This is a genomic window from Acetobacter orientalis (assembly GCF_000963965.1).
In the GTDB taxonomy this organism is placed as follows: Bacteria; Pseudomonadota; Alphaproteobacteria; order Acetobacterales; family Acetobacteraceae; genus Acetobacter; species Acetobacter orientalis.
In genome coordinates, this window is record NZ_BAMX01000024.1 from 171,230 (window position 1) to 254,243 (window position 83,014).

Annotated in this window: 83 protein-coding genes (1 of these 83 only partly in view); 36 read left to right on the forward strand and 47 right to left on the reverse strand. The window is 50.8% G+C overall.

What is annotated here, in order from left to right; translation table 11 throughout:
- Positions 1 to 113, reverse strand: the beginning of a protein-coding gene (gene queE / locus Abor_RS10055; protein WP_048841737.1) for a 7-carboxy-7-deazaguanine synthase. The gene continues 523 nt to the left of window position 1, outside the view; 113 of the gene's 636 nt are visible here — the first part of the coding sequence; it begins with the start codon at positions 111 to 113; its stop codon lies off the left edge, out of view.
- A 15-nt stretch (positions 114 to 128) separates the two neighbouring features.
- Positions 129 to 1,148, reverse strand: coding sequence for a biotin synthase BioB (gene bioB, locus Abor_RS10060; RefSeq protein WP_048841738.1), 1,020 nt, complete (start codon positions 1,146 to 1,148; stop codon positions 129 to 131).
- Positions 1,149 to 1,354: 206 nt separating this feature from the next.
- On the opposite strand from bioB, the gene Abor_RS10065 reads away from it, so the two are divergent.
- The 15 genes from Abor_RS10065 to Abor_RS10135 all read left to right on the forward strand — a co-directional run bounded on the left by Abor_RS10065 (position 1,355) and on the right by Abor_RS10135 (position 16,956).
- A complete protein-coding gene (locus tag Abor_RS10065) occupies positions 1,355 to 1,636 on the forward strand; it encodes a putative hemolysin (protein ID WP_084594487.1) in 282 nt (93 codons plus the stop codon).
- 514 nt (positions 1,637 to 2,150) lie between these two features.
- Positions 2,151 to 2,837, forward strand: coding sequence for a phosphoadenylyl-sulfate reductase (locus Abor_RS10070; protein WP_048841740.1), 687 nt, complete (start codon positions 2,151 to 2,153; stop codon positions 2,835 to 2,837).
- 54 nt (positions 2,838 to 2,891) lie between these two features.
- Positions 2,892 to 3,686: a sulfate adenylyltransferase subunit CysD gene (cysD, locus tag Abor_RS10075; RefSeq protein WP_048841741.1), complete on the forward strand. Its 795-nt coding sequence runs from the start codon at positions 2,892 to 2,894 to the stop codon at positions 3,684 to 3,686.
- A 26-nt stretch (positions 3,687 to 3,712) separates the two neighbouring features.
- Positions 3,713 to 5,593, forward strand: a complete 1,881-nt coding sequence (cysC, locus tag Abor_RS10080) for an adenylyl-sulfate kinase (RefSeq protein WP_048841742.1) — start codon at positions 3,713 to 3,715, stop codon at positions 5,591 to 5,593.
- Positions 5,594 to 5,739: 146 nt separating this feature from the next.
- Entirely contained in the window at positions 5,740 to 6,591 is an 852-nt protein-coding gene (gene cysT / locus Abor_RS10085) for a sulfate ABC transporter permease subunit CysT (RefSeq protein ID WP_048841743.1), read from the forward strand.
- Positions 6,588 to 7,391: a sulfate ABC transporter permease subunit gene (locus Abor_RS10090; protein WP_048841744.1), complete on the forward strand. Its 804-nt coding sequence runs from the start codon at positions 6,588 to 6,590 to the stop codon at positions 7,389 to 7,391. The genes cysT and Abor_RS10090 overlap by 4 nt, the downstream gene beginning before the upstream one ends.
- Positions 7,388 to 8,461 carry a sulfate/molybdate ABC transporter ATP-binding protein gene (locus Abor_RS10095; protein ID WP_048841745.1) on the forward strand — a complete coding sequence of 358 codons (1,074 nt, stop codon included), beginning with the start codon at positions 7,388 to 7,390 and terminating at the stop codon, positions 8,459 to 8,461. Before Abor_RS10090 ends, Abor_RS10095 begins: the two co-directional genes overlap by 4 nt.
- Before the next feature lie 147 nt (positions 8,462 to 8,608).
- Complete coding sequence (locus tag Abor_RS10100) at positions 8,609 to 8,956, forward strand: DUF2849 domain-containing protein (RefSeq protein ID WP_048841746.1); 348 nt, start codon at positions 8,609 to 8,611, stop codon at positions 8,954 to 8,956.
- Positions 8,957 to 9,000: 44 nt separating this feature from the next.
- On the forward strand, positions 9,001 to 10,695 hold the full coding sequence (locus Abor_RS10105) for a nitrite/sulfite reductase (protein ID WP_048841747.1): 1,695 nt from the start codon (positions 9,001 to 9,003) through the stop codon (positions 10,693 to 10,695).
- Positions 10,682 to 11,173, forward strand: a complete 492-nt coding sequence (locus tag Abor_RS10110; protein ID WP_048841748.1) for a DUF934 domain-containing protein — start codon at positions 10,682 to 10,684, stop codon at positions 11,171 to 11,173. Before Abor_RS10105 ends, Abor_RS10110 begins: the two co-directional genes overlap by 14 nt.
- Positions 11,174 to 11,188: 15 nt before the next feature.
- Complete coding sequence (locus Abor_RS10115; RefSeq protein ID WP_048841749.1) at positions 11,189 to 13,204, forward strand: glycosyltransferase N-terminal domain-containing protein; 2,016 nt, start codon at positions 11,189 to 11,191, stop codon at positions 13,202 to 13,204.
- Positions 13,201 to 14,199: a tetraacyldisaccharide 4'-kinase gene (gene lpxK / locus Abor_RS10120; protein ID WP_048841750.1), complete on the forward strand. Its 999-nt coding sequence runs from the start codon at positions 13,201 to 13,203 to the stop codon at positions 14,197 to 14,199. Before Abor_RS10115 ends, lpxK begins: the two co-directional genes overlap by 4 nt.
- Positions 14,196 to 15,113, forward strand: a complete 918-nt coding sequence (locus tag Abor_RS10125; RefSeq protein ID WP_048841751.1) for a lysophospholipid acyltransferase family protein — start codon at positions 14,196 to 14,198, stop codon at positions 15,111 to 15,113. Before lpxK ends, Abor_RS10125 begins: the two co-directional genes overlap by 4 nt.
- Positions 15,114 to 15,214: 101 nt before the next feature.
- Positions 15,215 to 16,012, forward strand: coding sequence for an inositol monophosphatase family protein (locus Abor_RS10130; protein WP_048841752.1), 798 nt, complete (start codon positions 15,215 to 15,217; stop codon positions 16,010 to 16,012).
- 95 nt (positions 16,013 to 16,107) lie between these two features.
- Complete coding sequence (locus Abor_RS10135) at positions 16,108 to 16,956, forward strand: lipid-binding SYLF domain-containing protein (protein ID WP_048841753.1); 849 nt, start codon at positions 16,108 to 16,110, stop codon at positions 16,954 to 16,956.
- A gap of 67 nt (positions 16,957 to 17,023) precedes the next feature.
- Here the strand turns inward: Abor_RS10135 and mltG are convergent, their stop codons facing one another.
- From mltG to Abor_RS10185, 10 genes are all read right to left on the reverse strand, one after another.
- Positions 17,024 to 17,995: an endolytic transglycosylase MltG gene (gene mltG, locus Abor_RS10140; protein WP_048841754.1), complete on the reverse strand. Its 972-nt coding sequence runs from the start codon at positions 17,993 to 17,995 to the stop codon at positions 17,024 to 17,026.
- A 42-nt stretch (positions 17,996 to 18,037) separates the two neighbouring features.
- Positions 18,038 to 19,324 (reverse strand): beta-ketoacyl-ACP synthase II, encoded by a 1,287-nt coding sequence (gene fabF, locus Abor_RS10145; RefSeq protein ID WP_084594488.1) that lies wholly within the window; start codon positions 19,322 to 19,324, stop codon positions 18,038 to 18,040.
- 82 nt (positions 19,325 to 19,406) lie between these two features.
- Positions 19,407 to 19,646 carry an acyl carrier protein gene (locus tag Abor_RS10150; RefSeq protein ID WP_006557907.1) on the reverse strand — a complete coding sequence of 80 codons (240 nt, stop codon included), beginning with the start codon at positions 19,644 to 19,646 and terminating at the stop codon, positions 19,407 to 19,409.
- Positions 19,647 to 19,916: 270 nt separating this feature from the next.
- Positions 19,917 to 20,660, reverse strand: a complete 744-nt coding sequence (fabG, locus tag Abor_RS10155) for a 3-oxoacyl-[acyl-carrier-protein] reductase (protein ID WP_048841757.1) — start codon at positions 20,658 to 20,660, stop codon at positions 19,917 to 19,919.
- 20 nt (positions 20,661 to 20,680) lie between these two features.
- Positions 20,681 to 21,625: an ACP S-malonyltransferase gene (gene fabD, locus Abor_RS10160; RefSeq protein ID WP_048841758.1), complete on the reverse strand. Its 945-nt coding sequence runs from the start codon at positions 21,623 to 21,625 to the stop codon at positions 20,681 to 20,683.
- 186 nt (positions 21,626 to 21,811) lie between these two features.
- Positions 21,812 to 22,363, reverse strand: coding sequence for a YdcF family protein (locus Abor_RS10165; RefSeq protein ID WP_048841759.1), 552 nt, complete (start codon positions 22,361 to 22,363; stop codon positions 21,812 to 21,814).
- 7 nt (positions 22,364 to 22,370) lie between these two features.
- Positions 22,371 to 23,630 (reverse strand): class I SAM-dependent methyltransferase, encoded by a 1,260-nt coding sequence (locus Abor_RS10170; RefSeq protein ID WP_048841760.1) that lies wholly within the window; start codon positions 23,628 to 23,630, stop codon positions 22,371 to 22,373.
- Between the two features lie 20 nt (positions 23,631 to 23,650).
- A complete protein-coding gene (locus Abor_RS10175; protein ID WP_232015091.1) occupies positions 23,651 to 24,403 on the reverse strand; it encodes a glycine betaine ABC transporter substrate-binding protein in 753 nt (250 codons plus the stop codon).
- Positions 24,404 to 24,644: 241 nt separating this feature from the next.
- Positions 24,645 to 25,001: a hypothetical protein gene (locus tag Abor_RS10180; protein ID WP_048841832.1), complete on the reverse strand. Its 357-nt coding sequence runs from the start codon at positions 24,999 to 25,001 to the stop codon at positions 24,645 to 24,647.
- Positions 25,002 to 25,210: 209 nt separating this feature from the next.
- The gene (locus Abor_RS10185; protein ID WP_048841762.1) at positions 25,211 to 26,272 is read right to left on the reverse strand and encodes a lipid A deacylase LpxR family protein; all 1,062 of its coding nucleotides are present in this window, start codon (positions 26,270 to 26,272) and stop codon (positions 25,211 to 25,213) included.
- 384 nt (positions 26,273 to 26,656) lie between these two features.
- On the opposite strand from Abor_RS10185, the gene Abor_RS13220 reads away from it, so the two are divergent.
- Positions 26,657 to 27,364 (forward strand): cold-shock protein, encoded by a 708-nt coding sequence (locus tag Abor_RS13220; protein WP_052946419.1) that lies wholly within the window; start codon positions 26,657 to 26,659, stop codon positions 27,362 to 27,364.
- 89 nt (positions 27,365 to 27,453) lie between these two features.
- On the opposite strand, the gene smpB is transcribed toward Abor_RS13220, so the two are convergent.
- Genes smpB through Abor_RS10210 form a run of 4 tightly spaced genes read right to left on the reverse strand, consistent with a single transcriptional unit; the run spans position 27,454 to position 30,491 of the window.
- Positions 27,454 to 27,951 carry an SsrA-binding protein SmpB gene (smpB, locus tag Abor_RS10195; RefSeq protein ID WP_048841763.1) on the reverse strand — a complete coding sequence of 166 codons (498 nt, stop codon included), beginning with the start codon at positions 27,949 to 27,951 and terminating at the stop codon, positions 27,454 to 27,456.
- Positions 27,951 to 28,841, reverse strand: a complete 891-nt coding sequence (gene dapA, locus Abor_RS10200; protein ID WP_048841764.1) for a 4-hydroxy-tetrahydrodipicolinate synthase — start codon at positions 28,839 to 28,841, stop codon at positions 27,951 to 27,953. Before dapA ends, smpB begins: the two co-directional genes overlap by 1 nt.
- A 10-nt stretch (positions 28,842 to 28,851) precedes the next feature.
- Positions 28,852 to 29,748 carry a prephenate dehydratase gene (locus Abor_RS10205; RefSeq protein WP_048841765.1) on the reverse strand — a complete coding sequence of 299 codons (897 nt, stop codon included), beginning with the start codon at positions 29,746 to 29,748 and terminating at the stop codon, positions 28,852 to 28,854.
- Positions 29,745 to 30,491, reverse strand: a complete 747-nt coding sequence (locus Abor_RS10210) for a 3-deoxy-manno-octulosonate cytidylyltransferase (protein WP_048841766.1) — start codon at positions 30,489 to 30,491, stop codon at positions 29,745 to 29,747. Before Abor_RS10210 ends, Abor_RS10205 begins: the two co-directional genes overlap by 4 nt.
- Positions 30,492 to 30,647: 156 nt before the next feature.
- Here Abor_RS10210 and Abor_RS10215 point away from each other — a divergent pair, with 156 nt between their 5' ends.
- From Abor_RS10215 to Abor_RS10230, 4 genes are all read left to right on the forward strand, one after another.
- Positions 30,648 to 31,172 carry a c-type cytochrome gene (locus Abor_RS10215; protein ID WP_048841767.1) on the forward strand — a complete coding sequence of 175 codons (525 nt, stop codon included), beginning with the start codon at positions 30,648 to 30,650 and terminating at the stop codon, positions 31,170 to 31,172.
- Positions 31,169 to 31,981, forward strand: coding sequence for an inositol monophosphatase family protein (locus Abor_RS10220; protein WP_048841768.1), 813 nt, complete (start codon positions 31,169 to 31,171; stop codon positions 31,979 to 31,981). The genes Abor_RS10215 and Abor_RS10220 overlap by 4 nt, the downstream gene beginning before the upstream one ends.
- Before the next feature lie 82 nt (positions 31,982 to 32,063).
- Positions 32,064 to 33,317, forward strand: coding sequence for a phosphoglycerate dehydrogenase (gene serA / locus Abor_RS10225; RefSeq protein WP_048841769.1), 1,254 nt, complete (start codon positions 32,064 to 32,066; stop codon positions 33,315 to 33,317).
- Between the two features lie 24 nt (positions 33,318 to 33,341).
- A complete protein-coding gene (locus Abor_RS10230) occupies positions 33,342 to 34,841 on the forward strand; it encodes a YifB family Mg chelatase-like AAA ATPase (RefSeq protein WP_048841770.1) in 1,500 nt (499 codons plus the stop codon).
- A gap of 35 nt (positions 34,842 to 34,876) precedes the next feature.
- On the opposite strand, the gene metC is transcribed toward Abor_RS10230, so the two are convergent.
- Both metC and Abor_RS10240 read right to left on the reverse strand, forming a co-directional pair.
- Entirely contained in the window at positions 34,877 to 36,082 is a 1,206-nt protein-coding gene (gene metC / locus Abor_RS10235; RefSeq protein ID WP_048841771.1) for a cystathionine beta-lyase, read from the reverse strand.
- Positions 36,079 to 36,930, reverse strand: a complete 852-nt coding sequence (locus Abor_RS10240) for a sulfurtransferase (protein WP_048841772.1) — start codon at positions 36,928 to 36,930, stop codon at positions 36,079 to 36,081. Before Abor_RS10240 ends, metC begins: the two co-directional genes overlap by 4 nt.
- A 220-nt stretch (positions 36,931 to 37,150) precedes the next feature.
- On the opposite strand from Abor_RS10240, the gene Abor_RS10245 reads away from it, so the two are divergent.
- Both Abor_RS10245 and Abor_RS10250 read left to right on the forward strand, forming a co-directional pair.
- Positions 37,151 to 38,239 (forward strand): AI-2E family transporter, encoded by a 1,089-nt coding sequence (locus tag Abor_RS10245; protein WP_048841773.1) that lies wholly within the window; start codon positions 37,151 to 37,153, stop codon positions 38,237 to 38,239.
- On the forward strand, positions 38,239 to 38,940 hold the full coding sequence (locus Abor_RS10250) for an endonuclease/exonuclease/phosphatase family protein (protein WP_084594489.1): 702 nt from the start codon (positions 38,239 to 38,241) through the stop codon (positions 38,938 to 38,940). The genes Abor_RS10245 and Abor_RS10250 overlap by 1 nt, the downstream gene beginning before the upstream one ends.
- Here the strand turns inward: Abor_RS10250 and cls are convergent.
- Positions 38,935 to 40,350, reverse strand: coding sequence for a cardiolipin synthase (gene cls / locus Abor_RS10255; RefSeq protein ID WP_084594493.1), 1,416 nt, complete (start codon positions 40,348 to 40,350; stop codon positions 38,935 to 38,937). The genes Abor_RS10250 and cls overlap by 6 nt on opposite strands.
- A gap of 49 nt (positions 40,351 to 40,399) precedes the next feature.
- On the opposite strand from cls, the gene Abor_RS10260 reads away from it, so the two are divergent.
- Positions 40,400 to 40,810, forward strand: coding sequence for a YraN family protein (locus Abor_RS10260; protein ID WP_048841775.1), 411 nt, complete (start codon positions 40,400 to 40,402; stop codon positions 40,808 to 40,810).
- 78 nt (positions 40,811 to 40,888) lie between these two features.
- Here Abor_RS10260 and Abor_RS10265 read toward each other — a convergent pair whose 3' ends face one another.
- From Abor_RS10265 to purB, 9 genes are all read right to left on the reverse strand, one after another.
- Positions 40,889 to 41,191, reverse strand: coding sequence for a hypothetical protein (locus Abor_RS10265; RefSeq protein WP_052946420.1), 303 nt, complete (start codon positions 41,189 to 41,191; stop codon positions 40,889 to 40,891).
- 74 nt (positions 41,192 to 41,265) lie between these two features.
- Positions 41,266 to 41,604: a Grx4 family monothiol glutaredoxin gene (grxD, locus tag Abor_RS10270; protein ID WP_048841776.1), complete on the reverse strand. Its 339-nt coding sequence runs from the start codon at positions 41,602 to 41,604 to the stop codon at positions 41,266 to 41,268.
- Positions 41,605 to 41,633: 29 nt separating this feature from the next.
- Positions 41,634 to 41,864, reverse strand: coding sequence for a BolA/IbaG family iron-sulfur metabolism protein (locus Abor_RS10275; RefSeq protein WP_048841777.1), 231 nt, complete (start codon positions 41,862 to 41,864; stop codon positions 41,634 to 41,636).
- A 23-nt stretch (positions 41,865 to 41,887) separates the two neighbouring features.
- The gene (purL, locus tag Abor_RS10280) at positions 41,888 to 44,086 is read right to left on the reverse strand and encodes a phosphoribosylformylglycinamidine synthase subunit PurL (RefSeq protein ID WP_048841778.1); all 2,199 of its coding nucleotides are present in this window, start codon (positions 44,084 to 44,086) and stop codon (positions 41,888 to 41,890) included.
- Positions 44,083 to 44,784: a phosphoribosylformylglycinamidine synthase subunit PurQ gene (gene purQ / locus Abor_RS10285; RefSeq protein WP_048841779.1), complete on the reverse strand. Its 702-nt coding sequence runs from the start codon at positions 44,782 to 44,784 to the stop codon at positions 44,083 to 44,085. The genes purL and purQ overlap by 4 nt, the downstream gene beginning before the upstream one ends.
- Positions 44,781 to 45,155, reverse strand: a complete 375-nt coding sequence (locus Abor_RS10290) for a Rap1a/Tai family immunity protein (protein WP_048841780.1) — start codon at positions 45,153 to 45,155, stop codon at positions 44,781 to 44,783. The genes purQ and Abor_RS10290 overlap by 4 nt, the downstream gene beginning before the upstream one ends.
- Positions 45,152 to 45,394, reverse strand: a complete 243-nt coding sequence (gene purS / locus Abor_RS10295; protein WP_048841781.1) for a phosphoribosylformylglycinamidine synthase subunit PurS — start codon at positions 45,392 to 45,394, stop codon at positions 45,152 to 45,154. The genes Abor_RS10290 and purS overlap by 4 nt, the downstream gene beginning before the upstream one ends.
- Positions 45,395 to 45,429: 35 nt before the next feature.
- Entirely contained in the window at positions 45,430 to 46,197 is a 768-nt protein-coding gene (purC, locus tag Abor_RS10300) for a phosphoribosylaminoimidazolesuccinocarboxamide synthase (protein WP_048841836.1), read from the reverse strand.
- A gap of 126 nt (positions 46,198 to 46,323) precedes the next feature.
- A complete protein-coding gene (gene purB, locus Abor_RS10305) occupies positions 46,324 to 47,673 on the reverse strand; it encodes an adenylosuccinate lyase (RefSeq protein WP_048841782.1) in 1,350 nt (449 codons plus the stop codon).
- Positions 47,674 to 47,834: 161 nt separating this feature from the next.
- Here purB and Abor_RS10310 point away from each other — a divergent pair, with 161 nt between their 5' ends.
- The 4 genes from Abor_RS10310 to Abor_RS10325 all read left to right on the forward strand — a co-directional run bounded on the left by Abor_RS10310 (position 47,835) and on the right by Abor_RS10325 (position 51,479).
- Positions 47,835 to 48,446 (forward strand): YjbE family putative metal transport protein, encoded by a 612-nt coding sequence (locus Abor_RS10310; RefSeq protein WP_048841783.1) that lies wholly within the window; start codon positions 47,835 to 47,837, stop codon positions 48,444 to 48,446.
- 84 nt (positions 48,447 to 48,530) lie between these two features.
- On the forward strand, positions 48,531 to 50,477 hold the full coding sequence (locus Abor_RS10315) for a lytic transglycosylase domain-containing protein (RefSeq protein WP_048841784.1): 1,947 nt from the start codon (positions 48,531 to 48,533) through the stop codon (positions 50,475 to 50,477).
- Entirely contained in the window at positions 50,477 to 50,932 is a 456-nt protein-coding gene (locus Abor_RS10320; RefSeq protein ID WP_048841785.1) for a phosphatidylglycerophosphatase A family protein, read from the forward strand. Before Abor_RS10315 ends, Abor_RS10320 begins: the two co-directional genes overlap by 1 nt.
- A gap of 22 nt (positions 50,933 to 50,954) precedes the next feature.
- Positions 50,955 to 51,479 carry a CinA family protein gene (locus Abor_RS10325; RefSeq protein ID WP_048841786.1) on the forward strand — a complete coding sequence of 175 codons (525 nt, stop codon included), beginning with the start codon at positions 50,955 to 50,957 and terminating at the stop codon, positions 51,477 to 51,479.
- A 43-nt stretch (positions 51,480 to 51,522) separates the two neighbouring features.
- Here the strand turns inward: Abor_RS10325 and Abor_RS10330 are convergent, their stop codons facing one another.
- The 13 genes from Abor_RS10330 to Abor_RS10390 form a co-directional block, all read right to left on the reverse strand.
- Positions 51,523 to 51,783: a hypothetical protein gene (locus tag Abor_RS10330; RefSeq protein ID WP_126621026.1), complete on the reverse strand. Its 261-nt coding sequence runs from the start codon at positions 51,781 to 51,783 to the stop codon at positions 51,523 to 51,525.
- Positions 51,784 to 51,888: 105 nt separating this feature from the next.
- Positions 51,889 to 52,350 carry a type II toxin-antitoxin system RatA family toxin gene (locus Abor_RS10335; RefSeq protein ID WP_048841788.1) on the reverse strand — a complete coding sequence of 154 codons (462 nt, stop codon included), beginning with the start codon at positions 52,348 to 52,350 and terminating at the stop codon, positions 51,889 to 51,891.
- Positions 52,350 to 53,324, reverse strand: a complete 975-nt coding sequence (gene lipA / locus Abor_RS10340; protein WP_048841789.1) for a lipoyl synthase — start codon at positions 53,322 to 53,324, stop codon at positions 52,350 to 52,352. Before lipA ends, Abor_RS10335 begins: the two co-directional genes overlap by 1 nt.
- A gap of 130 nt (positions 53,325 to 53,454) precedes the next feature.
- Complete coding sequence (gene lpdA, locus Abor_RS10345) at positions 53,455 to 54,867, reverse strand: dihydrolipoyl dehydrogenase (protein ID WP_048841790.1); 1,413 nt, start codon at positions 54,865 to 54,867, stop codon at positions 53,455 to 53,457.
- A 16-nt stretch (positions 54,868 to 54,883) separates the two neighbouring features.
- On the reverse strand, positions 54,884 to 56,134 hold the full coding sequence (locus tag Abor_RS10350) for a pyruvate dehydrogenase complex dihydrolipoamide acetyltransferase (protein ID WP_048841791.1): 1,251 nt from the start codon (positions 56,132 to 56,134) through the stop codon (positions 54,884 to 54,886).
- 13 nt (positions 56,135 to 56,147) lie between these two features.
- The gene (locus tag Abor_RS10355; RefSeq protein ID WP_048841792.1) at positions 56,148 to 57,503 is read right to left on the reverse strand and encodes a pyruvate dehydrogenase complex E1 component subunit beta; all 1,356 of its coding nucleotides are present in this window, start codon (positions 57,501 to 57,503) and stop codon (positions 56,148 to 56,150) included.
- A gap of 5 nt (positions 57,504 to 57,508) precedes the next feature.
- Complete coding sequence (gene pdhA, locus Abor_RS10360; RefSeq protein WP_048841793.1) at positions 57,509 to 58,519, reverse strand: pyruvate dehydrogenase (acetyl-transferring) E1 component subunit alpha; 1,011 nt, start codon at positions 58,517 to 58,519, stop codon at positions 57,509 to 57,511.
- A gap of 113 nt (positions 58,520 to 58,632) precedes the next feature.
- A complete protein-coding gene (gene moaC, locus Abor_RS10365; protein ID WP_084594490.1) occupies positions 58,633 to 59,115 on the reverse strand; it encodes a cyclic pyranopterin monophosphate synthase MoaC in 483 nt (160 codons plus the stop codon).
- Between the two features lie 3 nt (positions 59,116 to 59,118).
- Positions 59,119 to 59,985 (reverse strand): indole-3-glycerol phosphate synthase TrpC, encoded by an 867-nt coding sequence (trpC, locus tag Abor_RS10370; RefSeq protein ID WP_048841794.1) that lies wholly within the window; start codon positions 59,983 to 59,985, stop codon positions 59,119 to 59,121.
- 2 nt (positions 59,986 to 59,987) lie between these two features.
- Positions 59,988 to 61,100 (reverse strand): anthranilate phosphoribosyltransferase, encoded by a 1,113-nt coding sequence (gene trpD, locus Abor_RS10375; protein ID WP_048841795.1) that lies wholly within the window; start codon positions 61,098 to 61,100, stop codon positions 59,988 to 59,990.
- Positions 61,101 to 61,104: 4 nt separating this feature from the next.
- The gene (locus tag Abor_RS10380; protein ID WP_048841796.1) at positions 61,105 to 61,701 is read right to left on the reverse strand and encodes an anthranilate synthase component II; all 597 of its coding nucleotides are present in this window, start codon (positions 61,699 to 61,701) and stop codon (positions 61,105 to 61,107) included.
- A 56-nt stretch (positions 61,702 to 61,757) separates the two neighbouring features.
- Entirely contained in the window at positions 61,758 to 63,296 is a 1,539-nt protein-coding gene (gene trpE, locus Abor_RS10385; RefSeq protein WP_048841797.1) for an anthranilate synthase component I, read from the reverse strand.
- On the reverse strand, positions 63,293 to 65,209 hold the full coding sequence (locus Abor_RS10390) for a peptidyl-prolyl cis-trans isomerase (RefSeq protein ID WP_048841838.1): 1,917 nt from the start codon (positions 65,207 to 65,209) through the stop codon (positions 63,293 to 63,295). The genes trpE and Abor_RS10390 overlap by 4 nt, the downstream gene beginning before the upstream one ends.
- A 215-nt stretch (positions 65,210 to 65,424) precedes the next feature.
- Between Abor_RS10390 and tpiA the strand changes: the two genes are divergently transcribed.
- The 4 genes from tpiA (at position 65,425) to kdsA (ending at position 69,154) form a co-directional block, all read left to right on the forward strand.
- Positions 65,425 to 66,165 carry a triose-phosphate isomerase gene (tpiA, locus tag Abor_RS10395; protein WP_048841798.1) on the forward strand — a complete coding sequence of 247 codons (741 nt, stop codon included), beginning with the start codon at positions 65,425 to 65,427 and terminating at the stop codon, positions 66,163 to 66,165.
- Between the two features lie 24 nt (positions 66,166 to 66,189).
- Positions 66,190 to 66,546: a preprotein translocase subunit SecG gene (gene secG, locus Abor_RS10400; protein WP_048841799.1), complete on the forward strand. Its 357-nt coding sequence runs from the start codon at positions 66,190 to 66,192 to the stop codon at positions 66,544 to 66,546.
- A 143-nt stretch (positions 66,547 to 66,689) separates the two neighbouring features.
- Positions 66,690 to 68,321 carry a CTP synthase gene (locus Abor_RS10405; protein WP_048841800.1) on the forward strand — a complete coding sequence of 544 codons (1,632 nt, stop codon included), beginning with the start codon at positions 66,690 to 66,692 and terminating at the stop codon, positions 68,319 to 68,321.
- Positions 68,318 to 69,154, forward strand: coding sequence for a 3-deoxy-8-phosphooctulonate synthase (kdsA, locus tag Abor_RS10410; RefSeq protein ID WP_048841801.1), 837 nt, complete (start codon positions 68,318 to 68,320; stop codon positions 69,152 to 69,154). Before Abor_RS10405 ends, kdsA begins: the two co-directional genes overlap by 4 nt.
- A 73-nt stretch (positions 69,155 to 69,227) precedes the next feature.
- Here kdsA and gyrB read toward each other — a convergent pair whose 3' ends face one another.
- From gyrB to mutM, 6 genes are all read right to left on the reverse strand, one after another.
- On the reverse strand, positions 69,228 to 71,669 hold the full coding sequence (gene gyrB / locus Abor_RS10415) for a DNA topoisomerase (ATP-hydrolyzing) subunit B (protein WP_048841802.1): 2,442 nt from the start codon (positions 71,667 to 71,669) through the stop codon (positions 69,228 to 69,230).
- A 100-nt stretch (positions 71,670 to 71,769) separates the two neighbouring features.
- Positions 71,770 to 72,879 carry a DNA replication/repair protein RecF gene (gene recF / locus Abor_RS10420; RefSeq protein ID WP_048841839.1) on the reverse strand — a complete coding sequence of 370 codons (1,110 nt, stop codon included), beginning with the start codon at positions 72,877 to 72,879 and terminating at the stop codon, positions 71,770 to 71,772.
- A 111-nt stretch (positions 72,880 to 72,990) separates the two neighbouring features.
- Entirely contained in the window at positions 72,991 to 74,115 is a 1,125-nt protein-coding gene (dnaN, locus tag Abor_RS10425; RefSeq protein WP_048841803.1) for a DNA polymerase III subunit beta, read from the reverse strand.
- Between the two features lie 130 nt (positions 74,116 to 74,245).
- The gene (dnaA, locus tag Abor_RS10430) at positions 74,246 to 75,691 is read right to left on the reverse strand and encodes a chromosomal replication initiator protein DnaA (protein ID WP_048841804.1); all 1,446 of its coding nucleotides are present in this window, start codon (positions 75,689 to 75,691) and stop codon (positions 74,246 to 74,248) included.
- A 340-nt stretch (positions 75,692 to 76,031) separates the two neighbouring features.
- A complete protein-coding gene (rpsT, locus tag Abor_RS10435) occupies positions 76,032 to 76,301 on the reverse strand; it encodes a 30S ribosomal protein S20 (RefSeq protein WP_048841805.1) in 270 nt (89 codons plus the stop codon).
- Positions 76,302 to 76,436: 135 nt separating this feature from the next.
- Entirely contained in the window at positions 76,437 to 77,276 is an 840-nt protein-coding gene (gene mutM, locus Abor_RS10440; protein ID WP_048841806.1) for a bifunctional DNA-formamidopyrimidine glycosylase/DNA-(apurinic or apyrimidinic site) lyase, read from the reverse strand.
- A 29-nt stretch (positions 77,277 to 77,305) separates the two neighbouring features.
- Between mutM and Abor_RS10445 the strand changes: the two genes are divergently transcribed.
- From Abor_RS10445 to Abor_RS10465, 5 genes are read left to right on the forward strand one after another with little or no spacing between them, the layout of a single operon-like run.
- Positions 77,306 to 78,088, forward strand: a complete 783-nt coding sequence (locus Abor_RS10445) for a class I SAM-dependent methyltransferase (protein WP_048841807.1) — start codon at positions 77,306 to 77,308, stop codon at positions 78,086 to 78,088.
- A gap of 15 nt (positions 78,089 to 78,103) precedes the next feature.
- Positions 78,104 to 79,333: a bifunctional phosphopantothenoylcysteine decarboxylase/phosphopantothenate--cysteine ligase CoaBC gene (gene coaBC, locus Abor_RS10450; protein WP_048841808.1), complete on the forward strand. Its 1,230-nt coding sequence runs from the start codon at positions 78,104 to 78,106 to the stop codon at positions 79,331 to 79,333.
- Between the two features lie 23 nt (positions 79,334 to 79,356).
- Positions 79,357 to 79,836, forward strand: coding sequence for a dUTP diphosphatase (gene dut, locus Abor_RS10455; RefSeq protein ID WP_048841809.1), 480 nt, complete (start codon positions 79,357 to 79,359; stop codon positions 79,834 to 79,836).
- Positions 79,833 to 81,608 (forward strand): ABC transporter permease subunit, encoded by a 1,776-nt coding sequence (locus Abor_RS10460; protein WP_048841810.1) that lies wholly within the window; start codon positions 79,833 to 79,835, stop codon positions 81,606 to 81,608. Before dut ends, Abor_RS10460 begins: the two co-directional genes overlap by 4 nt.
- Before the next feature lie 2 nt (positions 81,609 to 81,610).
- Positions 81,611 to 82,966 (forward strand): ABC transporter ATP-binding protein, encoded by a 1,356-nt coding sequence (locus Abor_RS10465; RefSeq protein ID WP_052946421.1) that lies wholly within the window; start codon positions 81,611 to 81,613, stop codon positions 82,964 to 82,966.
- Positions 82,967 to 83,014: the final 48 nt, after the last annotated feature.

Sequence of the window (83,014 nt, forward strand, 5' to 3'; positions counted from 1 at the left end):
TCACGCCCTGTCCAAAGGTTGCAGCCGGTAAAGCGGCAGAAAACGGCAGCACGCCCAGCCTGACCGCCTTCGCCCTGCAAAGTGAGGAAAATTTCTTTAACGGAATAAGTCATACGGTTTAAAGGCGGTTAGAGTTGAGCCGTTTCTACGGTATCAAGGCCAACACCTGTGGTGTGCATACCTAAACGGGCCAGAAGCTGGCGGTCACGCTGAGCTTGTGGGTTGGGGGTTGTCAGAAGGCGTTCACCATAGAAAATGGAATTGGCCCCCGCCAAAAAGCAGAGTGTCTGGGTTTCATCACTCATATTTTCGCGGCCAGCGGCCAGCCTTACCCGGCTTTTGGGCATGGTAATACGGGCCACAGCAATCATGCGCACAAAATCAAGCGGGTCTATGTCTTCTGCATCGCCCAGAGGGGTGCCCTTTACTTTAACCAGTAGGTTTATGGGTACACTTTCTGGGTGTGTAGGTAGAGTTGCCAAAGCTGCAATTAACCCGGCGCGGTCGGTGTCGTTTTCGCCCATGCCGACAATGCCGCCACAACACACATTAATACCTGCATCACGCACGTTCGAGAGGGTATCTAAGCGGTCTTGGTATGTGCGTGTGGTAATAATCTCGCCATAAAATTCGGGCGAGGTATCAAGGTTATGGTTGTAGTAGTCTAGCCCAGCGGTTTTAAGTTTTTCGGCTTGTTGGGTATCTAGCATGCCCAAAGTAACGCATGTTTCCATGCCAAGGCCTTTAACGCCTTCTACCATGGCGCAAACGGTTTCTAGGTCGTGGTCTTTCGGTGAGCGCCAAGCAGCCCCCATACAAAAGCGACTAGCACCTGCTGCACGGGCTTTTTTTGCTTCTTCCAAAACCTTCTCGACAGCCATAAGGCGGTCAGCTTTTACGCTTTCTTCATGGCGTGCACTTTGTGGGCAATACGCGCAGTCTTCTGGGCAGCCGCCAGTTTTAATAGAAAGAAGAGTTGAGATTTGAATGTCTGTGGGGTCGAAGGTAAGCCGATGCACTGCCTGCGCCCGAAACATCAGTTCAGGGAACGGTAGATCCAACAAAGCCTGAATTTCGGCAACGCTCCAGTCGTTGCGAACAGCAGGAGTGGAGGAAGGGCGGGTGGCAGGGGCTGAACCATCAGGCATGCAAATACAACCAAATTTTCTGTGGGTATTGGGTAGGGGTCAGGCAATATACCTGTTTTGTTACGCTGGCGCCAGAGTGTAGAGCGTGCGAGGAGAGTGACAAGTTACGGTGCTGCTCTTACAAGAGAAGAATAGTAGGCTTTTAGAGCGCCTCTACGCGCTGCGGTGGCATCTGATCGCGGGACAGAAAAAAGGAACAGGCAATTATGGCTTTCTCTTTCTCCACCCTTACAAAGACGGTGTTAACGCTCACGTTGCTTGGCACCATTGCGGCCTGTAGCCATAGGCCAGAAGAGCGCTCAACCCAGCGCGTAAGGCCTTTGCGCATGCCAAACCCGGCTACGTTATATTGTGTTAAAAAGGGCGGAACCCTTGAAATACACCATGATGACCAAAAGGGGCAGGTAAATTATTGCCATCTACCAGATGGAACGGTCATGGAGGAATGGGCGCTGTTTCGGCGCGATAATCCTAAACCTGTACAATAATATAGTTATAGTCTGTTTGGGCTGGGCGCAGAAGCACTGCGCCCTTTTTTCCAGAACAGATAAAAATCCTATAAGATATATTATGCCAACTAATTGAAGTGTCGGGGCTGAATGCGTGTGGCGTAGTATAATGAAGACTGTGCCTCGTGCGTGATTATATATCGTGATGTTCCGGTTTTTTTGTTGATTGTCAGAGGCATATGGAAAGCTTGATGGCAGCAATATGCTGCTGTGCGCCGATACGAGAAAGCTGCATGACCGCAATGGCCCTGCCTTAGTTGTGTATATTTGTAATCTGACTATTCACGAAATTGATATGTTGTATTTCTCTGGTGTTTTTTGTGGGTGTTATGCGTTTTTGGTATGTCAGGAAATGAATCGCAGAAAAGAGTGATGTTTTTTGGAGTGTTGGGATCAATTTCCACTAATATGATGAATTAATTATCTTGAACTACGGAAAATGCACTTATATTGAGGTGCAGAATAAGTTCGGTTTGAGTCGTGAAAGTCAGAAATGTCCGTTGATGCAAGCATCATTGAGCACTTAAAAGCCAGTAGCGCAGATCCTGTGCATTTGCTGCGTGAGGCTGCGCGCCTGCTGCCCGGTGGCGTAGCTGCATTATCCTCCTTTGGTGCAGAATCTGCCTTGTTGCTGGCAATAGTTGCTGAGGCCGCACCGGACATGCCTGTGCTGTTTCTGGAAACGGGTAAGCATTTCCCTCAAACGCTTGCGTATAGAGCCGAGCTTGCGCGTTTTTTAGGCTTAAACAACGTGCAGGACGTAAGGCCTGCTGCCTCTGAAGTGGCAGACCGTGACCCTACTGGCGAGTTGTGGGCTTTTGACCCAGATGCGTGCTGCAAGTTGCGCAAGGTTGAGCCGCTAGACCTAGCTACCCTGCCCTATGGTGCCTTAGTGACTGGCCGCAAGCGTGTGCAGGCCTCAACGCGCACTGCTCTGCCCGTCGTTGAGGTTAAAAGTGATGGTCAATTGCGTCTCAACCCTTTGGCTCTATGGTCTGCTGAAGAGGTTGAGCAGGAAATAAAACGCCGAGGTCTACCAGCTCACCCGCTTGTTGCGCAGGGTTATCCGTCTATTGGGTGCGAGCCATGCACACGCCCTGTTTCTGAAGGGCAAGATGCGCGTTCTGGCCGCTGGGCCGGTTTGGCCAAAACTGAATGTGGCATTCACACTGTGGGTTAAGTGGTTTGCCGGTATCGTTATTTTTGTCTTTTAAAAACAGGTTTGTATCACACCATGGATCATCTTGATCAACTTGAAGCACAAAGCGTTTTTATCTTACGCGAGGCCTACCGTAAGCTGCGGCCCTTGGCCATGCTTTGGTCTTTGGGAAAAGACTCAAACGTTATGGTCTGGTTGGCTAAAAAAGCCTTTATGGGCCGTGTGCCCTTTCCCGTGATGCATGTTGATACAGGAAAAAAATTTCCTGAAATGTATCAGTTCCGTGATGAATACGCCAAAAAATGGAACCTTGACCTGCAACTCGGGGAATGCCCCCCAGTAGAAGACATGGACCCGTCTCTGCCGCCCGCAGCACGTTCTGCCGCCCGTAAAACTGCGGGGCTTGCGGCTATGATTGAAAAACACCGCTTGCAAGGTGTTATTGCTGGTATCCGGCGTGATGAGCAAGGAACACGCGCTAAGGAGCGTGTTTTTAGCCCGCGTGGCGCTAGCCACAAATGGGATATCCGTAACCAGCCACCAGAATTCTGGGATCAGTATGCAGCTCCTCATGAGGAAGGAATGCATATTCGTGTGCATCCGCTGCTCTCTTGGCGTGAAATTGATATCTGGCGCTATATCGAGCGTGAAGGTATTCCACTTGTTGATTTGTATTTTTCAAAAAATGGCAAACGCTATCGCTCTTTGGGCGATCAAGATATTACCAACCCAGTGGAAAGCGATGCCGCGACAGTTGCTGAGGTGATTGCAGAGCTGGAAACGACCCGCACTTCAGAGCGTGCAGGCCGCGCAATGGATCATGAATCTGAGGATGCTTTCGAGCGTCTGCGTGTTGCTGGTTATCTTTGATTTTTGTGCGGATTGGATAATACCCCATGACTAAGAGCGATATCTCTTCACTGGACGCTTCAACGCCAATCGTGATTGTTGGCCATGTTGATCACGGTAAATCAACGCTTATTGGGCGCCTTTTGCATGACACAGATAACCTGCAGGAAGGTAAAGTTGCCCAGATTATTGAGTCGTCCAAAAAACGTGGTTTGAAGATTGAGTGGAGCTTTCTGCTCGACTCTCTTCAAATCGAGCGCGACCAAGGTGTAACGGTCGATTCAACGCGCATTCCGTTCCGTTTGGGGCAACGGGAATTTGTGATTGTTGACGCCCCCGGACACCGCCAATTTTTGCGTAACATGATTACCGGTGCAGCCGATGCCGAAGCGGCTGTGTTGGTGGTAGACGCGGCAGAAGGTGCGCGCGAACAGACCCGCCGCCATGCTATGTTGCTGCACCTTATTGGCATTAGGCACGTCATAGTGTTGCTCAACAAGGCAGACCTTCTGGACTTTGACCAGCAGAAGATTGAGGCTGTTGAGCATTCTGTATCTGAACTCTTGGCCAAGCTTGACCTAAAAGCCGCTGTGTTTGTGCCTGCCTCCGCACGGGATGGAGACAATATTGCCACCCGTTCTGAGCGTACGCCCTGGTATAAAGGCCCAACATTAACAGAAGCCTTGGCGCAAGTGCCCACACCAGAAGTGCGTACTGAATTGCCACTGCGCTTTCCAGTGCAAGACGTGTATCGCTTTGACGATAAACGCTATGTTGCTGGGCGTATTGAGCGCGGGCGTATCCGTGTGGGTGATACGGTTATTATTGGCGCACAAAAGACCCCTGCCCGCGTTGCATCATTAGAAAGCTGGCACACAGCCCCCCAAATTTCTGCTGTGGCAGGCCAATCTATTGCGGTTACGCTTGAGCCTGATGTTATTCCTGACCGTGGGGATATTCTGTATCTGCCAGATACGCCGCCGGTCGAGGCATCTCGTATTCGTACCCGTCTCTTCTGGCTGCGTCAGGAGCCATTGCGTGTAGGCGAAAGCTTTAAGCTACGTCTTGCTACAGCAGAACACGCCGTAACCGTTGTATCTATTGATACGGTGTTGGATCTGGATAACCTGACAGCCCACCCCGGTGAGGAAGTACCTGCAGAGGGCTTTGCGGAAATTACGCTCGCTGCGTCCGAAAAAATACAGTTTGATGCGTTTGCACCCGGTACGTCTGATGGCAGAGGCGTGTTGGTTGACCGCTTGCAACGCATTGTTGGTGGTGCCCCACTTATCGGAGCGGCTGAGGTCTCTGAGCAAGATAAAGCAATTCACCCAAGTGCTAGTTTTGTGAGTGCCGCACAGCGAGACCGTGCCCAAGGGCACCGAGGGGCTGTTTTCTGGCTTACAGGCTTGTCTGGCGCAGGTAAAAGTACTGTTGCACGGGGTGCTGAAACTCAGCTGTTTAACCAAGGTGTGCATGTGAGTGTGCTAGATGGAGACACGTTGCGTGCGGGCCTGTGCAAAGACCTTGGGTTTTCGGAGGCAGACCGTACAGAAAATGTGCGCCGTGCGGCTGAGGTTGCCCGTATTCTCAGAGATTCTGGGCAAGTTGTGCTGGTTGCCCTTATTTCTCCCCTACGCTCAGACCGTGATTTGGCACGCCAAATTATTGGTGATGGGTTTGAGGAGGTGTTTGTTGATGCTGATCTGGCTGTCTGCGAAGAACGAGACCCAAAAGGGCTTTATGCTGCTGCACGGCAAGGGAAAATAGCGAATTTCACTGGTATTGATGCGCCCTATGAGGCCCCCGTGGCCCCTGCATTGCACCTTAAAACCAGTGTTAATAATGTTGATACGGCTATTGAAACTCTTTCGGAGTTCATCAAACAGCAGGTCAGTTTAGCCGCGGCTGCCCGTAAACAGTCCTAAAACGGCATATTATGTGCGGTGAATAAGCAAAAGGTGGTTTTTCTTTAATACCCCCATCTTTTGCTACTGACTTGTTGTGCCAGATTTTGGCAGACTGTAGAGGCTATGGGGCGCCATAGCCTCTATTTTTTAAGGGTTAGCGTAGTATGAAGCGAGCCTGTGTTGCATTTTGGCGGGGGGGAGATTCAGCCCTGCCGGGCTACCGTCTGGCGTTGGTGGTTACACTGCTTTGGACTGGTTTGTTCATAGCCTTACCCCTGTGCGCTTTGATTATTCGCCCATGGCAGGATGGCGTTGGCCCTGTATTGGCTGAACTGCATGACACACGTATGTTTGCAGCCCTCTGGACAAGCTTTTTTAGCGCAGCCGTAGCGGCCTTGTTAAATGTGCCAATAGGGCTTTTTTTGGCGTGGATGCTGGTACGTGGCAACTTGCCCGGCCAGCGTATAGCAGATGCCCTTATAGACCTCCCTTTTGCCCTGCCCACAGCCGTGTCAGGCATTACTCTTGCAACACTTTATAGCCCGCAAGGCTGGCTTGGTTACCCTCTGGCAAAAATGGGGGTTTCTGTCGCGTATACGCAATGGGGCATTATTATAGCCCTTATGTTTGTAGGCCTGCCGTTTGTAGTAAGAACTGTGGAGCCCGTTTTAAAAGCCCTGCCCCATGAGCAAGAAGAGGCCGCTAGACTATTAGGGGCTAAGCCGTGGCAAGTAATAACGCGTGTCGTGCTGGCACCTTTACTCCCGCCCCTTATTACCGGGTTTGGGCTGGCTTTTGCACGTGGCGTTGGGGAGTATGGGTCTGTTATTTTTATTGCTGGCAACCAGCCATTTAAAAGTGAGATTGCGCCCCTGCTTATTGTCGTGAGGTTGCAGGAGTTCGATTACGATGGCGCTACAGCAATTGCTCTGGTGTTGTTAGTTATATCTCTCGCTGCCCTTGCTGGCATTGGGGTGCTGCGGCGCCGCTTTTCTGCATGGGGCGCTATGCCATGAAAAAAATTGCATTATGGGGGGCAACATGGGTGTTACTCGTAGTTGTGCTTTTGTTGCCCCCGATTGTGGTCGTGACAGAAGCGCTTAAAAGCGGCCTCTTGGCGTCACTTGCTACCTTAAAAGACCCCGATGGTATTGCGGCTATCTGGCTTACGTTGGAAACTACGGTTGTTGCGGTGTGCTTCAACACGCTATGTGGCATTTTGGCCGCTTGGTTGCTGACAAAATATCGCTTTCCCGGTCGGGCAGCACTGCTTGTGATGGTTGAGTTGCCTTTAAGCATTTCTCCGGTTGTTTCTGGTTTAGTGTGGCTTTTGCTTTTTGGTGCTCAAGGGTGGTGGGGGCCTGCTTTAGAGCGTGCGGGCATTCATGTTGCATTTGCTGTGCCGGGTATCATGCTGGCAACATTGTTTGTAACGCTCCCGTATGTTGTGCGTACTTTAGTGCCCTATATGGAGCATCAAGGGCGAGACACAGAAGAAGCTGCAGCATTGGCCGGCGCTGGGTTTTGGCAAATTTTACTGCGTGTTACGTTGCCAGATGCCCGTGTGGCCCTATTTTCTGGCGTGTTGCTCACAACAGCACGCGCCATGGGAGAATTCGGGGCGGTGTCGGTGGTGTCCGGGCATATTCCGGGCCTGACAGAAACCATGCCTTTACATATCGAGAGCCTTTATAACGGCTACCAAACAGTTGCCGCCTTTACCATGGCGGCTTTGCTGGCCTGTATGGCTATGGCCGCAGTATTTTTACGTTCTGCCCCGGCAGCATGGGCACGCTACCGAGAGGTGCAAGAGTGAGCATTTTAATACAAAACCTAGTTCGGCACGCACCAGCAACAGAGCGGCGTTTGCTGGATGATGTAACGTTGGCTGTACCTTCTGGTGCGTTTGTTGCTTTGGTTGGACCATCAGGGGCAGGCAAAACAACCTTACTGCGCGCCATTGCTGGCCTAGATCATTATAGCAGTGGCACAATAGATCTTGATGGAAACAGGCTAGAAAACCTGCATGACCGCGCGGGTAAAATAGGGTTTGTTTTTCAGAATTATGCCCTGTTTCCGCATATGACAGTGGCCCGCAATATTAGCTTTGGCCTTGACGTTTTGCCACGAGAGCAACGCCCGACAAAAGCTGAAATTACGGCCCGTGTGCAAGACTTACTTGATCTGATGCAACTGTCGGGCATGGGTAAAGCTTACCCTGCACGCCTTTCTGGTGGGCAGCGGCAGCGGGTTGCTTTGGCTCGGGCCTTAGCAACAGGCCCCGGAGTTTTGTTACTTGATGAACCGTTTGGTGCTTTAGACCCTATTGTGCGCCGGGCTATCCGCACATGGCTGCGCACCTTGCATGATCAATTGGGTTTAACAACCATTTTAGTTACGCACGATCAGGAAGAAGCTCTTGAGGTGGCAGACCGTATTGTGGTCATGCAGCAAGGGCGTATTGTGCAAGATGCATCACCAGCAACGTTAGACGAAGCGCCCAATACGGCATTTGTTATGCAGTTTTTAGGAGAGGTTGTTAGCTTTTCTGGGCATATAAAAAACGGTGTCTTTACCCCGTCCGAACGTGGCGTAGCCCCCTGTGCTGTTTCTGAAAAATTAGAATCAGGCCCAGCCGAACTGATGATCCGCCCATTTGAAATTGGTTTGCGCCAAGGTCAGGGTGCCCACGAGCAAGCAGTGGAGTTGGCCTTATATAGCAAGCGGCAGGGTTTTTGCTATTATTCAGCCCATTTGCCCCAACGTACGGTGCCAGTGTTTATTTATAATACACAGGAAGAAGGGCAAACGCGCCTAGCCTGCGCAGAACTTGAGATTCAACGCGGCAAGCTATTCCGCGATGGTGTGCGTTTACAAAGCCGTTAATGGTGGTTTTTTGCTTAAGCACGTTGGGTAAGAAATCTCTCCCAAATTCACACCATCGTGATTCGTTGTATTTCTCAGAGTTGATTGTGCTGTGTGTTTATGGGTAAATACGCTTGTAAAAAGTAATTCTGGTGAGGTAAGGAAGAAATGGATCGCAGGAATAGCCGCCGGGATGCGCAAGGGCAAAGCGTATTGACTGCCAATCGTCTGCTAGATGGCCGCATTGTTTGGTTAGCTGCTGATGGTTCGTGGCAGTTGCAGCTAGACCGAGCAAAAATTTTCTCCAATGACCACATAGAAGCGGCGCTGGCTGAGCATGCAGCACTTGCGCAACAGCAGGAGTTAGTGGGGGTTTATGGTGTGCAGGTGCATGCAAATGCCCAAGGCATACTAACTCCCGTCACCAGCCGCGAACAGATCCGTGCTGCTGGCCCTAGTGTACACCCTGAATTTGTACCGACGTGGCACAAACCAGACTCTGCCGTTACCGTTTAATGTTTTTGCTGTTACGCCCCAGCTCATAAGGTCGATTATTCCCCATGCCCCACTCTTCCTCATCTGTTCTGCCGGTCGGGCGTTATGCCTATGATGCGGTAGACAAAAATTTTCTCAAAGAACGTGTTGCGCAGTTTAAAGAGCAAGTGGCACGCCGTGTATCTGGCGCTCTGACTGAAGAAGAGTTTAAGCCTTTACGGCTAATGAACGGCCTTTACCTGCAGTTGCACGCTTATATGTTACGTGTTGCCGTGCCTTATGGGGTGCTGAGTGCCAGCCAACTGCGTACATTGGCTTATATTGCAACGCGTTATGACCGCGGTTACGGGCATTTTACCACACGGCAGAACATTCAGTTTAACTGGATCAAGCTGGAAGAAACGCCAGAGATACTTGATATTCTGGCAGAAACTGAAATGCACGCCATTCAGACAAGTGGTAACTGCATTCGTAACGTTACAGCAGACCAGTTTGCCGGTGCTGCGGCGGATGAGGTGCTTGACCCACGTATTTATGCTGAAATTTTACGGCAGTGGTCTACTTTGCATCCAGAATTTACGTTTCTGCCACGTAAATTCAAAATTGCTATTTCAGGCAGCCCCAAAGACCGCGTTGCCGCGCGTTTTCACGATATTGGCCTTATGGCACGCCAAGGCGAGCATGGTCGCCCTGTTTTTGAAGTTTATGTTGGTGGCGGGTTAGGCCGTACCCCTGTTGTTGGCTCTAAACTGCGCGACGACCTGCCAGAAGAAGACCTGATTGCCTACCTAGAGGCCATTTTGCGTGTTTATAATGCGTTTGGGCGGCGGGATAATATTTATAAAGCGCGTATTAAAATTTTGGTGCAAGCTCTGGGCGTAGACAAATTTCTTGAGCACGTGAATGCAGAATTTGCAGCAATGGATCGGGCAAAATACAGGCTGCCAGATACGCTTGTTGAAGCTATTAGAGCACGCTTCGGGCACCCAGCGTTTGAGCCTGCGGGAGATGCAGCCCAGCAGTTAGCGCAGCACCGTTTAGCAGATTCTGCTTTTAGCCGTTGGGTGGATACGAATACGCACCCCCATAAACAGCCCGGCTACATAGCTGTTACGGTGTCCTGCAAGCCCGCTGGCGGCATACCCGGAGATGTAACATCAGAGCAAATGACAGTGCTGGCAGACCTTGCCGATACGTTTAGCTTTGGTGAGTTACGGGTCACGCATTTGCAAAATGTTGTTTTGGGTCATGTGCGGCAAGACAAGTTGTATCAGGTTTGGCAAACATTAGAGCAAAATGGTCTGGGAACAGCTAATATCGGGTTTATTACCGATATTATTGCATGCCCAGGGTTAGATTATTGTGCATTGGCAAATGCACGCTCTATCCCTATCGCCCAAAAATTGAGTGAGCGGTTTGCAAGTGCTACCTTGCAAAAAGAAATTGGTGCCCTGCGTTTGAATATTTCAGGCTGCATCAATGCGTGTGGGCACCATCATGCTGGGCATATTGGCATTCTGGGCGTTGATAAACGTGGGCAGGAAGCTTTCCAGATTACGCTCGGCGGCGCATCAGATCAGGATGTTGTGTCTATAGGGCAAATTCTAGGCTCTGCTCTTTCAGAAGATGAAACGGTAGATGCTGTCGCCCGTATTGTTGATGTCTACCTTGCCAGAAGAGAACCTGGTGAGCAGTTTATTCAAACGTGCCGTCGCCTTGGCACAGCACCATTCAAGGACGCCGCTTATGCCATTGCTTGAAAACGGTCAGCTTAAAGAAGAAATCTGGCAGGTTGCTATTGAGGGTGAAGCATTGCCTGAAGGTAACGTGTTGGTGCCATTGGCGCGCCTACCAGAAGCGTTGGGCCGCAACAGTGATGGTGCACTGGGTGTTCTCCTTGCTCCTGATGAAGACGTAGAGGCTCTGCGTATTGCCCTGCCCCGCCTTACGGCTGTGCAGCTTACGTTCCCTATCTTTCGGGATGGACGCGCGTTTACACAGGCGCGAGCCTTGCGTGAGCATTTGCACTTTAAAGGTGTAATACGAGCTGCCGGGCATATTTTGCCAGACCAGTATGAGTTTTTGCTGCGCTGTGGCGTAACTGAGGTTGTTGTACCAGAAAAGACGGATGTGAGTGTGTGGGAGCGTGCACATAAAGCATTTACCGTTGCCTATCAGCCCTCTATCTTGAACGAAGCGCCAGAGGGAGTTGCCCTACGGCGTTATCTTTCACGTTAGGCGTTAGTTTTATCTGTGGTGCAGCAGCGTTCTCAACAAAAGCAAACCTTGCTTGGGGCAACAGGCGTTGCTGTGCTCCGGGCGTATTTGGCTTTTACGCTGCGCACAACACGCTGGACAGTGAGCATTAGCCCAGAGGCTATGCCCTTTTTGATAGGGCAAGATGGCAAAACCGCCCTTGTCGCTTTCTGGCACGAAATATTACCGCTTTCACCCGCATTATGGTGGTGGGCAGAGCCGCAAAACCCAAGGTTACGATTGTCTGTCCTCATTAGTCGCAACCGCGATGGGCGCATGATTGCAGATATTGTGGCTCCGTGGCGTATTTGGTCTATTGCTGGGTCTTCTGACAATAAGGGTAAAAGCAAAGGCGGTGCATCTGCTTTCCGGCGTATGCGTGCGCTCCTTAACCGCGGGCAGATTGTTGCTATTACCCCAGATGGGCCACGGGGGCCTAGGCGTGTTGTGCAGCAAGGGGCCGTAAGCCTTGCTGGCATGACAGGCTTGCCTGTTGTGCCCATAGGGGGCAGTTGCTCTGGTATTCGTGTAAAAACGTGGGACCGTATGCTTTTACCATTACCTTTTGGTAAAGGGCATTTGGTATGTGGTAGCCCCTTAACACTTGTACGACATGCTACCGGTGAAGCGGCAAGATTAGAATCTGCGCTTAATGAGCAGATGATGCAGGCAGAACAAAATACGCAGCGTTCTCCGGCTTATCAGCGCACTAAGGGGTTCTTGCTGCCGCTTGATATTATGCCATCTCGTTTATGGTATGGGCTGGCCACACTATTGGCTCCGGTGTTGCCCTTTTTATTACGGTGGCGGCAAAAGCGTGGCAAAGAACTCCCCACCCGTGTGCGAGAAAAAATGGGGTTTGCCTCACTTCGTCGCCCTCAAGGTAAGTTGCTTTGGTTTCATGCGGCAAGTGTGGGCGAAGTGTTGTCTTTGCTACCATTAGTTGAGAATTGTCTGGCCCATTGCCCCGCATGTTGTGTGTTATTGACCACAGGTACAGTAACCGCGGCAGCCTTAGTGAAAGAGCGCGTACAACAGTCTGTTTTTGCTGCAAAAATAGGTCATCAATTTTTACCGTTTGATGTGCCACGGTGGGGTACCCGCTTTTTAAACCATTGGCGCCCAGATGCTGTTGTTTTTACAGAGAGCGACCTTTGGCCCAACCTGATAGGGCTTTGCCATAAGCGTGCTATTCCGCTTGCTTTGGTAAATGGTCGTATGTCTGACCATTCGTTTAAAGCATGGCAAAAAATTCCTAAAGTTGCGCAGCGTATGTTGGAACGCTTTGCATGGATTGCCCCACGCTCAGATCATGATGCGGCGCATTTTGTGCAGTTAAGTGGTGGTTGCTCTGTCGGGCCTGTGGGAGATATTAAAACGCTTGCACAACCCCTACCTGTTGATTGGGGGCAGTTAGCTAAAGTGCGAGACAAAATTGGTGAGCGCCCCGTTTTTCTTGCGGCCTCAACCCACAACGGGGAAGAAGCCGAATTGGTAGAGGCTGTTGCCCTGTTACGTAGGCGCCATCCTACTCTTTTGACAGTTATCGTACCCCGTCACCCAGAACGTGGGGCTGGACTCTTGGCTCTTTTTGAGTATGCGCCAAGGCGTTCTTGCGGGCAGTGGCCAAGTGCCCAAGACCCTGTTTGGGTGTGTGATACGTTGGGTGAGCTAGGCCTTTTTTATAGGCTGGCGCAGTGTGCGTTTATTGGTAATAGCTTGCAAACTATTCAAACTAGCGGTGGTGGGCATAACCCCTTTGAGCCTGCACGGTTAAAATGCCCTGTGGCAACCGGGCCTAGAATACAAAATTTTTCTCAAGCGTTTGAGCAGTTAGGTGCGGGTATTGTTAAGGTTAATACCGCCCAGCAATTAGCCGCGTGGGTTTCTGATATGCTTAGCAAGCCAGAGAAAGCAGAGCAGCAGGCAGAATGTGCTTACCAAAAGCTAGAACAGCAGTCTGAGTTACTGGAGACGCTAACGCAAAAAATAGTGGCGTTATTGGTAGCATGAGAGGCCCGCCTAAATTTTGGCAGGAGCCTGATAGGCGTCTTTTGCCTTTTTTACTGGCGCCCTTTTCTAAAATTGTTGCCGCCTGTGCGGCTAGGCGCTTGCGCCAAAGCGGGTGGAAAGCGCCTGTACCGGTTTTGTGTTGTGGTAACCTAACAACGGGTGGCACAGGTAAAACAACGGTCGTTCTGGATTTAATGGCACGTTTGCAGGCTCAGGGTGTGGTGGTGCATGCGCTCATTCGGGGGTACAAAGGCCGTATTACAACCCCAACACAAGTTGACCCAACACGCCATACTGCGCGCGATGTGGGAGACGAGGCCTTACTCTTGGCGGCTTGCGGGCCAACATGGGTGGGAGGTAACAGAGCAGCTTCGGCCCAAAAAGCGATACAGGCCGGTGCACAGTGCCTTATTATGGATGATGGGCTGCAAAACCCAACACTGCATAAAACCTATTCTGTGTTGATCATTGATGGTGCTGTCGGGCTGGGCAATGGGCATGTGCTACCGGCTGGCCCCTTACGAGAAGAGGCAACAAGTGCTTTGCAAAGAGCTGATGTTGTGTTGATGATAGGGCATGATAAAACTGGTTTTCTAACGCGTTACGCGCCCTTTTTAGCGCATACACATATTATGCATGCAAACCTTCAAACTGTTATGCCACTCGCGCCAGAGAAAGAGCGTCAGCCTTATGTTGCTTTTGCCGGGTTGGGGCGCCCAGATAAATTTTTTGAGGGCTTAAAACAAGCTCAAGCTCATATTGTTAAAACCTGCGCTTTCCCAGATCATTATTTCTACCAAAAAGGTGATATTCAGACATTATATGCGCTGGCTCAACATTATAATGCGCGCCTACTAACGACCCCTAAAGATGCAATAAGACTTCCGGCTGCTATACGGAACACCATTACGGTTGCGAGTGTGTCTCTTCAATGGGGTAATGCACACATGCCTGAGCATATTTTAAACAGCACCCTGCACGGAAAAAGGGCATGACACCCCGCCAACCAACCTATTTTATGCGTATAGAGGCGGCTGTTGCACGCAGCATGTTGGCATTTTTCACTCAATTAGGCCCTGTGTGGGCCTCTAATTTTGCGGGCCGGTTTTGTCGTTGTATTGGCCCACTATTGCCCGTTTCAAAAATAGCTGACCGAAATTTACAGTTGGCTTTACCAGAGCTTGCAGCTAAGGCGCGGCGTACAATTATACGTGGTGTGTGGGAAAACTTAGGCCGTACCGTGGGGGAATTACCGCACCTCGCGCATTTGCAGGAAAATACCCCGCATGGGCCGGGGTTTGAGGTGTGCGGGGTAGAATATCTACAAGAACAGGCCATGCGGGGTGGGTCTGTTTTGTTTTGCTCGGGCCATATTGGCAATTGGGAAATGCTGCCGCCTGCTGTTGCGCGCTATGGCGTACCTTTTGCCTCGTTCTACCGTGCAGCGGGTAACCCTTTGATAGATGGTATGATCCGGCATTTAAGAGACACTGCTATGGCACCTACTCCCATGCCTCTTTTTGCAAAAGGGGCACGGGGTGCGAGGGAAGCTCTGGCTTATGTGGCCAAGGGTGGCCGGTTGGGTATGCTGGTAGACCAAAAAATGAACGACGGTGTAGAAGCCAGCTTTTTTGGCTTGCCCGCCATGACAGCTCCGGCCTTGGCCGCTATGGCCCTTAAATATCGTTGCCCGGTTATACCCGGTTATGTTGAACGCTTAGGCCCTGCCCGTTTGCGTATTGTTGTTCAGCCCCCCCTTACCTTGCCCAATACGGGCAATAAGCAGCAAGACTTGGCGGCATTGGTACAAATGGTAAACGACCAGTTGGAAAGTTGGATACGCCAAAAGCCAGAAAGCTGGCTATGGCTCCATAAACGCTGGCCCAAGTCTTTTTACAAAAAGCACTAGCTAAAGTATTTCGTACAAGATTGTTTTTGGCTCGGGTGTCGCGTCTATGTGTACTTGGGGGTATGGTGCACAGAAAGTTCTGATTATGGAAAGCGCACAATATGCCCTCATTTAGCCCTGCTATAGCTTACCGCCTTGAAGCCGCCCGCGCTGTTGTGCATGACGCAGCCCGCTTGGCTATGTCTATGCGGCCAGCAGCAGGTGGGCCTGTTGGCACCCAAAAGGCAGCTCAAGACTGGTTAACGGAAACTGATGGCGCGGTAGAAGCTTTTATTGCCGAGCGTATGACTGCTCTTTTTCCTGAAGATGGTTTTCAGGGGGAAGAAGGCGGCATGGCCCGCGAAGGGCAATTGCGTTGGGTGGTTGACCCCATTGATGGCACATCCAACTATGCACGTGGGCGTAACCGGTGGTGCGTATCACTTGGTTTATTAGAAGGCGATACACCGGTCGCAGGTGTTATCGAAGCCCCGGCATTAAGGGAAGTATATACAGCCCTGTTAGGGCACGGTGCGTTTTTAAATGGTAAGCGTATTCAGGCCTCTCCGGTAAAAGACCCTGCCAGCGCCATGATTGAAATGGGGTGGAGCAACCGGGTACCCAAAGCGGTCTTTATTGAAAAGATAGACGCCATTATGAGCTTGGGTGCTATGCCACGTTCTGGTGGCTCTGGCGCTTTGGCATTGGCTGATGTGGCCTGTGGTCGCCTTGATGGCTATATCGAGATCGTTATTAATTTATGGGACGTTGCTGCTGCTTTACCCCTTTTGGCTGAGGCCGGTGCCTGTGTTTCCCCCTTCTTACACACTGGCGGCCTTACTGGCCCGGCTACTATTTTGGCGGCAAACCCGCATATTGCGCAAACGCTGTCTGAGGCTGTTGCTATTCCACTAAAGTAAGTCCCGTAAAATGTGCGGTTTGCAAAGTCATGCTACCGCCATAATATCCTGTTTTTTTGTTATGAAATTTTACGACCCACAAGGAGAACCTCGCCATGCGGTCATTTTACCGCTTTACGTCCTGCTCATTGGCTGTAGGGGTAGCCGCTCTTCTTCTGGGCGCGCCAGTTGGTGTGGCTCATGCCGCAGATAACGGGCAAATACTTGTTGATAAAGCAGCTTTGACCGTACAGGATATTTTTGTTGGGGCAACAGCCACGACACCCGTGGTCACCAACCTTGCCAAGGCACGCGCTGTTATGGTGTGCCCCTCTATTTTTCGTATGTCAGTGGTTTTTGGTGGGGCTGGTGGTGGCTGTGTGCTGCTTGCGCGTGATGCCAGAGGATCTTGGTCTGACCCTGCTTTTTATAAGCTTGGTACCGCATCTTTTGGTATTCAACTGGGCGTACAAAGTTCTGCCGTGATGTTTTTTGTCATGACAGACCGCGGTTTGCAGGCCCTGTTAGATAGCCAGTTCCAGTTTGGGGCTAATGCGGGTGTATCTTTTGCAACACTCAGTAGCAATGCTGAACGTGGGAATGCTGGTGCGCGAAATACAGACATTCTGGTAGCGCAGAAATCTCAGGGGTTGTTCGCTGGTGCTTCGTTGGCGGGCACAAAACTAACCGTGAATAGCGATGTAAACCGCAAATATTATTCTCAAACCGTTGGGCCAGAAGATATTGTGGTGACCATGCGTGTGAATAACCCTGGTGCAGACCCGCTTAGAAGCGTTTTAATGCGCTATAGCAAATTGGCAGGCACACAGGCCGCGGTTCAGAAAACCTCTGGGACAGCAGCTTTTCAACCAACAAACTTGAATGACACTGTGCCAAACTATACCAGTAATGGCGAAAGCAGTGTGGGTGCCGTGCAGAACGAAAGCCTAAAGCCCCTTAAATAAAAGCCAACCCTATTTATAAACACACCCAAGGGGTATTTACCTTTGGGTGTGTTTTCAAAGCACGTCTTTATTTTTTAAGCGTTTTACGAAACTCCGAAACATTTTTATTATGCTCGGCTAAGGTATTGGCAAAATTGTGCCCCCCTCTGCCGTTTGCAACAAAATAAAGCATATCACCCTTTGCTGGGTGTGCGGCCGCTTGCAGGGCAGATAAACCGGGTGAGCAAATTGGTCCCGGTGGTAACCCGGCATATAGGTACGTATTATATGCACTGGCATTTTGTAGCTCAGCATGTGTTAAGCCATGCCCGAGTGGTGTTTTGCCTGCCGTTAGCCCGTAAATTACAGTTGGGTCGGTTTGCAGTTTTATGCCTGCATTAAGTCTATTGATGAAAACGCGAGCCACTTCAGGGCGCTCTTCCGGCACAGATGTTTCTTTCTCAATTAAAGAAGCCAGTGTTACGAGAGCGTGTTTGTTTGGTATTTCAGAAATAACTTCACGGTTTTGCCAAAGGTTTTCAAGAGTGTGAGCCATTGCCGTTTGGGTACTGGCAAGGGCATTGCTACGCGTGGTGTTACGCAAAAATTTGTAGGTTTGAGGTTGGACGCTGCCTTCTTCAGGCAGTGGGGTTTGCCCTGTTAAAAACGCAGCATTCTCAAATATTTCTTGAATTTGATAAGCTGAAAGACCTTCCGGAATGGTCAGCTTATGGAGCACCGGGTGAGCGTGCCGCAAAATCCATAACACTTGTTTAAGTGAAGAGTTGGCAGGAAAACTCAATTCCGCAGCATGCAACTGCCCTTGGTGCCGGGTTAGCTGAATAGCGAGTAAGGCTACATATTCAGCGACCATACCAGGTGGTAGAACATGGGCTGATTGCAAGGTATGAATTGTACTACGGTAATTTCCTTGCGGAATTACGACGTCAGTATCCTGCGTGAGTGGGCCGGGTTGTGTATAACCAGCCCATAATTTCACACCTACTGCGCCTCCCCCAAGAAGGAGAAGGCTGAGTAGTAAAAAAACAGTTTTGCGCATGCTTTCTGTTTATTCCCTCTTGCGAGGGAATAAAAGATTTTATCAAACGCCTCTGACCAGCAGGCTGGCGTTAGTGCCGCCAAAGCCAAAGCTGTTAGAAAGCGCAATGTTGATATTACGCTGCTGCGCTGTGTGTGCAATGCGGTCGATCACGCTTTCGCGCGATGGATTGTCGAGGTTAAGCGTAGGCGGTGCTACGTTATCTCTAATGGCAAGCATGCAGAACATAGCTTCCACTGCACCAGCAGCCCCTAACAGATGCCCGGTAGCTGACTTTGTAGAAGACATAGCTAAATTACGAGCGTCTTCAGCAAAAAGACGTTCTACAGCTTCCAGTTCTAGGTCGTCAGCCATGGTGGAGGTGCCATGTGCGTTAACGTACTGTACGTCTGCAGGTGTAATGCCAGCACTTTTGAGTGCAGAGCGCATGGCGCGGAAAGCCCCATAATGCCCTTCTGCCGGTGCGGTAATGTGGTACGCATCGCCAGACATGCCGTAGCCAATAACTTCGGCATAAATTTTGGCACCACGTGCTTTGGCGTGCTCGTACTCTTCCAGCACGACAACACCAGCACCTTCACCCATAACAAAGCCATCACGGTCTTTGTCCCACGGGCGAGAAGCCTGTTGTGGCGTCTCATTAAAGCCGGTTGAAAGCGCACGTGCTGAGCAGAAGCCTGCAATGCCCAGTGGGCACACGGTTGCTTCGGCACCACCTGCAACCATGACATCGGCATCGCCTAACATAATAAGGCGTGCTGCATCACCAATCGCATGAACACCAGTTGCACAAGCCGTCACCACAGAGTGGTTGGGGCCTTGAAACCCGTATTTGATCGACACATGCCCAGAGACAAGGTTGATCAATGCTGATGGGATAAAGAAGGGTGAGAGGCGCTTGGCGCGGCCTTCATGCACGGTAATAGACGCATCATAAATGGTTTGCAGGCCACCAATGCCTGAACCAATCATAACGCCTGTCGCGCATTTATCTTCTTCGGTCTGAGGTTTCCAACCAGAATCCTCCACAGCCTCAGTCGCAGCAACCAGCCCCATATGAATGAAGCGATCCATCTTGCGCTGATCTTTGACCGGCACCCAGTCAGAAAGCGTGAGCTTTCCTTCAGCCGTTGGGCCTTCTGGTACTTGCCCCGCTACCTGCGCAGGCAGATCGCTTGGGTCAAAATGTGTAATTCGGCCAATCCCGCTTTCACCAGCGATCAGACGTGACCATACGTTTTCGACACCGAGGCCAAGCGGCCCCACCATGCCCATACCGGTGACGACAACGCGTCTCCGGCCCGAATTTGCTCCGGCCGACTGTAGCAAACCAGCCCGCTCCCCGCTTGAATCTGTTTGGTCCCTCAAGGAGCGAGGGACCCCATACTGACTTAAAGACAAAAAGGCCTACTCAGGCAGCTTTCTGCTTTTCAATGTAGTCAATGGCGTCTTTCACTGTAGCGATTTTTTCTGCAGCGTCTTCCGGAATTTCAACATTGAAGGCTTCTTCGAAAGCCATAACGAGTTCTACGGTGTCGAGGCTGTCTGCGCCCAGATCGTCGATGAATGACGCTTCTGGCGTAACCTTGCTTTCTTCAACACCGAGGTGCTCGACTACAATTTTCTTAACCTTATCAGCGATTTCGCTCATCTGTCTCTGCTTCCTGTATGCCCCAGAACTGGGGCCAGTTATCTAGGCGCTTAATAACCCAGCTTTCTTGTTGCATGCGTAATAAGAGCTGTGTGGCTCTTGCTGCATGCAACAGGATTGCGGGCGCATAGCACGTTTCTTTGGTTCAAGCCAACCACGAACCACCTCAAGAAGGTTCCAGAGGGCGTGCTTGGCACCATTTACGGTGCCTGTCTGCCACATCTGAAAGCATTTTGCACGACTTGTTGTGCAATATTACCCGAGGCGGGCTTAAATCATAGCCATACCGCCATTTACATGCAGGGTAGAACCTGTAACCCAGCCAGCCTCGTCTGAGCAGAGGTAGAGTACTGCTGCTGCAATATCTTCTGGTTTGCCCAAGCGGCCAAGCGGTATCTGGCTTTGCAGTTTTTCTTTTTGGGCTTCAGGCAAAACATCGGTCATGGCGGTAACAATAAAGCCTGGGGCCACAACGTTAACCGTTACCCCTCTTGAGCCCGCTTCCTGCGCTAAAGACTTGGTCATACCAACCATGCCAGCTTTGGCGGCAGAATAATTGGCCTGCCCAGCATTGCCAGTTGCCCCAACAACAGAGGCAATGTTGACAATACGGCCCGCACGGCGGCGCAGCATGCCTTTAAGCGCAGAGCGGCACAGACGGAAGGGTGAAGACAGGTCAACATTGATAACCTGATCCCAGTCTTCATCTTTCATGCGCAGAGCCAAAGTGTCCCGCGTTAGGCCAGCGTTGTTGATGAGAATATCAACCGGTGCTCCAGCTTTTTCTTCTGCTTTAGCAATAAGGCTGTTTGCTTCTTCCGGCTCAGAAAGGTTGGCGGCAACATAATAAACCCGTTCTGACCCCAAAGCAGCGGCTTGTTGTTGCAGCACTGCTTCACGCGTGCCCGACAAGACAACGGTAGCACCCTGTGCATGGAGTGTTGCAGCAATAGCGCTGCCAATACCGCCCGAAGCGCCGGTTACAAGGGCAACCTTACCATCAAGTCTAAACATTCTCGTGTATCTCTCTGTTATTAAAAGTTTTTCAGAAAATTTTCTATGTCGGCTGGAGTGCCAATAGAAAGGCTGGTCACTTCACTGTCGATACGGCGCACGAGGCCGGAGAGCACTTTGCCTGCACCAATTTCAACAAATGTATCAATGCCCATGCCAGCCATTGCTTCCACGCTTTCGCGCCACCGTACGCGGCCTGTAATTTGGCGGGTCAGGTTGGTACGAATCGCATCAGCGTCGGTCTCTTTATCGGCTGTAACGTTAGCGATTATGGGCACAATAGGGGCTGCAATGTCTGTTTTTGCGAGTGCTTCAGCCATAACCTCTTCGGCAGGCTGCATGAGCGAGCTATGAAAAGGTGCCGAAACAGGTAGCTTTAAGGCACGCTTTATTTTCATTTCTTTCGCTAAATCAACAGCTCTTTCAATGGCATCCATTTTGCCAGAAATAACAATTTGGCCGCCGCCATTGTCGTTCGCGATTTCGAGAACACTGCCCTTACCAGCTTCAGCGCAGATTTCTTGCACTTGGGCTAAGGTGCCACCAATAATGGCAGCCATGCCGCCCTCACCTGCTGGCACGGCTTTTTGCATAGCAAGCCCGCGTAGGCGCAACAAACGCGCAGCATCCTGCACACTAAAAGAGCGTCCAGCAGCTAACGCCGCATATTCCCCCAAGGAGTGGCCCGCTAAGAGAGAGACCTTGCCCCCAAGATCTAAACCGCCTTCTGTTTCCAGCACGCGCAACACAGCCATTGAAACGGCCATAAGGGCGGGTTGCGTATTTTCTGTGCTGGTCAGAGTGTCCATTGGGCCTTCAAAAATAATTTTTGAAAGCTTTTCGCCTAAGGCATCGTCAACTTCTTCAAACACGGCACGTGCTGCGGGAAAAGCCTGTGCGAGTTCAGCGCCCATACCAACGGATTGGCTGCCCTGCCCCGGAAAAACAAAAGCGTAAACGGACATTTTACCTACTGTTTCTATCTATTTTCAGCTCTGCGAAAACAGGAGCTATCGAAGAGTGCCAAAGCGTAAGTGGGCTTTAGAGAGATGGCGTAAACGGACAGCTTGACACCTGCATTACGCAGGTCTTAGCAGCCAATAACAGTCCAAGGCTCTGGCAAGAGTTGGCGAAAGATACGCCGCCAGCCTTTAGCGCACAATACGCCAAAGCAGCACAAGCAAACTGTCCCATAATGTTGCGAGTATTTCGTGGGCAACAATAAGCAAGACTTTCGCGTAACTGCTTTGTGGGAAGATTGGGAATGGGTGGTACGGTACTGCGTGGGGCATCCATCCTGCTAAGCGCAGTAAAACCCAACATCGGGGTGCATGATAGGTACTGGTGGCAAAATACAGAGGCGCTCTTTTGGGGTGCTTAAGGCGGCGTAAAACTGCCGAGCAGGCTTTGATAGAGGCAAACGTATCAGAAGCCGTGTCTTCCAACAAAATGGAAGTGTCCGGGATAGCGTGCGCATGCAGAAGCTTGCGCATAACGCTGGCTTCTGTTTGTGCGTTTTTTTGGGCACCGCCTGTTGGTATATAGAGAATGGCAGGCTGAGATTGGCCGAAGCGCACAGCTGCAGCAACCCTATTACGCAGTGTTTGCGTAGGGCTACCATCAGGCTTGAGTGCCGCACCAAATAAAAGCAGCGGCTTTTGCGGCGTAGCGTGTCGTGTTGTGCGTAGCTTATGGGTTTGCATAGAGCCCCTAAGCGGGAGATTGCAGCAAGACGCGGTTAAGGCTTTCCAATGTTAAGAACGTTTCTTGCCAAACTGTCTGAAATTTATCGTGTGGCACGCCGCGCGTGCTTAAAATAGCAGCAAGCTCTCCCACTGAGCGTTGCCCATCTATAAGCGGCAATATGCCGCGCGCTTGTGCTGGTAGCGCAATAGGGACAACCAAAGTGCCAAACGCAAAAGGCAAGGTATGGTTGGGTAGCATTTGCTTTGCCAACTCTACCCCCGGTATTTCGCGCATAATAGGCACGGTATCGGGGTGTTGGTAATTGGGTGGGGTAATGCGTGCCCCTTTGCGTACAACATAGGCTACGTGGGTGGCCATATTGCCGGTTAAGTCTTCAGCTATGCTCGCTTGCTCACTGGCGGAAAGTGCACTCAGCCGCGCTCTAAGTTTGGGGTCTGGCATAAAGAGTGCTGGGTTATAGCGCGCAGGTTCCATAAGGCAGGAGCTTTCAAGCCCTGCACTCTCTAGTAAATCCAGAAAGGCGTTGACCGTATAAGCTCTGTCTCGTGGGTTTAGAAGTAGATCATACAGTCCAGCATCGCCGCCATTTAAGTGGTCGCCAAAGTTACCATTTTGGCGCAACCACGCCGTTGCGGGTAGAGTGCGCATAACACGCTTGGCATAGTCGAGCCGTGCGCTGGGTGTTTCGTTTAAAGGGGCAAGTTTTTCTAAGGCTTCTTGCACCATATACACGCCAGTGCGCCCGTAAGGGGCATAAACCATCAGCCCCATGCCGCCGCCTTCAGCTAGGTGGGCGGTTAGGTCTTTTAACGTTGCAACTGGGTCGGGGAGATGGTGCAGAACCCCGCAGCAATCAATATAGTCAAAGACACCGAGTTCTAATGGGGCAAGGTTGTTAAGAGACGCTTGAATAAGGCGAATATTCTCAAGTCCGCGGGCTTTGGCACGTGCTTGAACGGTTGCGAGTGCTTTACTAGAGCGGTCTAGGCATACAACCTCACCCGCCCGCTCTGCCCGTGTCATTTGGGTGGCGAGCATAATGGCGCCATCGCCGGTGCCGCAGCCAGCAATTAACACCCTTAATGGTGTGCTGCGGGGGCGTTGTGCGCCAAAAACCCAATAGTCAATTTCTCGCAAGTGGCTAGGGCTGCCAATAAACAGCCGCTTTTGCTCGTCACGCGGGTCTCGCTCAGGGTAAGGGTAGGCTTCATATTGTGCAGCCAAACTAGAATCGCGCAGATCCTGTGTTTTTGGTGCTGTCATGAAAAAACTCTCCCTTCCCGTTAGCGTGGCAAAAGCTTGCCTCGCTGCCACGATTCTGCCGCCTCGTCAGCACTTAGCCCTTCTGTACGCATTGCAAAATCCATGGCGCTAATCACTTTGGCGCTTAGCATCAACTCATCAAGCTCATCTTTCAGGTCTTGGTCGAGTTCGGCGGCAAGGCCGGGCCGGAGCAGCATGCGTGCTGTCATTTCGCCCCCAAGAGCCTGCTGGGGGTCATTGAGAATTTTGAAACCACCTTGGTGGAAAAGGTAACAAGGCTGAGCCAGAAGCATTAGCACGATATCTTGGTTGGCTAACGATTTTGCGAGAGAGGCAATGGCTTGCTCGTCTGGCATTACGTCTAGGGTAAAGCCTGCGGCAGCAAGGTTGTAGGCAGCCATCATGGCTTTGGCGTGGGTCTCAAGAGAGGCTTGCGTAACCAGAGTGCGAGAGAGCGTGTCTGGTGCGTGGGCGATGTCTGCCAGAGAGCCAAGCGTGCTTTCTTCTTGAGAGATACAGCAGCAGAGTGTTGGGTTAAATAAAGCACCAAGAGCGGTAACGCCCGGTGTAAGCAATGCCTCATCTTCGCCGGGTAGCCACGCAGACACGTAAAGATCGACTTCGCCGGTTTGCAGCATGTCGCTTAGTGCTGCTTTGGGGCCGATCACAATTTCAGGCTCCACATCATTCGCTTCCAGCACACGGATAATAGCCGCAGCCGTTGCTTCATGAATGGTGTTGTCTGGGTGGCCAATTGTGAGCGTGGTCATCATATCTTCCTTATGGGCGGGGGCTACGAGATGTTTAGCCCTTGCAGCAGAGGAAAGGGCAAGAGGCAATCCCTGAAGTTAACTAGCTGCTTTTGTGGGATTTAGAAACATCGTGCGCCTACTCTCTTGTGGGGTGTGCGGCATTGGTCTGCACAAAGAAAGCAAGGGAATAATAAAAAAGAGAGGCTAATGTGCCTCTCTTATAAAATGACGCTCTGGGAATATATGTTAAAAGTTCGGGAGTTTAAGCCGCAACAATTTTTTCTGGCCGTGGCAGAACGGGGCGGATCATGTGCATTGCATCTGCAAATGACGCAAACTGACCGAGTTGGTTATCGCGGATTGCGTCCATAACAATCCATTTATTGCCCCGAGAAAAAACTTTATAGGCTGGGTCTGAGGTTTCTCTAACCCATACCACAATATATTCAGAAGAAGAGCCTGACTGTTTTTCTGTGGTTGAAAACACATCTGCATCGCAAATGCCCATTGGCAGGCTGGCTTCAACCCAACGAGACAGATATTCGCGGTGGCGCGCTAAAACTTCCATCTGAAACGGAATAATTTTGCAGGCAGACGTGGCATCAATCAGGTGCGGCATCAGATCTTCCATTCCATCGAACGTCAGAGGGGGCTCTCTGTGTCTGACTGTAAAATGGTCATTTCTCTGATGCCAAGATAATTCAGGGTAAATTAGCCTCATAAAGAGGCACAAACCTTAATGAGTTGCTTAAAAAGCACAAAAACGAGAAACCATGCTCATTTTTGTGCCTGTTTTTTGGGCGTTTGGTTTTTATTTAATCAACGCGTTTAGAATTTTGCTGAGACCATAAGCGAGCCATAGTTAAACAAACCGCCTTTTGCCCCCTTAAATTGCTGAGTCTGCCAGACTTGGCTGTAGGAAACGCGCAACCCATAGAACATGACTGCTAGGCCTGCATGAATTTCGCCTACGTCCCAGCGTTTATCGACGTGCAGTGAATTTTTGTACCCTGTGTTGCCTTGCAGGGTTGAATCGTAAGCAACGGCCTGCCCTGTTACCCCACCGAAAAGATACCATGCAAAGGGCCGGGTTGCTTTATAGGCGTCTGTTCCATCTGTGCCTGCGGCATTAATGGTAGGGGTGCCAAAGTCACTGTTTAGCCCCTGCCCTATACGAAACATATCTCCAATCCGGCCATAGATCTGGTAGTCGCCAATGGAGGCTGCGGCAGATGGCAGGGTATCAATTTCTATGCCTGCAATTTCAGCAATGGGCAGGCGCCATGTTCTGCCGCCCTGCACCTGAAAAATAATCTGGTTTTTGAGCTGGTATTCCCAGCCTTGGTTTTTGGTGTCGCCAATTGCACCATGAAAGCCATTTTGTAGCTGACGCCCCATTGCAGCCGGGCCCATAACACCAGCCTGAATACCAAAAACACTGCGCGTTGTGTCTGTATCGCTAATAAGATTAATTGTGCCTAACAACACACCGGCATAAGGGCGGTCACGCAAAAGGCTGGAATGTGGTTGCCCTGCGGCCCACGGGCTTGAAGCCTGCGTTTCCCGTGGGGTGAAGATCATTTGTTGCAGGCCCATACTGATTCGCTGCACCCCTGCGCCCCAAATGGCTTTGTTAATTGCCGCAATTGGAGTCGGGAGTGTGTCTGTACCTGATGTCCAGTTTACCCGCAGGCCGCTGGTATAATATTGGTCTGATGTGCTTTTAAGGGTTGAGACTGCGTCATTCTCGCCCTGAAGTGTCCAGGTGCCTTGTTTGTCTTGCAAGGGTGTGGCGTGGGCTGTGGAAAAGACCGCAAATACACTGCTTGTCAGAAGGAGAGCTTTGGCAGCCTTGTGCCGAACACGTAGTGAGTTAACGACAGCAGACATATTTATCCTCTCGTTCTGCAATAGCAGCGGGTGTGTGTGTACTTTAATTAGTCTTTAGTTGAACGGGGCACGATGAGAAAGCCCGATTCCTGACAAACAGGCATAGAGATAAAACGTGGTAAGCGGCGTTTTATTCATACGATTATCACAAAATTGTTATTAATGTGAAAAGAGGTGAAACTCTGCCACTTTTCGTGCTTTCCTCTGGATAGGCCACGGTTGGTGTGTTACAGTAAACACATGGGCGTGGTTGCAGCTTTAGAAAGAGCAGCTGGCGGTTTTCTGATTGTATAATAGGAAAGCTGCCTCTCTGTTCTGGTAATCTGCCCATTTTTCAATATCTGGAGGAAGCAGACCTTCCTCCATGCTTCAGGATCAAGACCGTTGAGAAGTAACAGGACCGACCGCAGCTCTCGTTCTCCGCGCCGCGGCGGATTTGACGACGATTTTATGTCAACGCCTTCCTATGGCGAACGCCCCTCCTTTGGTGACCGTGGTGGCTTTACGCCGCGCAGACCCGGCGGTGCAGGCGCTGGCGCAGGTGGCCCGCAGGTTATCGCTTCCGGTCCGGAACTCGAAGCGACTGTCAAATGGTTCAACGGTGAAAAAGGCTACGGCTTTGTTGAACTGTCTGATGGCTCAGGCGATGTGTTCCTGCACGCCAATGCACTCTCTCAGATTGGGCAGGACGGCGTAAGCCCCGGCGCAACTCTGGTTGTGCGTATTGGCCAGGGCCCCAAAGGGCGGCAAGTTGCAGAAGTCATTTCCGTTGACGAAAGCACAGCGCAGCCAGAACGCCCCCGCTCTGCTGCTGGTTTCAGCCCTGCCCCACGTAGTGGCGGCTTTGCACGCGCTCCGCGCCCGGCCCCAGACATGTCTTCTGCTGAAGAAGTCCGTGGTATCGTAAAATGGTACAATGCAACCAAAGGCTTTGGTTTCATTACACCAGATGGCGGTGGCAAAGACATTTTCGTTCACGCATCTGCTCTGGAACGCTCAGGTCTTTCTGCTCTGAACGAAGGTCAGGCAACCAATGTTAAAGTTGTTCAGGGTCAAAAAGGCCCGGAAGCAGCTCAGGTTGACCCAGCCTAATTAAAAGTTGTCTGCATATTATACAGGCAACAAAAAAGCCCCGCCTTAGTGCGGGGCTTTTTTATGTGGTGTGCACTTAAATTTAAGCGTTAATAATCTCCACGGCCTTTATCGCGCAGTAAGCGCGCTTTGTCGCGTTGCCAATCACGCTCTGCAATGGCGTGGCGTTTATCAACGTTTTTCTTGCCCTCACCTAACCCTAGGGTCACTTTAGCGACACCGCGTGGGTTAAAATGAATGTCTAGGGGCACAAGAGTGGCGCCATCTTTAGCAATAGCGCCAAGGTATTTTTGTATTTGCTTACGTTGCATAAGCAGTTTGCGCGGGGCGCGCGTCTCAAAACGAGAGAGAACGCCGCCCTGATATTCAGGAATATAGCTATTAAAGAGCCACAGTTCCCCATCGCGCTCACCTGCATAGGCTTCTGTAATCATAGCGCGGCCTAACCTTAGGCTTTTTACTTCGGCCCCTTTAAGCACAAGGCCCGCCTCAATGGTCTCTTTAATGGCGTAGTTAAAGCGCCCTTTGCGGTTTTGCGCGGCAATACCATGAGAGATCATGGTAGTTTTACGGGGTTTTTGAGCCATTAGTTTAGAAGCCCTACCTGCACCAAGGCAGCCCGTACTTTGTGGCGGGATTCTTCAGAAAGGGGCGCGAGTGGTAAGCGTGTTGTTTCGCCCGCAAGGCCAAGCAAACTGGCTGCATATTTAGCTGGAGCGGGGTTGCTTTCACAAAAAAGCGTATCATGTAACGGCAAGAGTTTATCTTGTAGAGCAATGGCTTTAGCACACTCGCCTTGCTGCCACGCTTTTTGCACTTCTGCGCACAGTGCGGGTGCAATGTTGGATGTCACGCTAATGCATCCATCTCCCCCAGCAGCAAGGAAAGCAACTGCTGTACCGTCTTCGCCTGAAAGCTGGTTGAAGGGTTTGGCAATGGCCTGCCTAACCTGTAGTGGGCGTAGCAGATTAGCTGTTGCATCTTTTACGCCAATAATATTGGCATGCCGTGCCAAGCGGCTGGTTGTTTCAACGCTAATATCCACCACAGAGCGGCCGGGAATATTATACAAAATAACCGGAATGGAGATGGCATCGGCCACGGCCATAAAGTGGCGATACAGCCCTTCTTGCGTGGGTTTGTTATAATAAGGTGTTACCACCAGAGCCGCTGCGGCCCCGGCTTTTTCAGCATGTTTTGCGAGGTCAACAGCTTCTGATGTGCTGTTTGACCCCGCTCCAGCAATAACGGGTACGCGGCCGTTTGCAATTTTAATGGCGCGTTCAACAACCGCATGGTGCTCGGTATGGGAAAGCGTTGGGCTCTCGCCTGTCGTGCCCATAGCGCAAAGGCCTGATGTCCCTTCTTCAATCTGCCAATTTACCAGATGCTCGAAAGAGGCAAAGTCCAGACTACCATCGCGGTTCATGGGGGTAATAAGGGCGGTAATGGAACCTGTGAAACGTGTGTCAGACATGGTCTGTCTTCTATCCTGCAATGGCGTCTGTCGTGGTGTTTGGGGCGGCGTCAGAGAGAGCACGTTTCATCTGGCGTCGGAAAGGAGATTGTTGATACACGCCCAAGATGTTGGCGCTTTCAGAGAAAAATTCAAGTTCGGCCAAGGCTTTGCTCAGGTGTGTATCTTCTGGGTGGCCCTCAACATCCATTAAAAACCGGGTTGCCGCAAAGCTACCTGCGGTCATGTAGCTTTCCAATCGTGTCATGTTAATGCCGTTTGTGGCAAAGCCGCCCAACACTTTATAGAGTGCGCCGGGGGTATTTTTAACTTCAAATAACACGGTGGTCATGACATCGGGCGTGTTAACAGAAAGCTTGTCTGTTGTGCGTGCGGCAATATAGAAGCGTGTTGTGTTATGCGCAGCATCTTCAACATTGCGCTTCAGAATGTTCAGGCCGTTGAGTTCTGCCGCCAGTTCTGATGCAACGGCCGCTTCTTCTTTCTTGTTCCAAAGAGCCACCAATTCAGCAGCGCCGGCTGTATCAAACTCAATAACAGGGGTGAAGTTGTAAGTTTTGAGCAGTGTATGAATTTGCCCCATGGCGACAGGGTGCGTGTGCACGCGTTTAATATCTTCAAGCTGGGCGCCATGAATGGCCATAAGGCAGTGCTCAACACGCTGGAAATGCTCACCCACAATATGCAGACCAGCATTGGGTAGCAGCGTGTGAATATCTGGTACACGCCCAGCTAAACTATTCTCACATGCCAGCATGGCTTGGTCTGCTTTGCCTTCATGCACGGCGGTAATGGTGTCTGCAAAAGTTTTGCAGGGCAGAGTTTTCCAGCCTGGGCGGGCGGTTCGGCATGCCAAATCGGAATAGGCTCCGGGTCGCCCCTGAAACGCGATTGTTTTTGGTGTCATTGCTTGTTGGTCTCGCTGAGTATCTGCCGCGCGCGTTCTAGGTCTTTTGGGGTATCCACACCGAATGGAGCCAGAGGTATAGGCGCACACCCAATATGCATACCAGCTTCTAGGGCTCTGAGTTGTTCCAATTTTTCGCGCTGCTCTAGGCCCGATTCAGGTAGGCTAACAAAGTGTTGCAACGCCTGCCGCCGCCAGCAGTACACCCCGACATGGTGCCAAAATGGCCCTGCACCCCATGGTAGTGGTGCCCTAGAAAAATAGAGGCCGAGTGTATGGGATTGGTTAGCAGCAAAGTCGCATGCCACTTTTACAACAGAGTCTGTGTGCTTTTCCGTCTCAGTTGTAATTGGGGCAACCAGTGTGCCTAGGTCGTATATTGGGTTGGCCATAAGACCGACCAATGTCTGTAAATGCTTGGGTGGAAACGTAGGTAAATCACCCTGTAAATTGATAATCAGCTCGTGTGTGCCTTGCGCATCAATCTGCTGCACAGCATGCCATACGCGGTCTGATCCTGATGGAAGCTCGGGGGGCGTTAAAACAGCCTCTCCACCAGCGTGGCGCACAACATCGTAAATAGCCTGATCTGCGGCGGCTACAATCACGCGGCCTATATTTGCGGCTTGTGCGGCGCGTAAAACATGCACAATCATGGGGCTGCCAGCAATGTCTGCTAGTGGTTTGTTTGGCAGGCGGCTTGAGGCAAGTCTGGCCGGAATGATGACAAGCGGTAGGGTCATCGGCTTGCTCGGTAATCAGGCACGGAATATAGCCTTGAAAAACACAGTGAACACAAAGCCGGTATAAACGGCCCTAGTAAGGCGCTTCACATGAAGCGGTGCGCAGTCTAGGAAAGCTGCACGCCAAACGCAACCAGAGGAACCCACCTGTAAGCCATGGATAGCACGTTTCTTAATAAAGTGGCGGCCGCTATCCTGCTGAGTGTTGGTTCAGCATGGTTGGCGAGTGTTGTTGGGGGGGGTGTTGTGCCTACAATAATGCCTGCCAAGCCTGCAATGAGTGTGCCGGGTTTGGAGCGTGTGGCTATTCAACCCTATATGGCCCATGCTGATGCGGCGCGTGGTGCTGTATTAGTGCAGGCAATTTGTGGCAGTTGTCATGCGCTGCAACCTCAGGCAAGACAAAGTGTCGGCCCGGTTTTAGGGGGCGTTGCGGGGCGGCCTATTGGTTCAGACCCTCAATATGCTTATTCTCCTGCTCTTGTGGCGTTGCGGGCGCAAGTGTGGTCAGACCAAAACCTGTCAGACTGGTTAACGGCCCCTGCCCGTTTTGCACCGGGTACGCGTATGTCGCTTATGGGCTTACCTAACGTTGCACAACGCGCAGATATTATTGCGTATTTGCACACCCTAAATCCTTCGCCGCCTCCCTCTCAGTCTCTCGAAAAGAGCAAGCCATGAAGCCTGAAGCGTTAGACCATTACCTAAGCGTTGCAACCATGATGGCAGACGCTGCACGCTGCGTTATTCGCCCTTGGTTTAGAGCACCTCTGGCGGTGGTGGATAAAGCCGATTCAAGCCCAGTAACAATTGCCGACCGTACAGCTGAGCGCGTTATGCGTGCAATTTTGGCTGAGCGCTTGCCCGATCATGGCGTTTTTGGTGAAGAATTTGGGCTTGAAAATGAACAGGCTGACTACCGCTGGCTGCTTGACCCCGTTGATGGTACCCGCTCGTTTGTGACTGGCCGCCCTGTTTTTGGTACGCTCATTGCGCTGTTAAAAAATGGCGTACCCATATTGGGGGTAATCGACCAAGCTGTAACGCAAGAGCGTTGGGTGGGGGTTGCAGGCCGCCTAACGCAGTTTGCCTCACCTTTTGGTGGACAGGCTGTAACGCGCCATTGTGCAACGCTTGCACAGGCTGAGTTGTCTTGCACTTCTCCCGAAATGCTGGAACTGGCACCGCACGATGGGTGGAAGGCGCTCAAAAATGCCGCAAAACGTATGACGTGGGGCGGAGACTGCTATGCTTACGGGCTGCTAGCGTTGGGGCAGATTGATATTATTGCCGAATGTGACATGAACCCATGGGACTGGGCCGCTTTAGTGCCTGTGATTGAAGGGGCTGGTGGCAGAATAACAGCATGGGACGGCTCTGCACTACGCTATGATGGTGACCGTACTGTGCTGGCTGTGGGCGATGCAAAACTGCACGCAAAAGCCGTTGAAATGTTAGCCCAAAGCAACACTGGAAAGTCGTCTACCTGAGATTATCGCTCTGGGTGTCTATGAATTTTGTGTGTTTTGAGATACGCCTGCCCTTCGGCACAACAAGTATGGTCTTTCCGATATGAGCACGTACCTGTCCCTTCCTAAGGACAAGATCCGCATTCTGCTACTTGAGGGCGTTCACGACAGTGCCGTCGCGCTCCTCAAAGCCAGCGGGTATGAAAACGTGGTTCGCCACAAAGGCGCACTTGAAGGAGACGCCTTAGAAAAGGCGCTCGAGGGCGTGCACATTGTCGGTATCCGATCACGGACGCAACTGACCAAAGAGGTCATTGAAAAAGCTGATAGGCTTATGGCTATTGGGTGCTTCTGTATCGGCACCAATCAGGTAGATCTTGAAGCTGCCCGCATGAACGGTATTCCCGTTTTTAATGCGCCATATAGCAACACACGCTCAGTTGCTGAGCTGGTTGTGGGTGAAATTGTGATGCTGATGCGTCGTATTTTCCCACGTTCAGTTGCCTGCCATGAGGGCGAATGGAACAAATCTGCAACCAATAGCTGGGAAGTGCGCGGTAAAACCCTTGGTATTGTGGGGTACGGCTCTATTGGCTCACAGCTTTCTGTGTTGGCAGAAGCTTTTGGTATGCGTGTGCTTTATTATGATGTGGTCGATAAGTTGGGGCATGGTAATGCCTCTGCTGTTGGCACATTGGATGAACTTCTGGCTGAAAGCGATGTAGTAAGCCTGCATGTACCGCAGTTGCCTACCACCAAAAATCTGATGGGTGAAGCACAGATACGCGCCATGAAAAAAGGCTCGTTCCTGATTAACAATGCCCGCGGCAATGTTGTTGATCTCGATGCCTTGGCTGCGGCCCTGAAAGACGGCCATCTGCTTGGTGCGGCTATCGACGTATTCCCCAAAGAACCAAAAGGCCCGGCAGATAAACTTGCTACGCCGCTTATGGGTTTAGACAACGTCATTCTTACGCCGCATATTGGCGGTTCTACCGCAGAAGCGCAGGAACGTATTGGCGTTGAAGTGGCTCGTAAGCTGGTAGAATATTCAGACGTTGGCTCTACTTTTGGTGCTGTGAACTTCCCTGGTGTGCAGTTGCCGCAAAGCCCACGTGGCACGCGCTTTATGCATGTGCACCAGAATATTCCTGGCATGATGATGCGCTTGAACGAAATTTTCTTGCACGAAACGTGCAACGTTACAGCGCAGTTTCTGCAAACTGATGGCGATATTGGGTATGTGGTGATTGAGGCTGATACAGGCCACAACACAGACCTAGATGACCGCATTTTAGCAGCATTGCGCTCTCTTGAAGGCACAATTCGTGCACGTTTGATCTACAAAGGTCGTTAAGACAGCTAAAGGTAGGAGTGCGGGATGATTAATGCTCGCATTCGCAGTTTTGCGTTTTCAGGAATCGAAGCCCGGCCAGTTTGGGTAGAGGTTCAAATATCTTCAGGTTTGCCTGCATTTCTTATTGTTGGGCTACCAGACAAAGCAGTCGGAGAGGCCCGAGAGCGCGTTCGGGCCTCTTTTACGTCTATAGGGTTAGCTCTTCCGGCAAAAAGAATAGTTGTTAACCTAGTCCCTGCCGATATACCCAAAGAAGGTTCCCATTTTGACTTACCTATAGCGTTGGCATTGCTAACCGCTATGGGGGTTATTCCTTTTGAGGAAGTTGCCCGCTTTAGTGCTGTGGGAGAACTTTCTCTGGATGGCAGCCTTAACCCGGTAGCAGGTGTGTTATCGGCTGCTATTGAAGCCGCTTCTTTAAATTTGGGTATTATCTGCCCCGCAGCACAGGGGGAAGAAGCCTTATGTGGGGGAGATAACGCGGTTCTCACTCCGGTTAATTTACCTGCGCTTATTAACCATTTTAATGGCGTGCAAATTTTGCAGCCCCCTACTTTTACCGTAGCCCCTGCCCCATTAGCTGGACAGAGACCAGATTTGGCTGATGTGAAAGGTATGGAGACAGGCCGCCGCGCGTTGGAAATTGCGGCTGCTGGTGGGCATTCCCTTTTACTTTCTGGCCCACCGGGGGCCGGTAAGTCTATGCTTGCGGCCCGTTTGCCGGGGCTTTTACCAGACCTTACCCCCCAGGAAAGTTTAGAGGTATCGCGTATTTATAGTGCGGCAGGGCTCTTAACGGGTGGCAAGCCTTTACGCAGGCCGCCTTATAGAGAGCCACACCATTCTGCTAGCCAACCTGCCCTGATAGGCGGAGGAGCAAAAGCAAAACCCGGTGAAATTAGTTTGGCAGACCACGGTGTTTTGTTTCTTGATGAGCTGCCGGAATTTTCAAAAACCGCACTTGAAGCGTTACGGCAACCGTTAGAGACCGGGCGTGTAAGTATTGCCCGTGCTTTGGCGCATGTTACTTATCCTGCTCGGTTCCAGCTTATTGCAGCCATGAACCCGTGCCGGTGTGGCTACCTTGGCGATGCAAGTAAAGAATGCAGAAAAGCCCCGCGCTGCGGTGAAGATTATATGGCGCGTCTTTCTGGCCCTTTATTGGACAGAATAGATATTTGCGTTGCCATGCAGCCTTTTACCCCCTTGCATTACATGGCCGAGACTGCTGGGGAAGCAAGCGCCCCGGTTGCTGCGCGAGTTTTGGCGGCTCGGCAAAGACAATATAAACGGCAAGACGGCCAAAAAAATTGTGAGGCAGGGTTGGAAATTTTAGAGGTGTCTTCTGCTGCACAAGATATGGCGCAAAAGGTTGCTGCACGTTTCCGGTTTTCTGCACGTGGCTACACACGCATGATGCGTGTGGCGCGCACAATAGCAGATTTAGCGTGTGAAGAAGCCGTTTTGGTCAATCATGTTGCGGAAGCTGCAACATATCGCCTACCAAGCGGCATGAAAGCGTAATGTTCAGACCGCTCAGGAACGAGGCGAGCGGTACTCTATTGCAGATATTTGAAAGCCTGTAGCAGATCTGCCTGAAGGTCTTCGATGTTTTCAAGGCCAATTTGCAGCCTAAAAGAGGGGCCAGCTCCATCTATTGGAGCCGTGAAGTTACGGGTTAGACCTCCAGACGTAGGCAGAACAAGACTTTCGTACCCTCCCCACGATGCGCCAATACCAAAGCATTGCAGGTGGTTAATCATATTTTCCATACCTGCTTGAGAGTATTCTTTCTGCAAAACGACCCCAAAAAGACTGCCTGCGCCAGTAAAGTCGCGTGCCCACAGGGCATGGCCGGGGCAGCTTGGTAAGGCGGGGTGGAGTATTGTAGCAACCTGTGGCTGTTCTTGTAGCCACAGGGCTATATCTAAAGCCGAGCGGGCTTGGTGGGCTAGCCTTACCCCCATTGTGCGTAAACCGCGCAGTGTAAGCCAGCAGTCATCTGCCCCGGCGAGTTGACCCATTTCAATGGCGGTGTCGCGCAGTGTTTTCCAATGGTGTTTTTGGTTTACTATTACTGCACCGGCAATAACGTCAGAATGGCCAGAAGGATATTTGGTAAGCGCTTGAATAGAAATATCTACACCGTGTTCAAACGGCGCGAAAATGCCAAAACCCCATGTGTTATCGAGCACAACCAAAGCATTATGCGCATGTGCGCACGCCGCAAGCATAGGTATATCCTGCACTTCAAAAGTGTGGCTGCCGGGGCTTTCTGTAAAGAGAATGCGGGTGTTGGGCTGAAAGAGCTTTTCAATTTCCTCAGCACTCGCCTGTGGTGGGTAATAGGTTGTGCTTACCCCAAAACGCTTAAGGGTGTTTTCTGCAAAACGCCGAGTGGGACCATAAACGCTATCTGGTATAAGGCAATGCTCTCCCGCTTGCATGAAGGCCAAAAAGGGCATGGTGCATGCTGCTAAGCCTGAGCTAACAATTTGGCAGTCACTGCCCCCTTCAAGGGTGGCAATAGCTTTTTCCAACTCATGCTGTACGGGCGTGCCCATGGCGCCGTAAATATATTCGTGCTCGTACCGTCGGCGGCCTTGCGTGTTCATGTCTTCCAGCGTTGGGAAGAGAACAGTTGAACCGCGCGTTAATGGAAGATTAACCGAGGTGCCTTCTGCTTGGGCAGAAGGACGTGCTTGCCGCACAAATGTGGAAGACAGCTTATTCCAGCCCCGTGTCACGTTAGAATACGATGTCATGCTGCGGTATCTTCCTTCTCAACGGGGGCATCTGGTGTCGCGCCCCACTCGGCCCATGAGCCATCGTATAATGCGGTATCAGAAAATCCAGCAAGGTAGAGGCCAACAGAGAGTACGCTGGCTGTCATGCCAGAGCCGCAAGTTGTTACCGTTGGTATGCTGGAATTTAAGCCGCATTCTGTAAAAAAATGTTTGAGTTCGACCGCTGTTAAAAAGCGATTATGAGCGTCAAGCAGTTTTTTGAAAGGAATATTAATAGCACCGGGCATATGGCCAGAGGCTAAGCCTGGCCTAGGTTCTGCTACGCGCCCGTAAAAACGATCGGCTGAGCGAGCGTCTATAATTTGGTGTGTGCCATGCTGAACAGAGGCCAGCATATCTCCCAACCCTTTTAGGTGGGTATAATAAGGGCGGCTACGGTACACAGCTGGTTCGGGTATGTTTGTGGGGCCGCTTTCTGTGGTGCCTTCATGTCGTAGCCATTCGGGCAAACCGCCATCAAGAACATACACGTTCTGGTGTCCAAAAAGGCATGTTAACCACCACCCGCGGCAGGCGGAGGCCACATTGCCTTGATCATAAAAAACAACAGTATCTGTTGTTTTAATACCCAGAGCGCCAAATAAATGCTCAAACCGTGCTTGTGTTGGTACGGCGTGGGGCTGTGTGCTCTCAGAGTCTGAAAAAACATTATGATCAAAATAAAGGCTACCCGGTATGTGGGCCTGTTCAAAACATTCCTGAATATTAAACGCATCACCTGGCAATAGAGCTGTTGCATCAAGTATGCGCAGGTTAGGTGCGCCAAGGCGCTCTTTTAGCGCTGTAACTGAAATGAGTGCTGACATAGCATTAGGCTCCAAAATTTATTGGAGTTTAAAAGCAAATCTGTGCCGTTGTAAAAATGATTGCGCAGGCAAAAACGTAACGCTGTAGCCTGCAGATTGGTAACACCAGGAGAGGTTGCCAATCTACTAGGCGGGCTGTAACGCATCCTTACTGCATATATATGTAAAAAAGAGTATTTGAGGGCCAGACAAACTCCCTAAAGCGTGGTTAAGTAAGAGTATGCTTAATCATGGCGGTATCACCACGGAGCGAATTTTGTTGGGGCTTTTGCTCTGCGGGATTGCTTATGGCTGCCTGATTGTTTTGGCCCCATTTTCTTCAGCGCTCATGTGGGCCGCTGTGCTGACGTACACCACGTGGCCTATTTACCAGTATTTGCGCAGGCGGCTACGGCCGGTTACGGCAAGTATGGTCATGAGCCTTCTGTGTGCTGTGGGGTTTGTTATTCCACTGGCGTTTCTTGCCTCGGCTACTGTTTCGGCTGGGCCAAGATGGGCTCTTAGGCTCAACGCTCTTTTTGGTGTATCGCACGATCTCCCGCCCCCGCCTCAATGGTTGGTTAAGCTGCCTATGTTTGGGCAAGAGCTTGCGTTGAAGTGGGAGCATATGGCCCATAACGTAGACCATATTGGTACAGAAATACGACCATATGCCGGAGACATCATTCAGTCTTTGCTTGTGTTGGTTATGCAGGTTGCCAATGGGGCGCTACACCTTGTTATGGCACTGTTTATTGCCTTCTTTTTTTGGCTCAGTGGTACATCTTTAGTTGATACGTTTTCTGCTGTCATAATTCGTATTGCAGGCCCGCATGCCGGGCGGCATCTACATCTAATTGGCGGCACTGTGCGCGGTACCGTTTATGGTATTTTGGGTACAGCTATCATACAGGGGCTGCTCACTGGTTTAGGGTTTTGGTTAACAAATCTTTCTGAGCCTGTGCTGTTTGGGGTGTTAGCCTCTTTTCTCGCTGTCTTACCTGTTGGTGCCCCCTTGGTTTGGATACCTGCTGGTATTTGGCTGCTGGTAGATCACCAAATCTGGCATGGTGTGGCTCTTCTGCTTTATGGAGTGGTTTTCATTTCTGGTGCAGATCATATTATTCGCCCATTTTTTATAGCACGTGGGGCTAAGCTTCCTTATCTTTTAACAGTATTAGGCGTTATAGGCGGCGTATTGGCGTTTGGCGGTCTGGGTATTTTTCTGGGGCCAATTCTTCTTGCTATCGGTTTTACTTTAACAGTCGATTACGCTGGCCGGGGGCATGCAGCCTTGCTGCCAACAGATGATAAACGGAGTATGCCTTAATGCGGCGCCCTTTCCCGTTATTTAAGCCTACTTTGTTACACCGCAAACGGGCACCGGCAGTTGGAAGCAAAGCTGAAACCTGCAAAATTGTAAGCTGGAATTTGCTGCGTAAAACAGGTGCAACAGTGCATGACGTTGTCGCACTGATGGAGGCAGAGCAGCCTGATATTTTACTGATGCAAGAAGCAACAGAAGAAATAAATGTGCTGCCCGATATTATGGGGGGATATTATGCACGCTCCCCTCTACCAGGCCGCATACATGGTGTAGCATGTTGGAGCCGCACCCCATTTGCTCGGCCACCACGTGCTTGCACAATACCTTCTGGCCCCCTTGTAAAGCGGCATGTGCAAATTCTTGAATGTGGAGAGTTTTCGTTAGCAAACGTACATCTCTCACATGGTCAGGTGCTTAACCGGCGGCAGTTGCGCCGTATTGCAGCCCTTTTACATGCTCCATGCGCTATTTTGGGCGACTTTAACCTTGTTGGCCCTACTATGGTGCCAGGTTTTCAAGATGTAGGGCCTAAAGCCCCCACACATAAAATGGTTGATATTCTGCCTATTCGTCTTGATCGGTGTTTAGTCAAAGGTATGAACTGTGTAGAGGCACGCGTTTTACCTGTTTTTGCGTCAGACCATAGGCCTATAGCTGTTAGGCTGGTGCCTCAAATTAGTGCAAATTTTTCTGTTGCGTCATAAATAAGGCATACATAAACGCGCCGCTGCATCTCTTATTTTGATAAGAGGCGAGCGTTTATCAAGGTCATGGTGCGTTAAGCGGCTATGGCGGTGCGTGTCCATAAAGTCATCTAATCTGGTGGCTAGCTCAGTGTTATAAACTTCCATATTGATTTCAAAATTTAGTCGTAGGCTTCTAATATCTAGGTTAGAACTCCCTACAAATGCCCATGCACGGTCAACAACCATAAGTTTGGAGTGGTTAAAAGGTGGGTCAACAAGCCATACCCTTACCCCCGCATTGAGAAGTGGGGAGATATTGGCAGCACAAGCCCAATCTAGTGGTGGGTGGTTACTTTTTTTGGGAATGAGAATATCAACCATTACGCCACGCAGGGCCGCCAGAGCGAGCTCTGACATAACGCGAGACCCCGGTATGAAATAGGGTGTCATAATACGTACCTGTTTACGCGCCAGAGTTATGGCTTGCAGTAGTGTAAACTCTATTTTTTCTAAATCTGTATCAGGGCCTGCGGTAACAATACGCGCTAAGGCATTACCTTTTGCGTCATGCTCTTGAAAATAAATGTCCCCTGTTAAGGTTTCATGAGCAGAGAAAAACCAGTCCCACGCTATGGCTTCAGCTAGTTGGCGTACTATGGGGCCTTCAACCTTAAAGTGTGTGTCTGAAACTGGGTTGGCAGGTTTTTGGGAAACCAAATTCTCATCGGCAATATTCAGGCCGCCCATAAAACCAGTTTTGCCATCAATAACCAAAATTTTGCGGTGGTTGCGTAAATTAATGAAAGGCATGCGCCAAGGCAGCAGAGAGTGCATGAACCGTGCGCATGGCACCCCTTCCCGCTTTAGGCGCTTGTAGGTTTCAGAAATAAAATAACCACTCCCCACCCCATCTACTAAAACACGCACCTGTATGCCACGCCGGTGTGCTGCGGCCAGTTTTTCAATAAAAAGCCCACCTATTGTGTCGTTACGAAAAATATAAGAGCAAATCAGAATGCTTTTTTCGGCTTGCTCAATAGCTTCAAGCATAAGTGGGTATGCCCCATCTCCATCGTGCAGGCATTGTATGGTGTTACTGCCAACCAATGGGCGGCTCGTGAGTTTGCTAACCATAAGAGCCAAGGGGGCAAATTGCCCATCAAGTTCACGGTTCCAAGATGACGCTTGGGTAGATGACGTGCGATAGGGAGAGCGCCCACTAATAAGTTTTTTAGCAAGCCTGCGCACACGGTTGATGCCAAACATTAAGTAGAGAATTGTGCCCAATGCCGGCATAAGCACGCAAATACCAATCCAGCCTATAGCAGAAGCGGTGTTGCGCTTGGTGAGTAAAATATGCAGAGAAACAGTTGATACAAGAATAAACCGTATGATTGTTACTGTCAGAAATGGCAGTTGTGGCAAAATATCAAACGGCATGGTCTGAGATATATCCAAAAATAGGAAGGGCTTGTTGATGTTCTTTGGCAAAAATATCATGCAACAAGAGCGTATTAAAGCTCAACGAAAAGTACGTGGTGCCCGTTCCTATCAAGTAGGGATAGATGCAGAAAAATTAGCAAAAGAAGAACTGCAAAGAACAGGTTGGACGATTTTACTGGAAAGAGCCAAAACCCGCCGAGGGGAAATAGACTTGGTGGCGTACAAAGGTACGCTTCTGTGTTTTTTTGAAGTAAAAAAACGTAAAACGACAGGCGAGGCTTTGGCATGTTTGTTGCCAGCGCAACAAAGCCGTTTATACCGTGCAGCAGAATGTTTGCTCGCAACTCACCCAGCGTGGAGTTTTGAGGAAATGCGTTTTGATTTAATAGGATTTGACGAGAATAATACGTGTATCTGGTTGGAAGATATTTTGCGTATTACGTGAGACTATGCAGTTTAAAAGTTATAGAAAGTCTTTGTCGTAAAGACTGTACGGCAAAGGCTTTCTATAAAACCTGTAGCATTAAGTGCGGTGGCGTTTCACTGCGTGCGGAGTAGCATGTTTTGCATGGTAAGAGACAAGCCGAACCATGCCATGGGCAGGTTTTGCACGCGCAACTACGGTCACATGATGTGCGTTATGAGCAGTACGGAAACTATGCCGTACAGGCACCACTGGTGGTGCTGCGGTCAAGGCTGCAAATGTAAGCTTGCTGGCTTCGAGGTCAGAAATAACACGCTCAGCATGAGCTGAGGTACCAGAAAGAGCGGCAACACTGCTCACCCCAACCAACGTGAGAACGCACCGCATAAGCCGAGGCCGCATACCAACTTTCCTAACCGCATTATTAAGTCTCAGGTAGACTACACAGCCCACCTGAGAACTGACAACTTAAAAAATCAAGATTCAGCGTGTGTTGGAATATTTTTTTCTTTCAGGAGAGTTTGCAACTCACCTGACTGGAACATTTCCATAACAATATCACACCCACCAATGAACTCACCTTTGATGTAAAGCTGAGGAATTGTAGGCCAGTTAGAGAAGTCTTTGATGCCCTGACGAATGGCGGGGTCTGCCAATACGTTAATGGCTTTGAAAGGAACGCCAACATGCGAGAGAATTTGCACAACGCGTGCAGAAAATCCGCACTGCGGGAAATCAGCATCGCCTTTCATGAAAAGCACAACAGGGTTTGTATCAATTTCGTTCTGAATGAGCTGTTTTGCAGTATCAGACATCGTGTTTACTCCTTTACGAGCGTAAAAAATCAGGGTGCTGAGGTTTGCAGAGCAAGAGCATGCAGTTTGCCACCCATGTGCCCCTGCAACGCCTGATAAACCAGTTGGTGCTGTTTAACTCGCGTAAGCCCTTTAAAGGCATTGCTGGTAATGGCGCACGAATAATGGTCGCTATCACCAGCAAGATCAGTGATCTTGATCTGAGCATCAGGGAATGCCTCCCGCAGGTAGTTTTCAAGCTCAGAAACAGACATTGCCATAGATTCAGGCTCCGGTTCAGAATTTAGCGCGCCATGAGCGTCGGGAAAAACGCATCATGTGCTGTAGTAAGGCGAGCAGCTGATATGGTGACACCGCTTGGCAAAATCAAATCACTTCCGCCAGATCTACCCAGAATTCGGGCTGGTACACCGTTCTTTTGTGCGTCTGCACAGAAAGCAGCACCGTCTTTAACGCACACAAGATAGCGCGCCTGATCTTCGCCAAACCAGAAAGCTTCAGGACGAATGCCTGATGTGGGGCTTTCAAGTTCACACCCAACCCGGCTTGCCATAACCATTTCAGCCACGGCAACGAGAATGCCACCATCTGCAATGTCATGACAGGCTCTGACCGTGCCATCCAGAATGGCATTGCGTACAAAGTCGCCGTTACGTTTTTCGGTAGCCAGATCAACAGAAGGAGGAGCCCCCTCTTCACGGCCCAGAATTTCACGCAACCAGATAGATTGGCCGAGTTCCCCTTTGGTTTCACCTACTAGCACTAGGTCAGAAGCCTCTGCCATGCCAAGGCCGACAGCCTTAGTAACATCTTCCAACACACCAAGCGCCCCAATTGCGGGCGTGGGTAGAATAGCTCTGGTTGACCCGTCTGGCTGGCGTGTCTCGTTATAGAGAGACACGTTGCCACTCACGACCGGAAAGTCGAGTACGCGGCACGCTTCGCCCATACCCTCAATGGCGGCAACAAACTGCCCCATAATTTCAGGTTTTTCTGGGTTGCCAAAGTTCAGGTTATCCGTCACCGCAAGGGGGCGTGCGCCGGTTGCGGTAATATTGCGCCAAGCTTCGGCAACGGCTTGTGCACCACCTGTTTTAGGGTCTGCCTGACAATAACGTGGTGTGCAGTCTGTGGTCAGAGCCAAGCCGAGCGAAGTGTCTTCAATCTTGACAATGGCTGCATCTGCCGCACCCGGCCGGCGCACGGTTTGCCCGCCTACTGTGCTGTCATACTGGTTCCAAACCCAAGCGCGAGAGGCAAGGTCTGGTGAGCCAACAAGTTTAAGCAGCATGGCATCAAGAGAGAGCGGTGCGTGTATATCTTCTACCGGGCCGGGTACAACAGGTGTTGCCGCCGGACGGTCGTAGATAGGCGCTTGCTCTGCCAATGGGTCAAGCGGAATATCAGCTTCAACCTGGCCTTTATGCTTAACAACAATATGGCCGGTATCTGTTAAGTGACCGATAATTGCAAAATCAAGTTCCCATTTCTCAAAGATCTTGCGTGCAATTTCTGTACGGTCGGGTTTGAGCACCATGAGCATGCGCTCTTGGCTTTCAGACAGCATCATTTCATAGGCTGTCATACCGGGTTCGCGTTGCGGTACAGCGTCTAGGTCTAGCTCAATACCAACGCCGCCCTTGCCTGCCATCTCAACTGAGGATGAGGTAAGGCCGGCAGCCCCCATGTCCTGAATGGCGACAATGGCATCGGTTGCCATCAACTCCAGACAGGCTTCAATCAGCAGTTTTTCAATGAAGGGGTCGCCCACCTGCACCGTTGGGCGTTTGGCAAGCGCGTGCTCATCAAACTCAGCAGAAGACATGGTGGCACCATGAATGCCATCACGCCCCGTTCTGGAGCCCACATAAACAACCGGGTTGCCAATACCTGCCGCAGCGGAGAGGAAAATGCGGTCTTTGCGGGCAATGCCCACAGTCATGGCATTAACGAGAGGGTTACCGTCATAAGCCGGGTGGAAATTAATTTCACCACCTACTGTGGGTACACCAACGCAGTTACCGTATCCGCCAATGCCACGCACAACACCATCAATAATCTGGCGGGTTCTTGGTGTTTCCGGGCTGCCAAAGCGCAGGGCATTCAGGTTTGCTACAGGGCGTGCTCCCATTGTGAACACGTCACGCAGAATACCGCCCACACCAGTGGCTGCCCCTTGATAGGGCTCAATAAAGGAGGGATGGTTGTGGCTTTCCATCTTGAAGATGGCAGCATACCCTTCACCAATATCAACAACCCCAGCATTTTCACCAGGGCCATGGATAACCCAAGGAGCTGTGGTTGGGAGTGTTTTTAACCACTTACGGGAAGATTTGTAGGAACAATGCTCAGACCACATGACAGAAAACACGCCGAGTTCTGTCAGGCTGGGTGTGCGGCCCATAATGGCAACTACACGAGCGTATTCTTCTGATGTTAGGCCAAACTCACGGGCCAGTGCTTCATCAACACTCTTTTTCACTGGACAATTGCCTCCACCAGACCTTCAAACAACGGCAGGCCATCTACCCCACCCATTAGAGGGTCAACCAAGTCTTCCGGGTGAGGCATCATGCCGCAAATACGGGTGTTTTCACTCAAAATGCCCGCAATGCTGTTCACGCTGCCATTGGGGTTGCTGCTGGTATCATCAGCTTGAACCTGCCCAGTGGGTGAAGCGTAGCGGAAAGCCACCAGCCCCTCGCCTTCCAAACGGGCAAGTGTTTGGCTGTCTGCTGTAAAATTACCATCGCCATGGGCAAGCGGTGTGCGGAATGTCGCCCCTTTTTCCCACTTATGGGTAAAGGGTGTGTCTGAGCGTTCAACGCGTAGGGTGCAGTCTTGAGACAGAAAGCGCAGGTTTGCGTTGCGCAAGAGCGCGCCAGGCAATAGGCCTGTTTCTGTCAAAATCTGAAAACCGTTGCACACGCCAAGAATATGGCCACCCTTTTGGGCAAAGGCCCGAATGGCCGCCATAATGGGAGAGTGCGCGGCCATGGCACCGCACCTTAGGTAGTCACCGTAGCTAAAGCCGCCGGGCAATACGACAAGGTCAACATCGGGCAGGTCAGTGTCCCGATGCCAAAGCATGGTAGGGGTTTTTCCGGTAACCCGTTTGAGGGCGATCGCCATATCGCGCTCACGGTTCGTTCCCGGAAAAACGACAATCGCTGATTTCATTTTTTGGCACTACACGGGTAAGAGTCATGTAAGGCACGGAAGACGCTTTCGCCAACCGGTTTTGACAGGCTGTCAGAGTGGTCTTTAAGCCATGCGACAACCTTGCCACGCATGGCAGACGCAGTTTCTGTGGTAGGAACACAAAAGCCTGCGGGGGCAGCAGCATCACCCTCGTTCTTGTCGTTAATTTTAGCGAGGGCACCGGCATCGGCTACGCCGGTAATATAGGCATCGCAGATGCTGGCCCCTGCAGGTTTTGAGCAAATGCGTGCAAAATTACCCGTTTGCAGCGGTGAAATACGCTGCGCATGCACTAAACCAGTGGGTACGAGTAGCGCTGTGCCCAGAGCAAAAAGGGCTGCGCGTTTCATGCTAAAACCTCAACGCTAAAGTCCTCAATAACCATATTGGCCAATAGGTTACTGGCCATCTTTTCAGCTTGTTTGGTAACAGCTGCACGGTCAGTACCAGCTACGTCTAGCTCGATAATTTTACCAACACGGACATCACTGACACCGGGAAAACCAAGGGTCTGCAAGGCATGGTCAATGGCTTTACCCTGGGGGTCGAGTACGCCTTCCTTGAGCATGACGGTTACACGCACCTTCATAGATAGAACTTCCTGTTTGCTGCTACGGGTCAAGATTAAACGGGGGTGTCCGTGGGTTTGTGCTCAGTGCTATTGCCTTCTTCAAGCAAAATACCAAGGCGCCGCGCCACTTCCTGATAGGCTTCTTTTACGCTGCCCATGTCACGCCGAAAGCGGTCTTTATCCAGCTTTTCGTTGGTCTGTGTATCCCACAGGCGGCAATTGTCGGGCGAGATTTCATCTGCAAGGACAATGCGCATGTCCTCACCTTCCCAAGCGCGGCCAAATTCGAGCTTAAAGTCAACAAGCTGGATACCAATGCCTGCAAACAGGCCGCACAGGAAGTCATTCACCCGCATGGCAAGACCGGTCATTTCCTCAAGGTCGTGCGGGCAAGCCCAACCAAAGGCAATAATGTGATCTTCAGAGACGAGTGGGTCATTCAGCGCATCATTTTTGTAGTAAAATTCTACAATGCTGCGTGGTAGGCGCTTGCCTTCTTCAATGCCAAAACGTTTGGCAATGCTGCCAGCCGCAATGTTGCGCACAACCACCTCAAGAGGGATAATCTCGACCTCTTTAACCAACTGCTCGCGCATATTGATACGGCGAATAAAATGCGTGGGAATGCCAATTTCTTGCAGGCGGAGCATCAGGTGTTCGCTGATGCGGTTGTTCAGGACGCCTTTGCCAGTAATGACGCCGCTTTTGGCACCGTTGCCAGCAGTAGCATCGTCTTTAAAGTACTGAACAATTGTGCCCGGTTCTGGGCCTTCAAAAAGGATTTTAGCCTTACCTTCGTAAAGCTGGCGGCGACGGGCCATGGGCATCCTTACCTGTCTTGCTAGAAACCGATCCCTGCTCGGTTTAGCCAAGAAGGCTTTATGCGACCTTCTTGGCTAAAAAACAATAATAGCAGGGTTATGGGTACGAAGAAATAGGGCAGCGCGTTACTGCGCGGGGCCTGCTTCTCCAAAAACTTTCTCATAAAGCGTATCAATGGCTTTAAGGTGCTGCCGGCTATCCATGGCAGCGTCCAGCACATCAGCTGGCACGCGACCAGAAATTTCGGGGTCGAGGGCCAGATTTTCCCGGAAAGTTTTCCCTTCTGGGGTGCCGAGCTTTGTCCATGTTGCCATCGCGTTGCGTTGCACAATCCGGTAGGCATCTTCTCTAGAAAGTCCTGCACGGGCCAGAGCCAGCAGAACCTCGCCTGAATGTACAACCCCGCCAAGGCTTTCAATATTAGCAGCCATGCGGTCTGGGTAAATGACCAGTTTGGTCATTAAGCCAGACAGGCGGGCCAGAGCAAAGTCCAGACCAATGGTCGCATCTGGGCAGATATTACGTTCGACAGAGGAGTGGCTGATATCACGCTCGTGCCAAAGCGCCACGTTTTCGAGTGCCGGAATGGCAGCAGAGCGCACGAGGCGCGCAAGGCCAGTCAAGTTTTCGGTCAGGACAGGGTTGCGTTTATGCGGCATGGCAGAAGACCCCTTTTGACCGGGGTGGAAGAATTCTTCAGCCTCGCGCACTTCTGAGCGCTGCAAATGGCGTATTTCTGTTGCCAGTCGTTCAATGCCGCTTGCAATAACAGCTAAGGTGCAGAAATAGGCCGCATGCCGGTCGCGCGGGATAACCTGCGTAGAAACTGGTTCTGCTTTTAAGCCGAGCCGTTCGGCCACAAAGCTTTCTACGCGCGGGTCTAGGTGGGCGTAAGTGCCAACCGCACCAGAAATGGCGCAGGTTGCAATTTCGGCCCGCGCGGCTTCAAGGCGGGTTTTGTTGCGTTCAAATTCGGCATAGTGCCCAGCAAGCTTCAGGCCGAACGATGTGGGCTCTGCATGGATACCGTGGCTGCGGCCAATGGTCAGGGTATATTTGTGCTCAAAAGCCCGGGCGCGTAGCGCACTCAGCACGTCTTCAAGGTCTTTCAAGAGCAGGTCTGTGGCCTGCACAAGCTGCACAGAAAGGCAGGTGTCCAGAATGTCAGATGAAGTCATGCCCAAATGCACAAAGCGGCTTTCGGGGCCTACTTTTTCAGCAAGCCATGTCAGGAAAGCAATCACATCGTGGCGGGTTTCAGCCTCAATCTCATCAATACGGGCTAAATCCGCATCGGAGAAAGCAGCAAGTGCAGCATCACCTTTTTCACGGACAACTTGAGCTGCCTCTTTGGGAACCGCACCGTACTCGGCCATGGCTTCACAGGCCAGCGCTTCGATCTCGAACCAGATACGATAACGATTTTCGGGAGACCAAATAGCGGCCATAACAGGTCGGGTATAGCGCGGCACCATAACGCGGCATTCCTCATAGCAAGCGGGATAATGCGGGCTTCTCTACCTGATTTCTGTTCTGGCGTCTGCCCGTGAATGAATAAAACTTTGACTTGCTCCCTACTTTGGGGGACTCGGTCAGGCATATTGTCTGCCAATAGGCACAGAGAATCGGGGGTTTCGTGCACAGTTTGCTTGAATCTTTTAGCCTGCAAGCGGTTATCGCCTTTCTGCAAGTTATCCTTATTGATGTAACTTTGGCGGGCGATAACGCGGTTGTTATTGGGCTGGTTGTTAAGTCGCTCTCTCCGTCCGACCGTCAGAAAGCAATTTTTGCGGGCATTGGCATTGCTGCCATTATCCGCATTTTGTTGGCGCTTGTGGCGGTTAAACTGCTTGCTGTTGTTGGGCTTACGCTGGCAGGTGGCCTGCTTTTGTTGTGGGTTTGCTGGAAAATGTACCGCGAACTCCGCGCAGAGCAGAGCGCAGAAGACGCAGGGCAAGCCACTCCTGGCAGTTTTGGTAAGGCCGTTTTTCGTATTCTGCTCGCAGACCTGTCTATGAGCCTTGATAACGTGTTAGCCGTTGCTGGTGCTGCGTCTGAGCACCCGGGCATTCTTGTTGCGGGTTTGGTGCTGTCTGTTTTGCTTATGGGAGTCGCTGCATCTTTTATTGCCCGCCTATTAGACCGGTATAAGTGGATTTCTTGGGTGGGTTTGCTGATCGTTTTTGCGGTAGCGATTGAGTTGATTGTAAAAGGTGGTGGAGAGGTTTGGGGGCACTTGCCGCACTAAGGTAGCGTTCTGGGTGTTGCTTTGTGCTGGTAGTTTGTAAAACACGACTTGCCAGCGTTAGGCGGATGTCTAAACCTTGCTGTTATGCTTAAGATCCCTACCGCGCCCCACCGTTTAAAGAGCATTGTGCCGCTTGCTGCTTTGGTGCTGGCAAGCTGCTCTCCATCAGCCAATACACAGGTCTCTGGGGCTACGCAGCCTGCATGGCCAACACAGCAGCAGGCTGGGTCACTTCATGGGCCAACAGACCCCGTAGCAAGCAGGCTTACGGTGTGGCTGAACTTGGTGGGGAATGCGCATGCCCCGGCAAAAGAGTATGCGGATTTTCTCTCAACTCGCCCGGTCTGGCCGCGTTGGCAGTTGCTCAAATTGCGTATGCAACAAGCCCTTGCTCAAGAGAATGACCCTACCGTGTTGCAGCAGGTGTGTGGCGAGCAAACGCTCACTTACGGCCCTGCCCTTGCTCGCTGTAAAGCCGCTTTACCACAAGATGCTGCACGCTTTTCTGCTCAAGCGCGACAGGCATGGATGAATGGTAACGATACAACGCAAGCCGCCATAGCTCTGAGCACCTCTTTCCCTGAAGTGCTAACGCCTGAAGCCTCATGGTTACGCTTTAACCGAGAGGAAAAAAGTGGTTTGCTGGCAGCAGCTAAGCAAACCGCTACCTTTCTTAAAGAGAGTAGGCAGCAATTAGCCCGCGCTCGCCTGGCTTTACGCGGTAATGATCCCACGGCAGAAGTGCTTTTATCGACCCTAAACGCAACCGATGCAGCCGATCCCATTTTGCAGCTTGATCACGCACGTTGGCTCCGTAACGCACAACGCTATGATGATGCCGTGCAGCTTTGGAAGGGAGCCGTCGGCACAGCAGAAGCGCAAAGCGCTTTGCCTCTGTTTTGGCGTGAACGTGATGCACTAGCCAGAGAGTTGCTGCAAAACAACCGAGAGGCAGATGCTTTCTGGGTTGCGAACGACACAACGGCTTCTGGAGCGAATAAACTAGATGCAGCTTTCCTTAGTGGCTGGATTGCTCTGGAAAAATTGCAAGACGCAACAAAGGCTGAACCTTTCTTTCGTCAGCTTGCATCTTCTTCGGCTTTGATAACCAGAAGCCGGGGGTATTATTGGTTGGGCCGCATGCATGCTTTATCAGGTAACCAAGCCGCAGCAAAAGCTGACTATCAGCAAGCAGCAACAGACGTTGGTACGTTTTATGGCCAGATGGCGGCCGCACACTTAGAAGGGCAAGGGGCTACCCTTTTAAACTCTGATACTGTGCCCGCACTTGTAAAACAGCGGCTGAAGACTTTACGAGATAATAACCCGAATACCGCTACAGAAGTCCGTCTGGACGGAAGCGATCTGGCTCAAGCCGCACAAATTCTGGTATCTTGGGGGGATACGGCACACGCAAGAGACTTCTTGGCGCTTCTTGCGCAGCAGGTCGTTACCATGCCAGATAAATTGGCTTTAGTGCGTTTGGCAGATAGCCTGCATGTGCCAGATATTGGGGTAACACTCGCGCGGCAAGCCGGAAAAAGCGGTGTTTTTCTTCTTCACGAAGGTTGGCCAATGCCTTACACCATATCAGATACCGCTGTTTTGGGGCTTATGCGACAGGAAAGTAGCTTTAACCCAGACGCAGTCAGTTCCTCCAACGCAATTGGTTTAATGCAGCTTAAGCCTGATACTGCAGGAGATATGGCACGTAAAATTGGTTTGCCTAGTTCTGCCGCTACAGCGGCCGGTCTGCACGACCCCAATAATAATATGCAGCTTGGCATTGCTTATTTGCAGCATATGCAAGAGCGTTTTGGGCGCGTTGTTCCTTATATTGCGGCTGCCTACAACGGTGGGCCAACGCGTTTGGCAAGGTGGTTAAACAGCGCCGGCAACCCTGCCGCACAAAATGCTACGCAAGAACAGATGATTGATTGGATAGAGAGCATCCCCTACAGCGAAACCCGTAATTACGTGCAACGAGTGTGGGAAAATATGACTATTTATACAGTGCTGGGGCAAAATTAATGAATTTAGCGCGCTTTGTTGCAACATTTGGTGGAGCCGGACTTGCTCCTAAAGCACCCGGCACTGTGGGGTCTTTAGCTGCTTTAGTAGTGGGTTTGCCGCTGGTGCGCCGCCCTAAAGCTCTAGCCGCCGCTGCAGGCGTTGCTACGCTTGCAGGCTTATGGGCAGCCCACAAAGCTGGCGATGGTGAAGACCATAGCTGGATTGTAATTGATGAAGTGGCTGGTATGTGGATTAGCCTGCTGGCGTGTGCCCCGTTAGAAAGCAAGCAGCGTGCAGGCTTTTTCTGGCCATTGATAGCGTTTGGGTTGTTCCGTCTCTTTGATATTACTAAACCCGGCCCTGTAGGTATGTTAGACCGTAAACACAATGCCATTGGCATTATGGGTGATGATATTGTGGCAGGTTTTATGGCCGCTGGGTGCATAAAGCTGCTTAGAGCCTGCAAGGGCTAAAGCCCGACTAAGAGGTGTGAGTATGTCTGTGCCCCCTACTCTCCTATCCCCCGATGTGGCAGAAAGCCTTATTGCACGTTCAGCACAGGTGCTCTCGCGGCTCCGCCAGACTGAGCATAAAGTTGTTACAGCCGAAAGCTGCACCGGTGGCTTAGTGGCGGCACTCTTAACGCATCATGCTGGGTCATCAGATGTAACTGAGGGCGGGTTTGTTACGTACTCTAATGCCCTTAAAAACGCAGTGTTAGGTGTTAGCTCTCACACCTTAAGCCGTTTTGGTGCTGTTAGCGAAGAAACAGTGCAGGAAATGGTGCAAGGAGCTTTACGCCTTGCTCATAACGCAACTATTGCTGTTTCTGTCTCCGGTATTGCGGGGCCATCAGGTGGGTCTGCTGAAAAACCTGTGGGCTTAGTTTGGTTTGGTGTGGCTTTAAAGGGCCAGCAATCACAGGCTTATAGCCAAGTCTTTACTGGCAATAGAGAGGCTGTGCGTACACAAGCGGCTGAGTATGCTTTGGCTTTAGTGCTAAAAAACTTACCAGAATAAAATAGCATAATAGGCTTAATTCGAAATTAATTAACGATTGGTGTTATCTGGAAATATGCCCGTAAAAATTTTCAGGTAGAGCTGGCGTAACGGCAATGGGTGGTACACTTAAGCCTGTGCCTTCAGCAATGACCGTATCTGCACTTTTACTTTGTTCTATTGCTTGTAAACGCACAATTTTTTGTTCTGCTACAGCATTGGTTTGGTGCGCTGTGGCTAGGCTTTTATTATTCAGGCTTTCAGTATTATAGGGCCGCGTTAAAGTGTTGTCGTGTGCTGGGCCGAGTGGAGTTCTTTGCTGCATAGGTGCCGCAAAAATTTGACTCGAAAAAGCAAAAACACTTGCACAGACCGCGAAAGAGATAGCGCCTTTTTTCATAGTGTTTTGTGCTCCTACGCGCTTTAACGGTTAAGGCTCTTTAGGTAATGGCAGAGCCTGTGGTGCACCATAAATATCTTTAGCGCGTTTAATAAAGGCTGAAACCATAAGGCGTACGGCCTCACCAAACACTACACCAATAGCGGCCTGTAGAATTTTGGAGCGAAACTCAAAATCAACATAGAATTCCACCAAGCATCCTTTGGGATCTGGGGTGAATTTCCAGATGTTTTTTAAGTAACGGAACGGCCCACGCTCATAGCGAACGGTTATGTATGTGGGGCGGTCTAGCGTAACACGAGACGTAAAACTTTCTCGGAAAGGCCCAAAACCAACCGTTAAATCTGCCACCAGCTCTGTTGCGGTGCGTGAACGCACCTGTGCCGAGGCACACCAAGGCAGAAACTCTGGGTAGCGTGCTACATCGGCTACAAGGTCAAAAATTTGTTCCGGCTGGTAAGCAAGGACACGCTTTTCTGCGTGTTTAGGCATTAGTTGGCCCCTTTCAGGCGGGCGGTACGCGCGTTTTTCAGTTCAGCAAAGTCTGCATCTGCATGGTACGAAGAGCGGGTTAGCGGGCTGGCACTTACCTGTAAAAACCCTTTGACGCGCGCCATTGTGCCGTATTCCTCAAACTCTTGTGGTGTTACAAACCGCTGCACAGCGGCATGTTTAACCGTTGGTTGGAGATACTGGCCCATTGTTATAAAATCTACATCAGCAATGCGCAGATCATCCATGACCTGAGCGAGTTCCATTTTCTCTTCCCCTAACCCAAGCATAAGACCAGATTTTGTGAAAATGCTTGGGTCTAACTGCTTTACCCGGTCAAGCAGCCTAAGAGATTGGTAATAACGTGCTCCGGGGCGAATGGTGGGGTACAACCGGGGCACTGTTTCAAGGTTATGGTTGAATACATCTGGCCGGGCTTCAACAACCACTTCGAGAGCATTGTTTTTGCGTAAAAAATCTGGGGTCAGAATTTCTATTGTGGTGTCTGGTGCGTTGCGTCGTATAGCGGCAATAACACGTGCAAAATGTAATGCCCCGCCATCAGCCAAGTCATCTCGGTCAACCGAGGTAATAACAACGTGCCGCAAGCCTAATTTAGCAACAGCCTCCGCCACGCGTTCGGGTTCATCCGCATCTAACGCATGGGGCAACCCGGTTGTAACATTGCAGAAGGAGCAGGCGCGTGTGCAAATCTCACCCATAATCATCATGGTTGCATGACGTTGAGACCAACACTCGCCAATGTTGGGGCATGCTGCCTCTTCACACACGGTTACCAGCTTGTTGTCACGCATAAGCTGGCGTGTTTCGTGGTATATAGGGTGCGTAGGCGCTTTAACACGGATCCACTCAGGCTTACGTGCAATTGGGTTGTCAGGTCTGTGGGCCTTTTCAGGGTGCCTGACAGTATTTGAGCCACCTTTGCGGTGGTCTATTAAAACACGAGTGGACATTATGGGTCACGCCTGCACACAAAAACTAAGTAATTAGAACTAAACCTCTTGCCTATAACGTCAAGCGAGAAGCGTTGTTATCTAGCAAACAACGCCATCACACCCCTGCGATGGCGTTGTTCGGGCATTACTAGAAATGCAACGCGCCATCATAGGCAGCCAGCACGGCTTCATGCATAGATTCAGAAATGGTGGGGTGTGGAAAAACCGTTTCAGCCAACTCAGCCTCGGTCAATTCACCATTTCGGGCAATAACATAGCCCTGTATCATTTCCGTAACCTCGGCACCAATCATGTGGGCGCCAAGTAATTCGCCCGTCACCTCATCAAACACAGTTTTGATGAGCCCATCGGTCTCGCCCATTGCCAGAGCCTTACCGTTTGCCACAAGCGGGAACTTGCCCACGCGCACCTTGTATCCAGCATCGCGTGCTTTGCTCTCCGTTAAACCAACGGATGCAACCTGTGGGCGGCAATAGGTGCAGCCGGGAATTTTGGTGGGATCTAGCGGGTGTACCTTTTTACCTGCAATGGCTTCTACGCACATAACGGCTTCATGGCTGGCTTTGTGGGCAAGCCACGGAGCGCCTGCTAAGTCCCCAATGGCGTAAACGCCCGGTTCACCAGTGCGGCAGAGTGCATCTGTTACAATGTGGGTACGTTCAACAACAACTTTGGTATTTTCTAAGCCAAGATTTTCCGTATTGCCAACAATACCCACAGCAGAAATAACAGTATCTACAGTAATGTTCTGTTGCTTACCGGCTACTTCAACAGGCACAGTCACTGTCTGCCCCGCTTTCTGGAGCGAGCCAATTTTGGCAGATGTGAGAACTTTTATGCCTTGTTTTTCAAAGGATTTTTTAGCCAGAGCGCTTATGTCTTCATCTTCTACCGGCAAAACACGCGGGGCCACTTCTACGAGTGTTACCTCAGAGCCCATGTTGCGGTAAAAAGAGGCAAACTCTGTGCCAATAGCGCCCGAACCAATAACAAGTAGTCTTTTTGGCAGCGTTTCTGGCACCAAAGCTTCTCGGTAAGACCAGATAAGATTACCGTCTGGCTCAAGGCCCGGCAGAGTACGTGCCCGAGCGCCTGTTGCCAGAATAACATGCTGCGCAGTGAGCGTTGTTGTAGCACCCTCTTTGGCAGTTACGCTTACTTTGCGTTTTTTGTCCGCTGTAAGGCCCGCAAGTTTACCGTAGCCGTTAAAAACCGGTACTTTGGCTTTTTTCAGCAGATGGGCAACCCCAGATGCAAGCTGTTTAGAGACTGCACGTGAGCGAGCAACGACTTTAGCAAAGTCAAAGCTCACATTCTCAGCTTTAAACCCATAAGGTTCAAGGTCGTGTAAAAGGTGGTTAATCTCTGATGCACGCAACAAAGCTTTAGTAGGGATACACCCCCAGTTAAGGCAGATGCCTCCCAAATGCTGTGCCTCAACCACAGCAACAGACAGGCCAAGCTGAGCAGCCCTTAACGCTGCTACGTACCCGCCTGGGCCGCCACCAATAACAAGAATGTCAAAGTCTGTTTGGCTCATAGGTGTCCCCTGCCCTTTAAATCACGAGGCTTAATGGTGCTTCCACAACAGAGCGGAAAGCAGAGAGCCATTCAGCGGCTGCGGCACCATCTACCACCCGGTGGTCGACAGAAAGAGTTACGGTCATAACCGTTGCAATTGCTATTTCATTGCCTTTTACAACAGGTTGCTTACGGCCTGCTGCAATGGCTAAAATGCCAGCCTGCGGTGGGTTAATAATGGCTGAAAACTCTTTTACGCCATACATACCCATGTTGGAGATAGAGAACGTACCGCCCTGAAATTCTTCAGGTTTGAGCTTGCCGGCACGTGCCCGTTTAACTAGGTCTTTTGCTTCCTGACTGATTTGTTTCAAGCCCTTTTTGTTTGCTTGCTTAACAATTGGGGTAATCAGACCATCAGGAATGGAGACTGCAATAGAGATGTCTACATCATCGTAAAGAATCATGGCATCTTCAGTGAAGGCTGCGTTTACGGCAGGGACACGCTTTAAGGCAACAGCGGCAGCCTTGATAAGCATGTCATTAACAGACAGCTTAAAGCTCTCAGGGCCTTCGGCGGGAGATGTCGCATTAATCTGGCTCCGTAGAGCAAGTAGCGCATCAAGCTCGACATCAACCGACACATAAAAATGCGGAATAGTACTTTTAGATTCACTTAATCTACGCGCAATAACTTTGCGCATGCCTGAGTGTGGCACAGTTTGTACCGTACCTTCTGCCACAGGCAAGGTTGCAGTTGGTAGTTGAGAGAGAGTGCTAGCACCAGCTTTTGCGGCCGATTCAACATCGGCTCGTACAATACGACCGTGAGGGCCGGTGCCTTTAACTGTAGCGAGATCAATATTTTTTTGAGCAGCAATTCGTTTTGCGAGTGGTGAAGCCACAATTCGAGTGCTTTTTGGAGGCTGGGTTTGTGCTGCCTGAGTGACTGCGGCTTTTACTGGAGCTGGCGGCACCGCTTCTTGCGCAGGTGCTGACGGAGTGGGAGCCTTATGAGGTGGCAGTGAATCTGGTACAGCCTCGCCTTGTTCTACTAAAATGGCGATAGGCGTATTAACAGCAACGCCCTGTGTACCATCTTGTATGAGAATGCGGCCTAGTACGCCTTCATCAACCGTCTCAACCTCCATGGTGGCTTTATCGGTTTCAATTTCTGCCAGAACATCTCCGGCAGAAACTGTGTCCCCTTCTTTTTTAAGCCAGCGTGCCAGCGTGCCTTCTGTCATGGTGGGAGAAAGCGCTGGCATAAGAATTTCAGTTGCCATTATTTAAAGCCTTTCACACCTGACCGAGCACGGCATCAACAATATGGCTGGCCTGTGGAAGGGCCAGTTTTTCAAGATTGGCAGCAAACGGCATAGGCACATCAACCCCTGTCACGCGTGCGGGTGGTGCATCAAGCCAGTCAAAAGCGTGCTCAATAACTTGCATGGCAACTTCTGCGCCAATACCAGCAAAGGGCCAGCCTTCTTCTACCGTTACAAGGCGGCTTGTTTTCTTAACGCTTTCAACAACCGTGGCCGTATCTAAGGGGCGTAGGGTGCGTAGATTAATAACTTCTGCCTGTATGCCTTGTTCGGCCAGAATTTCCGCAGCTTCCAGAGCCGTGCCAACCATGATGGAGAACGCAACAATGGTAACATCGCTACCGGCACGTTCAATTTTGGCTTTGCCAATTGGCAGCACAAATTCTTCATCGGTCGGGCATGCAAATTTACGACCGTAGAGAATTTCATTTTCTAGAAAAATGACCGGGTTAGGGTCACGAATAGCGGCACGAAGTAGGCCTTTTGCATCAGCTGCAGACCAAGGCGCTATAACCTTAAGACCCGGAACATGCGCATACCAACTGCCATAGCACTGAGAATGCTGTGCCCCAACGCGTGCAGCCGCGCCGTTAGGGCCACGAAACACAATAGGGCAGCCCATCTGGCCACCAGACATGTACAGGGTTTTTGCTGCAGAGTTAATAATATGGTCAATCGCCTGCATCGAGAAATTCATGGTCATGAATTCAACGATAGGCTTAAGCCCTGTAAGGGCTGCACCAACAGCCATACCTGTAAAGCCGTGCTCGGTAATAGGCATGTCGATAACACGCTTTTCACCAAACTCGGCCAGAAGCCCTTGAGAGATTTTGTAGGCACCTTGATACTGCGCCACTTCCTCGCCAAGCAAAAACACATCTGGGTCGCGGCGTAGTTCTGCGGCCATAGCTTGGTTTAGGGCTTCTCGGACAGTAATCTCGGCTGTCTCACCCCATTCTTTTTCTGGCTCACTTACCGCAAGTACGGTGGCTTTTGGGGGAGCAACTGGTGTGACATCTGTTGCGTTTGGTGCTGTAGGTGTTCTGGCGGCTGTGGGTTGTGTGCGTTCTTCGCTCAATGTTTCCCCTTCGCTAATAAGCACAGCAATAGGGGTGTTTACGGCAACATTCTGTTGCCCTTCAGTTACCAAAATACGGCCGAGAATACCTTCTTCAACCGCTTCAACTTCCATCGTGGCTTTATCGGTTTCAATTTCAGCCAGAACGTCACCGCTTGAGATGGTATCTCCTTCTTTCTTCAACCACCGGGCTAATGTGCCCTCTGTCATGGTGGGAGAAAGAGCGGGCATGAGAATATCAGTAGCCATTCGTATCAAGCCTCTAGCAGGACATCAGTATAAAGTTCAGCAGGATCAGGTTCTGGGCTTGTCTGCGCAAATTCAGCGGAGTCATTTACGACGGCTTTAACATCAGCCTCAATGGTACGCAGGCTTTCTTCTGTAACGCCTGCATCCAGTAAAATAGTACGCACGTGGTCAATCGGGTCACGCGTTTTACGGATTGTATCGACCTCTTCGCGTTTGCGGTATTTGGCGGGGTCAGACATTGAGTGGCCGCGGTAGCGGTAGGTCATCATTTCTAGCAAGTAAGGCCCCTTACCTGCTCGGCAATGGGCTACGGCTTCTAAGGCTGCGTCATGAACTGCGGCAATATCCATGCCATCTACCCGTTTGCCGGGAATGCCCCATGGCTCACCATTACGCCACAGTTCATGCGATGCAGAGGCACGCTCAACGCTGGTGCCCATACCGTACAAATTATTTTCAATAACAAAAATACAAGGGAGTTTATGGAGGGCCGCTAAGTTAAAGCTTTCATAGACCTGCCCTTGGTTGGCTGCGCCGTCACCAAAATAGGCAATAGAGACTTCATCTGTCTCTCGGTATTTATTTGCAAAAGCCAGACCGATACCAAGGGCCACTTGCGCACCGACAATACCGTGGCCACCGTAAAAGTTCTTCTCCCGCGAGAACATGTGCATGGAACCACCTTTACCGTGCGAATACCCAGTAGAGCGCCCCGTTAACTCTGCCATAACACCGCGTGCTGTCATGCCTGCGGCTAACATCTGCCCATGGTCGCGGTAGGAGGTAATCAGCTTATCCCCCTCTTTTAGCGCCATTTGGATACCGATAACTACGGCTTCTTGACCAATATAGAGGTGGCAAAACCCCCCAATTAAACCCATGCCGTATAGTTGCCCGGCTTTTTCTTCAAACCGGCGGATAAGCAGCATATCGTGGTAAGCTTGTGTAAATTGCTCGCGGGTGAGAGATGGCCCATTCCCGCCTGTTTGTAGAGCATTGTTTTTACCCGCCTGCATGGGTTTTCCCTTTTATATGTTTTGCGTTTCCAAAAATAAAGAATGACGGTTTGCTCTTAAGGGCAGCAGCAAGGCGTCATAATTTGCCAATTGGCTTATGGTCTAAAAAGTCGTTAGTCTTGGGCGTTATAGTCTCCAGATTGGCCGCCGCTTTTGTGCTTTAGGCTAATGTTAGAAATGCACATTCCCCGGTCAACTGCCTTACACATGTCATACAATGTCAGCGCCGCAGCAGAGACAGCGGTTAGAGCTTCCATCTCAACGCCTGTAGGCCCTGTTGTAACAACAGTTGCAGTAATCTCAATGCAGTTATCCGCAGGAGACAGGTCTAGTTTGACACTGCTTAAAGCTAAGGGATGGCATAAAGGTATGAGATCAGAGGTTTTTTTTGCTGCCATAATGCCAGCAAGGCGAGCTGTTGCCAGAACATCACCTTTTGGTGCGCTGCCAGAAACAATCATGGCGAGCGTATCTGGCAACATATTAATGCGACCATACGCAACTGCTGTACGTTTGGTCGCGGGTTTGGCAGACACATCAACCATGTGTGCGTGACCGGCACTGGTTAGGTGCGTAAGCTGCTTGGTGGTAGGCACAGGTTAGGCTTTGCCCAAAAGTACTCGTGCTGCTTGCCCTGGGTCTGGCTGGCGGAGCAAAGATTCTCCAACCAAAAAGCCGGTTGCCCCGATTGCTGCTAAGTTGGTCACGTCATCATGGGTTTTAATGCCGCTTTCGGAAACAATAATACGGTCTGGCGGCACCAGGGGGGCAAGCTCACGTGTTGCGGCAAGATCTGTCTTTAATGTCTTGAGATTACGGTTATTAATCCCAATCAAAAAAGTATCGAGCGCTAAGGCACGGTTGAGTTCTTCTTCATCATGCACTTCAACCAGCACGTCCATTTCAAGGCCTTTAGCGTGGTCAACGAGTGCTAACGCTTCTTCGTCTTGTAAAATGGCCATAATGAGCAAAATGCAGTCTGCACCGATCATGCGGCTTTCGTAAACCTGCCACGGGTCAAGAATAAAGTCTTTGCGGAGCACGGGCAAAGAGCAGGCTGCACGGGCTATTTGCAGGTCTTCATTTTGCCCATGAAAGCAAGAGCTTTCAGTCAACACAGAAAGGCAAGCCGCACCTGCTTGCTCATACCCTAGTGCAATTTTGGCCGGGTCGTAATGCTCTTGTAAAATACCAGCAGAGGGAGATGCTTTCTTGATTTCGGCTATCAACCCAATGGAGCGGTCTGCTGCTTTTTCTTTTAAAGCACGACCAAAGCCACGCGGGGCATCTTTTACTTCTTGTGCACGCGCCGTAATTTCTTTGAGCGGCAGCAATGTTGACCGATGCTCAACCTCAACCCGTGTACGGGCGCAAATACGGGAGAGAACATCGGGCAGTTCTTCTGCGCGAATGCACGTGTCCACCTCAGAAATGCCAGTATTGGACGAAGTGGGTATTTCGTTCATGATCATCCTGTTACGTTTGGAGCATGCGCATCAGAAGATGCTGTACGCAAACCAGTCAGCACTGCCAAGGCAGAACCATCGTCAAGCGGGCGAGAGACGGCTGCAACACTTTCTTTTAATGCTGCGGGGTCAATCTCAGCCCCTCGTAAAAGAGAAACGCGGCCTGCAACGTGCAATGCGCATGCCGCATTAAAAACAACTGTATCACGGTATGCGCCAGTAGCGCCACTCAGAAGCTCAAGAAGCGCTTGAGCATTATAGGCGGGGTCAGCCCCGACAATGGCAGAAATGGGGTGCGCGGGTAGCCCTGCCATCTCAGGTTCGAGCGTAAAGTTATTCTTTCTACCATCTTCAAACGCAACAACTTGGGTTGGGCCTGCAAGCGTTATTTCATCAATACCTTGGCTTTGCCCTACAGGCAGGCCACAAACAGCCCACACGCGCTCAGAGCCGAGTTGTGCGAGCACATCAACAATATCGTTGAGCCACGCTTCAGCAAAGACACCTATGAGCTGCCGCTTAACCTGTGCCGGGTTGATAAGTGGCCCCACCAGATTAAATAGCGTGCGTATACCCAAGGCTTTTCGGACGGGTGCTGCGTGGCGCATAGCTGGGTGATGATGGGGGGCTGCCAAAAAAGCAATATGGTGCGTTTTGAGCTGCTCAGAGAGGATTAGTGGGTCTGCATGTAGTGGCACCCCTAATGCGCCGAGCACATCAGATGCGCCTGTGCGAGACGATACTGCCCTGTTGCCATGTTTGGCAACGGGCACCCCGAGGGCAGCAAGCACAAATGCGGTTGCGGTAGAAACATTAAGGGTGCCGTAATGGTCTCCTCCTGTGCCGCAGACATCTATCGTACCAGTGGGCACATTGGGTATAGAAATCATGCGGCTGCGTAGGGCCGTTACAGCTCCAAGCAGTTCATCCCTGCCCTCACCTTGCATGCGCAATGCGGTCAGAAAAGCGGCAATTTGTTCGTTCGGTATTGCACCGTCCATAATAAGCCCAAAGGCTTGTGCCGTTTCAGGCAGGCTAAGGCGTGAGCCAGCGCAAAGTGTATTTAAAAAGGGTGTAAGGCCATGACCAGCCTGAGGGGGGGCAGCTAGGGTCATGGGTTTAAAGAGCTAACTGTTCAGACGTCCAGTTGCGGGCATGCGTCAAAAAATTTTTAAGCAGGTCATGACCGTGTTCTGACGCAATGCTTTCTGGGTGAAATTGTACGCCTGAAATGGGATATTCTTTATGGCAAACCCCCATTATCACGCCGTCTTCCGTCCAGGCTGTTACATCCAAACATTCAGGAATACTGCCCGGTTCCAGTGTTAGGCTATGGTAGCGTGTAGCTTGTAGTGGGTTAGGCAGGCCTGCAAAGACATCGGTATTTTTATGGAAAACCGGGCTGACCTTGCCATGCACAGGCGTTGGTGCCCGTACAACTTTTGCGCCAAATACTTGCCCAATAGCCTGATGACCCAAGCAAACACCAAATACCGGAATTTTGCCTGCTGCTGCGTGTATCACATCACAGCAAATTCCTGCTTCAGTGGGGGAACACGGGCCGGGCGAAAGAACAATGGCCTCAGGGGCCAAGTCCAACACATCGGCAGCGCTCAGGGCATCGTTACGATAAACCTGACATTCCTCTCCTAATTCACCAAGGTAGTGAACCAGATTGAAGGTAAAACTGTCATAATTGTCTATCAGCAGGATCATGGCGATATGATGACCTTGTGTTGCCTTGTCGTCAAATGCTGTTTGTGTGCCACGGGTTACTGGCGGCTTCTGGCTTGCTTTATAGCAGCCTCTGCTGCTCTAAATACCGCACGGGCTTTGTGCTGTGTTTCTTCGTGCTCTGCCTCTGGCACGCTGTCAGCTACAACGCCACAGCCTGCTTGCACGTGCATAACGCCGTCTTTTACGACAGCCATGCGTAGGCCAATGCACGTGTCCATATCACCGTCTGCGCCAAAGTACCCAATGCAGCCTGCGTAGGTTGCGCGCCGTGTACGCTCAACTTCATCAATAATTTCCATGGCACGAATTTTTGGCGCACCAGTAAGAGTGCCAGCAGGAAAAGCTGCGACAAGGGCGTCTAGGGCATCAAATTCCGGGCGGATCATGCCTTCAACGTTGGACGAAATATGCATGACATGGCTAAAGCGCTCGACCACAAAGCGCTCTGTAACGTGCACAGTGCCGGGTTGGCAGACACGGCCAACGTCATTGCGGCCCAAATCAATCAGCATAAGATGCTCGGCCAGTTCTTTCTGGTCGTTCAGCAGGTCTTGCTCAAGCTGGAGGTCTTCTTCCGCGCTACGTCCCCTTGGGCGTGTGCCAGCAAGTGGGCGCACAGTCATTTTGCCGTCTCGTAGTCTTACCAGAATTTCTGGAGAGGAGCCGACAAGAGAGAAGTTCCCAAAATCAAGGTGGAACAGAAATGGTGCGGGGTTGATACGCCGCAAGGAGCGGTACAAATCCAGAGATGGTAGCGGGAAAGCTGTTGAGAACCGTTGACTGGGTACAACCTGAAACGCATCGCCTGCGGCAATATAATCTTGAATGCGTTCTACCGCTTGGCAAAACTCTGCTTTGCTGAAAGTGGAGATGGGTTCAGCAAATGGTGGGCACAGTTTTTTTGGCTCAGGTTGAACCGGTAGGCTACCGTTTAAGCAGCCACGTGCAGCGTGCAATAATGTTTGGGCATCATCCCATGCAGCTTGTGCCGTTTGAGTGGCATTGGGGCGAATGGTGGCTGCCAGAATTAACTCATCACTTACAGAATCAAATACGGCAAACAGACCGGGCCGCATCAAAATCGCCTCGGGTAGATTGAGGTCATCTTCTGGTGCGTTGGGTAGGCGCTCCATTTGGCGCACCATATCGTACCCAAGGTAGCCAAAAATACCGGCAATCATGGGGGGGAGCCCTGTGGGGAGAGCTACTTTGGCCCCTTCAATAAGCTGCCGGAGTGACTGCAAGGCTGGCCCAGTTTGTGGCTGTTGCGTGCTACCGGGGTTTTCGGGGGTTTGTTGTATACTCACCTGCCCCGCGTGGCATGCCCAAATAAGATCTGGCTTGAGAGCAATGACCGAATACCGCCCCCGAGAGACGCCTCCTTCTACGCTTTCCAGAAGCAGTGTGTGCTTGTTGCTAGCTGCGTCAAGGTTGCGCAGCCGAAGATAGGCAGAAACTGGGGTAAGAAGATCGGCTGCTTCGACTGTAAAGACTACGGATGCCTTTCCTGCGTTCCAATTAGCTTCAATATCTTGGAAAGAGGGGCTGGCTTGTAGGCGGGCATGAACACTCATTGTGCGGACTTCCCGTCAAACCCTAAAGAGCTGAGCGTTGAGGCAACGGCGCGTTCGATAATTTTGGGCGGGTGCTGTTTTGCAAGGGCATCGACATAAGATGCCACCAGATCATCCCCCTCAGATTGGGCAATGGTGTCTTTCACGCGCTGGAAAGCAACGGGGTCTGCTGCCGGATTGGGTGTTGAGACTTTAGTGACGGTCGCCACAAAGAAATTCCCATTATCTTCAGCCATAACAGACTGCCCTGCCTGCATTTGTGGCAGGTATGCCATAAGCTCAGCAGGAATGTCTTTGTTGGGCATGGCGCGCGAGAAAGAAAGGGTGTTGATGCTGCCTGTCGCATCAGCAGCAGACGCTAAGCCCCCTTTGGCTTTGGCATTTACATAAAGAGCTGTCGCTTTTTGGTCTGCTGCGTGTTTGCGTGCTTCTGCCTGCCACGCGGCAAGAACCTGCGCTTTGGCTTGTTCATAGCTTTGTGGGGCTGCTGGTGTAATTGCGTCAACCTGCACAGCGAACCAGCTATTATCCGGCCCTTCAACAAGGTTGGGTTGGTTGCCTTTAGAGAGAGAAAAGATTTTTTGTACCAGCGCATCGCGCAGCTTGCCGTTTGCAGGCAGTGGGGCTGGGTTACCCGCTTGCGTGTTGCCATTGGCATCTAAGGTGCCTGCGGCTGCCACTGCACCTAAATCTGCCGGAATAGAATCTAGACCGCTACCTGCAATTGTATCCTGCAGTTGGCGGCTCCGCTCACTGACAACGCTGGGAGCTTTTGCTGCACGGTATTGCTGCAAAATATCTTGTTTGGCCGTTTCAAAAGGTGTGTTGTTGGGGGGGGTAATTTTATTGACACGAAAGACCGTCCAGCCCGCTTCAGTTTTCAGTGGGCCTTGTACGGCAGAAAGAGGGGCAGCAAAAATAGCTTTGCTCAAAATTTCTGACGGAATGCCGCTGGCACGGGTGCCGGGCATGTCTACTGCCGCGCCATTTTTTGCAGCGTTCTGCACAGTCGCCCAGTCAGCACCAGAACCCCAAAGAGTTGCGATAGATTTTGCCGCCGCTTCATCTTGTAAGGTGATGACTTGTATGTCGCGTGTTTCAGGGATGTCATAGCGTGAGCGTTGTTCGTCATAGACGCGCTTAATATCTTTATCGTCTACGGTAATGCTGCCCGCTACAGTTGCAGGTGACAGCACCACAAGCCGGGCATGGCGGTACTCAGGAGCACGGAACATCCATAGGTGGTTCGCGTAAAAGCGGCGCAGTACGGCATCATCTGGTGTGGTGGGTGTTGCTTGTGCCGTAAACGGAATGCGCACCAAATCAACAGTGCGGGTTTGCAGGCCGTAGGCAGATAAACGGTTTGCCATGGTGGTAGAAGCGGAAGCACCTTGAGCCACAGGCTGCAACAGTGTGCGTGACGTTAAATCATCACGAATAATATTTAAAAAGCGCTGCTCGGTCAGATTATGCTCGCTTAACCGAGCATTCAGTACGGTACGGTCAAACTGGCCATTCGCCCCTTTAAAATAAGGGAGTGAAAATACCTCATCTCGCACTGCGCTGTCTGGTACAGCAATGCCTTGCCTATGTGCTGCTTCCTGCACTTCTTCTTGCCCTACTAGGCGTTGCAAAATCTGATAGGCAATTTGCTGGCGGAGTGCTGGTGGAATTTGAGAGGGGTCTGACACACCCATTTGCTTGGTAATATTCGGCAGTTCTGCCTGTAGGGCTTGAGCTAAGTCTGCTGAACCAACTTGGCCATTGCCAATTTTTGCCACCACATCGGTTTCGGTGCCCATGTAGTTCACCACATCGCCGATACCCCAACCGATAAAAGCGAGAAAAATGACTATGGCGGCAACGCGGCCTAGCCAGGACTCAACAAAAACGCGGCGGAGATAGGAGATCATGAATGCAAAATCCGATGGAGACAGAATAGCAGGCCACGGCATACCGTGAACGCGGCACCATAAGCGCCCTATGCGCACTTGACCAGACGTAAGAAAGACTGTCTTTCAATATCAGGACGAACAACCTTGCCCCTTACGCAGGGCTATGGTTAAGGCTTGTGCGCGTAGGCTAACGCTACGGACTGCTAAAGCGCACTATCATGAAGGAAGCAGACATGAGCAGACAGATTATAGTCGGCAATTGGAAAATGAACGGGATAACGCGTGATTCGCGAGAGCTGGTTCAGGCCCTTCTTGATAAAGTAGATGCGAATGGCCCAGAAGTTGTGGTGTGCCCGCCCTTTACGCAATTAGCACTACTTAACCAAGCATTAGCGCCCTCACCTATCGGGCTTGGCGCACAAGACTGCCATAAAAATGTTTCTGGTGCACACACGGGTGACATTGCGCCACCAATGCTTACAGAGCTTGGCGTTTCTCATGTTATTCTAGGCCACTCCGAGCGCCGTCAGGAGCATGGCGAGCTTGATGAAACCGTGCGCGAGAAGGCCGTTGCCGCCAGCAAAGCAGGCTTAACACCTATTGTGTGTATTGGCGAAACGGAAGATCAACGCGAAAGCGGGGATCATTTCGACACGTTAGGGTGGCAGATTAAAGGCTCTTTGCCAGACGGCTTTAACGGTATTGTGGCTTATGAGCCCATTTGGGCTATTGGTACCGGCCGCGCCGCGACCACCGATGAAATTGCCGAGACCATGACATTTTTGCGCCAAGAGTTGGTGCGGCAGTTTGGAGAGGCTGGAAAAAACATCAAAATTCTGTATGGTGGCTCCGTTAATGACAAGAACGCGGCTTCCATTCTGTCTTTGGCAGATGTAGCAGGAGCCTTGGTTGGCGGTGCCAGTCTGAAAGCTGATGCGTTTCTTTCTATTATTGCCGCAGCCTCCGCTGCCTAAACCTAAGAGTGCCCGGAAGACATCATGACTACAGCCCTGCTGATTCTGCATTTTTGTGTGACCGTAGCTTTGATTGGCACAGTGCTGATCCAGCGTAGCGAAGGGGGCGGTCTGGGTATTGGCAGCGGCGGGCAAGGCATGGGTGCTTTCATGTCTGGCCGTGGTACGGCTAACCTGCTTACCCGTAGTACTGCGGTTTTAGCTGGGCTGTTTATGCTGCTTTCTCTGGTGCTGGCCGTGTTAAACCGTGGGGCAGTAAGCGGTGCGGGGCATGACATTTTGGCTCAACCCCCAGCAGCGAGCGCACCAGCTCAGCCCGTAACTGCGCCGATTACAACAACGCCTGCGGCACAAGCGCCGCAGCAACCAGCCCAGCACTAAATCATTATGCGCTTTCCCTCTCTTCCCGCCTTGTTGGGTAGAGAGGGCAAATGTCTCTTTTCCTCTGCGCTTGAAAAAAGCTGCGGAGGAATTCGTGTGTCCACCTTTACCCACCCGGCCCTGTCCGTGTAGGAAGCCTGCTCATGACCCGTTTTGTATTTATCACCGGTGGTGTGGTGTCCTCTCTCGGTAAAGGCATTGCGTCTGCTGCCCTTGCCGCGCTTCTCCAGTCCCGTGGGTATAAGGTGCGCCTGCGCAAACTTGACCCCTATCTCAATGTTGACCCCGGCACGATGAGCCCGTTTCAGCATGGCGAAGTGTTTGTGACCGATGACGGTGCCGAGACCGATCTGGATTTGGGGCATTATGAGCGTTTCACTGGCGTGAATGCGACCAAAGAAGACAATACCACTACAGGCAAAATCTATTCAGACGTAATTGCCCGCGAGCGCCGCGGCGATTATTTGGGCGGCACCGTGCAGGTTATTCCGCACATTACAGATGCCATCAAAGATATTGTTGTTGCCAATACGGATGATGTTGATTTTGTGCTTGTAGAAATTGGTGGCACAGTTGGTGACATTGAAAGCCTGCCCTTCCTTGAAGCAATTCGCCAATTACGCAACGACCTAGGCCCAGCGCAGACCATGGTTGTGCACCTGACCTTGTTGCCATGGATTCCCTCTGCTGGTGAGTTGAAAACCAAACCCACACAGCATTCTGTTAAAGAATTGCAGAATGTTGGTATTCAGCCGCAAATTCTCTTATGCCGCTGTGACCGTGCCATTCCGGATACAGAACGCCGCAAAATTGCGAACTTTTGTAACGTCCGGCCTGAGGCCGTTATTGCTGCGCGTGATGTGGATACCATTTATTCCTGCCCGTTGGCTTATCATGCCGAAGGCATGGACAACGAAGTTCTGCGCTATTTCGGCCTGCCTTTTGAAAGTGAGCCTGATCTTTCTGGTTGGGAAAAAATTGTTGATGCCATTCGTCATCCAGAAGGTGCTGTACGCATTGCCGTTGTTGGCAAATATACTGCGCTGCTTGATAGCTATAAGTCGCTCAATGAGGCCCTGCTGCACGGTGGCATAGACCATCGCACCAAGGTTGTTCTGGACTGGGTAGAAGCAGAATCTTTGGAAAAAGGCGATGCCTCGCTGGAGCGGCTGGCAACGGCTGATGGTATTCTTGTGCCCGGCGGCTTTGGTGAGCGCGGGTCTGAGGGCAAAATTGCCGCCATTCGCTATGCCCGTGAAAACGGTATTCCGTTTTTGGGTATCTGCTTTGGTATGCAGATGGCGGTTATTGAATGTGCGCGTAATTTGGCTGGTTTGCCTGATGCGTCATCAACCGAATTTGGCTTTACCAAAGAACCTTTGGTAGGCCTTATGACCGAGTGGGCACGGGGCAATGAGCGGCTGCGCCGCAGCGAAGGTGGCGAATTGGGTGGCACTATGCGCTTAGGTGCCTACCCTGCTGTGCTTGGCGAAGGAACGCGCGCTGCTGAAGTTTACGGTACCACAGCCATTCGTGAACGCCATCGCCATCGTTATGAGGTGAATATTCACTACCGTGAAAAACTAGAAGCGGCTGGCCTGAAATTTTCTGGTCTTTCCCCAGATGGAATTTTGCCTGAAGTCGTGGAATATTCGAACCACCCATGGTTTGTAGCTGTGCAATACCACCCCGAGCTTAAGTCTCGGCCTTTTGCGCCACACCCGCTCTTTTCTGGGTTTGTGGGGGCAGCTTCTAAAAAGGCACGCTCTGCATGACACAAAAAGCCCGAAATATTCAGTTGGGTGCGTTAACGGTTGGGAATAGTCAACCATTCGTGCTTATAGCTGGGCCTTGTCAGATTGAATCTGCGGCGCATGCGCTGGAAACAGCCTCTGCTCTTAAAGAAATCTGTGAAAAGGCTGAAATCGGGCTTATTTATAAAAGTTCGTTTGATAAAGCCAACCGCACAAGCCTTTCTAGCGCTCGTGGTGTTGGTATGCACGAAGGCCTCTCTATTTTGGCAGATGTGCGTGAGCGCTTAAGTCTGCCTGTTTTGACAGATGTGCATGCGCCAGAACAATGTGCTCCGGTAGCGGAAGCTGTTGATGTTCTGCAAATTCCAGCATTCTTGTGCAGGCAGACAGACCTGCTATTAGCTGTTGGGCGAACAGGTGCCGCGGTTAACGTTAAAAAAGGGCAGTTTCTTGCGCCATGGGATATGCAGCACGTTGCTGCAAAAATAGCTTCCACAGGCAATCATAATATTATGCTGTGCGAACGCGGCACGAGCTTTGGTTACAACACGCTTGTTAACGACATGCGTGGTTTGCCCGTTATGGCACAAACTGGTTACCCCGTTGTGTTTGATGCAACACATTCTGTGCAGCAACCTGGTGGTTTGGGCGGTGCATCTGGCGGGCAGCGGGAGTTTGCGCCTGTTTTGTCCCGTGCTGCATTGGCGATAGGTGTTGCTGCCCTTTTTATTGAAACACATCAAAACCCTGACCACGCGCCGAGTGATGGCCCCAATATGCTACCGTTGACTGCTCTGCCTACTTTACTTAAGCAATTTAAAGCGTTTGATGATTTGGCTAAGGCCATTCGTTAAGGGGTATATGTGTGATTGCACAAAAAAGCGGCCTAAATATGCCGCTTTTTTGTATCAGTAATCTGGGCGTCTTTTAGACGTCCAGATTAGCAACCTTAAGTGCGTTTCCTACAATAAAGTCACGGCGTGGTTCAACAACATCCCCCATCAAGGTGGTAAAGACCTGTCCCGCTTCTTCAACATCTCCCACTTTTACTTGCAGGAGTGTACGCATAGCAGGGTCTAGCGTTGTTTCCCAAAGCTGCTCGTCATTCATTTCGCCCAGACCTTTAAAGCGGTTAATGGCGAGGCCTCTGCGGCCTTGTGTCAGGAGGCGGTTATACAACTCTGATGGGCCAGAAAGTTTGACCTCTGTTGTTTCGTGCTTAAGTGTAACACCGTTTGTAAACTCGGTTTGTAAACGGCTAAGCTGAGAAATAAGCCACCGCACATCTGGGCCTGCGAGAGTTTGCGGGTCTATGCGATACACTTCCCCTACCCCACGAACATTACGGGCTAGTTCAAGGCCATCTGCGCTTGCAACAACTTTCCAGCCACGTTCATTTTCAGGTGATGCGGCATCAAGCCGCTGCTGGAGCACCGTAACCAATTGTTGCTGAACAGCTAAGTCTGGAGAAAGTGCCCCTATAATGGCCGCTTGTTCTATAATCCACTTCGGGGTGCGCGTTGAAAGGCGTGTAATGGCCTGTGCAACCTGCCGGATAAAAGGTAGGTCTGCTTCTAAAGCTGAATCGCTTACACTACGGCCATCGCTGTAAATAAAGCTTGCGTTGTTCAGCGCTTTATCAAGCAGATATTGCTCAAGTGCCGCATCGTCTTTCAAATAGCGTTCTTCGTTGCCGCGTTTGGCTCGGTAAAGAGGCGGTTGGGCAATGTACAAATAGCCACGCTCAATCAGCTCTGGCATTTGCCGGAAGAAGAAGGTGAGCAGTAGTGTTCTGATGTGTGAGCCGTCAACGTCAGCATCGGTCATAATGACAATGCGGTGGTAGCGCAGTTTGTCGATAGAGAAGCCACCTTGATCGGCTTCCCCACGGCCAATGCCGGTACCAAGTGCGGTAATTAAGGTACCAATTTCAGCAGAACCCAGCATTCGGTCAAAACGTGCACGCTCTACATTAAGAATTTTACCTTTTAGCGGCAAAATGGCCTGAAAGCGTCTATCTCTACCCTGTTTTGCTGTGCCGCCTGCTGAATCACCCTCAACAATAAAAATTTCAGCTTGGGCGGGGTCACGAGCTTGGCAGTCCGCTAGTTTGCCCGGAAGAGAGGAGATATCAAGCACCCCCTTACGGCGCGTGAGTTCGCGGGCCTTGCGCGCTGCTTCACGAGCAGAGGCGGCATCAAGCACCTTTGAGACAACAATTTTGGCTTCTTTTGGGTGGGTTTCAAACCAGTGACCGATCATATCTGCTGCTGCCGCATGCACAACAGGTTGCACTTCGGAAGAAACCAACTTGTCTTTGGTTTGAGATGAGAATTTGGGGTCAGGCACTTTAACAGACAGTACGGCTGTCAGGCCTTCTCGCATATCTTCACCAACAAGAGACTGAGCGTCTTTTTTGGCAATGCTTTCAGCGTATTTACCAACAATGCGGGTAAGAGCCTGACGGAACCCGGCAAGATGTGCCCCCCCATCACGTTGGGGAATATTGTTGGTAAAGCACAACATGGTTTCGTGAAAGCTGTCGTTCCAGCTTAAGGCGAACTCTACCTTGATACCACTTTCCTCGTTTTCAAGGCTACCTGTAATAGGCGGTGTAACAAGGGGGGTACGGGCGCGGTCAAGCCACTGCACAAAGGCTTCTAAGCCGCCTTCGTAGTGAAAAACTTCTTCACGTTTTTCTTCGTTGCGATGGTCGCGCAGAACAATTTCCAGCCCAGAGTTAAGAAAAGCCAACTCTCTTAGGCGGCGTTCAAGAATAACAAATTCAAATTCTGTTTTAGGGAATGTCAGATTGCTTGGCTTAAACGTAACTTCGGTTCCACGTTCTTCTGACGATGGGCCAACAGCCTCTAAAGGTGCATCCCGCTCACCGTGTTGAAAGCGAATAATATATTCCTGCCCGTTACGCCAAATACGCACAACCATGCGCTCAGAGAGCGCATTAACAACAGCAGCCCCTACGCCGTGCAAACCACCAGAAACTTTATAGGAGTTTTGGTTGAATTTGCCGCCCGCATGTAAGCGTGTCAGCACGACTTCTGCGGCACTTATGCCTTCTTCTGGGTGCATATCGGTAGGAATGCCGCGACCGTTATCACGCACACTCACGCTTCCATCAGCGTTAAGGGTTACGATACAACGTGTTGCGTAGCCAGCTTGGGCTTCGTCTACGGCGTTATCAATAATTTCAAAGGCCATATGGTGCAGGCCAGAGCCATCATCTGTATCACCAATATACATGCCGGGGCGTTTACGAACGGCATCAAGCCCTTTGAGAACAGAAATTGAGGACGCGCCGTAGTCTTCTTCCATACCGGTCTGTGGTGTGGTCTGAGAGTGGTCAGTCATGAGTAAAAAGTACTCCGGTAATGGAAGAATAAAACCTTAGTAGGTTCTTATACTCCCCTAGGGCCGTAGAGGCCAGATAACCGTAGTATTTTTCTCTTTTTCAGGGCACGAAATGGCCGTTTTTAAGGCTTGTAAAGTGCGCCTTGCCTGCAAGAGCCTCAAATGGTGCAGGGTCTGTGCCTGTCAGAATGGTTGTTGTTTCGATGTTCTGTAAGTGTTCTAAGAGCGCATGGCGTTTTTTTTGGTCTAGATGCACAAGAGGTTCATCTAACAGTAGCATGGGTGGAGCACCTCTATACTCTGCCACTAATGTCGCATGGGCCAAGATAATGCCCAAAAGCATAGCTTTTTGCTGCCCAGTGCTGGCGGTGGCCGCCATAAGGCCTGTTTTGCAATCCGTCAGGGTAAAATCAGAGCGGTGCGTGCCCATGCATGCTCTGCCCTTTTCTCGGTCTATCATACGGTTGGCGGCGAGTGTTTCTTTGAGCCAGTCTTCTACCTCAAGGGCTGGTTTACGTTCTAATTCTGCGCCTATAGGGCATTCAAGGTGCATTAATGTTGCCGGAAACTCAGAATGTGTTGTGTGAGCAGCGTGGCAAAGATGTTGAGCAACCTCGTTACGGGCGGCACTAATGGCAACTGCATGCCGCGCCATAGAGGCCTCTAGCCCCGCTAGCCAAACATGTTCAGTTCTGCGGGTTTGCAGCAGTTTATTACGCTGCGCCATGGCTCTGTCGTAGGCTAAGAGTTCTTTTGCGTGATATGGTGTGGTGCCCATAACCAAACGATCAAGAAAACGCCGCCGCCCTGAGGCACTTTCGCTAAAAAGTCTATCCATTTGGGGCGTAATCCAGACAGCAGAAAAAACATCTTCCGCGCTGTCTTTTTGTTTTATGGGTTTACCATTGAGAAAATGAACACGACGCACTGTATCGTTATGCGGGGCAACACCCGTTGCGAGATCTATAATTTCATGGGTTAACTCTAGCCGAGCGGCAATGCCCCATTCAGTAGCATGATGGTGGCCGAGTTGTGTAAGCGGTGCGCGGCGTAACCCCCTGCCCGCAGTAAGCAAGGAAATGGCTTCGAGTAGGTTAGTTTTTCCGCTACCGTTCTCACCTGTCAGTACGACAAGTGCGCCCTCTGGTTCCCATACTAGGCGTTGATAATTGCGGAATTGCGTAAGGGTGAGCTTACAAAGCCGGAGCATAAAAACCGGCACAAAATAAAAAAATTACAAAAGCAGAAAGTCGTAAGAAAAAATTACGGGCCGTTAGGCGTACTGCAATCGGCCCGTAAAAAGAAATCATACGCTTATAAGCTACACGCGCATTGGCATTAGCACGTATAGTGCTGATGGGCTGTCAACATCGCGCACGATAGTGGGCGCAGAACTATCAGAAAAAGCGAATTCTACGTCTTTTTCTACCTGATCCGTAATGTCGTTGAGATAACGGGCCTGAAAACCAATTTCGAGCGGTTCAGCATCAAACGAAATACGGTTATCGTCTAGTTCTTCTTTTGCAACGCCCTGTTCTGGGCTGCTTGCTGAAAGGGTGAGCAGACCGGGTTCTAACGCAAGCTTAACCGGGCGTGAGCGTTCTTGGCTAATGGCGGCCACACGGGCCACGGCATCTGCAAAGTCTTTTTTACCAACGCGCAAAATGCGTGTGTTATTGCGTGGAATAACACGGTCATATTCCGGAAACGTACCGTCAATAAGTTTGGAGGTGAGCGTAACTGCCCCAGCTACAAACTGTACGCGCGTTTCTGACAGAGCAATTTCAATTTCTGTTGGGGCTTCATCAAGCAGCTTGCGCAGTTCGGCAATTGTTTTGCGCGGTACAATAATACCCGGCATTGTGTCTGCCCCGGCAGGAAGCTCAGTTTCTACGCGGGCTAAGCGGTGGCCATCGGTAGCAACGGCACGTAGTAGGCGCAGCCCTTCATGCTCTGTTGCATGAAAGAAAATACCATTGAGGTAATACCGCGTTTCTTCGGTTGAAATAGCAAAGCGTGTGCGGTCAATAAGTGAACGCAGCACAGCCGTTGCAATTTTAAAACGGCATGGCAGGTCGCCGGCCCCCATAGATGGGAAGTCATCTACGCTAAGGGCATTCAGGCGGGTTGCAAAGCGCCCAGCTCTAAGCTGCAAAGGTGTATCGCCCGAGGCCTGATCAAGTTCTACCTGCTCATTATCTGGCAGCTTGCGTACAATTTCGTACAAAACAGAGGCCGGAACCGTAGTGGCTCCTTCTCTGGAAATTGTAGCAGGGATAACCTCAACTGCTTCAATTTCCATGTCTGTTGCTTTTAGGCTGAGTTGCCCGTCAACAGCGTTAATTAAAACGTTGGCAAGAATGGGAATGGTATTACGCTTTTCAGCTACACTCTGGATGTGCGCCAAAGCCTTGAGCAGTGTGGTACGCTCTGCCGAAAACTTCATTTATACCTCTTCCCTTTATGTCACCCCCCAGCGGGAAAGTATGGGGGGTAAAATTATGCGTATGGAATCTACCAGTGGTGTGCTGCCGGGTCTAGAAACAAACCACCATAGTAGTGAAAATACTGTTAAACTAACTCTCAAGCATGCGGCGTAGCAGTTCTACATCCTCTGCAAACGCGGCATCACATGCCATAATTTCTTCAACACGAGAGACAGCATGCATAACAGTGGTGTGGTCTCTATTGCCAAATTTACGACCAATTTCAGGCAGCGAACGGCTGGTGAGTTGTTTTGCCAAATACATAGCCACTTGGCGTGGGCGCGCAACCACACGTGCCCGGCGGGCAGAAGACATATCGGTTAGCCGAATATTCCAGTGCTCGGCCACTTTCTTTTGAATTTCTTCAATAGTGACACGGCGGTCATGGGCTTTTAGAATATCATGCAAAACATCTTGTGTGGCTTCCAGCGTAACGGGGCGTCCAAAAAGGTTTGCGTGCGCAATCAGGCGGTTAAGTGCGCCCTCAAGCTCGCGTACGTTAGATGTTATTTTGTGCGCAAGAAATTCTAGCACTTTGGTGGGAACGATAACGCCAGAAGCAGCCGCTTTTGATTCCAAAATGGAAATGCGGAGCTCAAACGTGGTGGCATGGATATCTGCCACCATACCACAGCCCAAACGGGTACGTAGGCGGTCTTCAAGGCCAGACAAGTCTGAAGGAGATTTGTCGGCTGAAACGATAATTTGCCGGCCGGCATCAACTAGCGCGTTGAATGTGTGGAAAAACTCTTCCTGCGTATTGTCTTTGCCGATAAGGAATTGCAGGTCGTCAATCATCAACACGTCTACAGAGCGGAGCTGTTCTTTAAACTCCATAGTCGATTGAGAGCGAATTGCTGCAATGAAACGATACATGAATTTTTCGGCAGACATATAAGCAACTGAAACATTGCCCCGCTGCAAAAGTTCTGCACCAATAGAGTGCATGAGGTGGGTTTTACCCAACCCAACGCCGCCATACAAAAAGAGTGGGTTAAACCCGACACTCGAGGGTTTCTCAGCTACGCGACGTGCGCAAGCGTAAGCAAATTCGTTTGGTTTGCCGACAACGAAGGTGTCAAATGTAAAGCGCCCATCTAAAATGGCGGCAATATCACTTTTGGCCTCAGGCGCTGGGCGGCTACTGCTTTCATCGCTTTCGGGCGGTACTATGTTTTGCTGTGCCGATAGGGCGGGGCTCTCATCAAGCTGTAAGCCTGGGGCCACGGGGTCTCCGGGGCGAGCAACTTGGAGTTCAACGCGGCGAATAGAGGCAACCTCTTGGTTCCATAACTCGCTCAGGCGGTCTCCATACTGGCTGCGCACCCAGTCCCGCAGGAAGCGGGTTGGTAGCAGCAGGGTAATTTCATCACCATCTACGGGGCCAAGGGCAATTTTAGTCAGCCAAGCGTGATACTCAACATCGCCGACCTCACCTTTTAAGCGTGAACAGATGCGCACCCACGACTTCTCAAGAGCCTTTGCCTCATCAACGTGTGAGAAAGCGCTTTCGTCATCGTCCACCCCGATTGTCATCTATGCTCCCGAGCGGTCAAAAATAACGCGGCTGACCGCGTGTAATTACGAACAAGCGGCAGCCTACGGGCAAACCGCTTAGTCTGGTTTCTGGCAACTGAATTTGTAAGTTTTTTTGTGAACAAAAAAACCTGAAGGCCCAGCATGAAGCGGTGTTCATGCCACCCAAGACATCACTCAGAGATAGTGCACTGCAAGGGGTGGGGCAATCAAAAATTCTCGCCGTTTCTTTGCGTGCCAGTCATGGCTCACATAAAAACAAAGCCGAATCATCGAGCTGATGATTCGGCTTTGTTACTGTTCTGTCTCGTACGCTCTCTGCGTAGCTTAAGGGTAGACCTTAGGCGGTAGCGATAGCTTTTACGCGAGCAGACAGACGAGAGATTTTGCGGGCAGCCGTGTTGTGGTGCACAACGCCTTTGCCAACAGCGCGCTGAATTTCTGGCTGAGCAGCGCGCAGAGCTTCCCGTGCTTCTTCCTGATTGCCAGCGGCAATAGCGGTTTCGACCTTTTTAATAAAAGTACGAACGCGAGATTTACGAGCAGTGTTGCGAGCAGTCCGCTTAGCGGTCTGCCGGATGCGCTTACGCGCCGAAGCGATATTCGCCATGAGTTCTATTCTGTCCAGCACAAAAGAGAAGGCTGACACACCGAGTTAAGAGGTGCACCAACTAAAAAGAGTAGCGGTGCTGTAATCCACACATGGTGCGCTCGTCAAGCATGTTGGTGGGTGTGGTGCCAAAATTTAGCGGAGTTTTTGCACCGCGGGGCAGAAAAAAGTAGAGCGCCCGGCCTGTGTAATGCGCTGCACACCGGTGCAATGGGGGTGTGTTGCACATGTCGGGCATTTCTCCCCTGCCCGGCCATAAACTTTCCATGCGTGTTGAAAATAACCAAGCCCACCTTCTGGGCGCACATAGTCTTTCAGGCTTGAGCCACCCGCAGCAATGGCTTCACTTAAAACGGCACGTATGGCTTTTACGAGTTGCGTAATGTCTGTTTTTTTTAAATTTTTAGCCGCAGAGCGTGGGTCTATTTTGGCACGGTAGAGGGCTTCACAAACATAAATGTTCCCCAGCCCGGCAACAATATGTTGGTCTAGCAAGAGCGTTTTTATGGGGGTGTTTTTATGGGCCAAAGCGTGTGCAAGCGTTTGAGGTGTAAAAAGTGCAGAAAGTGGTTCTGGCCCCATATTAACTAAAAGACGGTGCTGTAACTCGTGCTCAGTTTGAACAAGATCAAGCATTCCAAAGCGTCTTGGGTCTATAAAACCACATCGCTTGCCATCGTTAGTTACAAACACAACATGTTCGTGTTTGGCGGGGGGGAGCGGAGAATCGAGAACAATGCGCCCGGACATGCCCAAATGGAGCAGAATTGAAAGGCCGCCAGAAAGTCGTATAAAAATATACTTACCCCTGCGCTCAAAGCTTACAATGCGTTGCCCATCAACTTGCTGTGCAAAATTGGCGGGAATCTGCCATCGCAGGTCGTGGCGATAAACGTGGGTTGTTGTGATGGTGCGGTCTTGCAGAGCAATCTGCATACCGCGCATCACGGTTTCTACTTCTGGGAGTTCCGGCATGACTAAAAAGCAGGTTATAGAGTAAGGCCATGACCGACAATAGCTTTATGCCCCCCCCTGGTTCAGCTGCCGAAGCCGCAGAAGAAACCGATTTTGGCTTTCGTTCCGTAAGGAAAGAAGAGAAAAAGCCGCTTGTTCGTGCCGTTTTTGACAGCGTTGCGGGCAAATATGACATCATGAACGATGTTATGTCACTTGGTATCCATAGAGTCTGGAAACGGATTTTTGTAACCGAGCTCGGTCCTCAGCCTGGTCTTTCCCTGCTGGATCTGGCTGGCGGTACGGGTGACATCTCATTCGGTTGGCTTAAAGGTGGCGGTGGCGCAACCGTCATGACCGACATTAACGCCAACATGTTGTCGGTTGGGCGTGATAGAGCCTTAAGTCAGGGGTTGGTGTCCGACCTGTCTTTTTGCGTTGTCGATGCTGAAAATATTCCACTTCGTGATATGTCGGTAGATCGCGTTTCTATCGCATTTGGCCTACGCAACTGCACAGATAAAATGGCGGTAATCCGTGAAGCGCGGCGTGTTTTGCGTCCGGGTGGGCGCTTTATGTGTCTGGAATTTTCTCGTGTGCAGGTTGCGGCTCTTGCACCTATTTATGATGCTTGGTCTTTTAAAGTGTTGCCTGCCATGGGTAACCTGATCGCTAAAGACCGTGACAGCTACCAATATCTGGCTGAAAGTATCCGTACCTTCCCCGATCAAGAAACACTGGCAGATATGTTCCGCGAGGCAGGATTGTCTCATGTTCGCTACCAATCTTTGTCTGGAGGCATTGCCGCCATTCATTCTGGTTGGCGTTTGTAAGGCTTAGAATATTTTATGCAGCAGTCAGCCCGCTCGGTTCTTCTGGTTGTTAGCGGCAGTATTGCTGCCTTTAAGGTGCCTGAGCTCATTAGGCTTCTGGTTGCGCACGGCATACAAGTGCGGTGTGTGCTAACAGAAGGGGGGGCACAGTTTGTGACCCCGCTGACACTGCAAGCACTCACGGGGCAAAGCGTTCATACAGAGTTGTTTTCTCTGACTGCTGAGCAGGAAATGGGGCATATCGCCCTCTCCCGCTCGGCAGATCTGGTGTTGGTATGCCCAGCTTCGGCCAACCTACTGGCTAAAATGGCGCACGGTTTAGCTGATGATCTAGCCAGCACGGTACTGCTCGCTACCAATGCACCAGTTCTTGTTGCGCCAGCTATGAATGTGCATATGTGGGAGCACCCCGCAACACAGGCTAATATAGCGTTACTGCAAAGCCGGGCTGTAAGGTTTGTTGCCCCAGTGCAAGGTAGTATGGCTTGCGGTGAGTTCGGGTTTGGCAGAATGGCAGAGCCTGCTGATATTGCAGATTCTGTTCTGAGCTTTTTTAGACAACAGGCGCAGCGAAGCACTGCGCCACTATCTGGCAAACGTGCGCTTGTAACGGCTGGGCCAACGCACGAGCCCTTAGACCCGGTGAGGTATATTGCTAATCGTTCCTCGGGCGCGCAAGGCTATGCGCTTGCTGCTGCCTTGGCTGATTTGGGGGCCGATGTTGCATTGGTAAGTGGGCCGACCACTTTACGCCCACCTGCTGGGGTGGCCTTTTATAGGTGTGAAACAGCCAGGGATATGTTGGCTGCGGTAGAAACTCTCCCCCATCAGGATGTAGCAGTCTGTACGGCGGCCGTGGCAGATTGGCGGCCAGCGCACCAAGCTGCACAAAAAATGAAAAAGCGCACAAGCACCGATGTGCCAGAGCCGCTTACGCTACAGTCTAACCCCGATATTCTGGCCATACTTTCTACTATGGAAAATAGGCCTAGTCTTGTTGTTGGTTTTGCTGCTGAGACGGAAAATGTTCTTGCTTACGCGCAAGCAAAATTAGCACGCAAAAAATGTGACTGGATTGTTGCAAATAACGTAGGTGACGGCTCGGATATAATGGGGGGTACGGATAATGAGGTACTACTCATTACCCCTGAGCACGTTGAGCAATGGCCGCGCCTTAATAAGCATGATGTTGCACAGAAACTTGCAATGAGGATTGCAGACTGGTTCTCTCATAAAGTAGTTTAGTAAAGCACTATACGGAGAATTTTATGTCTACACGCCCGCCCTCTTCTACTAACCTTACGGTGCGTGTTGTACGCTTACCTCATTCTAATGGTCTGCCTTTGCCATCTTATGCAACAGCTGGGGCGGCGGGCATGGATCTTGTTGCTGCCGTTTCTGCCCCAGTCACGCTGCCATCAGGGGGGCGTGCTTTGGTGCCTACCGGCTTATGTATTGCATTGCCACCGGGGTACGAGTTGCAAATTAGGCCACGCTCAGGCTTAGCGCTTAAGCATGGTATTTTGCTCCCTAACTCCCCGGGCACCATTGATGAAGATTACCGAGGTGAAGTCGGTGTTATTATGCTTAACGCTGGGCAAGAGCCTTTTATTGTTGAACGTGGAGCCCGCATTGCGCAGGCTGTTATTGCGCCAGTAGAGAAAATAAGCTGGCAAGAATGCACAACTCTGGACGAGACAGAGCGTGGCAGCGGTGGTTTTGGTAGTACAGGTAGTGGCCTACCATGAAGCCGGAGCGGCCAGATTTTATAATCAAGCCGCGTATTTTGTTGAGCTTGGAAGCACTGCAAGCGTTTAAGGCAAAAACGCTTGCTCTTTTTGTGGCGGCTATTGGTTTTCTTGATGCACTCGGCTGCTTTACATATTCTGCACCAAGCCTTGCTCCGGCAACAGCGCCTCATGCTGCTTTGGGGGTATCTTCTCTTTTAAAAGCAGGCAGTTACACAGCTTTGCGCATGGGGGTGGCATTATGTGCGGCCACAGTTTTTGCTGGGGCTTATGCTGTTGCGGTACACGGTAATCGCTACCTGCGTCTGGCGTTAAAGCCCTTGCATGATGTTATTCAAGCAATACCAGCCTTGGTGCTGTTCTTTTTGGTCGTCATCGTCGGGCATTCCGTAGTCTCACCGGGTATTGCGCAGTCTGATGGCGTTATTCTCTTTACCCTTACTATGGCGCTGTTTGGACGCTTGGCCAGCAGTTTTCATCACTCTCTCAAAACCTTACCAGCCGATCTTGAAGAACTGGCGCAAAGTCTAAATTTAACCACATGGCAAAAGTTTTGGAAAATAGAGTGCCCCTCTTCTTTTCCTGTCTTGGTTCTAAACGCCAGCCTTGCAATGGCAGAAGCATGGTTTGCGCTTCTCTGTATGGAAGGTTTTTTGGCTGGTGCAAATTCTAGAGATATGGTTTCAGGGGTAGGTGCATTTGCACATGCTGCTGCCATGCAGCATAGCGTATGGGGCGTAGTAGAGGCCGCACTTGTCGCAGTTGTAGTCCTAATTGTTTACGACCAATTTTTGTTTCGCCCTCTCATGGCGTGGTCAACTCGGTTTCAGATGGCTGCGACAATGCCTGATGATGTGGCAGAACCGTGGTTTCTACGCTTTTTAAGGCGTAATCGTTTTTTTGAATCTTTCGCTGAGCAGCAGCGCAAAGCATGGCATCAGTTTTCAATGGTGCCGTTAGGTGGGCGTGTGTTGCAACATGGCGACAAATGGCCTGACACGCAGCCTAATGCAGACAAACTTATTCGCTTAGGCTTAAAAGTTGCTTCTGTCGTTTTTTGTCTTGCTGGTGTGGTTTTTGCTATTCTGTTTAGCGTTAAAACTTATTCCCTGCACACATACGGGCATATTGCGTTGAGCGGCAGCGCCAGTTTGGCGCGTGTTCTGGCTATGTTGGTGCTCTGCTCGCTGTTTTGGGTACCCATTGCAGTGTATATTGGCCGCAAGCCTAAGGTGGCGCGGCCTATCTTAAATGTCGTGTATTATCTCTCTCTCTTTCCAGCTAATATTTTTTACCCGTTGTTCGCTCTTGCTTTTGTAGCGTGCCACGTCTCTGCAAATGTTTGGGTGGCGCCTATATTGCTTCTTGGCGGCCAGCTTGCTGTTTTTTCTGCGGTTGTTGAGGGTATGCTGGCTTTTCCAGCTTCTCTTTTAGATGTGGGTAAAAATTTTCAAGTACAGGGCTGGTTACTTTGGCGCAAAATGCTTCTGCCCGGCATTTTGCCTTACTATATCGTGGGGCTAAGTGTGGCCTCCGCTAGTGCATGGAATGCTGTTATGGCCGTTGAGGTCATGAGTTGGGGCAATGCGCCGCTTACTGTTTTTGGTTTGGGTGCTTATGTCCAAAATGCCATAAACAACGGTGAGATAAGTGCCGCAGCTTTGGCTGTCAGCACCTTGGTGCTTTTGATCATGCTCTTTAACCTGTTGGTGTGGCAGCCTTTAACGCGCTCGCTGTGTCGTGCTCTCAAAATTACAGATGAGGCTCATTAAATATGTCTCGCCATGCTCAAACTCCTCTGCTTGAGGGCGATATCGTGCCGCTGTTAGAAAGTGTGCGTGTTTGCCAAGCCTATCATAAAGAGAGTGCCATTAGCTTGCAGGTGTTGGACGATGTTAACTTCACCCTGCATAAAAACGAAATTGTTGGGTTTTTAGGACGTTCCGGGTCTGGAAAGTCTACTTTATTGCGTATTTTGGCCGGTTTGGTTGCTCCAACGTCGGGCAAAATTTTGTGGCAAGGTAAGCCTTTAGCGGTTTCAAGCCCAGATATTGCTATGGTTTTTCAATCGTTTGCGTTGCTGCCATGGCTTACAGTTGAGGAAAATGTGGCGCTGGGGCTGGAGGCGAAAAATGTACGTGGTACAGCTCTTAATGAGCAGGTAGAAAACGCGATAGAGCTTATGGGTTTAGGCGGCTATGAAAATGCGTGGCCCAAAGAGCTAAATAGTGGCATGCAGCAACGCGTTGGGTTGGCGCGTGCTTTGGCAGTGAAGCCATCCCTTCTGCTAATGGATGAGCCATTTTCAGATTTAGACGTTCTCACCGCAGAAAATCTTCGGACAGATTTAGTGGAATTATGGAGTGATGGGCGTTTGCCTGTTCAGTCCATGGTGGTGGTAACGCATAATATTGAAGAAGCTGTTTTAATTTGTGACCGGATTGTTATTTTCTCGTCTAACCCTGGTCGGATTGCACACCACCTGACCATTCCACTTGCGCACCCACGCAACCGAGAAGATCCTGTTTTTCGGCAATTGGTTGACCACATTTATGCGTTAATGACGCAGCGTGCCCCCATTGTCTCTGAGGCGGAGATGATGGGTAGTAGCAAGGTATCCGCCCCGCCTGCCCCCGCTTTTACCGCATTAACGCCGGTTTCTATCACAATGATGATTGGGATGATGGAAACCTTGGCAGCATCTCCTTTGAACGGCCGTGCAGATTTGCCAATGTTGGCTGAAAAATTGCAGCTAGAGTTAGATGACCTGTTTCCATTGGGAGAATCTTTAGAGCTCTTACGCCTGGCTGAACTTGAAGATGGTGATATTTTTCTGACAAACGAGGGTGTACACTTCGTTTTAAGCGACCTTGAAGAAAGAAAAGCCATTATGGGGCACGCGCTGATCCATAATGTGCCGCTGATAAAAATCATTCAGGGTGTTTTAGATGAAAGACCCAACCACACAGCAGATGCAGAGCGTTTTAGGGACACCCTAGAAACTGCTATGTCTCCCGACTATGCGCGGCAAACATTACAAACAATTGTTGGTTGGGCACGTTTTGCAGAATTATTTGACTACGACGAAGAAAGTGACCGTTTCTTTCTTGAAGATAGCGATGGTGAATGAAAGCTCGCCTATCGCCTATCGCCTATCGCCTATCGCCTATCGCCTATC

Coding starts and splice junctions, on each gene's coding strand:
- Abor_RS10100 (WP_048841746.1), top strand. CDS start 8,609: ATGGATCGCAGGAATAGCCGCCGGGATGCGCAAGGGCAAAGCGTATTG.
- dapA (WP_048841764.1), bottom strand. CDS start 28,841: ATGTCTGACACACGTTTCACAGGTTCCATTACCGCCCTTATTACCCCC.
- Abor_RS10220 (WP_048841768.1), top strand. CDS start 31,169: ATGAAGCCTGAAGCGTTAGACCATTACCTAAGCGTTGCAACCATGATG.
- Abor_RS10325 (WP_048841786.1), top strand. CDS start 50,955: ATGTCTGTGCCCCCTACTCTCCTATCCCCCGATGTGGCAGAAAGCCTT.
- gyrB (WP_048841802.1), bottom strand. CDS start 71,669: ATGACTGACCACTCTCAGACCACACCACAGACCGGTATGGAAGAAGAC.
- Abor_RS10185 (WP_048841762.1), bottom strand. CDS start 26,272: ATGTCTGCTGTCGTTAACTCACTACGTGTTCGGCACAAGGCTGCCAAA.
- dut (WP_048841809.1), top strand. CDS start 79,357: ATGTCTACACGCCCGCCCTCTTCTACTAACCTTACGGTGCGTGTTGTA.
- pdhA (WP_048841793.1), bottom strand. CDS start 58,519: ATGCAGGCGGGTAAAAACAATGCTCTACAAACAGGCGGGAATGGGCCA.
- purQ (WP_048841779.1), bottom strand. CDS start 44,784: ATGAAATCAGCGATTGTCGTTTTTCCGGGAACGAACCGTGAGCGCGAT.
- Abor_RS10335 (WP_048841788.1), bottom strand. CDS start 52,350: ATGCCTAAACACGCAGAAAAGCGTGTCCTTGCTTACCAGCCGGAACAA.
- secG (WP_048841799.1), top strand. CDS start 66,190: ATGACTACAGCCCTGCTGATTCTGCATTTTTGTGTGACCGTAGCTTTG.
- coaBC (WP_048841808.1), top strand. CDS start 78,104: ATGCAGCAGTCAGCCCGCTCGGTTCTTCTGGTTGTTAGCGGCAGTATT.
- bioB (WP_048841738.1), bottom strand. CDS start 1,148: ATGCCTGATGGTTCAGCCCCTGCCACCCGCCCTTCCTCCACTCCTGCT.
- Abor_RS10350 (WP_048841791.1), bottom strand. CDS start 56,134: ATGGCAACTGAAATTCTTATGCCAGCGCTTTCTCCCACCATGACAGAA.
- Abor_RS10135 (WP_048841753.1), top strand. CDS start 16,108: ATGCGGTCATTTTACCGCTTTACGTCCTGCTCATTGGCTGTAGGGGTA.
- fabG (WP_048841757.1), bottom strand. CDS start 20,660: ATGTTTAGACTTGATGGTAAGGTTGCCCTTGTAACCGGCGCTTCGGGC.
- Abor_RS10170 (WP_048841760.1), bottom strand. CDS start 23,630: ATGACAGCACCAAAAACACAGGATCTGCGCGATTCTAGTTTGGCTGCA.
- lpdA (WP_048841790.1), bottom strand. CDS start 54,867: ATGAGCCAAACAGACTTTGACATTCTTGTTATTGGTGGCGGCCCAGGC.
- cysD (WP_048841741.1), top strand. CDS start 2,892: ATGGATCATCTTGATCAACTTGAAGCACAAAGCGTTTTTATCTTACGC.
- purC (WP_048841836.1), bottom strand. CDS start 46,197: ATGGCCCGTCGCCGCCAGCTTTACGAAGGTAAGGCTAAAATCCTTTTT.
- Abor_RS10090 (WP_048841744.1), top strand. CDS start 6,588: ATGAAAAAAATTGCATTATGGGGGGCAACATGGGTGTTACTCGTAGTT.
- Abor_RS10315 (WP_048841784.1), top strand. CDS start 48,531: ATGCTTAAGATCCCTACCGCGCCCCACCGTTTAAAGAGCATTGTGCCG.
- Abor_RS10210 (WP_048841766.1), bottom strand. CDS start 30,491: ATGACCCTACCGCTTGTCATCATTCCGGCCAGACTTGCCTCAAGCCGC.
- recF (WP_048841839.1), bottom strand. CDS start 72,879: ATGCTCCGGCTTTGTAAGCTCACCCTTACGCAATTCCGCAATTATCAA.
- lipA (WP_048841789.1), bottom strand. CDS start 53,324: ATGTCCACTCGTGTTTTAATAGACCACCGCAAAGGTGGCTCAAATACT.
- purB (WP_048841782.1), bottom strand. CDS start 47,673: ATGGTGCCGCGCTATACCCGACCTGTTATGGCCGCTATTTGGTCTCCC.
- kdsA (WP_048841801.1), top strand. CDS start 68,318: ATGACACAAAAAGCCCGAAATATTCAGTTGGGTGCGTTAACGGTTGGG.
- Abor_RS10250 (WP_084594489.1), top strand. CDS start 38,239: ATGCGGCGCCCTTTCCCGTTATTTAAGCCTACTTTGTTACACCGCAAA.
- Abor_RS10460 (WP_048841810.1), top strand. CDS start 79,833: ATGAAGCCGGAGCGGCCAGATTTTATAATCAAGCCGCGTATTTTGTTG.
- mutM (WP_048841806.1), bottom strand. CDS start 77,276: ATGCCGGAACTCCCAGAAGTAGAAACCGTGATGCGCGGTATGCAGATT.
- trpE (WP_048841797.1), bottom strand. CDS start 63,296: ATGAGTGTTCATGCCCGCCTACAAGCCAGCCCCTCTTTCCAAGATATT.
- fabD (WP_048841758.1), bottom strand. CDS start 21,625: ATGTCCGTTTACGCTTTTGTTTTTCCGGGGCAGGGCAGCCAATCCGTT.
- Abor_RS10320 (WP_048841785.1), top strand. CDS start 50,477: ATGAATTTAGCGCGCTTTGTTGCAACATTTGGTGGAGCCGGACTTGCT.
- Abor_RS10390 (WP_048841838.1), bottom strand. CDS start 65,209: ATGATCTCCTATCTCCGCCGCGTTTTTGTTGAGTCCTGGCTAGGCCGC.
- Abor_RS10405 (WP_048841800.1), top strand. CDS start 66,690: ATGACCCGTTTTGTATTTATCACCGGTGGTGTGGTGTCCTCTCTCGGT.
- lpxK (WP_048841750.1), top strand. CDS start 13,201: ATGAGAGGCCCGCCTAAATTTTGGCAGGAGCCTGATAGGCGTCTTTTG.
- dnaA (WP_048841804.1), bottom strand. CDS start 75,691: ATGACAATCGGGGTGGACGATGACGAAAGCGCTTTCTCACACGTTGAT.
- metC (WP_048841771.1), bottom strand. CDS start 36,082: ATGACATCGTATTCTAACGTGACACGGGGCTGGAATAAGCTGTCTTCC.
- Abor_RS10355 (WP_048841792.1), bottom strand. CDS start 57,503: ATGGCTACTGATATTCTCATGCCCGCTCTTTCTCCCACCATGACAGAG.
- rpsT (WP_048841805.1), bottom strand. CDS start 76,301: ATGGCGAATATCGCTTCGGCGCGTAAGCGCATCCGGCAGACCGCTAAG.
- Abor_RS10175 (WP_232015091.1), bottom strand. CDS start 24,403: ATGATGACCACGCTCACAATTGGCCACCCAGACAACACCATTCATGAA.
- Abor_RS10125 (WP_048841751.1), top strand. CDS start 14,196: ATGACACCCCGCCAACCAACCTATTTTATGCGTATAGAGGCGGCTGTT.
- smpB (WP_048841763.1), bottom strand. CDS start 27,951: ATGGCTCAAAAACCCCGTAAAACTACCATGATCTCTCATGGTATTGCC.
- Abor_RS10215 (WP_048841767.1), top strand. CDS start 30,648: ATGGATAGCACGTTTCTTAATAAAGTGGCGGCCGCTATCCTGCTGAGT.
- Abor_RS10240 (WP_048841772.1), bottom strand. CDS start 36,930: ATGTCAGCACTCATTTCAGTTACAGCGCTAAAAGAGCGCCTTGGCGCA.
- Abor_RS10230 (WP_048841770.1), top strand. CDS start 33,342: ATGATTAATGCTCGCATTCGCAGTTTTGCGTTTTCAGGAATCGAAGCC.
- trpC (WP_048841794.1), bottom strand. CDS start 59,985: ATGAACGAAATACCCACTTCGTCCAATACTGGCATTTCTGAGGTGGAC.
- Abor_RS10330 (WP_126621026.1), bottom strand. CDS start 51,783: ATGCAGCAAAGAACTCCACTCGGCCCAGCACACGACAACACTTTAACG.
- Abor_RS10165 (WP_048841759.1), bottom strand. CDS start 22,363: ATGCAAACCCATAAGCTACGCACAACACGACACGCTACGCCGCAAAAG.
- grxD (WP_048841776.1), bottom strand. CDS start 41,604: ATGTCTGATACTGCAAAACAGCTCATTCAGAACGAAATTGATACAAAC.
- Abor_RS10150 (WP_006557907.1), bottom strand. CDS start 19,646: ATGAGCGAAATCGCTGATAAGGTTAAGAAAATTGTAGTCGAGCACCTC.
- dnaN (WP_048841803.1), bottom strand. CDS start 74,115: ATGAAGTTTTCGGCAGAGCGTACCACACTGCTCAAGGCTTTGGCGCAC.
- mltG (WP_048841754.1), bottom strand. CDS start 17,995: ATGCGCAAAACTGTTTTTTTACTACTCAGCCTTCTCCTTCTTGGGGGA.
- cysT (WP_048841743.1), top strand. CDS start 5,740: ATGAAGCGAGCCTGTGTTGCATTTTGGCGGGGGGGAGATTCAGCCCTG.
- Abor_RS10380 (WP_048841796.1), bottom strand. CDS start 61,701: ATGATCCTGCTGATAGACAATTATGACAGTTTTACCTTCAATCTGGTT.
- Abor_RS10465 (WP_052946421.1), top strand. CDS start 81,611: ATGTCTCGCCATGCTCAAACTCCTCTGCTTGAGGGCGATATCGTGCCG.
- Abor_RS10205 (WP_048841765.1), bottom strand. CDS start 29,748: ATGACACCAAAAACAATCGCGTTTCAGGGGCGACCCGGAGCCTATTCC.
- Abor_RS10110 (WP_048841748.1), top strand. CDS start 10,682: ATGCCATTGCTTGAAAACGGTCAGCTTAAAGAAGAAATCTGGCAGGTT.
- Abor_RS10105 (WP_048841747.1), top strand. CDS start 9,001: ATGCCCCACTCTTCCTCATCTGTTCTGCCGGTCGGGCGTTATGCCTAT.
- Abor_RS10265 (WP_052946420.1), bottom strand. CDS start 41,191: ATGCGGCCTCGGCTTATGCGGTGCGTTCTCACGTTGGTTGGGGTGAGC.
- serA (WP_048841769.1), top strand. CDS start 32,064: ATGAGCACGTACCTGTCCCTTCCTAAGGACAAGATCCGCATTCTGCTA.
- Abor_RS10065 (WP_084594487.1), top strand. CDS start 1,355: ATGGCTTTCTCTTTCTCCACCCTTACAAAGACGGTGTTAACGCTCACG.
- Abor_RS10070 (WP_048841740.1), top strand. CDS start 2,151: ATGTCCGTTGATGCAAGCATCATTGAGCACTTAAAAGCCAGTAGCGCA.
- cysC (WP_048841742.1), top strand. CDS start 3,713: ATGACTAAGAGCGATATCTCTTCACTGGACGCTTCAACGCCAATCGTG.
- Abor_RS10275 (WP_048841777.1), bottom strand. CDS start 41,864: ATGGCAATGTCTGTTTCTGAGCTTGAAAACTACCTGCGGGAGGCATTC.
- Abor_RS10260 (WP_048841775.1), top strand. CDS start 40,400: ATGTTCTTTGGCAAAAATATCATGCAACAAGAGCGTATTAAAGCTCAA.
- Abor_RS10290 (WP_048841780.1), bottom strand. CDS start 45,155: ATGAAACGCGCAGCCCTTTTTGCTCTGGGCACAGCGCTACTCGTACCC.
- tpiA (WP_048841798.1), top strand. CDS start 65,425: ATGAGCAGACAGATTATAGTCGGCAATTGGAAAATGAACGGGATAACG.
- Abor_RS10130 (WP_048841752.1), top strand. CDS start 15,215: ATGCCCTCATTTAGCCCTGCTATAGCTTACCGCCTTGAAGCCGCCCGC.
- purS (WP_048841781.1), bottom strand. CDS start 45,394: ATGAAGGTGCGTGTAACCGTCATGCTCAAGGAAGGCGTACTCGACCCC.
- Abor_RS10445 (WP_048841807.1), top strand. CDS start 77,306: ATGACCGACAATAGCTTTATGCCCCCCCCTGGTTCAGCTGCCGAAGCC.
- Abor_RS10180 (WP_048841832.1), bottom strand. CDS start 25,001: ATGCCGCACCTGATTGATGCCACGTCTGCCTGCAAAATTATTCCGTTT.
- trpD (WP_048841795.1), bottom strand. CDS start 61,100: ATGACCCTAGCTGCCCCCCCTCAGGCTGGTCATGGCCTTACACCCTTT.
- Abor_RS10245 (WP_048841773.1), top strand. CDS start 37,151: ATGCTTAATCATGGCGGTATCACCACGGAGCGAATTTTGTTGGGGCTT.